General features: G+C 64.1%; 100 protein-coding genes and 3 tRNA genes (2 of these 103 only partly in view). 61 read left to right on the forward strand and 42 right to left on the reverse strand.

Features of this window, described 5'->3' with window-relative positions; genetic code table 11:
• Positions 1–890, reverse strand: the 5' portion of a protein-coding gene (locus Q5Z11_RS13305; RefSeq protein ID WP_303746850.1) for a 5-(carboxyamino)imidazole ribonucleotide synthase. The gene continues 268 nt to the left of window position 1, outside the view; only the first 890 of its 1,158 coding nucleotides appear in the window; the start codon lies at positions 888–890; the stop codon falls past the left edge of the window.
• Positions 887–1,390: a 5-(carboxyamino)imidazole ribonucleotide mutase gene (gene purE / locus Q5Z11_RS13310; RefSeq protein ID WP_303746851.1), complete on the reverse strand. Its 504-nt coding sequence runs from the start codon at positions 1,388–1,390 to the stop codon at positions 887–889. Before purE ends, Q5Z11_RS13305 begins: the two co-directional genes overlap by 4 nt.
• Positions 1,391–1,449: 59 nt before the next feature.
• Between purE and Q5Z11_RS13315 the strand changes: the two genes are divergently transcribed.
• The 4 genes from Q5Z11_RS13315 to Q5Z11_RS13330 all read left to right on the forward strand — a co-directional run bounded on the left by Q5Z11_RS13315 (position 1,450) and on the right by Q5Z11_RS13330 (position 4,039).
• Entirely contained in the window at positions 1,450–1,719 is a 270-nt protein-coding gene (locus Q5Z11_RS13315; protein ID WP_303746852.1) for a Trm112 family protein, read from the forward strand.
• Positions 1,719–2,576, forward strand: a complete 858-nt coding sequence (gene nadC, locus Q5Z11_RS13320; RefSeq protein WP_303746853.1) for a carboxylating nicotinate-nucleotide diphosphorylase — start codon at positions 1,719–1,721, stop codon at positions 2,574–2,576. The genes Q5Z11_RS13315 and nadC overlap by 1 nt, the downstream gene beginning before the upstream one ends.
• Before the next feature lie 119 nt (positions 2,577–2,695).
• The gene (locus Q5Z11_RS13325; protein WP_303750039.1) at positions 2,696–3,613 is read left to right on the forward strand and encodes a DUF2272 domain-containing protein; all 918 of its coding nucleotides are present in this window, start codon (positions 2,696–2,698) and stop codon (positions 3,611–3,613) included.
• Positions 3,614–3,688: 75 nt separating this feature from the next.
• Positions 3,689–4,039 carry a DUF3301 domain-containing protein gene (locus tag Q5Z11_RS13330; protein WP_062166374.1) on the forward strand — a complete coding sequence of 117 codons (351 nt, stop codon included), beginning with the start codon at positions 3,689–3,691 and terminating at the stop codon, positions 4,037–4,039.
• A 309-nt stretch (positions 4,040–4,348) separates the two neighbouring features.
• On the opposite strand, the gene Q5Z11_RS13335 is transcribed toward Q5Z11_RS13330, so the two are convergent.
• The 6 genes from Q5Z11_RS13335 to Q5Z11_RS13360 all read right to left on the reverse strand — a co-directional run bounded on the left by Q5Z11_RS13335 (position 4,349) and on the right by Q5Z11_RS13360 (position 9,385).
• A complete protein-coding gene (locus Q5Z11_RS13335) occupies positions 4,349–4,783 on the reverse strand; it encodes a ClpXP protease specificity-enhancing factor (RefSeq protein ID WP_303746854.1) in 435 nt (144 codons plus the stop codon).
• Between the two features lie 81 nt (positions 4,784–4,864).
• On the reverse strand, positions 4,865–5,500 hold the full coding sequence (locus tag Q5Z11_RS13340; RefSeq protein WP_303746855.1) for a glutathione S-transferase N-terminal domain-containing protein: 636 nt from the start codon (positions 5,498–5,500) through the stop codon (positions 4,865–4,867).
• Between the two features lie 143 nt (positions 5,501–5,643).
• The gene (locus Q5Z11_RS13345) at positions 5,644–6,387 is read right to left on the reverse strand and encodes a cytochrome c1 (protein ID WP_303746856.1); all 744 of its coding nucleotides are present in this window, start codon (positions 6,385–6,387) and stop codon (positions 5,644–5,646) included.
• Positions 6,380–7,642 (reverse strand): cytochrome b, encoded by a 1,263-nt coding sequence (locus tag Q5Z11_RS13350; protein ID WP_303746857.1) that lies wholly within the window; start codon positions 7,640–7,642, stop codon positions 6,380–6,382. The genes Q5Z11_RS13345 and Q5Z11_RS13350 overlap by 8 nt, the downstream gene beginning before the upstream one ends.
• 2 nt (positions 7,643–7,644) lie before the next feature.
• Positions 7,645–8,265 (reverse strand): ubiquinol-cytochrome c reductase iron-sulfur subunit, encoded by a 621-nt coding sequence (petA, locus tag Q5Z11_RS13355; RefSeq protein WP_303746858.1) that lies wholly within the window; start codon positions 8,263–8,265, stop codon positions 7,645–7,647.
• A 178-nt stretch (positions 8,266–8,443) separates the two neighbouring features.
• The gene (locus tag Q5Z11_RS13360; RefSeq protein ID WP_303746859.1) at positions 8,444–9,385 is read right to left on the reverse strand and encodes a lytic transglycosylase domain-containing protein; all 942 of its coding nucleotides are present in this window, start codon (positions 9,383–9,385) and stop codon (positions 8,444–8,446) included.
• A 145-nt stretch (positions 9,386–9,530) separates the two neighbouring features.
• On the opposite strand from Q5Z11_RS13360, the gene miaB reads away from it, so the two are divergent.
• The 8 genes from miaB (at position 9,531) to Q5Z11_RS13400 (ending at position 18,591) form a co-directional block, all read left to right on the forward strand.
• Positions 9,531–10,982, forward strand: a complete 1,452-nt coding sequence (miaB, locus tag Q5Z11_RS13365; RefSeq protein ID WP_405051600.1) for a tRNA (N6-isopentenyl adenosine(37)-C2)-methylthiotransferase MiaB — start codon at positions 9,531–9,533, stop codon at positions 10,980–10,982.
• A gap of 550 nt (positions 10,983–11,532) precedes the next feature.
• Positions 11,533–12,519, forward strand: a complete 987-nt coding sequence (locus Q5Z11_RS13370) for a PhoH family protein (RefSeq protein WP_303746860.1) — start codon at positions 11,533–11,535, stop codon at positions 12,517–12,519.
• Positions 12,516–13,001 (forward strand): rRNA maturation RNase YbeY, encoded by a 486-nt coding sequence (gene ybeY, locus Q5Z11_RS13375; RefSeq protein ID WP_303746861.1) that lies wholly within the window; start codon positions 12,516–12,518, stop codon positions 12,999–13,001. Before Q5Z11_RS13370 ends, ybeY begins: the two co-directional genes overlap by 4 nt.
• 453 nt (positions 13,002–13,454) lie before the next feature.
• A complete protein-coding gene (locus tag Q5Z11_RS13380; RefSeq protein WP_405051601.1) occupies positions 13,455–14,057 on the forward strand; it encodes a hypothetical protein in 603 nt (200 codons plus the stop codon).
• A 69-nt stretch (positions 14,058–14,126) separates the two neighbouring features.
• The gene (locus tag Q5Z11_RS13385) at positions 14,127–15,005 is read left to right on the forward strand and encodes an HlyC/CorC family transporter (RefSeq protein ID WP_303746862.1); all 879 of its coding nucleotides are present in this window, start codon (positions 14,127–14,129) and stop codon (positions 15,003–15,005) included.
• 5 nt (positions 15,006–15,010) lie between these two features.
• Positions 15,011–16,240 carry a lipoprotein N-acyltransferase Lnb domain-containing protein gene (locus Q5Z11_RS13390; protein ID WP_405051698.1) on the forward strand — a complete coding sequence of 410 codons (1,230 nt, stop codon included), beginning with the start codon at positions 15,011–15,013 and terminating at the stop codon, positions 16,238–16,240.
• A 14-nt stretch (positions 16,241–16,254) separates the two neighbouring features.
• Complete coding sequence (locus tag Q5Z11_RS13395) at positions 16,255–17,268, forward strand: magnesium and cobalt transport protein CorA (protein WP_303746863.1); 1,014 nt, start codon at positions 16,255–16,257, stop codon at positions 17,266–17,268.
• 30 nt (positions 17,269–17,298) lie between these two features.
• Positions 17,299–18,591, forward strand: a complete 1,293-nt coding sequence (locus Q5Z11_RS13400) for a M24 family metallopeptidase (protein ID WP_303746864.1) — start codon at positions 17,299–17,301, stop codon at positions 18,589–18,591.
• A gap of 311 nt (positions 18,592–18,902) precedes the next feature.
• Here Q5Z11_RS13400 and Q5Z11_RS13405 read toward each other — a convergent pair whose 3' ends face one another.
• From Q5Z11_RS13405 to Q5Z11_RS13435, 7 genes are all read right to left on the reverse strand, one after another.
• Entirely contained in the window at positions 18,903–20,270 is a 1,368-nt protein-coding gene (locus Q5Z11_RS13405) for an NAD-dependent succinate-semialdehyde dehydrogenase (RefSeq protein ID WP_303746865.1), read from the reverse strand.
• A gap of 337 nt (positions 20,271–20,607) precedes the next feature.
• Complete coding sequence (locus Q5Z11_RS13410) at positions 20,608–21,453, reverse strand: ABC transporter permease subunit (protein WP_282272471.1); 846 nt, start codon at positions 21,451–21,453, stop codon at positions 20,608–20,610.
• Positions 21,450–22,376: an ABC transporter permease subunit gene (locus Q5Z11_RS13415; protein ID WP_303746866.1), complete on the reverse strand. Its 927-nt coding sequence runs from the start codon at positions 22,374–22,376 to the stop codon at positions 21,450–21,452. Before Q5Z11_RS13415 ends, Q5Z11_RS13410 begins: the two co-directional genes overlap by 4 nt.
• Positions 22,373–23,503 (reverse strand): ABC transporter ATP-binding protein, encoded by a 1,131-nt coding sequence (locus tag Q5Z11_RS13420; protein ID WP_282272468.1) that lies wholly within the window; start codon positions 23,501–23,503, stop codon positions 22,373–22,375. Before Q5Z11_RS13420 ends, Q5Z11_RS13415 begins: the two co-directional genes overlap by 4 nt.
• Positions 23,504–23,851: 348 nt before the next feature.
• A complete protein-coding gene (locus Q5Z11_RS13425; RefSeq protein ID WP_303746867.1) occupies positions 23,852–24,976 on the reverse strand; it encodes a polyamine ABC transporter substrate-binding protein in 1,125 nt (374 codons plus the stop codon).
• 222 nt (positions 24,977–25,198) lie between these two features.
• Entirely contained in the window at positions 25,199–26,593 is a 1,395-nt protein-coding gene (locus Q5Z11_RS13430; protein ID WP_303746868.1) for a glutamine synthetase family protein, read from the reverse strand.
• Entirely contained in the window at positions 26,590–27,354 is a 765-nt protein-coding gene (locus Q5Z11_RS13435; protein WP_303746869.1) for a gamma-glutamyl-gamma-aminobutyrate hydrolase family protein, read from the reverse strand. Before Q5Z11_RS13435 ends, Q5Z11_RS13430 begins: the two co-directional genes overlap by 4 nt.
• A 168-nt stretch (positions 27,355–27,522) precedes the next feature.
• Here Q5Z11_RS13435 and Q5Z11_RS13440 point away from each other — a divergent pair, with 168 nt between their 5' ends.
• The 3 genes from Q5Z11_RS13440 to Q5Z11_RS13450 all read left to right on the forward strand — a co-directional run bounded on the left by Q5Z11_RS13440 (position 27,523) and on the right by Q5Z11_RS13450 (position 30,842).
• Complete coding sequence (locus Q5Z11_RS13440) at positions 27,523–28,815, forward strand: NAD(P)/FAD-dependent oxidoreductase (protein ID WP_303746870.1); 1,293 nt, start codon at positions 27,523–27,525, stop codon at positions 28,813–28,815.
• Between the two features lie 116 nt (positions 28,816–28,931).
• Entirely contained in the window at positions 28,932–30,260 is a 1,329-nt protein-coding gene (locus tag Q5Z11_RS13445) for a GGDEF domain-containing response regulator (RefSeq protein WP_303746871.1), read from the forward strand.
• A 120-nt stretch (positions 30,261–30,380) separates the two neighbouring features.
• Positions 30,381–30,842, forward strand: a complete 462-nt coding sequence (locus tag Q5Z11_RS13450) for a bacteriohemerythrin (RefSeq protein ID WP_303746872.1) — start codon at positions 30,381–30,383, stop codon at positions 30,840–30,842.
• Positions 30,843–30,979: 137 nt separating this feature from the next.
• On the opposite strand, the gene Q5Z11_RS13455 is transcribed toward Q5Z11_RS13450, so the two are convergent.
• A complete protein-coding gene (locus Q5Z11_RS13455) occupies positions 30,980–32,278 on the reverse strand; it encodes an MFS transporter (RefSeq protein WP_303750043.1) in 1,299 nt (432 codons plus the stop codon).
• Between the two features lie 171 nt (positions 32,279–32,449).
• On the opposite strand from Q5Z11_RS13455, the gene Q5Z11_RS13460 reads away from it, so the two are divergent.
• From Q5Z11_RS13460 to Q5Z11_RS13470, 3 genes are all read left to right on the forward strand, one after another.
• A complete protein-coding gene (locus Q5Z11_RS13460; protein ID WP_303746873.1) occupies positions 32,450–33,079 on the forward strand; it encodes a hypothetical protein in 630 nt (209 codons plus the stop codon).
• A 132-nt stretch (positions 33,080–33,211) separates the two neighbouring features.
• Positions 33,212–35,179, forward strand: a complete 1,968-nt coding sequence (locus Q5Z11_RS13465) for an oleate hydratase (protein WP_303746874.1) — start codon at positions 33,212–33,214, stop codon at positions 35,177–35,179.
• A gap of 425 nt (positions 35,180–35,604) precedes the next feature.
• The gene (locus tag Q5Z11_RS13470; protein WP_303746875.1) at positions 35,605–36,039 is read left to right on the forward strand and encodes a PepSY domain-containing protein; all 435 of its coding nucleotides are present in this window, start codon (positions 35,605–35,607) and stop codon (positions 36,037–36,039) included.
• Between the two features lie 307 nt (positions 36,040–36,346).
• On the opposite strand, the gene Q5Z11_RS13475 is transcribed toward Q5Z11_RS13470, so the two are convergent.
• Entirely contained in the window at positions 36,347–37,849 is a 1,503-nt protein-coding gene (locus Q5Z11_RS13475) for an aldehyde dehydrogenase (protein WP_303746876.1), read from the reverse strand.
• Positions 37,850–38,005: 156 nt separating this feature from the next.
• Between Q5Z11_RS13475 and Q5Z11_RS13480 the strand changes: the two genes are divergently transcribed.
• The 8 genes from Q5Z11_RS13480 to Q5Z11_RS13515 all read left to right on the forward strand — a co-directional run bounded on the left by Q5Z11_RS13480 (position 38,006) and on the right by Q5Z11_RS13515 (position 46,462).
• A complete protein-coding gene (locus Q5Z11_RS13480; RefSeq protein WP_303746877.1) occupies positions 38,006–38,887 on the forward strand; it encodes a plasmid replication/partition related protein in 882 nt (293 codons plus the stop codon).
• Between the two features lie 51 nt (positions 38,888–38,938).
• Entirely contained in the window at positions 38,939–39,583 is a 645-nt protein-coding gene (locus tag Q5Z11_RS13485; protein WP_303746878.1) for a DUF5671 domain-containing protein, read from the forward strand.
• The gene (locus Q5Z11_RS13490) at positions 39,580–40,008 is read left to right on the forward strand and encodes a hypothetical protein (RefSeq protein ID WP_303746879.1); all 429 of its coding nucleotides are present in this window, start codon (positions 39,580–39,582) and stop codon (positions 40,006–40,008) included. Before Q5Z11_RS13485 ends, Q5Z11_RS13490 begins: the two co-directional genes overlap by 4 nt.
• Positions 40,009–40,011: 3 nt before the next feature.
• On the forward strand, positions 40,012–41,298 hold the full coding sequence (locus Q5Z11_RS13495; protein ID WP_303746880.1) for a DUF445 domain-containing protein: 1,287 nt from the start codon (positions 40,012–40,014) through the stop codon (positions 41,296–41,298).
• Positions 41,299–41,844: 546 nt separating this feature from the next.
• Positions 41,845–44,079 (forward strand): TonB-dependent siderophore receptor, encoded by a 2,235-nt coding sequence (locus tag Q5Z11_RS13500; protein WP_303746881.1) that lies wholly within the window; start codon positions 41,845–41,847, stop codon positions 44,077–44,079.
• 108 nt (positions 44,080–44,187) lie between these two features.
• Positions 44,188–44,514 (forward strand): DUF3649 domain-containing protein, encoded by a 327-nt coding sequence (locus Q5Z11_RS13505; protein WP_303746882.1) that lies wholly within the window; start codon positions 44,188–44,190, stop codon positions 44,512–44,514.
• Positions 44,511–46,133 (forward strand): PepSY-associated TM helix domain-containing protein, encoded by a 1,623-nt coding sequence (locus Q5Z11_RS13510; RefSeq protein WP_303746883.1) that lies wholly within the window; start codon positions 44,511–44,513, stop codon positions 46,131–46,133. Before Q5Z11_RS13505 ends, Q5Z11_RS13510 begins: the two co-directional genes overlap by 4 nt.
• Positions 46,130–46,462, forward strand: a complete 333-nt coding sequence (locus Q5Z11_RS13515) for a DUF3325 domain-containing protein (RefSeq protein WP_303746884.1) — start codon at positions 46,130–46,132, stop codon at positions 46,460–46,462. The genes Q5Z11_RS13510 and Q5Z11_RS13515 overlap by 4 nt, the downstream gene beginning before the upstream one ends.
• A 333-nt stretch (positions 46,463–46,795) precedes the next feature.
• Here the strand turns inward: Q5Z11_RS13515 and rlmKL are convergent, their stop codons facing one another.
• Together rlmKL and Q5Z11_RS13525 are read right to left on the reverse strand one after the other, a co-directional pair.
• Positions 46,796–48,934 carry a bifunctional 23S rRNA (guanine(2069)-N(7))-methyltransferase RlmK/23S rRNA (guanine(2445)-N(2))-methyltransferase RlmL gene (rlmKL, locus tag Q5Z11_RS13520; RefSeq protein ID WP_303746885.1) on the reverse strand — a complete coding sequence of 713 codons (2,139 nt, stop codon included), beginning with the start codon at positions 48,932–48,934 and terminating at the stop codon, positions 46,796–46,798.
• 132 nt (positions 48,935–49,066) lie between these two features.
• Complete coding sequence (locus Q5Z11_RS13525; protein WP_303746886.1) at positions 49,067–49,594, reverse strand: YqiA/YcfP family alpha/beta fold hydrolase; 528 nt, start codon at positions 49,592–49,594, stop codon at positions 49,067–49,069.
• A 51-nt stretch (positions 49,595–49,645) separates the two neighbouring features.
• On the opposite strand from Q5Z11_RS13525, the gene Q5Z11_RS13530 reads away from it, so the two are divergent.
• A complete protein-coding gene (locus tag Q5Z11_RS13530; RefSeq protein ID WP_303746887.1) occupies positions 49,646–50,209 on the forward strand; it encodes an N-acetylmuramoyl-L-alanine amidase in 564 nt (187 codons plus the stop codon).
• A gap of 16 nt (positions 50,210–50,225) precedes the next feature.
• Here Q5Z11_RS13530 and Q5Z11_RS13535 read toward each other — a convergent pair whose 3' ends face one another.
• From Q5Z11_RS13535 to Q5Z11_RS13545, 3 genes are read right to left on the reverse strand one after another with little or no spacing between them, the layout of a single operon-like run.
• A complete protein-coding gene (locus Q5Z11_RS13535) occupies positions 50,226–51,179 on the reverse strand; it encodes a DUF1684 domain-containing protein (protein WP_405051699.1) in 954 nt (317 codons plus the stop codon).
• A 34-nt stretch (positions 51,180–51,213) separates the two neighbouring features.
• On the reverse strand, positions 51,214–52,116 hold the full coding sequence (locus tag Q5Z11_RS13540; protein WP_303746889.1) for a sulfurtransferase: 903 nt from the start codon (positions 52,114–52,116) through the stop codon (positions 51,214–51,216).
• Positions 52,113–52,916, reverse strand: a complete 804-nt coding sequence (locus Q5Z11_RS13545; RefSeq protein ID WP_405051700.1) for an NUDIX hydrolase — start codon at positions 52,914–52,916, stop codon at positions 52,113–52,115. The genes Q5Z11_RS13540 and Q5Z11_RS13545 overlap by 4 nt, the downstream gene beginning before the upstream one ends.
• A 347-nt stretch (positions 52,917–53,263) precedes the next feature.
• Here Q5Z11_RS13545 and Q5Z11_RS13550 point away from each other — a divergent pair, with 347 nt between their 5' ends.
• On the forward strand, positions 53,264–53,695 hold the full coding sequence (locus Q5Z11_RS13550) for a post-PEP-CTERM-1 domain-containing protein (protein ID WP_303746891.1): 432 nt from the start codon (positions 53,264–53,266) through the stop codon (positions 53,693–53,695).
• Complete coding sequence (locus Q5Z11_RS13555) at positions 53,692–55,380, forward strand: PA domain-containing protein (protein WP_303746892.1); 1,689 nt, start codon at positions 53,692–53,694, stop codon at positions 55,378–55,380. The genes Q5Z11_RS13550 and Q5Z11_RS13555 overlap by 4 nt, the downstream gene beginning before the upstream one ends.
• Before the next feature lie 368 nt (positions 55,381–55,748).
• On the opposite strand, the gene Q5Z11_RS13560 is transcribed toward Q5Z11_RS13555, so the two are convergent.
• Positions 55,749–56,450, reverse strand: coding sequence for an FKBP-type peptidyl-prolyl cis-trans isomerase N-terminal domain-containing protein (locus Q5Z11_RS13560; protein WP_303746893.1), 702 nt, complete (start codon positions 56,448–56,450; stop codon positions 55,749–55,751).
• Between the two features lie 169 nt (positions 56,451–56,619).
• On the opposite strand from Q5Z11_RS13560, the gene Q5Z11_RS13565 reads away from it, so the two are divergent.
• From Q5Z11_RS13565 to rnt, 16 genes are all read left to right on the forward strand, one after another.
• Positions 56,620–57,402, forward strand: a complete 783-nt coding sequence (locus Q5Z11_RS13565; RefSeq protein WP_303746894.1) for an enoyl-CoA hydratase/isomerase family protein — start codon at positions 56,620–56,622, stop codon at positions 57,400–57,402.
• A gap of 7 nt (positions 57,403–57,409) precedes the next feature.
• Complete coding sequence (locus Q5Z11_RS13570; RefSeq protein WP_303746895.1) at positions 57,410–57,769, forward strand: hypothetical protein; 360 nt, start codon at positions 57,410–57,412, stop codon at positions 57,767–57,769.
• A 137-nt stretch (positions 57,770–57,906) separates the two neighbouring features.
• Positions 57,907–58,548, forward strand: coding sequence for an endonuclease III (gene nth / locus Q5Z11_RS13575; protein ID WP_303750044.1), 642 nt, complete (start codon positions 57,907–57,909; stop codon positions 58,546–58,548).
• A 169-nt stretch (positions 58,549–58,717) separates the two neighbouring features.
• Entirely contained in the window at positions 58,718–59,926 is a 1,209-nt protein-coding gene (locus Q5Z11_RS13580; RefSeq protein WP_303746896.1) for an OprO/OprP family phosphate-selective porin, read from the forward strand.
• A 262-nt stretch (positions 59,927–60,188) separates the two neighbouring features.
• The gene (locus Q5Z11_RS13585) at positions 60,189–60,968 is read left to right on the forward strand and encodes a PA3715 family protein (protein ID WP_303746897.1); all 780 of its coding nucleotides are present in this window, start codon (positions 60,189–60,191) and stop codon (positions 60,966–60,968) included.
• A 115-nt stretch (positions 60,969–61,083) separates the two neighbouring features.
• Positions 61,084–62,103 carry a phosphate ABC transporter substrate-binding protein PstS gene (pstS, locus tag Q5Z11_RS13590; RefSeq protein ID WP_303746898.1) on the forward strand — a complete coding sequence of 340 codons (1,020 nt, stop codon included), beginning with the start codon at positions 61,084–61,086 and terminating at the stop codon, positions 62,101–62,103.
• 472 nt (positions 62,104–62,575) lie between these two features.
• Entirely contained in the window at positions 62,576–63,664 is a 1,089-nt protein-coding gene (gene pstS / locus Q5Z11_RS13595; protein ID WP_303746899.1) for a phosphate ABC transporter substrate-binding protein PstS, read from the forward strand.
• Positions 63,665–63,810: 146 nt separating this feature from the next.
• Complete coding sequence (gene pstC / locus Q5Z11_RS13600) at positions 63,811–64,782, forward strand: phosphate ABC transporter permease subunit PstC (RefSeq protein ID WP_282272922.1); 972 nt, start codon at positions 63,811–63,813, stop codon at positions 64,780–64,782.
• Positions 64,782–65,645 carry a phosphate ABC transporter permease PstA gene (gene pstA, locus Q5Z11_RS13605; RefSeq protein WP_303746900.1) on the forward strand — a complete coding sequence of 288 codons (864 nt, stop codon included), beginning with the start codon at positions 64,782–64,784 and terminating at the stop codon, positions 65,643–65,645. Before pstC ends, pstA begins: the two co-directional genes overlap by 1 nt.
• 31 nt (positions 65,646–65,676) lie before the next feature.
• Positions 65,677–66,507, forward strand: coding sequence for a phosphate ABC transporter ATP-binding protein PstB (gene pstB, locus Q5Z11_RS13610; RefSeq protein WP_303746901.1), 831 nt, complete (start codon positions 65,677–65,679; stop codon positions 66,505–66,507).
• Between the two features lie 155 nt (positions 66,508–66,662).
• Positions 66,663–67,370, forward strand: a complete 708-nt coding sequence (gene phoU / locus Q5Z11_RS13615; protein WP_057628448.1) for a phosphate signaling complex protein PhoU — start codon at positions 66,663–66,665, stop codon at positions 67,368–67,370.
• Positions 67,371–67,575: 205 nt separating this feature from the next.
• Positions 67,576–67,968, forward strand: coding sequence for an RcnB family protein (locus Q5Z11_RS13620; protein WP_303746902.1), 393 nt, complete (start codon positions 67,576–67,578; stop codon positions 67,966–67,968).
• Positions 67,969–68,107: 139 nt separating this feature from the next.
• Positions 68,108–68,458, forward strand: a complete 351-nt coding sequence (locus Q5Z11_RS13625; RefSeq protein WP_303746903.1) for an HvfA family oxazolone/thioamide-modified RiPP metallophore — start codon at positions 68,108–68,110, stop codon at positions 68,456–68,458.
• A 25-nt stretch (positions 68,459–68,483) separates the two neighbouring features.
• Positions 68,484–69,302: an HvfB family MNIO-type RiPP peptide maturase gene (locus Q5Z11_RS13630; protein WP_303746904.1), complete on the forward strand. Its 819-nt coding sequence runs from the start codon at positions 68,484–68,486 to the stop codon at positions 69,300–69,302.
• A complete protein-coding gene (locus Q5Z11_RS13635) occupies positions 69,295–70,062 on the forward strand; it encodes an HvfC family RiPP maturation protein (RefSeq protein ID WP_303746905.1) in 768 nt (255 codons plus the stop codon). The genes Q5Z11_RS13630 and Q5Z11_RS13635 overlap by 8 nt, the downstream gene beginning before the upstream one ends.
• Positions 70,063–70,246: 184 nt before the next feature.
• Positions 70,247–70,891, forward strand: a complete 645-nt coding sequence (rnt, locus tag Q5Z11_RS13640; protein WP_303746906.1) for a ribonuclease T — start codon at positions 70,247–70,249, stop codon at positions 70,889–70,891.
• 12 nt (positions 70,892–70,903) lie between these two features.
• Here the strand turns inward: rnt and Q5Z11_RS13645 are convergent, their stop codons facing one another.
• The 3 genes from Q5Z11_RS13645 to Q5Z11_RS13655 all read right to left on the reverse strand — a co-directional run bounded on the left by Q5Z11_RS13645 (position 70,904) and on the right by Q5Z11_RS13655 (position 74,390).
• Entirely contained in the window at positions 70,904–71,707 is an 804-nt protein-coding gene (locus tag Q5Z11_RS13645; RefSeq protein ID WP_303746907.1) for a GGDEF domain-containing protein, read from the reverse strand.
• Positions 71,708–72,273: 566 nt separating this feature from the next.
• Entirely contained in the window at positions 72,274–73,683 is a 1,410-nt protein-coding gene (locus Q5Z11_RS13650) for an ATP-binding protein (RefSeq protein WP_303746908.1), read from the reverse strand.
• Entirely contained in the window at positions 73,680–74,390 is a 711-nt protein-coding gene (locus tag Q5Z11_RS13655; protein WP_303750045.1) for a response regulator, read from the reverse strand. The genes Q5Z11_RS13650 and Q5Z11_RS13655 overlap by 4 nt, the downstream gene beginning before the upstream one ends.
• Before the next feature lie 219 nt (positions 74,391–74,609).
• Between Q5Z11_RS13655 and Q5Z11_RS13660 the strand changes: the two genes are divergently transcribed.
• Genes Q5Z11_RS13660 through Q5Z11_RS13670 form a run of 3 tightly spaced genes read left to right on the forward strand, consistent with a single transcriptional unit; the run spans position 74,610 to position 79,335 of the window.
• Entirely contained in the window at positions 74,610–75,950 is a 1,341-nt protein-coding gene (locus Q5Z11_RS13660) for an efflux RND transporter periplasmic adaptor subunit (RefSeq protein WP_303750046.1), read from the forward strand.
• Positions 75,947–77,899, forward strand: a complete 1,953-nt coding sequence (locus Q5Z11_RS13665; RefSeq protein ID WP_303746909.1) for a MacB family efflux pump subunit — start codon at positions 75,947–75,949, stop codon at positions 77,897–77,899. Before Q5Z11_RS13660 ends, Q5Z11_RS13665 begins: the two co-directional genes overlap by 4 nt.
• Before the next feature lie 8 nt (positions 77,900–77,907).
• On the forward strand, positions 77,908–79,335 hold the full coding sequence (locus Q5Z11_RS13670; RefSeq protein ID WP_303746910.1) for an efflux transporter outer membrane subunit: 1,428 nt from the start codon (positions 77,908–77,910) through the stop codon (positions 79,333–79,335).
• A 248-nt stretch (positions 79,336–79,583) separates the two neighbouring features.
• On the opposite strand, the gene Q5Z11_RS13675 is transcribed toward Q5Z11_RS13670, so the two are convergent.
• The 3 genes from Q5Z11_RS13675 to rnr all read right to left on the reverse strand — a co-directional run bounded on the left by Q5Z11_RS13675 (position 79,584) and on the right by rnr (position 84,166).
• On the reverse strand, positions 79,584–80,774 hold the full coding sequence (locus Q5Z11_RS13675) for a DmpA family aminopeptidase (RefSeq protein WP_303746911.1): 1,191 nt from the start codon (positions 80,772–80,774) through the stop codon (positions 79,584–79,586).
• 8 nt (positions 80,775–80,782) lie between these two features.
• Complete coding sequence (rlmB, locus tag Q5Z11_RS13680; protein WP_282273113.1) at positions 80,783–81,526, reverse strand: 23S rRNA (guanosine(2251)-2'-O)-methyltransferase RlmB; 744 nt, start codon at positions 81,524–81,526, stop codon at positions 80,783–80,785.
• Positions 81,527–81,649: 123 nt separating this feature from the next.
• Entirely contained in the window at positions 81,650–84,166 is a 2,517-nt protein-coding gene (gene rnr / locus Q5Z11_RS13685) for a ribonuclease R (protein WP_303746912.1), read from the reverse strand.
• Positions 84,167–84,281: 115 nt separating this feature from the next.
• Here rnr and Q5Z11_RS13690 point away from each other — a divergent pair.
• From Q5Z11_RS13690 to Q5Z11_RS13700, 3 genes are all read left to right on the forward strand, one after another.
• Positions 84,282–84,368, forward strand: a tRNA-Leu gene (locus Q5Z11_RS13690).
• Positions 84,369–84,597: 229 nt separating this feature from the next.
• Positions 84,598–84,684 (forward strand) — tRNA-Leu (locus Q5Z11_RS13695).
• Between the two features lie 253 nt (positions 84,685–84,937).
• Positions 84,938–85,024: transfer RNA gene (locus tag Q5Z11_RS13700), tRNA-Leu, on the forward strand.
• A gap of 268 nt (positions 85,025–85,292) precedes the next feature.
• Here the strand turns inward: Q5Z11_RS13700 and Q5Z11_RS13705 are convergent.
• From Q5Z11_RS13705 to Q5Z11_RS13720, 4 genes are read right to left on the reverse strand one after another with little or no spacing between them, the layout of a single operon-like run.
• Positions 85,293–86,852: a DHA2 family efflux MFS transporter permease subunit gene (locus Q5Z11_RS13705; protein WP_303746913.1), complete on the reverse strand. Its 1,560-nt coding sequence runs from the start codon at positions 86,850–86,852 to the stop codon at positions 85,293–85,295.
• A 7-nt stretch (positions 86,853–86,859) separates the two neighbouring features.
• Complete coding sequence (locus Q5Z11_RS13710) at positions 86,860–88,041, reverse strand: HlyD family secretion protein (RefSeq protein WP_303746914.1); 1,182 nt, start codon at positions 88,039–88,041, stop codon at positions 86,860–86,862.
• An 11-nt stretch (positions 88,042–88,052) separates the two neighbouring features.
• Positions 88,053–89,540 (reverse strand): efflux transporter outer membrane subunit, encoded by a 1,488-nt coding sequence (locus tag Q5Z11_RS13715; RefSeq protein WP_303746915.1) that lies wholly within the window; start codon positions 89,538–89,540, stop codon positions 88,053–88,055.
• A 5-nt stretch (positions 89,541–89,545) separates the two neighbouring features.
• Positions 89,546–89,992 carry a MarR family winged helix-turn-helix transcriptional regulator gene (locus tag Q5Z11_RS13720; RefSeq protein ID WP_303746916.1) on the reverse strand — a complete coding sequence of 149 codons (447 nt, stop codon included), beginning with the start codon at positions 89,990–89,992 and terminating at the stop codon, positions 89,546–89,548.
• Between the two features lie 219 nt (positions 89,993–90,211).
• Between Q5Z11_RS13720 and Q5Z11_RS13725 the strand changes: the two genes are divergently transcribed.
• The 3 genes from Q5Z11_RS13725 (at position 90,212) to Q5Z11_RS13735 (ending at position 94,219) form a co-directional block, all read left to right on the forward strand.
• Positions 90,212–91,075, forward strand: a complete 864-nt coding sequence (locus tag Q5Z11_RS13725) for a helix-turn-helix domain-containing protein (RefSeq protein ID WP_303746917.1) — start codon at positions 90,212–90,214, stop codon at positions 91,073–91,075.
• 64 nt (positions 91,076–91,139) lie between these two features.
• A complete protein-coding gene (gene parC / locus Q5Z11_RS13730; protein ID WP_303746918.1) occupies positions 91,140–93,383 on the forward strand; it encodes a DNA topoisomerase IV subunit A in 2,244 nt (747 codons plus the stop codon).
• Between the two features lie 179 nt (positions 93,384–93,562).
• Entirely contained in the window at positions 93,563–94,219 is a 657-nt protein-coding gene (locus tag Q5Z11_RS13735; protein ID WP_303746919.1) for a thiopurine S-methyltransferase, read from the forward strand.
• Between the two features lie 129 nt (positions 94,220–94,348).
• On the opposite strand, the gene Q5Z11_RS13740 is transcribed toward Q5Z11_RS13735, so the two are convergent.
• On the reverse strand, positions 94,349–94,837 hold the full coding sequence (locus Q5Z11_RS13740) for a bacterioferritin (protein WP_303746920.1): 489 nt from the start codon (positions 94,835–94,837) through the stop codon (positions 94,349–94,351).
• 150 nt (positions 94,838–94,987) lie between these two features.
• Between Q5Z11_RS13740 and Q5Z11_RS13745 the strand changes: the two genes are divergently transcribed.
• Entirely contained in the window at positions 94,988–97,312 is a 2,325-nt protein-coding gene (locus Q5Z11_RS13745; protein ID WP_303746921.1) for a penicillin acylase family protein, read from the forward strand.
• A gap of 142 nt (positions 97,313–97,454) precedes the next feature.
• On the opposite strand, the gene Q5Z11_RS13750 is transcribed toward Q5Z11_RS13745, so the two are convergent.
• Together Q5Z11_RS13750 and asnB are read right to left on the reverse strand one after the other, a co-directional pair.
• Positions 97,455–97,859 carry a RidA family protein gene (locus Q5Z11_RS13750; RefSeq protein ID WP_303746922.1) on the reverse strand — a complete coding sequence of 135 codons (405 nt, stop codon included), beginning with the start codon at positions 97,857–97,859 and terminating at the stop codon, positions 97,455–97,457.
• A 162-nt stretch (positions 97,860–98,021) separates the two neighbouring features.
• Positions 98,022–99,707 (reverse strand): asparagine synthase B, encoded by a 1,686-nt coding sequence (asnB, locus tag Q5Z11_RS13755; protein WP_303746923.1) that lies wholly within the window; start codon positions 99,705–99,707, stop codon positions 98,022–98,024.
• Between the two features lie 358 nt (positions 99,708–100,065).
• On the opposite strand from asnB, the gene Q5Z11_RS13760 reads away from it, so the two are divergent.
• The 3 genes from Q5Z11_RS13760 (at position 100,066) to Q5Z11_RS13770 (ending at position 102,872) form a co-directional block, all read left to right on the forward strand.
• Entirely contained in the window at positions 100,066–100,962 is an 897-nt protein-coding gene (locus Q5Z11_RS13760) for a tetratricopeptide repeat protein (protein ID WP_303746924.1), read from the forward strand.
• A 95-nt stretch (positions 100,963–101,057) separates the two neighbouring features.
• A complete protein-coding gene (locus tag Q5Z11_RS13765) occupies positions 101,058–101,744 on the forward strand; it encodes a pentapeptide repeat-containing protein (protein WP_303746925.1) in 687 nt (228 codons plus the stop codon).
• A 375-nt stretch (positions 101,745–102,119) separates the two neighbouring features.
• Positions 102,120–102,872, forward strand: coding sequence for an SDR family oxidoreductase (locus tag Q5Z11_RS13770; RefSeq protein WP_303746926.1), 753 nt, complete (start codon positions 102,120–102,122; stop codon positions 102,870–102,872).
• Between the two features lie 154 nt (positions 102,873–103,026).
• On the opposite strand, the gene Q5Z11_RS13775 is transcribed toward Q5Z11_RS13770, so the two are convergent.
• The 6 genes from Q5Z11_RS13775 to map form a co-directional block, all read right to left on the reverse strand.
• The gene (locus tag Q5Z11_RS13775) at positions 103,027–105,900 is read right to left on the reverse strand and encodes a ligand-binding sensor domain-containing diguanylate cyclase (protein WP_303746927.1); all 2,874 of its coding nucleotides are present in this window, start codon (positions 105,898–105,900) and stop codon (positions 103,027–103,029) included.
• A gap of 56 nt (positions 105,901–105,956) precedes the next feature.
• Positions 105,957–107,084 (reverse strand): succinyl-diaminopimelate desuccinylase, encoded by a 1,128-nt coding sequence (gene dapE / locus Q5Z11_RS13780; protein ID WP_303746928.1) that lies wholly within the window; start codon positions 107,082–107,084, stop codon positions 105,957–105,959.
• Between the two features lie 58 nt (positions 107,085–107,142).
• Positions 107,143–107,499, reverse strand: a complete 357-nt coding sequence (locus tag Q5Z11_RS13785) for a Spx/MgsR family RNA polymerase-binding regulatory protein (RefSeq protein WP_303746929.1) — start codon at positions 107,497–107,499, stop codon at positions 107,143–107,145.
• Positions 107,500–107,691: 192 nt separating this feature from the next.
• The gene (gene dapD, locus Q5Z11_RS13790) at positions 107,692–108,759 is read right to left on the reverse strand and encodes a 2,3,4,5-tetrahydropyridine-2,6-dicarboxylate N-succinyltransferase (RefSeq protein ID WP_303746930.1); all 1,068 of its coding nucleotides are present in this window, start codon (positions 108,757–108,759) and stop codon (positions 107,692–107,694) included.
• The gene (locus Q5Z11_RS13795; protein ID WP_303746931.1) at positions 108,759–111,398 is read right to left on the reverse strand and encodes a [protein-PII] uridylyltransferase; all 2,640 of its coding nucleotides are present in this window, start codon (positions 111,396–111,398) and stop codon (positions 108,759–108,761) included. The genes dapD and Q5Z11_RS13795 overlap by 1 nt, the downstream gene beginning before the upstream one ends.
• Positions 111,395–112,171 (reverse strand): type I methionyl aminopeptidase, encoded by a 777-nt coding sequence (map, locus tag Q5Z11_RS13800; RefSeq protein ID WP_303746932.1) that lies wholly within the window; start codon positions 112,169–112,171, stop codon positions 111,395–111,397. Before map ends, Q5Z11_RS13795 begins: the two co-directional genes overlap by 4 nt.
• 382 nt (positions 112,172–112,553) lie before the next feature.
• Here map and Q5Z11_RS13805 point away from each other — a divergent pair, with 382 nt between their 5' ends.
• The 3 genes in view from Q5Z11_RS13805 to Q5Z11_RS13815 are tightly spaced (at most 13 nt apart) and all read left to right on the forward strand, a layout consistent with a single transcriptional unit that may run on beyond the window.
• Positions 112,554–113,066 carry a Csu type fimbrial protein gene (locus Q5Z11_RS13805; protein ID WP_303746933.1) on the forward strand — a complete coding sequence of 171 codons (513 nt, stop codon included), beginning with the start codon at positions 112,554–112,556 and terminating at the stop codon, positions 113,064–113,066.
• A 13-nt stretch (positions 113,067–113,079) separates the two neighbouring features.
• Positions 113,080–113,877 carry a fimbrial biogenesis chaperone gene (locus Q5Z11_RS13810; protein ID WP_303746934.1) on the forward strand — a complete coding sequence of 266 codons (798 nt, stop codon included), beginning with the start codon at positions 113,080–113,082 and terminating at the stop codon, positions 113,875–113,877.
• A 1-nt stretch (position 113,878) separates the two neighbouring features.
• Positions 113,879–115,343, forward strand: the 5' portion of a protein-coding gene (locus Q5Z11_RS13815) for a fimbria/pilus outer membrane usher protein (protein WP_303746935.1). Its footprint extends 881 nt past the window's final position; only the first 1,465 of its 2,346 coding nucleotides appear in the window; its start codon is at positions 113,879–113,881; its stop codon lies beyond the right edge, outside the window.

Raw genomic sequence — 115,343 nt, forward strand, 5'->3', positions numbered from 1 at the left:
CCCAAGGGCAAGCCAAGCACGGCACGGATGTGGTTTTCGAACTGCGAGGTCTCGGCGCCGTCGCTGGTCCAATGGCCGGAGTTGTGTACGCGCGGGGCCATTTCGTTGGCCAGCAAGGCATCACCGCGGCAGAACAGCTCCAGCGCGAATACGCCAACGTAGTCCAGACGCTCAGCAACACGGCGCGCATAGGCAATCGCGGTTGCCTGCTGCTCGTCAGACAACGAAGCCGGCGCCAGACTGGCCGACAGCACCCCATCCACATGCCAGTTGGTGGTCAGCGGCCAGGCGCGGAACTCGCCATCGCGGCCGCGCACTGCAACCACGCTGACTTCGCGCTCGAACGCCACAAAACCTTCGAGTATCAGCCCGGTCTTGTCGACCTGCGCGCCCAGCGCCTGCCAGGCAGCATCGATATCGGATGTTTCGCGGATGCGGAACTGGCCCTTGCCGTCGTAGCCCAGCCGCCGCGTCTTGAGGATGCATGGCATGCCGAATTCGGCAGCCTTGGCGGCCAGTTCATCGCGGCTGCGGATATCGGCAAAGGCCGGCAGCGCGATGCCCAGTTCCTGGAAAAGGGTCTTCTCGCTGAGCCGATCCTGCGCTACCGCCAGGGCGGCCGGATTCGGGAATACCGGCTTGCGCTCGGCCAGCCAATGCGCGCTGGCAGCAGGCACATTTTCGAAATCGAAGGTAATGACGTCGACCTTGGCGGCAAACGCAGCCAGCGCCTCGGTGTCATCGAAGTTGCCCACCTGCAACGGCGCCACGTGCCCTGCACAGGCATCGGCAGCCGGATCGAACACCACGAAACGCAGGCCCAGCGGAGCTCCCGCCAGCGCCATCATGCGGGCCAGCTGCCCGCCACCGAGAATGCCAACCGTGATCATTGGCGCGGATCGTCCGCAGCCATCACATCTTCGGTCTGGCGGGCGCGGAAGGCTTCCAGCGCAACACCGATCTGCGGCTGCTCGGCCGCCAGCATGGCTGCGGCGAACAGGGCCGCATTGGATGCACCCGCATTGCCGATGGCAAAGGTTGCCACCGGGATACCGGCCGGCATCTGCACGATCGACAGCAGCGAGTCCATGCCGTTGAGCGCCTTGGACTGCACCGGTACGCCCAGCACCGGCACCGCGGTCTTGGCGGCCAGCATGCCCGGCAGATGGGCCGCGCCGCCTGCTCCACCGATGATTGCGCGCAGACCACGCGGGCCGGCCTGCTCGGCATAGCTGAACAACACATCCGGGGTCCGGTGCGCTGAAACTACCTTCACTTCATACGGAACGCCCAAAGCATCAAGCTTCTGGGCGGCGTGCTGCATGGTTTCCCAGTCTGAGCGGGAACCCATCACGATGCCGACTAGCGGCGCGGGGTGGTTGGGGGTCATTGGCCGTCACCTGCTGCAAAGACGTATTCTAGCCGTCTTCCCAGCAAGACCACGAACTGATGGACCGCAAACTGCTCGACCTGCTCGTCTCCCCCGATACCCGCCAACCGCTGTTCCTGCTGGAAAGCGCTGGCCTGGAAGCCCTCAACCGCGCCATCGGCAGCGGCAGCGTGACCCGCGCCGACGGTAGCCCACAGGCCCAGCCGCTGCGCGAAGCCTTGGTCACCGGCGACCGCAAGCAGATCTTCCGCGTCGATGACGGCATCCCGGTGCTGCTGGCCGATGAAGCCATCGCCACCGCCCAGATCACCGACTTCCCGGCCAAATAATGCTGCCGCACCCGCCGCTGGCCCCGCCGCAGGAACAGATTGACGCCGATGTCACCCGCGCCCTGGCCGAGGACATCGGCAGCGGCGATGTCACCGCCGCGCTGTTGCCCGATGCCGCCGACGTTGCCTACCTGCTGTGCAAGCAGGATGCGGTGATCGCCGGCCGCCCCTGGTTCGACGCCACCCATCGTGCACTGGACCCACAGGTCCGGATCGATTGGCGGGTACTGGAAGGCGACCACGTCAGCGCCGGCACGGTGCTGGCAACCCTGAGCGGGCGCAGCCGCAGCCTGGTCAGCGCCGAGCGCACCTCGCTCAACTTCCTGCAGACCCTGTCCGGCACCGCCACCATCACCGCGCGCTACGTCGCGGCGGTGGCAGGTACCAAGGCACGCATCCTCGACACCCGCAAGACCCTGCCCGGCCTGCGCCTGGCGCAGAAGTACGCGGTGCGCTGCGGCGGCGGCGACAACCATCGCATCGGCCTGTTCGATACGGTGATGCTGAAGGAAAACCACATCCGCGCCGCCGGCTCCTTGACCGCTGCCGTACACGCCGCCCGCGCCCAGCAACCGCAGTTGCCACTGGTAGTCGAGGTGGAAGACCTGCAGCAGCTGCAGGAAGCTCTGGCGGTCGGTTGCGAACGCATCCTGATCGACGACTTCAGCGCAGCGATGCGCCGCGATGCCGTGCGCACCACCGCCGGGCGGATTCCGCTGGAAGTCTCCGGCAGCGTCGACATGACCACCTTGCGCGCCATCGCCGAAGACGGCGTGGACTGCATTTCCATTGGCGGCCTGACCAAGCACGTGCTGGCCATCGATCTGTCATTGAAGCTGGGCCCACCGCCGGGTTGACTCACGGTACGCACACGTTGCCGGCTGCGACACTTCCCCCAACATCCTTAGCGGAGCCTGCTGTGGCATATCGATACCTGTTGTGCGGCCTGACATTGCTGCTCCCTGCGCTGCCCGCGATGGCAGCGGAAGCCTGCGATATCCCGCCGCGCTATGGGGTAAGCGAAGCCGCCAAGGCCGTGGTCGCAGCCGCCTGTGGCGAACACCGGCTTTGGTACCGCCCTTTCATCGATCGTGATGGCCGCATCGCCAGCCTTGGCGTCACCGAGGCCGAAAACGACCACCTCGCCGACAACGGCCTTATCGCCTGGCAGCGCGTGGTCGGCTACTGGCGCGACAGCGGCACGCTGGGGCCGATGGGCGCCATTGCCGGCGCCAGCAGCTGTGCACAGCCTGCCGGCAACCGCTACACCGACAGTGATTGCCGCGCATTTCTGATCGACAACCCCTGGTCGGCCGCCTTCATTTCCTGGGTAATGATGCGCGCCGCCGTACCTGGCTTTACCCGCTCGCCGCGCCATATCGACTACATCCGCGCCGCCTATCAGGGCGGCAGCAACGGTATGCCGTACCGGCTCGCCGATCCTGCGAGCGAAAAGCCCGCACCGGGCGACATGCTCTGCTTCCTGCGCGACCGCAGCAGCACCTTGAACTACGCCGGGCTTGTACAGGCCCTGGGCAGCGGTCGCGCTGGCAACTGGAAGTCGCATTGCGAGATCGTGGTCAGCGCCAACATGGGCGGCGACCGCACGCTGTATCTGATCGGCGGCAACGTTGCCAACTCGGTGGTGATGCGCAAGCTCATGCTCGACCGCACCGGTCTACTTGAACTGCCGAAGACCACCACGCAGGCCTCCAGCTCACCGGTAGAAGCCAGCTGCTCGCCGGGCCAGGAGGAAGAGTGCAACCTCAACCGACAGGACTGGGCGGCGCTGCTCAAACTGACCGCAACCGCGCCAACGCCGGCATTTAACTCCACTGCGCCCTTGCCACCGCCGCCAGACGAACCCATTCCCACCGCGCCAGTCAGCCGTTGAGGCCTGCGGACGCGCAAGCGCCCGTAACCGACAGAAAGGCTGCGCACAGGTGAGCGGATCGCCTAAAGTGGCTGCATGCCTACCCTTCTTATCCTGATGATTGTCGGCGCGATCGGCTTTGCGTTCTGGGACCGCTCCCGCGCCGCTGCCGACCGCGCCACCGAACTGGGCCGTAACGCCTGCCGCGCTGCCGACGTGCAATGGCTGGACCAGAGCGTGCACAGCACCGGCCTGCGCCTATGCCGCCTACCCAATGGCTGGCTGGGTTTCGAGCGCAGCTTCCGCTTCGACTACTCCTACGACGGCCAGGATCGCCACACCGGCCGCATGGTCCTGCGCGGCCGCGAGTTGATCTCCTTCAGCGGTCCCGCAGCCGCCCAGATCGGCCGCCTGCGCAAAAGCACCGAAGAAGCCGAAGACATCTGATCCAACCTGTAACCTGTAGTGCCGAGCCATGCTCGGCAGAGGCCTTGCCAGCACACCCAACCAGGTAGTGCCGAGCCACGCTCGGCAGAGGCCTTATCAACCTGCCTGGCAGGCAAGCATGCACCTTGCAGGAGCGGCGTCAGCCGCGGAGCCGACACCCTCGAAGTTACCGAATGCCTGCAATCTGGCGGCTCACCGGCTTCGCGGCTGACGCCGGTCCTACAAAACCTGCCTGCGGCCCCAGCCGAGCATGGCTTGGCCCTACATAAAGCCCGAAAACAAAACCGCCGCCTTGCGGCGGCGGTGGATTTATTTGACTACCCGCAGGAACGGGCGCTTTGCTGTCGGCTGCGGACGCTCTGGCGGATCGGTCGGCGGCGTATCGTCATCGTCCGGCGTGGTCTCGGTGCCCGGAATGTCATCCGGCAAGGCCATGCCCTGCCCGGTCTCGCGTGCGTACACCGCCAGCACGGCAGAGATCGGCACGTACACCGGGAAACTGGTTCCGGAAAACCGCGCGGTGAAGCTCACCGCGTCATTGTCGATATGCAGGCCAACAACCGCCCGCTCGGCGATGTTGAGCACGACCCGCTCTTCCTTGACCGCGCTGCTCGGCACCTGCACGCCGGGCACGCCGGCATCGACCATCACGTGCGGCGTCATGCCGTTGTCGTTGATCCACTCCACCAGCGCCCGCAGCAGATACGGGCGATGGCTGCTCATCCGGAAAGTTTCTTCAGTCATGTCACAAGTGTACGCGGCATTGAAGCACGATCACCGCCCGGGGGCGGTGATCGATAAGTTCAGATACAGCCAATCAGTGCCTCAGCCCGGCAGCTCGCGCAACTTCTTCTCCTGATCGGTCAGGCTACGGACGAAACCGGGATGACGGAAGATGCGATTGCAATAGTCCTCGATCGGCTTGCCGTCCTTCGGCAGCGCAACTCCCAGTGACTCCAGGCGCCACAGGATCGGTGCGATCGCACAGTCGGCCAGGCTCATTTCCGGGTTGAGGAAGAACTTCGAGGCCTTGAACAACGGCACCGACTGCGCCACAAGTTCCTTCAACCGCTTGCGTCCCGCCTCGGCCTGGGTCTTGTTGCCCATCTGAATAGCCTGCACCTGCGGCACCCAGTCATGCTCGATGCGCAGCATCGCCAGACGCAGACGCGCCCGCGACAGCGGGTCAACCGGCATCAACGGCGGGTGCGGATAGCGCTCGTCCAGATATTCACTCACCACCGAGGCCGCATACAGCACCAGCTCGCGCTCAACCAGGGTCGGCACGGAGTGGTACGGATTCAGGTCGATCAGGTCTTCCGGCGGGTTCTGCGCATCGACCGGCACCAGATCGTAAGTCACGCCCTTGGCCGCCAACACCAACCGCACCCGATGACACAGGGCATCGTCGTTTGCAGAGAACAAAGTCAGGGTATTACGCATACGCACACTCGCCGCCATCAAAGGCTCTCCATCGGTTGGATTCCGCCAACCTTACGGCCCCGTCAGCACATTGCCGACAGTGACCACGGTTACCCGAGTGTGCCAAGCCACAGGCGCAGTTGCCAAGGCCCCCTGCGCACAGTCCCGGGCCAGCACCCACCTCAATGCACGTCTTTCCAGTACTCGGTCTTGACCAGATAGGCCAGGAACGTAAGCAGGGCCAGGAACAACACCACCCAGACCCCCAGACTCTGCCGCTTCAGCGCGGCCGGCTCGCCGGCGTATTCCAGGAAATTGGTGATGTCGCGGACCGTCTGGTCATACGCCCGCGCATCCACTTTCCCCGGCGACGCGAGCTTGAAACCCACTACCGGCGGATCAATGCCCTCCTGCTCGGCCTTGCCATGGATTGCATGCTGCATGCCCTGCAGCTCCCACAGCGGGTTGGGCATGGACGCATTCGGGAACACGCTGTTGTTCCAACCCAACGGCCGCGATTCGTCCACGTAGAACGACTTGAGATAGCTGTAGACCCAATCGCTGCCACGCACCCGCGAGATCAGACTGAGGTCCGGCGGCATCTTGCCGAACCACTTGGTCGCCTCGTCATGCGGCATCGCCACCTGGATCTGCTCGCCGTAGGCAGCACCGGTGAAGTTCAGGTTATCCATCACCTGCTGCTCGGTCAGGCCAAGGTCCTCACCCATCCGCGAATAACGCAGATACTTGAGTGAATGGCAGCCCGAGCAATAGCTCATGTAAGCCTGCGCACCGCGTTGCAAGGAGGCCTGGTCGCCCAGGTCATTGCCCGCCTGCATCAGCTTGCCACCACCGGCGGCAAACGCCGGCACACAGAACAGCATCGCGGCAGCCATCGCCAACCGCACAATCCATTTGTCAGTCATGCGTGGTCACCCGGTCCGGTACCTGCTTGCTGCTGTCGATCTTGGTCCACAGCGGCATGGTGATGAAGAAGGCGAAGTACAGGAAGGTAAGTACTCGGCCCACCCAGGTCTCCCAGATCGCCGTACCCGGGCCGGAACCAATCACGCCCAGCCACACGAAGCACACCACCAGGATGCCGAGCATCAGCTTGGAGATAGGGCCGCGGTAGCGCACCGACTTGACCTTGGCCTTGTCCAGCCACGGCACCAGGAACAGGATGGCGATAGCCGAGAACATCACGATCACGCCGCCGAGCTTGTTCGGAATAACCCGCAACATCGCGTAATACGGCGTGTAGTACCAGACTGGCTTGATGTGCTCCGGCGTCACCAGCCGGTTGGCCTCGGTGAAGTTGTCGTGCTCAAGGAACAGACCACCGAATACCGGTGCGAAGAAGATGATGAATGCCGCCAGCGTGAGCAGGAAGCAGACGCCAAACAGATCCTTGACCGTGTAATACGGATGGAACGGAATGCCGTCGGTCGGCGCAGTCGCAGACCAGCGGTTGCCCTTCGGTCCCTTCTTGATCTCCACGCCGTCCGGGTTGTTGGAACCCACTTCGTGCAACGCGCCCAGATGCAGCACCACCAGCAACAACAGCACCAGCGGCATGGCGATGACGTGCAGGGCGAAGAAACGGTTGAGCGTGGCATCGCCGGGCAGGTAGTCGCCCATGATCCACTCGGTCAGGCCATTGCCGATCACCGGGATCGCGCCGAACAGGGAAATGATGACCTTGGCGCCCCAGAACGACATCTGGCCCCACGGCAGCACGTAGCCCATGAAGGCTTCGGCCATCAGCACCAGGTAGATCAGCATGCCCAGGATCCACACCAGCTCACGCGGCTTCTTGTAGCTGCCGTACATCAACCCGCGGAACATGTGCAGGTAGACCACGATGAAGAACAGCGAGGCACCGGTGCTGTGCATGTAGCGGATCAGCCAGCCCCACTCCACGTCGCGCATGATGTACTCGACCGACGCGAACGCTTCCGCCGCACTGGGCTTGAAGTGCATGGTCAGGAAGATGCCGGTGACGATCTGGTTGACCAGGATCACCATCGCCAGCGAGCCGAAGTAGTACCAGAAGTTGAAGTTCTTCGGTGCGTAGTACTCGCTGACATGCTTGCGGTACACCGGCATCAGGCCGGGGGCACGCTCATTGACCCAGTTGGCGACGCCACTGACGGTGCGGGTAAGGATGTTCTCGGCCATGATCAGGCTGCCCCCTGCGGATCGACGCCAATGACGATGGTGTTGTCATCCACGTAATGGTGCGGTGGCACCAGCAGGTTGATCGGCGCGGGCACGTCCTGGAACACGCGTCCGGACATGTCGAAACGCGACTTGTGGCAGGGGCAGAAATAGCCGCCCTTCCACTGCGCGTCGTAGGGCTCGGGGCGGATCTCGGCAACCATCTCCGGCGAACAGCCCAGGTGGGTACACAAGCCGACCAGCACGGACACGTCCGGCTTGATCGAGCGGAATTCGGGATTGGCCTTGAGCACGTAAGCCGGCTGCTGGTCCTTGTTGCCGGACTCCGGATCCTTGAGCCGCGCATCCAGGGTAGGCAAAGCCTGCAGGATGGCCTTGGATCGCTTGACGATCCAGATCGGCTGGCCGCGCCATTCCAGGATCAGCCGTTGGCCTTCCTGCAAAGCACTGATGTCGGCGGTCACCGGGGCACCGGCCAGCTTGGCACGGGCGCTGGGATTCCAGGACTTGATGAAAGGAACTGCGGTGAAACCAACACCGACTGCCCCGACCACAGCTGTGGTCGCTGTCAAAAACCGCCGACGTCCGGTGTTGACTGGATCATTTACCCCATCGTTTGCCATCCGGCACTCCGATATTGATTAGGTAGCTAGAGGCTGCCAGCGGTCTGGTGGGGGCCATCCCGCTCTGAATCGAATCGTTCCGGAGTGTAGCGGAACGCTTAACGCTGACACAACGCGATCAAACACCAGTCCGCGATATTTGTCACGGCCTGCTGCAACAGAAACGCTGGAGGACGGTTTACTGGCGCGTGGCCAGCTCACCACGATAGCGGTCGGCCAACTGTGCAACGCGCTGCACGTAGTACTGGGTTTCCTTGTACGGGGGCACACCACCATGGCGATCCACCGCACCTTCGCCGGCGTTGTAGCCAGCTGCGGCCAGCGTCAGATTGCCATTGAAGCGGCGCAGCAGCCACGACAGATATTGCACGCCGCCGCGGATATTCTGGCCTGCGTCATAGGAATCGGACACCCCGAAGCGACGCGCCGTGGGCGGCATCAGCTGCATCAGACCCTGCGCGCCGGCCCGGCTGAGCGCAGTCGGGTTGAAGGCGGACTCGGCGTGGATGATGGCGCGGACCACCGCTTCCTCGACACCGAACTCGCGCGCGGCCGAGGCGATCTCGGTGCTGTAGGCCTGAGTATTCAAACGCACCGAGCCGAAATTGACCCTGGAGTTCACGCCGCAGGCAAAGCAGCGCTCGATATAACTGTATTGAATGGTGCGCACCGCGCCGATGTTGGCCACCTGCGCCGGCCGGCTGCTGGTGTAGTGACGCACCCCATCCTTCATATAAGAGTAGACCTGCCCGCTGACCACCCGCTGCGCGCGTGAAACCGGCGCTGGCGCCGGGGTAGCCGGCACGGCGGTCGGCGCGGCCTGCGCCGCCACTGCCGTTGAACTTCCGCTATCCGCGGCAGGGCCTGCTGGAGTGGCAGCCGCGGCAACCGGCGCCACGACAGGTGCCGGGACAGCCGTCGGGGCAGGCGGCACATAGCGCGGCGCCTCGCGGGTCGGCCGGTAATTGCTGACCACACTGCAGCTCGCGCCACTGACGCGCTTGCTGACGTAATTGGGCACTCCGTCGCTACCAACACACTTGTACAGCGTGCCGGCACTGGCCGGCAAAGCGACCAATGCTGCTGCGAGAATGCCGGTGATCCCCAAAATCCCCTTCATGGGCGGGAGTCTCCCAGCTTCGCCGGGGCTTGCCAAGTATTTGACGCAGCAGCTTTCGTGCTTTGCCCGGCAGACCGATACAATAGTCGGCTACGAATGCAGCCCCAGCGGCTGCGTGCCCGCCCACCCGTCTGGAATAAGCGCCATGCCCGGGACGCCAGCAACTCCCCTGCCGATCACGGCCGGCTCCGCCGTGCCTACTGTTGAAATGACCACACCCGAACTGATTCCACTACCCGGCCAGCGACCGACGGTTGCCGGCGGCGCGCGCGGCAAGCTGTACATCAAGACCCACGGTTGCCAGATGAACGAGTACGACTCGACCAAGATGGCCGACGTGCTTGCCGCATCCGAAGGGCTGGAGCTGACCGACAACCCCGAAGAAGCCGACGTGGTGCTGGTCAACACCTGCTCCATCCGCGAGAAGGCGCAGGAGAAGGTGTTCAGCCAGCTCGGCCGCTGGAAGGCGCTCAAGGCCAATGGCCGCGACGTCATCATCGGCGTCGGCGGCTGCGTGGCCTCGCAGGAAGGCGAAGCCATCGTCAAGCGCGCGCCCTATGTGGACCTGGTGTTCGGCCCGCAGACACTGCATCGCCTGCCGGAGCTGATCCGCGCCCGTCGCGAACAGAACAAGCCGCAGGTGGACATCAGCTTCCCCGAGATCGAGAAGTTCGACCGCATGCCCGAGCCGCGTGCCGAAGGCCCGTCGGCCTTCGTCTCGATCATGGAAGGCTGCTCCAAGTACTGCTCGTTCTGCGTGGTGCCGTATACCCGTGGCACCGAGGTCAGCCGGCCGTTCGAGGACGTGGTGGTTGAATGTGCACAGTTGGCCGAACAGGGCGTGCGCGAGATCAACCTGCTTGGCCAGAACGTCAACGCCTACCGTGGCCCTTATGGCGACGGCGAGATTGCCGACCTCGGCCTGCTGATCCGCACCCTTGCCGAAATCGACGGCATTGGCCGCATCCGTTTCACCACCTCACACCCGCTGGAATTCAGCGATTCGCTGGTGGACGCCTACCGCGACGTGCCGAAACTGGCCAACTACCTGCACCTGCCGGTACAGGCCGGCAGCGACCGCGTACTCAGCGCGATGAAGCGCGGCTATACCGCGCTGGAGTTCAAGTCCAAGATCCGCAAGCTGCGCGCGGTACGCCCGGACATCTCGATCAGCTCGGACTTCATTGTTGGTTTCCCTGGTGAAACCGATGCCGATTTCGAGAAGACCATGAAGCTGATCGAGGACGTGGGCTTCGACCAGAGCTTCTCCTTCATCTATTCGCGCCGCCCGGGTACCCCGGCTGCCGACCTGGAAGACACCACCAGCGATGCCGACAAGCACGCCAGGTTGTCGCGCCTACAGGCGCAGATCAACGAGCATGCCGCTGGCATCTCCGCGAACATGGTCGGCACGGTGCAGAACGTGCTGGTCGAAGGCCCCTCGCGCAAAGACCCGAACGAGCTGACCGGCAAGACCGAGAACATGCGTTCGGTGAACTTCCCAGCCAGTTCGCGACTGATCGGGCAATTTGTGGATGTGCTGATCACCGAAGCCTTCAGTAACTCCTTGCGTGGGCGAGTGGTTACGCAGGATTGAGATAGGGGGGCCGGGCTGCGGAGCTGCTTCTTGCGGACAGTGAGCTGCGACGGCTGGGACCGAAGTCCACTAGTCCGAAGCAGGTGCGCCCTCACCCCCTACCCCTCTCCCGCATGCGGGAGAGGGGAAAAGCTGTCGCTGCTCATTTTGGCCTTTGAATACCCTCGCTGCTTGCCTATGCCATGGATAGCCCTCGCGGCTCATTTCTGCTGCTGCCCAGCCGCTGCGGTCATTTATTCGCCACACCGACTTGGAGCCCGTCGTTATTGGGCTGCGCGCGGTTATCCACATGTTCATCCCGAATCGATCCACACAAATTGTGGACAACTTGTTACCTGCAAACCGTCAAATGTGGCGGTTTTTTAACCAACCCGCCAAGAGGCTTATGCCGCAAGGGCTGGACAGGGATATCCACAGCTTGGCCCACGCCGCATCCACATCGGCTGTGGAGAACCCTGACGGCCGGCCCCGCGCTGGTGGTCGGCAAGCCACGGGGGTACCCTTCCTTGGTCCAAGGCACGGCTTCGCCGGCCAGTAACTGCCAGTAAACATGACCACCACCACGCATCGCGACTTCACTCTCGACCCGGTTGATAACGAACGGCTGGCCAATCTGGCCGGGCCATTCGACGAGCACCTGCGCCAGGTAGAACTCAAACTGGGCGTGGAGATTGCCAACCGCGGCAACGTCTTCCGCGTCAGCGGCCCGGGCAAGACCGCGCTCGAAGCTGAAAAACTGCTCAAGGCCCTCTACGCGGAAGCGGCGGAAGCCGTTTTCGACAGCCACGCCATCCATCTGCGTTTGAACCGCGCCAACGTGGATCACGTCACCGAGCAGGCTTACGAAGCGCAGGAAGTAGCCATCAAGGTAAAGCGCGGCACGGTGCGCGGCCGCGGCCTCAACCAGGCCAGCTACCTGCACCAGATCGCCACCCACGACATCAGCTTCGGCATTGGCCCTGCCGGCACCGGCAAGACCTTCCTGGCGGTAGCAATGGCCGTTGATGCCTTGAATGAGTCACGCGTGCAGCGCCTGATCCTGGTCCGCCCGGCGGTGGAAGCCGGCGAGAAGCTGGGCTTCCTGCCCGGCGACCTGACCCAGAAGGTTGACCCCTACCTGCGCCCGCTCTACGACGCCCTGTACGAAATGCTGGGCGTTGAAAAGGTGGCCAAGCTGCTGGAGAAGAATGTCATCGAGATCGCCCCGCTGGCCTATATGCGCGGACGCACGCTCAATGACGCCTTCGTGATCCTGGACGAGGCACAGAACACCACCATCGAACAGATGAAGATGTTCCTGACCCGCCTTGGCTTCGGCTCGACCGCTGTCGTCACCGGCGACCTGACCCAGACCGACCTGCCCAAGCACGTCAAATCCGGCCTGCGCGACGCCATCGAGGTGCTGCGCGGTGTGGACGGCGTCAGCTTCACCTTCTTTGAGTCGCGCGACGTGGTACGCCATCCATTGGTGGCCCGCATCGTCAGCGCCTATGACCGCCGCGATCTGCAGCAGGTCAAACCCGGAGCAAGCGAATGACCAAGGGCCCTGTCCGCCTTGATGTAGCCGTCAGCTACGCCCTGCCCCGCGCCGGCCTGCCGGCAGCGGTGAGCTTCCGTCGCTGGGTGGCTGCTGCCCTCAAGGGCCGTATCCGCGAGGCCGACCTGGCTATCCGCGTGGTCGACGCCAAGGAAGGTCAGTCACTGAACCGCCACTACCGCGGTAAGGACTACGCCACCAATGTGCTGAGCTTTCCGGCCGAATTGCCCGAAGGCCTGCCCAAGGGTGTGAAGTTCCCGCTGCTCGGCGATCTGGTGATCTGTGCCCCGGTGGTTGCCCGCGAAGCCGGGGAACAGGACAAGGCGCTCAACGCCCACTACGCCCATCTCACCGTGCACGGCGTGCTGCATCTGCTGGGCTGGGACCATGAGGACGACAAGGAAGCCGAGGCCATGGAACAGCTGGAACGCGAGATCCTGGCCGACCTGGGCATCGCGGATCCTTACGCCAACGAGCAATAAAAAAGCAGCCGTAGTGCCGAGCCATGCTCGGCAGGGGCTTTCCCGGCAAGATCAAAAGCCCCCTCATCCCAACCCTTCTCCCGCAAGCGGGAGAAGGGCTAACGCCAAGGCCGAAAATGCCCATGTAGTGCCGAGCCACGCTCGGCAGGGGCTTTCCCGGCAAGATCAAAAGCCCCCCTCATCCCAACCCTTCTCCCGCAAGCGGGAGAAGGGCTAACGCCAAAAGCGGCACCTGTAGTGCCGAGCCATGCTCGGCAGGCGCTTTCCCGATAGATTGATAGGCCGCAGGGTTGTAGGAACGGCGTAAGCCGCGAAGCAGACACACCTTCTGATTGTGTCCATTCCAGGCCCTCAAGGAATGCCAGCTTCGCGGCTTAGGCCGCTCCTGCAAGACAGCTCCGTGCCATCGCGATATCGCTATCATCGGCGCCAAGACTTCATCGAACGAATGCCGTGCGCTCAACCTGCCTGCTGCCACTCCTGCTTATTGCCGCCGGTTCGGCCCAAGCCCAGCCCGCCATCGACCTGCCCGCCCTGATCGAATGCCGGCAGAGCGTCAGTGAATTCTCCGCGCTGAAACCCATCGCCAATGACCCGCTGAAGGCGGTAACCCTGGGCTGGCGTCCCTTGCCGCAGGGCAACCTGTTCATGGCCGAGTACATGTTGAATACCCCGATCACGGTGTTCGGGCATAGCGCCGACCATATCGCCATGGCCGGCGGCACCATCATCGCCATCCTCGACATGCCGGACCCGCGCCCGCTGGCCAGACAGCTGGAGCTGGAAACCGGCTACGACGCCCCGGACAAGTTCATGGCCGGGCGGGAGCTGGTCAGCCGCGACGTCAACGACGCCAAAACCGGCGAGGCGCTGATCGAATCGGTGATCCTGGGCGTGTCCACGGTCAAATCCCACCCGGGCAAGACCCTGGTCGGCTGTACCTACAGCCTGGACCTGCCTGCCGAGGAGGAAACGCCACCCGCGCCGGCAGACAGTCCGACCGATGCCCCGCCGCCAGCTCCCAGCGTGCAGACCCCCAACCTGCCCGCCGCTTGAACAGACGGGCGCGGACATCCTGCTAGACTTGCTTACCGCCCGGTGTACCGGGTGCAGTCAAACCAAGAGATGTCTGAAGACGACAGTAGTACCTCGCCGGAAAACGGCGAGAAGAAACGCAGCTGGCTGGAGCGCCTGGGTTCGGCGTTCTCCAGCGAACCCCACACCCGCGACGAGCTGGTGGCACTCCTGCAGACGGCACAGCAGGACGGCCTGATCGCCGCAGACACCCTGCGGATGATGGAAGGCGCCATTTCGGTGGCCGAGCTGACCGTCGGCGACGTGATGATCCCGCGCTCGCACATGGTGTCCCTGCCCGTCGAATGCCCCTTCATCGAGCTGATGAAGCAGGTGGTCGATTCCGGCCATTCGCGCTTCCCGGTGCACGGTGAGAACAAGGACGACATCCTTGGCATCCTGCTGGCCAAGGACCTGCTGCGCGGCGTGGTCGCCGACAACAGCCACGCCAGCGTGCGCGAGCTGCTGCGTCCGGCGGTGCTGATCCCCGAATCGAAGAAGCTCAATGTGCTGCTCAAGGAGTTCCGGCTCTCGCGCAACCACATGGCCATCGTGGTCGATGAGTACGGCGGTGTCGCCGGCCTGGTCACCATCGAGGACGTGCTGGAACAGATCGTCGGCCAGATCGACGACGAGCACGACGAGACCGAGGACCACACCTCGCAGATCGCCATCCTCGCCGATGGCCGCTACGTGGTGGACGCATTGACCACCATCGGCGATTTCAACGAGCGCTTCGGCGCCAACTTCTCCGATGATGACTACGACACCATCGGCGGGCTGGTCACCGAAGCCACCGGCCACCTGCCGGAGATCGGCGACGAGCTGACCCTGGAGCGCTTCGTGTTCCGCGTGGCCAAGGCCGACGCGCGTCGCGTGCAGGCTTTCCACGTCACCGTGCTGCCGCCAGAAACCCAGGACGAAGATTGATCACCCTGCGCCTGCCGCGGCTGCTGTCCGCGTTCGCGTCGTTGTTCCTGCTGCTGGCCGCGATGGCCAGCAGCGCACAACCCGTCGCCAACCAAACCAGCGAAACCAGCCCTAACCCGGCACCGCGCATCGGCGTGGTGACCATGCTGCCGGGCGAAGTGTTCTTCGAGCGCTTCGGCCATGACGCACTGGTGGTGCTGGACCCGACCACGGGGCAGGCAACGTCGTACAACTTTGGCTTCTTCGATCCGTCCGAGCCGGATTTCATCGGCAACTTCGTGCGCGGCAAGATGATGTATTACCTGGTCGCCCTGCCGCTGGAACAGGACCTGGCGCAATACGAGAGCGTCGGCCGCGGCGCAAACATCCAATGGCTGGACCTGCCACACGCGCAGGCGCAGGCGCTGGCCGATGCCCTGGCCGAGCGGGCCAAGCCCGAGAACGCGCGCTACCGCTACGACTACTTCACCGCCAACTGCGCCACCATGGTGCGCGACAGCCTTGATCAGGCTATGGGTGGCGCCCTGCAATCACAGCTGGCCGGCCGCTCGCGTGGCAACAGCTACCGCAGTGAGTCGGTGCGGCTGGCTTCGCCTTCGCCGTGGATGTGGCTTGGCTTTGACATCGGACTTGGTCCAAATGCCGACCAGCCACTGTCGCGCTGGCAGGAAGCCTTCGTGCCGATGCGGCTGGCTGACAGCCTGCGCGAAGTACGCAACAGCGAAGGTCGGCCGCTGGTGCAGGCCGAACAAGAGCTGCTGCCGCAACGGCTGCCGCCCGAGCCAAAAGAAAAACAGCGCTCCTGGTGGCCGTGGATGCTGGTCGGGCTGGCCGTTGCCGCGGCGCTGTGCGCCGCTCGCCGTAAGCCGCGCCTGATCGGCGGGTTCGCACTGCCGTTCTGGCTGTTCTGTGCTGTTGCCGGTGGCCTGCTGACCTTCCTGTGGGGTTTCAGCGAACACCAGGCCGCCTGGGCCAACCGCAACCTGTTGCTGCTCAACCCGCTGGCCTTGCTGCTGCTTCCCGGCGCGTGGAGCCTGTTGCGTGGCCGCCAGCCGCGCGCCTGGTTCCGGGTCATCCTGTGGTCGCTGACCGGCATTGCGCTGCTTGCGTTGCCGCTGCATTGGTTGTCGCTGCAGGCGCAGTTCAACATGCAATGGATCGTCCTGCTGCTGCCAATCCATGTTGCATTGGCATTCCTGCTGGCGCGCCGCAGCTTGGCGTCACCGGCCAGCTGAGGCACGATGCCGGGATGACTACCGGCATCACTCCAACTCAAGTCCAGGCCAATCCGGCCTGTGTGATCAATTGCACCTGGTACGGCGCCGACGGCACGCAGCGTCCATTGGACCTGGACAGCATCAGCGACGTACTTGCCGATGACGCCAAGGGCTTCGTCTGGGTCGGCCTGTACGAGCCCAGCGACGCCATCCTGGACAAGGTGCAGGAAGAGTTCGACCTGCATCCACTGGCGATCGAGGACACCCGCAAGGCGCACCAGCGGCCCAAGATCGAAACCTACGGCAACTCGCTGTTCGTAGTGGTGCACACCGCCCAGGTCGTGGATGAGCGCATCCGCTACGGCGAAACCCATGCCTTCCTCGGCCCGCGCTTCCTGGTGACGGTGCGTCACGGCGCATCGCTGTCGTATGCGCCGGTGCGCGCGCGGCTGGAGCAGGAGCCGGAACTGCTGGCGATGGGCCCCTCGTTCTGCCTGTACTCGGTGCTGGATGCGGTGGTGGATCACTACCTGCCGATCACCGACAGCTTCCGCGACACCCTGGACCTGCTGGAAAAAAACATCTTCGCCGACACCTATGAGCGGCGCACGGTGATCCGCCTGTACGAACTCAAGCGCGAGCTCAACAAGATGCGGCTGGCGGTCGCGCCACTGCAGGACGCGTTGGCGCAGCTGCAACGCAACCAGGCCCAGCTGATCAACGAGGAAGTCCGGCTTTATCTGCGCGACGTGCAGGACCATGCCGCCCGCGTAAACGACGCCATCGACACCTTGCGCGAAATGCTGGGCACCGCACTGAGCGTCAACCTGTCGCTGGTGACGCTGGCCCAAGGCGAGACGGTCAAGCAGCTCGGTGCCTGGGCCGCGCTGTTAGCCGCACCAACCCTGGTCACCAGCTGGTACGGCATGAACTTCGCGCATATGCCGGAACTGGCCGGACGCTTTGCCTATCCGCTGCTGATGCTCGGCGTCGGCGTGATCTGCGTGGTGCTGTACCGCCTGTTCAAACGTTCCGGCTGGCTTTGACCAGCCCTTTGATCTTCCGAGAGAGCATCCATGCAACACGACAACACCAATCCCGCTCGCCGCAACTTCCTGCGCAGTTCGCTGATCGCCGGCGCCGCGGCGCTGCCTTTGTCGCAGATCGCGTCGGCGCAGGCCGCAGCCAATTCCGATAACGCTCTACCCGAATCGATGCGTGCGCTGAAATCGGTCGCCACGCAGGTGGTGCCGATCGGCAACGACGAGCGCATAGCGCGCGTGGCCAAGGCCCAGCGCTTGATGGCCGAGCACGGCATCGATGCGGTGTTCATTGGTGCCGGCAGCTCGCTGACCTATTTCACCGGCATGCGCTGGTGGGACAGCGAACGCCTCACTGGTGTGATCTTGCCGCGCAAGGGCGAGCCGGTCTACGTGACACCGGAATTCGAGCGCGTGCGCACGCTGGAGCAGATCAAGCTCGGCAACGATGTGCGCGGCTGGCAGGAAGACGAAGACCCCTACGCCCTGGTCGCCAAGGTGCTGCGTGACATGGGCCATGCCACCGGCACGCTGGGCATGGAAGAAGCCGTGCCCTACTTCCGCGCCAAAGGCATTGCGGATGCGCTGCCGCAAGCCAAGGTGGTACCGGCATGGCCGGTGGTATCCGGTTGCCGTCGGGTCAAGAGCGCGGCCGAGCTGGCCTTGATGAAACTTGCCAACGAAGCCACGCTGGCGGTGTATGAAGCCGTTTGGAAGGCCTTGAAGCCCGGCATGACCGAGCAGGACATCAGCGGCCTGCTGGCAATGGCCTACGCGCGCACCGGCTTGAACGGGGACGCCAGCGTCAACATCGGCAAGTACACCGCCTCCCCGCACGGCTCGGACAAACCGCAGCATCTGGTCGAGGGTACGCCGATCATCTTCGACGGCGGCTGCCGCGCCGGCGGCTATACCAGCGACATCACCCGCACCGTGGTACTGGGCCAGCCCGATGACGAGATCCGCAAGGTGTTCGACATCGTATTGAAGGCACAGACAGCTGCACTGAACGCGGCACGCCCAGGAGTTGCGATGGGTGATGTGGATGCGGCTGCACGCAAGGTGATCAGCGATTCCGGCTACGGCCCGGACTACCGTTATTTCAGCCATCGCCTTGGTCACGGCATTGGCCTGGACATGCACGAATGGGATTACCTGGTTCGCGGCAACAAGCACTTGCTGGAACCTGGCATGACCTTCAGCGACGAACCCGGCATCTATATCCCGGACCGCTTCGGCGTGCGCCTGGAGGACATCCTCTATGTCACCGAAGATGGCGCGGCACTGATGACCCCGCAGAGCAGGTCCATCGACCAGCCGTTCGGGTGATCGGAGCGGTGGCGCGTTTTGTGGGAGCGGCGTAAGCCGCGAAGCCACCTCAACATCAGAGGCGACAGAGCATAACCCTTTCCAAACCCTCCCCTTGGCCTCCGGCCAAAGGGAGGGAGCTGCATCCGTAGTGCCGAGCCATGCTCGGCAGGGGCTTTACCAGCAGCCCATGTCAGATCGGCGAACGCCGCAAAGTGACTACTGGTCCAAACCTTGCCCAGCCTGCAATCCAGCGCACTGCAGTTGCAGATTTTCTTCGGCGCGCATGGCCCGCCAGCTTCGCGGCTCACGCCGCTCCTACAAGCTCGGCGTCAGGCGACGTAGACCGTTTTGATGTTCGTGAACTCATGAATGCCCGGCCCCGCCAGCTCGCGCCCGAAGCCCGAGCGCTTGGTCCCGCCAAACGGCAGCCGCGCATCGCTCTTCACCACTGAATTGACGAAGGCCGCGCCGCATTGCAGCTGTACCGCGACGTTCTCGCCGCGCAGCACATCACGGGTCCAGACGCTGCCACCCAAGCCGAAGCTGGTGTCATTGGCCACGCGCACGGCCTCGACCTCGTCCTTGACCCGGATGATCGCCGCCACCGGCCCGAACAATTCCTCGTCATACGCCGGCATGCGAGGACCGACGTTGTCGAGGATCGTGGCCTGATAGCCCGCGTTGCTGCCGGCAACCGGTTCGCCACCCAGTAGCACCTTAGCGCCCTTGTCGACGCTGGCGCGCACCTGCTTGTGCAGCTCATCGCGCAGGTCAGCGCGCGCCATCGGCGCGAGTGTGCTCGCCTCTTCCTGCGGATCGCCGTAAACACGTGCCTGCGCAGCTTCGACGAAACGCTGCACGAAAGCATCAGCAATCGATTCGACCAGGATGAAGCGTTTGGCAGCAATGCAGGTCTGGCCAGCATTGTCGAACCTTGAGCGCACCGCAGCGGCCGCCGCCAGATCCAGGTCTGCGTCATCCAACACCACGAAGGCATCACTGCCGCCGAGTTCCATCACGCACTTCTTCAGCTGGTCGCCGGCATTGGCAGCAATCGACCGCCCTGCGCGCTCACTGCCGGTCAGCGTAACTGCCTTGATCCGACGATCACGCAGCACGTCTGCGGCCTGATCGTTGTCGATATGCAGTACATCGAATACGCCTTCCGGAATGCCCGCGGCGGAAACCACCTCACGCAACAGGTCGGCGCAGCCAGGAACATTACTGGCGTGCTTGAGCAGGGCGACATTGCCTGCCATCAAACCCGGCGCGAGGAAGCGGATCACCTGCCAGATCGGGAAGTTCCACGGCATCACCGCCATCACACAACCAATCGGTTGGTAGATGACGTAGCTGCGTTGAGCCTCTGTCGGGATCGGCTGCGGCTTCAGGTAGTCGGCAGCGTGGTCGGCGTAGTACTCGCAACCGGCGGCGCTCTTCTCGATCTCGGCCAAGGCCTCGCGGCGCAGCTTGCCCATCTCGGAAGTCATCACGCGCTGAATCTCATCGCGACGTTCGCGCAGGCCGGCTGCGACCTTGCGCAGATAGTCACCACGCTGCTCCAGCGACAATGCCGACCACTGAGGGAATGCCAATTCAGCTGCGGCCAGGTGCCGCTCAATGCCAGCAGCGGTCATCAGCTCGATCGTGCGCACGACCTCGCCATTGAAGGGATTGATAGTCTGATACGACGCCATGGATTCACCTGCACTCAACGAATGCAGGAATGGTAGCGCCGCGAATGTTGCGCGCAGGTAAATCCCAAGCGGGCCCTGTGGCGCCGAGCCATGCTCGGCAGGGGCTTCACCAAAGATCCATCAGCCGCCCCATTATTGTAGGAGCGGCGTCAGCCGCGAAGCTGGCAGCAATGAAATCACCGGCATAGCGGCGATTTGATGGATCAACAGCTTCGCGGCTGATGCCGCTCCCACATTGGTGATGGCTTGCCGGGAAAGCCCATGCCGAGCATGGCTCGGCACTACAAGGCATTGCTGGTGAAGGCTCTGCCGAGCATGGCTCGGCACTACCGGCCTCTCAGCCGTTTTCCTGCAGCGCCAGCTGCATGTCGCGCTGGCGTCGCTTGTCGGCGCGGGCCGAGATCCACCAACCCAGCACCGCTACCGTCGATACCGCCAGCACCATCAGCGTGGCCAGGGCATTGATCTTCGGGCTCACGCCCATGCGCACCGAGGCGAAGATCTTCATCGGCAAGGTGGTCGAGCTGGGGCCGGCAACGAAGCTGGCGATCACCACATCGTCCAGCGACAGCGTGAAGGCCAGCAGCCAGCCAGACAGCAGCGCCGGGGCGATGATCGGCAAGGTGATCAGGAAGAACACCTTGAGCCTGTTCGCACCCAGGTCCATCGCTGCTTCCTCCAGCGAACGGTCCAGTTCCTGCAGCCGCGAGGACACCACTACCGTCACGAAGGAAATGGTGAAGGTCACATGCGCGATCCAGATCGCCACAACGCCCTTGGACGGCAGGCCGAAAAGTCCCCCCATCGACACCAGCATCAGCAGGATCGACAGGCCGATGATCACCTCCGGCATCACCAGTGGCGCGGTCACCAATGCACCGAACACAGTCTTGCTGGGGAAGCGCTTGAAGCGGGTCATCGCCATCGCTGCCATGGTGCCGATCACCATCGAAGCCGAGGCGGTCCAGAACGCGATCTTGATGCTGATCCAGGCCGCCTGCAGCAACTGGCGGTCGCGGAACAGCTCGCCGTACCACTGCGTGGAGAAGCCCGCCCATACCGTCGCCAGACGCGAGGAGTTGAACGAGTACACCATCAGCAACAGGATCGGCAGGTACAGGAAGGCAAAGCCGAGCAGCAGGATGCTCCAACCCAACCAGGAACTACGCCGGGTCATGCTCATGCCAGTTTCCCTTCCAGCTCACGCTGCTGCGAACGGTTGAAGATGATGATGGGGATCAGCAGCAGGATCAGCATCACGATCGCCACGGCGGACGCCAGCGGCCAGTCGCGGTTGTTGAAGAACTCGCCCCACAGCACGCGGCCGATCATCAAGGTATCCGGGCCACCGAGCATTTCCGGGATCACGAACTCGCCCACCGCCGGGATCATCACCAGCATGCAGCCGGCGATGATGCCGCTGCGCGACAACGGCAAGGTGATGCGCAGGAACGCCTGCCAGGGCTTGGCGCCAAGATCGTAAGCCGCTTCCAGCAAGCGGTTGTCGAGCTTGACCAGGTTGGCGTACAGCGGCAGCACCATGAACGGCAGGTAGCAGTAGACGATGCCGACGTAGGCCGCCACCGGCGTATAGAGGATGCGCAGCGGCTCGTCGATCAAACCCATGCTCATCAGTGTGCGGTTGATCAGGCCATTGCTATCGAGGATGCCGATCCAGGCATAGACGCGGATCAGGAACGAGGTCCACGACGGCAGCACCACCAGCATCATCGCGATGTTGCGTGCCAACGGCGACATGCGCGAAATCACGTAGGCCATCGGGTAGCCGATCAACAAGGTCAGCAATGTGGAAATCACCGCGATCTTGATCGAGCTCAGGTAGGCAACTATGTACTGGCTGTCGGTGAACAGCGCGGTGTAGTTGCCCAGGTTGAGATTCACCGTGAACGCATTGTCCACGTACTCCACGATGGAGGTATACGGCGGCATCGCCACCGCCATCTTGGCGAAGGAGATTTTCAACACGATCAGGAACGGGATCGCGAAAAACAGCAGCAGCCACAGGTAAGGCACGCCGATCACACCCGCGCGCGCACCCGGCAGCCACCGCCGCCAACCGCTGGTGAGTGGAGTGGTCGCGCTCATGAGGTCAGCACCACGCCGTCGTTGTCATCCCAGGACACCCAGACTTCGTCGTTCCAGGTGATGCCGTCACTGTCCCAGCGCTTCATGTTGGCGAAGTTGGACAGGATCTTGGCACCGCTGGGCAGGCGCACGTGGTAAACCGAGTGGCTGCCGAAATAGGCGATGTCCTCGACCACGCCGAAGGCCTTGTTGGTGTCGCCTTCGGGTTCTTCCTTGGCGATATGCACCTTCTCCGGACGCAGCGCGAAGGCCACCGGCTGGCCTTCGTAACCGGTGATGCCGTGGCCGACGTAGATCGGCGCCGGGAAGTCGGCGGTGCGCACGGTGACGTATTCGGGCAAGTCTTCGTCGATCACACCTTCGAAGGAATTCACCGAGCCGATGAAGCCGGCGACGAAGCGGTTGGCCGGTTGCTCGTAGATGTCATCCGGCTTGCCGATCTGCTGGATCCAGCCCTGGTCCATCACCGCGATGCGGGTGGCCATGGTCATGGCTTCTTCCTGGTCATGGGTGACCATCACGCAGGTCACGCCAAGCTGCTCGATGATGTTGACCAGCTCCAGCTGCATCTTCGAGCGCAGCTTCTTGTCCAGCGCGCCCATCGGTTCGTCCAGCAACAGCAGCTTGGGGCTCTTGGCCAGCGAGCGGGCCAGCGCCACACGCTGCTGCTGGCCGCCGGACAGCTGGTGCGGCTTGCGCTTGCCCAGCTTCTGCAGCTGCACCAGCTCCAGCATCTCGCCAACGCGGCGGGCGATGGCATCCTTGGCCATGCCGTCCTGTTTGAGGCCGAAGGCGATGTTCTGCTCCACCGTCATATGCGGGAACAACGCATAGGACTGGAACATCATGTTGATCGGCCGCTCATACGGCGGCAGCGCGGTGATCGGCTGCCCGTCGAGCAGGATCGTGCCCTTGGTCGGGGTTTCAAAGCCGGCCAGGCAGCGCAGCAGGGTGGACTTGCCGCTGCCCGAACCGCCCAGCAGGGCGAAGATCTCGCCCTTGCGCACGTCCAGATTGACGTCGTCGACGGCGACGAAGCCATCGAACTCCTTGCGCAGATCACGGATGGACAGATAACCGGGCTCGCTGTTCAAAGCGATGGCCTCTGGCTTGGCGTCAACGGGCATGTAGGGCTCCGGAAGCGGGCAGATGAACAAACGCGCGTAGTGTAGCCCCCTGATTTTGCGGGCGACACCGCTGGCTGTGGCGGTTCGCGCGCCCCTCCCCTTTGGCGCAGCCAAGGGGGAGGTCGGGAGGGGGTGGCTTTTGCTCCGGCTCGTAGATCCGCAGCGGCAGGAGCCAGAGCTGCAAAGCACCCCTCCCCAACCCTCCCCTTGGCTGCGCCAAAGGGAGGGGGCCAAACGCCGGCTTCGCCATCTCCACTGGCAACCGACAGCGCGCGAACGCCACAAACAACAACGCCTCCCTGCAGGAGGGAGGCGTTGTAAAGATTCAGACCCTAAAGCTGCCTGAAATCAACGACCGGTCTTGATATCGGTCCACAGGCGGGTGTACAGCTTGTCCGTCTCCGGGGTATTGATCGCATAGGTGAACATCTTGGCGGCCACATCGTCAGCCGGGTAGATGGTCTTGTCGTCGCGGATGGCCGGGTCAACCAAGGAGGTCGCCGACTTCACCGGGTTGGCGTAGTGGGTGACGTTGGTGTTCTTGGCGGCCACTTCCGGCTGCAGCAGGTAGTTGATGAAGGCGTAGGCATTGCCCGGGTGCTTGGCATCCTTGGGGATGGCCAGCATGTCGAACCACTGCGGTGCACCTTCCTTCGGGATGGAATACGCAACTTCCACGCCGTTCTTGGCTTCTTCGGCGCGGTCACGGGCCTGGATTATGTCGCCCGACCAGCCCACCACCAAGCAGGTGCTGCCATTGGCCAGCGAACCCACGTACTGCGAGGAGTGGAAGTTCTGCACGTACGGGCGGATCGACTTGAGCAGGTCAGCCGCCTTCTGCAGTACCGCCGGGTCGCCGCTGTGCGGGTCTTCACCGAGGTAATGCAGGGCCACCGGGATCATGTCGGCCGGGGTATCCAGCAGGGTCACGCCGCAATCCTTCATCTTGGCGATGTTTTCCGGCTTGAACACCAGGTCCCAGCTGTTGGCGATCTCGGCGCTGCCGCCGAAACGCTCTTTCAGCTTGGCCACGTTGTAGCCGATGCCGGTGCTGCCCATCATGTACGGCACGCCGTACTGGTTGCCCGGGTCCTGGCCAGCGATGCGCTGCATCACCGCCGGGTCGAGGTTGGCCAGGTTCGGGATCTTGCTCTTGTCCAGCGGCAGGAACACGCCGGCCTGGATCTGGCGGCCGAAGAAGTTCAACGTCGGCACCACGATGTCGTAGCCGCTGTCGCCGGTCAGCAACTTGGTCTCGACCATTTCATCGCTGTCGAACACGTCGTAGGTGACCTTGATGCCGGTCGACTTCTCGAAGTTCGGAATGGTGTCTTCGGCGATGTAGTCCGAATAGTTATAGACATTGAGGACCTTGGCCTCGCCGCCTTCAGCGGGCTTGGCGCCGGTTTCCTTGCCACCGCAGGCGGCAAGCAGGGAAATGGCGACACCAACGGTCAGAATGCGCAGATTCATGGGTTCTCCAGTGTGATCCGGGAGCGGTATTGGGGGGGACCGGCCAGGCCGGGAGGTGGACATATTGTCCCATCTGCGGCGGCTTTGTGTGTAGAAGGCAGGTTGCTGGCTGTGGGAGGGGCGTGAGCCGCGAAGCTGGTAATGCTCGAAAACCACAGCAGAGCTTACCCCTCCCCAACCCTCCCCTTTGCTGCGCAAAAGGGAGGGGGACAAGCCTAGCTCTCAAACATTCAGCAGCAGGAACTCGCGCTCCCAGGAGCTGATCACGCGGAAGAAGGTCTCGTATTCCTTGCGCTTCACCGAGACATAGGCGCGGCAGAAACGACGCCCCAGCAGCTCCTGCAGGGCGTCGCAGCCCTCCAGTGCGTCCAGCGACTCGCCCAGCGAGCGCGGCAGTTCGTAGCCCAGTTCCTTGGCGTTGCCGGTGATGGGCGGCGTCGGACTCAGCTTCTCGCGGATGCCGAGCAGGCCACAGGCCAGCGTCGCCGCCATCGCCAGGTAAGGATTGGCGTCGGAGCCGGCAAAGCGGCTTTCAACGCGGTTGTTCTCCAGGCTGTCCATCGGCACGCGCAGGCCGCAGGTGCGGTTGTCGAAGCCCCACTCCACGTTGCTCGGCGATACCTCGCCAAACACCAACCGACGATAGGAATTCACGTTCGGCGCAAAGAAGGCCATCGCCGCCGGCACGTACTTCTGCAGACCAGCCAGATAGTTGTCAAAGGTTTCGCTGTACTCGCCTTCGGCATGACCGGCAAACACATTGCGACCATCGGCAATGCGCACCAGGCTCTGGTGGATATGCATGGCACTGCCCGGCTCAGTCTCCATTGGCTTGGCCAGGAAGGTGGCATAGATTCCATGGCGCAACGCTGCCTCACGCATCGTGCGCTTGAACAGGAACACCTGGTCGGCCAGTGACATCGCGCCGTCATGGGTGAAGTTCACCTCCAGCTGCGCGGCACCGGATTCGTGGATCAGGGTGTCCACGTCCAGCTTCATCGCATCGCAGTAGTCGTACATCAGATCGAGGATGGGATCGAACTCATTGACCGCATCGATCGAATACGACTGCCGCGCGGTCTCCGGGCGACCGGAGCGGCCGGCGGGCGGCAGCAGCGGAAAATCCGGGTCGGTGTTCTTCTGCACCAGGAAGAACTCCACTTCCGGCGCCACCACAGGCTTCAGCCCCAGCTCTTCATACGCGGCTAGCACCCGCCGCAGAACGTTGCGCGGCGCCAGCTCATGCGGCTGGCCGCTCTTGGTGTAGCAGTCGTGGATGATCTGCGCGGTTGGATCGGTGGCCCACGGCACCATGCGCACGGTGTCTGGGTCCGGGCGCAGGATCATGTCCGCGTCAGCTGGCGAGGTAAGCTCGTAATAGTCGTCCGGGTATTCACCGGTCACCGTGGTGGCGAATACGCCTTCCGGCAGGCGCGTGCCGTAGTCATGCGAGAACTTGTCGGCCGGGATGATCTTGCCGCGCGCGTTGCCGGTGATATCCGGCACCAGGCATTCGACTTCGGTGATGTGCCGTTCCTTGAGCCAGCGCAGCAGCAGGCTTTCTTCCTGTACGGCGATGGCGGTTTTACGGCTGCGGGTGCGGGGGCGCGACGTCATGGGGAACCAACTTGTTTGTTTGACCGATAGCGGCGACAGGCCTCGCCGAAGGCTTGGAAAATTCCCAGATAGAACGGGTTCTCGGCAACCCGCCACTCCGGGTGGAACTGCAGGCCGAGCAGGAACGAGGGGCCAGTGCCACGAAACGCTTCGATCAGCCCATCCGGCGCGCGGGCTTCGACCTGCAGCCCCTCGCCCAGCCGGGCAACACCTTGCCCATGCACCGAATTGACCATTACCTCGCTGCCACCGGCAATGCCTGCAAGCAAGCCGCCGGGACTCAGGATCAAGCCATGCGCAGGCCCATATTGCACCTCCAACGATGACGCTGGGTTTTCACGGTGATCAGCCAGCCCGGGCACTTCATGCACTTTCGGATGCAGGCTGCCACCAAAGGCGACATTGACCTCCTGGAAACCACGACAGATCGCCAGTATCCGCATGCCCAACGCCAGTGCCTGCGGGATCAGCCCGAACACATTGGCATCACGTGCCGGATCATGCGGATTGCCCGGCCAGCTGTCACCGCCATCGTAATGGTGTGGCTCGATATTGCTGGTCGCACCGGTCAGCAGCAAACCGTCCAGCGTCGCCAACCAGTCCTCGGCCGGCAACGGCGGCTGCAACAACGGCAGCAGCAGCGGCGTGGCCTGCGCACCGTCAACAACGGCGCGCACATACTTTTCACCAACGACAAGAAACGGATGGGACCCGATCGGTTTGCTGTCGGTAGGCAAGCCGACCAGCGGCAGGCTGGCCATGGGTGAAGCTCTTGAGACGTGCCTGCACGCTACCCCTGCCCCGCTGATTAGGCAACCAAGCGCCATCCGGCATTCAAGTAAAGCAAGGCACACTACACAGGTTCTTCACCGGCCTGCGCACGCTGCATACGCCGGGGTCGCTACACTTCCCGCCCCTGATTCGGCCTGATGTCCGTGGACGCCGCTGCATCCGTTTATCCCCCGAGCTGGTATGCCGCCAGCCAGCCCGAGCTTCCGCTACGAGCGCCCCTGCGTGGGCAGGCGCGCGCTGACGTGGCCGTGCTCGGTGCCGGCTATACCGGCCTGACCGCCGCGTTGGCCTTGGCCGAAAAGGGCTACAAGGTCACCGTACTGGAAGCCGAGCGTGTCGGCTGGGGTGCTTCTGGCCGCAATGGCGGCCAGACCATCGTTGGCTACGGCTGCGAGCAGGACACCCTGGAAGCGCTGGTCGGCGACGCCGATGCGCGCCTGCTGTTCGATTTCTCGCGTGATGGCATGCACATGCTCAAGCAGCGCATCGCCAGGCACGGCATCGACTGCGACTGGCGTGACGGCCATGCCAGTGTGCCGATCCATCCGCGTCAGGAACGCGCCCTGCGCGCCGACATCGAGCGCATGGCGCAGCGTTACGACTATCCGCTGGAATGGTGGGACCGCCCGCGCCTGCAGCAGGAACTGGCCAGCGAACGCTATCTCGGCGCCATGTACGACGCAGCCAGCGGCCATCTGCACCCGCTCGCCTATGCGCAGGGCCTGGCTCGCGCTGCCGAGGCGGCCGGCGTCGTCATCCACGAACAGTCACCGGTCACCCGGCTTGAGCGCGGCACGCAACCGGCGCTGATCACCGCCCACGGCCGGGTCGATGCCGATTTCGTCGTACTGGCCGGCAACGCCTGGCTGCAGGGCATCGCGCCGGAGCTGGAAACCCGGATGATGCCGGTCGGCACCTATATCGGCGCCACCCAGCCACTGGGCGCCGAGCGCGCCAAGGCCCTGATCCGCAACGACATGGCCGTGGCCGACGTGAACTGGGCGCTGGATTACTTCCGGCTCAGCCGCGACCACCGCCTGCTGTTCGGTGGCCAGGCCAATTACTCGGCGCTGCCGCCGCCAGGGCTGCGCGCCAGCATGACCCGGCGCATGCGTCGGGTGTTCCCGCAGCTGGCCGACGTCGAAATGGATTATGTCTGGGGCGGCTACATCGACATAACCCGCAACCGTGCCCCGCATTGGGGGCGGATTACCCCGAACGTGTATTTCGCGCAGGGATTCTCCGGCCACGGCGTGGCCAGCACCGGCCTGGCCGGTGAAGTGATAGCCGCCGCCATTGCTGGCCAGGCGCAGCGCCTGGACGTGTTCGAGCGCATTCCACATGGCGTATTCCCCGGCGGCAAGGTCTTGCGCATGCCGATGCTGGTGGCGGCGATGTCCTGGTACAAGCTGCGGGACCTGCTCTGGTGATTCGAAGCCGGGGGCGGTGAACCCGAAGGAAGAGCGGGAACGGGCGATTTCGGTCACCGCCATCCCCCTCCCAATTGCTGCTCAAGTTCCTGTGCCTGCAGCCGCTACATCCTCCGATGCTCCCTACTCTCGCCACCACCGTCAGCCCGCCACAGGCCGCCTTCGACAGTCCATCGATCGCGCCGTTGCCGCAGCGCATCCTGCTGGTGGAGAACTCGCGCACCTTTACCACGATGCTGCGCGAGGCCATCGAGCAGCGCCTGGAACTGTCGGTCAGTGTCGCCTCCACCCTGGCCGAGGCTGGTGAACTGCTGGACAGCGAAGACGGCTGGTTCCTGGTCCTGACCGGACTGGTGCTGGCCGATGGTGACCGCGACCAGGTGGTGCAGTATTTCGTCAACCGCGGCCTGCCCACCATCGTGGTCAGCGGCGTCTATGACGAGGACCTGCGCAAGCGGGTGCTGCAACAGCAGATCATCGACTACGTATTGAAGAACACCCCGGGCAGCATCGACTACCTGGTCTGGCTGGTGCAGCGCATGGAGCGCAACCGCCGCATCGCTGCGCTCGTCGTGGACGACTCACCGTCGGCGCGCGCCTATGCCGCCGCCTTGCTGACGATGTACGGCTACCACGTCATCGAAGCCGACGACGGCACATCGGCACTGCGCGCGATCGAGGCTGATCCGGCGATTCGCCTGGTCATCGTCGATGAGGAAATGCCCGGCATGCAGGGCGTTGAACTGACCCGCCGACTGCGTGCACTGCGCGCACGCGACAAGGTGGCGGTGATCGGCATCTCAGGCAATTCGGATCCCTCGCTGATCCCGCGCTTCCTGAAGAACGGCGCCAATGACTTCCTGCGCAAACCGTTCTCGCGCGAAGAATTCTTCTGCCGGGTCTCGCAGAACGTGGACCAGCTGGAGCTGATCGGCACCCTGCAGGATCTGGCCACGCGCGACTTCCTCACCGGCCTGCCCAACCGTCGCAGCTTCCTCGAGCAAAGCCAGCGCCAACTCAGTGCGGTCAACAACGGCGGCATGGTCGCCGTGGCAATGGTCGACATTGATCACTTCAAACACATCAACGACAGCCTCGGCCACGAGGCCGGCGACCAGGCCATCCGCGCCGTCGCCTCGGTGTTGCAGGCCAATACCCGCAGCCAGGACATCAGCTCGCGCTTTGGGGGCGAGGAGTTCTGCCTGATGGTCAGCGGCTTGGATGCAGTTGCCAGCGCTGCGCATTTCGAGAAAGTGCGCCAAGCCGTCGCCGATCTGCAGCTCCCGTTCGGCGACAACATCCTGAGCATGACGGTCAGCATCGGCGTCTGTCGCATGCCCTTGCACAGTGGCAACCTGCACCAGCTCATCACCGAAGCAGATCGCCAGCTCTATCTGGCCAAGGCTGGCGGCCGCAACCGTGTCTGCAGCGCTGACACCCACTGACCCAAGTCCGCCTGGGATCTGAATGAGATCAATGCCCGAGTCCCGGCATTGATCCAGATCAACGCGCCTGCCCGATGCCCTGCCTACAGTGCAGCTCAAAGCACACGGGGAGAAGCAGCGGTGGCACTACTGGTTTGGCAAGACGATCTCAACACGGGTGTCGACGTCATCGACCATCAGCACATGCGCATCGTGGAGATGCTCAACCACCTGCACGTTGCCCAGAAAAGCCTGGAACAGGTAGCCGTGGCGGAAGTCATCGACGAACTGGTGGACTACACCATGTCGCACTTCGCCTTCGAGGAAGAACTCATGGAAGAGGCCGGCTACCCGTTCTGCGCTGCACACAAACGCGTGCACGAAGTATTCGGCAAGCGCGTCTCCGAGTACCGCATGCGCTTCCAATCCGGCGAGGACGTCACCGACGAACTGCGCAACATGTTGTCACGCTGGCTGTTCAACCACATCCGTGGTGACGACAAGGCCTATGCCGAGCACGTCAAGCGCCACCTCAACCAGTTCGCCAAGGAGCACCAGGAAGGCAGCTGGCTCGGTCGCACCTTGAAGCGCATTTTCCGCTGAATGGTTTTGCAGGAACGGCGCGGTTGCGGACATCCCTCCAGATATCACCACCACGCCGCTCCTGCGTTTTATCGCTGCAGGAACGCCGCAAGGCGCACACGTCGCTGGTCTTGTGTGGGACCGGCAATAGTCGCGACTTACGGCGTCCCTGCGGCACCCCGCTGCTGCCAACGGCCGATTGCAAGCAAGGCCAGTCCGGTCAACAGCGCGGTGACGCACAGGTAGCCGCCAACGGCAGCAATGCCGAACTTCCCAGCCAGCCATGTCGCTGCATAGGGCGCAGGCGCGGCACCAAGAATACCGGCGAGATTGAACGACAAGGACGCGCCGGTATAGCGCACCTGCACCGGATACAGGCTGGCCAGCATCGTGCCGCAGGGGCCGTAGGTCAGGCCCATCAGGAACAGGCCCAGCGACAGGAACAGCACCACCTGCAACGAATGGCCCGCCTGGAACAAGGGCTGGAACAACAGGCCGAACACGAAGATGCCCAGCGTCGCCCACAACATCGCCTTGACCGTACCGCTGCGGTCACCGTACAGCGCTGCCAACGGAATACCCGCGGCAAAGAACAGGATGCCGACCATCTGCATCAGCAGGAAGTCTTCGCGCGCATAGCCCAGTGCCGAGGTGCCATAGCCCAGCGTGAACACCGTCATCAGGTAGAACAGCACGAAGGTGGCAAACGCCGCCAAGGTGCCCGCGACCACCGCAAAGCCATGGGTGAGCAGCACCTCGCGCATCGGCAGGCGCACACGCTGGCCCTTATCCAGCGCCTTCTGGAAATCCGGCGTCTCATGGATGTTCAAGCGCACCCACAGGCCGACGATCACCAGCAGCGCACTGGCGATGAATGGAATACGCCAGCCCCAGGCCAGGAAACTGGCGTCATCCAGCACCCGCCCCAGCAGCAGGAAGGTACCGGCCGACAACAGGAAGCCAAGCGGCGCGCCCAGCTGCGGAAACATGCCGTACCAGGCACGTTTGCCCGGCGGTGCATTCTCGGTCGCCAGCAACACCGCCCCACCCCATTCACCGCCCAGCCCCAGCCCCTGCCCGAAGCGGCACAAGGCCAGCAGCAGCGGTGCGATCACACCGATGTCGTCGTAGGTCGGCAACAGGCCGATCGCCACGGTAGACAGCCCCATGGTCAGCAGCGCCGCCACCAGCGTTGCCTTGCGCCCGATGCGGTCGCCGTAGTGCCCGAATACCGCCGAGCCCACCGGCCGCGCAATGAAAGCCACCGCGAAGGTCGCCAGCGACTGCAGCAGCGCGGCATCGTTGCTGCTTTCAGGGAAAAACAGCTTGGGGAACACCAGCACCGCCGCGGTGGCGTAGATGTAGAAATCGAAGAATTCGATGGTGGTGCCGATCAGGCTGGCCGCCAATACGCGACGCGGGGAGTTCAAAGGGGCGGAGCTGGCGGCGGTCGACATGGTCATGACAGATGGGTAATGCCTGCAGTCTGCCACGCAGCGCCGCGCCGGCCATTATTTGGTTGCAGCCGACACGGTCGCTTGACGACCAGGCCGGATCCGCGCCGGTTGCCCGGAACCATTGCCATCACTGGCGGTCACAGCATCGGCCCCCGCATGGACGCATCGCCGATGTCGACAACTTCCAGACGTATCCGGCACCCCCTGCCCCACCTGAGCGCGGTGATCGTGGTGATTGCCGTCCACGGCAGCATCGCTTTCTGGCTGCTGCAAGCAGAGCCGCTGGCCCGGCCAGATGATGAAGTGCGCATCAGCCTGCGCTGGTTGGCACGCCCTCCGCTCCCGCCCGCCGCAGCCCAGCCTGCCGCGTCCGTGGCGTCGAACAGCACGCCTGCGACCAGCTCGCGCTCCCGGCGTTCGCCCAGCCAGCAACAGCAGGCAGTAGCGCCGCAATCCGCTGCGCCGGCCCAACAGCCCTTGAACCTGGCTATCTCCGACACTGCCGTTGGCGGCACCGCGGTGACCGCCGATACCTTCGCCCCGCAGGCATTCCGGCGCCTCAACGAAGACCCGGCCTTCCAGCACAGGCCGCGCTACTTCCGCCTGAAGCCGCAGATGAGCCCACGGCAGATGATCCAGGGCGTGGCCAGCTATCTCGGTTTCTGGCCGCCAGGCTACGAAATAGACCCCTGCAGCCTCAGCCGAAGCGACGTGAACTACTTCCAGAACGCGGTGAACGAGCGCGACCGCGACGCCCTGCGCAGCGCACTGCTGCTGGAAAGCGCTCACTGCCGCCGCTGAGATCACCACCTTTGCTCACGCACGATCACAGCCGGCAATGCCCAGGATTTACGGATATGTAACCCATCCGCGCCAAACGCTGTTTAGGCTCGGATGGTTCGTTGTGCACTCCCCCACCGCTTGGAGAACCTCATGACTGAATCCAGCCCGCGTTTCGAGCACGAAGCCGACGCCACCGCCCGCTATTGGCACAACACCCCGCTCAATACGCTGCCGCCACCTGACATGGTCGGCAACTACCAGCGCTTCAAGCCTTTGCCTACCGAGGGGATACAGACGCGCAAGGCATGGATCGTCGGTGGTGGCATCGCCGGCATGGCGGCGGCGTTCTACCTGATCCGCGACGGCCATATGCCGGGTGAGAACATCACCATCATCGAAGGCGCCGGCATCGAGGGCGGCTCGCTGGACGGTGCCGGCAACCCCGAGGACGGTTACATCGTGCGCGGCGGCCGCGAGATGAACTGGAACTACGACAATCTCTGGGACATGTTCCAGGACGTGCCGGCACTGGAGCTGCCGGAAGGCTTCAGCGTGCTCGACGAATACCGGCTCGCCAACGACGCCGACCCCAACTGGTCCAAGTCGCGGTTGATGCACAAGCAGGGCCAGGTGCTGCCCGACTTCACCCGCTTCGGTCTGAACCGCAAGCAGCAATGGGAAGTGGTCAGCCTGCTGCTCAAGCGCAAGGATCAGCTCGATGACCTGACCATCGAGGATCATTTCAGCGAAGGCTTCCTGGCCAGCAATTTCTGGTTCCTGTTCCGCTCGATGTTCGCCTTCGAGAACTGGCACAGCCTGCTGGAGATGAAGCTCTACATGCATCGTTTCCTTGATGCCATCGACGGCTTCGGCGATATGTCCACGCTGGTGTTCCCCAAGTTCAACCAGTACGACACCTTCGTCACGCCGCTGATCAAGCTGCTGCGAGAAAAAGGTGTGCAGGTGAAGCTCGGCACGCAGGTGCTGGACATGGACTTCGATGTACAGGGCGAACAGCGCACCGTCACCGCCCTGCATACGCGTGACAGCAATGGCGAAGGTCGACTCGCCGTCGCACCGCGTGACCTAGTAATCGCGCTGACCGGCTCGATGACCGAGGACACCGCCTACGGCGATCTGGACACCGTGCCAGTACTGAAGAAGCGCCACGGCGGCCCGGCCGAAGGCAGCAGCTGGGGCCTGTGGCGAAACCTTGCCAAGCACTCGCCGGTATTCGGCAAGCCTGACAAGTTCTGCGGTGACATCGATCGCTCGATGTGGGAGTCGGCCACCCTCACCTGCAAGCCGTCGCCGCTGGTGGACAAGCTGCGCGAGCTCTCGGTCAACGACCCGACATCAGGCCGCACCGCCACCGGCGGCATCATCACCTTCACCGATTCCAACTGGGTATTGAGCGTCACCATCAACCGCCAGCCGCATTTCCCCGGCCAGCCAAAGGACACGGTGGTGATGTGGGTATACGCGCTGCTGATGGACCAGCCTGGCAACTTCATCAAGAAGGCCATGCCCGAATGCACGGGACGCGAGATCGTGGCCGAGCTCTGCCATCACTTGGGCATTGCCGATCAGATCGACGCCATCATTCCGCATACCAAGGTGCGTCTGGCGTTGATGCCGTACATCACCGCCCAGTTCATGCCACGCGCGGCGGGCGACCGCCCGCACGTGGTGCCGGCCGGCAATACGAACCTGGCGCTGGTTGGCCAATTCGTTGAAACCGCCAACGACGTGGTGTTCACCATGGAAAGCTCGGTGCGCACCGCCCGCATCGCGGTCTACAGCCTGCTTGACCTGCCGAAACAGGTTCCCGATCTCAGCCCAACCCAGTACGACATCCGCAACCTGCTCAAGGGTGCTCGCGCGTTGAACAACGGCGAGCCGTTCATCGGCGAACGCTTGTTGCACAAATTCCTGGGCGATACCTATTTCGCACACATCCTGCCGCCGCTGCCCAGCAACGAAGGCGAGTCCACCCGCCGCGAGCGGCTTGAAGCGGAACTGGCTGGGCTAAAGGACAAGGGCGGCGCGGTATTGCAGGGCTTCGCGCAATGGCTGGATCGTTTTGCGGGCCAGTTGCGCAAGCGTGGCGACGATTGAACACTGACAGAACGTTGCCGGACACATGGGTGTCCGGCAGCGGCCGCAAACCCCGACGAAGCCTTGTAGGAGCGGCGTAAGCCGCGAAGCATGCACCGCATCAGAAGCAAGCATCGCCGCGATCAGATGGTGTATCGGCTTCGCGACTGACGTCGCTCCCACAAACCTGCACGTGGCCAGTCCAGGAGAAGGCCATTGCCGAGCATGGCTCGGCACTACGGCTGCCTGTTGTTGCGCGCTGGTCCAAGCTTTGTCCGTTTACGTACTGAACACTCTGAAAACACTTTCTTGCCATCGTTTGCACATCAATTAACCGCATCCGATTGCCGTGCGTTGAATCCGCGACGATTCACTGATCGATACAGGTTGGCGACGTTAGGGTTGATCCCGCGCCAGAAGCGCGATGAACCCGAAGGAGCAGACCAATGAACAACCGACCGCTACGTACCGCTTTGATTGCAGCCGCACTGACATTGGCCGGCAGCGGCATCGCCCAGGCCCAGGATGCATTGACCGCGCCGCAGGTGCGCGCGCACCTGGAGTCGCAAGGTTATACCGACATCAAGGACGTCAAGTTCGAGGACGGCATGTGGGAAGCGGATGCAACCAGTGCCGATGGCAAGAAGGTTGACGTGAAGCTGGACCCGCGCAATGGCACTGTTTACCCGGACAAGGCCGTGTCGCAGTTGGGTGAGGCGGATATCCGTGCGCAGCTTTCCAGCGCAGGCTATACCGGCGTGAGCGACGTGAAGCTGGATGACGGCATGTGGAAGGCCAAGGGCAGGACCGCCGGCGGCGAGAAGGTAGAGGTGCGCCTGGATCCGGCAACCGGCGCCGTGGTTGCACAGGAGAAGGAGTAACAAACACCCCTCCCCTTTGGCGTAGCCAAGGGGGAGGCCGGGAGGGGGTAGCTTCTGCTGTTGCTTGCAAGGCTTTAAACGCAAGAACCAAAGCTCAACAGCCAACCCCTCCCCAGCCCTTCCCTTGGCTTCGCCAAAGGAAGGGCAAGGCTGCATGCACCGCCCCTCCCCTTTGGCGCAGCCAAGGGGGAGGCTGGGAGGGGGTAGCTTTTGCTGTTGCTTGCAAGGCTTTAAACGCAAGAACCGATGCTCAACAAGCAACCCCTCCCCAGCCCTCCCCTTGGCTTCGCCAAAGGGAGGGAGCGGATCAGCCCTCCAGATTGATCCAGGTGGCCTTCATCTCGGTGTACTTGTCGAAGGCATGCAAGGACTTGTCGCGTCCATTGCCCGACTGCTTGTAACCACCGAACGGCGCTGTCATATCGCCGCCATCCCAGTAATTCACCCACACGCTGCCCGCACGCAGTCCACGCGCAACCCGATGCGCGCGCGAGACATCGCGCGTCCACACACCTGCAGCCAAGCCGTACTCGGTGTCATTGGCCAGCTGCAGCGCCTGCTGTTCACCGTCGAACGCAATCACCGACAACACCGGCCCGAATATCTCTTCGCGTGCGATGCTCTGCTGCGGGCTCACTTCATCAAACACAGTAGGCTCGATATAACAACCGCCAGCAACGACTTCCGCACGCTTGCCGCCCAGCAACAGACGCGCACCTTCCTCGGTTCCCTTTCCTACGTAACCAAGCACACGCTGGGTCTGCGCCTCATCCACCATCGCACCCATCGCCGCCTTCGGCTCGAACGGATGTGCGGGCTGCATGTGTCGGCCATGCTCGATGACCTTGGCGACGAATGCGTCCTTGATCGAGCGCTCCACCAGCAGGCGCGATCCTGCCGTGCATACCTCGCCCTGGTTGTAGAAGATCGCGCTCGCCGCCGCTTCGGACGCCTTGTCCAGATCGTGCGCATCGGCAAACACAATGTTCGGGCTCTTGCCGCCACACTCCATGTAAGCGCGTTTCATGTTCGACAGGCCCGCACATTGCAGCAAGCGCTTGCCGACCGCGGTGGAGCCGGTGAACACCAAACCGTCCACATCCATGTGCAGCGCCAAGGGCTCCCCCGCACCCTTGCCATTGCCGGGCACAACGTTGAACACGCCATCCGGCACACCTGCTTCACTGACCAGCTCAGCAAAGCGCAGGGCGCTCAGTGGCGACTTCTCGGAAGGCTTGAGCACCACCGAGTTACCGGCCGCCAATGCCGGTGCGACTTTCCATGCCGCCATCAGCAGCGGGAAATTCCACGGGACGATCGCGCCGATCACGCCCAGTGGCTCGCGGGTGATCAAGCCCAGTTCGTTGGCACCGGTCGGTGCCACTTCGCCGTAGAGCTTGTCCACCGCCTCCGCCGTCCACTGGATGCAGCGGACCACACCACCGATATCGACCCGCCGCGCCTGCGCCACCGGCTTGCCCATATCCAGGGTTTCCAGCAAGGCCAGTTCATCGGCGTGCGCCTCCACCAGGACTGCCAGCTTCAGCAATACCTGCTTGCGCTTGGCCGGCTTCAACCCGGCCCAATGCCCGGCAGTGAAACTGCGTCGCGCCGCCGCTACGGCATGATCGATGTCGATCTGGCCGCCATCGGCAATCTGCCCCAGCACACGCCCGTCAATCGGGCTGACGCAGTCAAACGTGGCTCCTGATGCGGCATCCACGTACTGGCCATTTATGAACGCGCGGGTGCGCAGTGACAGACTGTCGGCAAGCGTCTGCCACTGTTCACGGATCTGGGGACTGTTCATGTGGTTCTTCCCGTTGACGAAGGCTTTGCTACTGGGCGTCATGGTACGCCGGCCACCGTAGGGCACCGACACGGACCTGTTATTTTCGACAAATACAAGGGTTGGCCGCGGCCCCTGCGGGCTTCACAATGCCGCTCCACGTTTCTGGCAGCGCTCATGGACATCATCGTCAACGAAGAACTCAAGGCCTATATCGATCCGCTCACGCAGGACGAGCACGACGCGCTGGAGCGCAGTCTGCTGGCCGAGGGCTGCCGCGACGCGCTGGTGCTGTGGGGCGATGTGCTGATCGACGGCCACAACCGTTACGGCATCTGCTCCAAGCACGGGATCCCGTTCAACACCGTGCAGAACACCCGTTTCAAGTCGATGGACGACGTTCATCTGTGGATGATCGAGCAGCACCTTGGCCGTCGCAGCGTGTCCGACTACCAGCGTGGCGTGCTCGCCCTGCGCAAGCGCGACATCCTCGAAACCCGTCGCCGCGCCGAGCAGGAACAACTGCGCCGCGAGAGCGAAGGTGAGGCAGGGCCGAGCGCTACCGCCGACAACGACAGCCCGCCGTGGGACCCGGCGCCCAAGCTGTCCAAGGCCGACCTGGCCCGCGAAGCCAAGCTCAGCCCCAGCCAGGTGACGATGATCGAGAAGATCCACGACCATGCCACCGCCGAGGTGATCGAGGCGATGCGCGTGGGCGCAATCTCTCTCAGCGCCGCCGCCACCGTGGCCAGCCTGCCTGAAGACGAGCAGCGCGCAGCGGCGCGTGGTGGCAAGGACGAACTGAAGCAGGCCGCCAAGCGCGTGCGCGATGCCAAGCGCAAGCCCAAGGCTGCTCGCGAGGATGCAGATGACGAGGCACAGCCGCTTAGCATGGCCGAAGCCGACGGCTTGGACGGCAACGTCGACAGCGCCGAGGTGCAGGCCCTGCGCCAGCGTGTGGCCTCACTCACCGCCGAGAACCAGGCCCTGCGCATGGAACTGGATGCCCTGCGCGCACGCATGCTGGCCGCCCAGGCAGAAGAACCCATCGACGCTTGATTGCACTGAGCCCGCACCCTAGGCTGCGGTCATCCACGCAAGGAGCATGTGATGGCCTCGGCCTCTCCCGAACTTGAAACCTTTGTCCGCGACGCCTTGATGCGCGGACACAGCCGTCAGCAGGTCAGCAGCGCGCTGCTGGCCGCAGGCTGGAGCGAACAGCAGATCAGCGGCGTCCTCGACGGCTGGGCCGAGGTGGACTTCCCGCTGCCGGTGCCGCGCCCCCGCGCTTCCTTGTCTGCACGCGAAGCCTTCGCCTATCTGGTGTTGTTCAGCACGCTGTATTTCTTCGCATGGAACCTGGGCAGCCTCCTGTTCCAGTTGATCCAGTACGCCCTGCCTGACCCCGCCGATCCCGATTGGCAACTGGTGCGACTCAGCGGCGACATCCGCTGGGCGATCTCGGCACTGGTGATCGCCTTCCCGGTGTTCGTCTTCGCCGCTCACCGCGTCAGCCGCGACGTGGACAGGCATCCGATCAAACGGCTGTCGCCGGTGCGCCGCTGGTTGACCTATCTGACCCTGTTCGTCGCTGCCACCGTGTTGATCGGCGACCTTACTGCATTGGTCTTCAATCTGCTCGGTGGCGACCTCAGCCTGCGCTTCGTGCTGAAGGTGCTGGTGGTTGGCGTCATCGCCGGCACCGTGTTCGGTTACTACCTGTGGGACCTGCGCCAAGAGGAGGTCGAGTCATGAGCCGCACTGCTTGGGGCACCCGCGTACTTTGGGCGACCGGCATCGTCACTGCAGCAGCCATCGCAGCCGGTGTCTGGGTCATCGATTCGCCATCACAGCAGCGGCTCAAGCGACTCGACGATGCGCGCGTATCGCATCTGCGCACGCTGGAGATCGCAGCCGGCAATTACTGGCGCGAGAACGACGCCTTGCCCCCCAACATCCTCGCCCTCGCCGCACAGCCCGGCATGATCCTGACCTACAAGGACCCTGCAGGTGGACCCGACTACAGCTACCGCAGCCTGGACGCCACCCACTACGAGCTGTGCGCACAGTTCGACACCAGTACCGCCGAGCCGCCACAGCGTGGCTTGAACAGCGAATGGGCACACCCTGCGGGCAACCATTGCTTCCGCCGGGCGGTGAGCGCAAAGGACAGCGAGTAAGCCGTGGCCCCGCAGGACGATCCGCGCCGCGCGCAGTTGCGCCGCCTCAAGCTGTACGCGGTGGCAATGCTGCTGGCGATGCTGGCAGGCTTCGTCGTCAGCCACATCAACGGCGAACGCGGTATCTGGGCGTGGGTTGGTGCCTTCTGTGAGGCGGCTACCGTTGGCGCGCTCGCCGACTGGTTTGCCGTGGTGGCACTGTTCCGGCGGCCACTGAACCTGCCGATTCCGCATACCGCCATCATCCCGCGCAACAAGGAACGCATCGCCGACAGCCTTGCAGTCTTCGTTCGCGATCACTTCCTGGAACCGGAAGCGCTGCTGGCCAAGCTGAAGGTATTCGACCCGGCCACCCGCCTGGGCGAATGGCTGGCACAACCGGCGCAGGCCAGGATGCTGGCAGGCATGGCGCGTGGCTGGGCGGTGCAGGCACTGGACCTGCTCGACGAAGCTGCCGTGCGCCGTTCCATCCAGGGCTTCGTCGTTGCCCAGTTGCGGCAGTGGAACGCAGCAGGAACCGCGGGTGAGCTGCTGGGCCTCCTTACCGCTGACAACCGCCATCAGCGCGTGCTCGATGAAGGCCTCACCCGCGTCGCCCACTGGCTGGACAATGACAAGGTGCGGCAACAGGCTTCGGCCTTGATCGTGCGCTATATCCGCAAGGAATGGCCGAAGCTGGCCAGCACCGTGGACTGGGTCAAGCCCATCGATGAGATCGGCGATTCACTGGCCGACCGGCTTGCACGTGCGGGACTGGAAGAGCTGCAGGCCATCCTCTCGCAGCCGGAGCATCCGCTGCGCCAGGACTACGCTGCATGGATCGCCGATTACATCCGCCGCCTGCGCGAAGATCCCGCCTTGGCCGCGAAAGTCGACGCGCTGAAGCAGCAGGTGATCGATCACCCGGCGGTGCAGGAATACGTGCAGGGTTTGTGGCAGCGCGTGCATGACTATCTGCGCACGGATCTGTCCCGCGAAGATTCGGTGCTGGCCGGTCATCTTGAACGCAGCCTGGGCAAGCTGGGCACCAGCATCGGCAACGATCCGGCCCTGCGCGACGCCTTGAACCAGCACATGCTGGCGGGCGCCGAAAAGCTGACCAATCGCCTGCGCAGCGGCGTCACCAGCCATATCGCGCAGACCGTGAAGGCATGGGACGAGAAGAAGCTGGTCGAACAGCTGGAGCTCAGCGTCGGCCGCGACCTGCAGTACATCCGCTACAACGGCACCTTGGTAGGCGGCCTGATCGGCCTGTTGTTGCATGCACTGACCGGCTGGCTGAAGTTCTGACGGAACGGCTTGTAGGAGCGGCGTAAGCCGCGAAGCTGGCACCCCATGTGGCCGATGTAAGTCCTGCAATCCGCACAAGCCAAGCGCATTTCCGGATCGCAAGCGAAGCAGTGATTTGACTGCACACGAGCTTCGCGGCTTACGCCGCTCCTACAAATACTCTAGGACCGGCTTTCAAAGCACTTTCCACGATACCCAGCACCATCCATGGATGGCATCAAGAGAGCAGTTTCTTTGCGGAAACATCGCACCGCAGAAAGTTCAACAGTTTCAAAAGACAATTTAGCTTGCCCTCACAAATAAGAATGGTTATCGTTACGAACTAGGCCGTACGCCCAGCCCCTCGCGGCAGCGATGCACAGCATCCACCCGCCAAGCCCCGTGTACCCCGATAGATACCAAGCCGCGCGACGCCAATGAGCGGACGCGCTGCGCATGCGGGCAGCACGCGGGAAACCTCTTCCGGCACCTCACACGCCAGTCGTGTGGCGGCGCCGTGGGCACTCCTCTGTTGGTCGCACCACTTTCGCCACTCAGGAAACGCCGATGCATCGCCCCCGTGCAACCACTCCGCTTTCGCTTTCACTGCTATCGACCGCCCTGGCCGTCGCTCTTGCTGGCAATCCCGCTGCTGCGCGCGCAGAAGCACCGGCCGACAACGCAACCACGCTGGATGCAGTGAAGGTCGTCGCCGAAGGCGAGCTGCCCAACTCCTATACCGTCAAGCACGCCAGCACGGCGACCAAGCTGGACCTGTCGCTGCGCCAGACGCCGCAGTCGGTGACGGTCATCACCCGCCAGCGCCTGGACGACATGGGCCTGTTCTCGCTGTCCGACGTGATGGGCCAGGTCACCGGCGTGCATGTCTCGGTCACCGACAGCGAGCGCATCAACTATGTCTCGCGCGGCTACAACATCACCAATTTCCAGGTCGATGGCATGCTCAACACGTTCGGCGGGTCGATCAAGACCAATACCGACAACGTGATCTATGAGCGCATCGAAGTGGTCCGCGGCGCCACTGGCCTGACCACCGGCGCAGGCGATCCGTCCGGCACCATCAGCTTCGTGCGCAAGCGCCCCACCGACACCGTGCAGATGGGCGCCAACCTCACGCTCGGCCGTTGGAGCAACCAGCGCATGGAGTTCGACATCGGCGGCCCGGTGGCCTGGGACGGCCGCATCCGCGCCCGCGCGGTCGCCGCCAAGCAACAGAGCGATTCTTTCCGCGATGTCTACAAGCTCGACAAGAACGTGTTCTACGGCATCATCCAGGCTGACGTCACCGACAGCACCCTGCTTGAGCTCGGCTACGAGTACCAGTCGCCAGAGACTTCCGGCGTGACCTGGGGCGTAGTGCCTTACTGGGGTGTGGATGGCAAGCCGGCCAACCTGCCGCGCTCGACCAACATGTCAGCCTCGTGGAGCCAGTGGCCCATCGTCGAGAAGACCAGCTTTGCCCGCATCGAGCAGCAGCTCGGCGCCGGTTGGGCATTGAAGGGCAGCTTCACCCACGCCGATCGTGAGACCGATGGCAGCGTCTGGTACGGCGCCAATGGCTTCCCGCGCCCGGATGGCACCGGCGTCACCGCCTACCTGTCGCATTTCGCTGAACAGAGCACCATGGATGTGTTCGACGTGAACGTCGGCGGCAACTTCAAGCTGTTCGGCCGCGAGCACGAGCTGGTGTTCGGCGTAGGCGAGTCCTTGCGCAAGGGCGAGTACCCGTCCATCACCATCCCCGACTATCCCGACGACTACGCGCGGGTGCCGGACTGGCGCAACTGGACCGGCAACATCCCGGAACTGCCGATCGTGCGCAACGGCTACCTGGGTTCGGAAGACGAGTTGAAGCAGCGCGCTGCCTATGTCGCCGCCCGCCTGCAGTTGGCCGACCCACTGCTCGCCGTCGCCGGTGCCCGCTACAGCACCTGGGAAACCAAGACCTGGCGTTATACCTACGACACCGCCGGCAACCGCACCGGTACCACCCGCACGGGTTACAAGCCGGAGAACACGCTTACCCCGTACCTCGGCCTGATCTACGACATCAACAAGTACTTCAGCGCCTACGCCAGCTATACCGACATCTTCCAGCCGCAGAACTACCGCGACAAGAACAACAGCTACCTGGAGCCGGTGGTCGGCGACATGTGGGAAGCCGGCTTCAAGGCTGAATTCTTCGATGGCCTGCTCAACACCTCGGCCGCTGTGTTCAAGGGCGTCAAGGACAACGTCGCCGAACTGGACGACAGCGTGCCGGTGAACTCGCTGCCCGATGGTTCCAGCGCCTACCGTTCCACCGGCAAGGGCAACAAGGTCAAGGGTTGGGAAGTGGAAGCACAGGGCAGCCTGGGCGAGCACTGGAATCTGTCGGCCGGCTTTGCCCATACCACCACCTACAGCCAGGCAGGCGTTCGCCAGAACACCACCACCCCGGTGGACACGTTCCGCCTCAACACCAGCTGGCGTCCGGGCGGTGCCGAAGGTCGCTTCTGGCTTGGCGGCGGTGCCACATGGCAGAGCGAGATCTGGCGCAACAGCAGCAAGCCCGCGGCCGACTACCTGACCAGTGGCCGCACCGTAAGTGCGCGCATCACCCAGGACTCGTTCTACCTGCTGAACCTGTCGGCGGGCTACCGCTTCAACGAGAACTTCAGCGCCCAGCTCAACGTCAACAACCTGCTGGACAAGGAGTACTTCAGCAACGTGGGCTTCTACAACGGCGTGTACTGGGGTGAGCCGCGCAATGTGCTGCTGACCCTGCGCTGGAAGCTCTAATCCCTCCAGGGAACCACTGCCAGGCAGTGGCGGCCAGGGACGGCCGACTTATTCCACGCCACCGGCCTTGCCGGTGGCGTCCGTATTGATCCGACTTTGCAGGTTCCTGTGGACAGCACGCCTCTCGCCAGCCCCTGGTACACCCGTCTTGGCAGTTTCTTCGCACGCCCCAGGCTGGGCGTGTTGTCGCGCTCGCTTGCCGCCATCGTCGGCGGCTATGCGCTGGCCGCCACTTGCTCGATGTTCTTCGCCGTGGCCTTGCCCATCGCCCGCAGCCAGGCCGTACTGACCGGCATGCTGGTCGCCATCGTGCTGTGCGCCTGCGCCGCATTGTGGGCATTCGCTACCCGCAGCGCGCTGCGTGCCTGGGTCGGCATCCTGATCCCAACCGCGCTGTTCTGGCTGGGTACGCAGTGGCTCGGAGGTGCAGCATGAAGAACGGATTCCGCCAATCGATGGCGTGGCTGCACACCTGGACCGGCTTGCTGGTCGGTTGGTTGCTGTTGCTGATCTTCATGGCTGGCACCGCCAGCTATTACCGCGAGGAGATCAGCCGCTGGATGCGGCCCGAGCTGCCACGCAGCACGGTCAGTGCCGACGATGCCGCTGGCCGCGCGCTCAGCTTCCTGCAGCACAAGGCGCCGCAGGCCGAGAGCTGGAGTGTCACCCTTCCCGATGCCCGCAACCCGGCGATGCGCATGTTCTGGCGCAATCCGGAATCGATGGTCAAACCGCCAGTCGAGGGCGAGAAGCGTCGCCGTCGTGGCGGGGGGCGCTTTGGTGACGCCACCGTCGATCCCAATACCGGCAACGAAGTCACCGCACGCGAAACCCGCGGTGGTGATTTCTTCTACCGCCTGCACTTCGACCTGCATTACATCCCGGTGATATGGGCCCGCTACATCGTTGGCTTCTGCGCGATGTTCATGCTGGTGGCGATCATCACCGGTGTGATCACCCACAAGAAGATCTTCAAGGACTTCTTCACCTTCCGCCCGCAGAAAGGCCTGCGTTCGTGGTTGGATTTCCATAACGTCAGCGCAGTGATGGCCTTGCCGTACCACGCCATGATCACCTACACCGGCATCGTTACCTTGATGTTCCTGTACTTGCCATGGGGCGTGAAATCGGCCTATCCGAACGACGAGGACGCCTTCTTCAGTGAAGCCTTCGCACGCATGGCCGAAGTTGAATCACCGGGCCAAGGCACGGCGGTTCCCGTGCCGATCCAGCAACTGATGGACAGCGCGCGCAAACAGTGGAACGGCGCCGATATCGCAGGCTTCACCGTGTACCGCCCCGGCGCTGCCAATGCGGTGGTCGACATCCAGCAACGCGATGGAAAGCGCCTGTCGATAGATACGCCGTCGCTGCGCTATGACGCAGTCAGCGGCCAGTTGTTGGAAGCCAGTCCTGGTGCCGGTGGTGCAACGCAGACGCGCGGCGTGATGTATGGCCTGCACCTGGCGCGCTTCGCCGATTGGGGACTGCGTGCCCTGTTCTTCCTGTCCGGATTGATCGGCTGCCTGATGGTGGCCAGCGGCGTTGTGCTGTGGGCGGTGAAGGAGCGGCCCAAGCACGCCAAGTCCGGCAAGACCGGCTTCGGCCTGCGCCTGGTCGATGCCTTGAACATTGGTGCGGTCGCCGGCCTGCCGATCGCCTTCGCCGCGTATTTCTGGGGGAATCGATTGTTGCCGGTGCAGCTGGCCGAGCGCAGCGACGCCGAGATCAAGGTGTTCTTCTATGCATGGGCCGCATCACTGCTGGCCGCCTTCATCTGGCCCAAGCGGATGATGTGGGCATGGCAGCTGTATGTCGGCGCGGCGTTGTTCGCGCTGCTTCCGGTGGTCAATGCCTTCACCACACAGGCGCATCTTGGCGCGACCATTGCATCAGGTGACTGGGTATTGGCGAGCTTCGACCTGACCATGGTCGCCTTCGGCGCAATGTTGGCGTACTGCGGTTGGCGCATGCAGCACTGGCAGCCACCGTTGAGCGCTGCCGAGAAAAAACGCAGGCAACAGGCCGCAGTCGCGGCGGAGGCAAGCGCATGATGCTGCTTGCCCTGGGTTTGTCGTTCGCTGCGTTCGCCGCCTTGTCGTTGGCGATGGAGAAGCACCAGCTGGAGCTGCACGGCAAGGCCGCCGCCAGCACCGCGCGCATGCGGTTGTGGCGTTGGCTGGGTTGGAGCCTGCTGACGGTTGCGTTCGCGCTGTGCGTCTGGCGACACGGCTGGGCGTTGGGGCCGGTGTGGTGGCTGGGTGCAATGACGGTCGCCGGCCTGCTGCTGGCGTTTGGCCTGTATCCCTATCGCCCCCGCTGGATCGCGCCATTGGCGTGGGCGTTGCCGGTAGTGGGGCTTGCAGCAGCAACCCTGCTGTAGAGCCGAGCCATGCTCGGCTGGGGCGTTACCGGGATCGCTTTTTGTAGTGCCGAGCCATGCTCGGCTGGGGACTTACCGGGCAGCGCAAAAAGCACCCCTCCCCAGCCCTCCCCTTGGCCTGCGGCCAAAGGGAGGGGAGCACGGTAGTGCCGAGCCGTGCTCGGCTGGGGTGTTACCTGTAGTGCCGAGCCATGCTTGGCATGGGGTGTTACCTGTAGTGCCGAGCCATGCTCGGCATGGGCTTCACCGGTAAGGCCTCTGCCGAGCATGGCTCAGCACTACGGGTGAAGCCTCTGCCGAGTATGGCTCGGCACTACGGTGAGGCCGCCGGTGTTAGACCCGGCGCAGTTCCCAGGCGCGGTGGATACGGGCGTTGCGCTCGAAATCCGGGCCGATGGTCTGTGCGGAAATCTCGCGGCAGATCGCAAACTCGGCAACCGCGTTCTCGTCCAGCTTGAAGCGACGGAAGTTGTTGGAGAAATACAGCACGCCGTCGGACGTCAGGCGATCCATCGCTGCACGCAGCAGGCGCACGTGCTCGCGCTGGATATCAAAGTCCTCGGCGCGTGCCGAGTTGGAGAACGTCGGCGGATCGCAGAAGATCACGTCGTAACGGTTCTTCTCCGCCTCCAGCCAGGTCATCGCGTCGCCCTGCACCAAGGTGTGCTGGCTGCCGCCCTTGCCGTTCAACGCGAGGTTGTCGGCACACCACTGCAGGTAGGTACCGGACAGATCCACGCTGGTGGTCGAGGATGCACCAGCAACGGCGGCTTCGACGCTGGCCACGCCGGTGTAGCAGAACAGGTTGAGGAAACGCTTGCCGCGTGCTTCCTGCGCCATGTGCGTACGCAGCGGGCGGTGGTCGAGGAACAGACCAGTATCCAGGTAATCGAACAGATTCACGCGCAGCAGCGCGTTGTTCTCGCGCACCAGGATGAACTCGCCGCGCTGCTCGAAGCGACCGTACTTGCTGCCGCCCTTGCCACGCTCGCGCGACTTCAGCGCTACCTGCTCGGCCGGCACCTGGAACACTTCGCGGGCAGCATTCAGCAGCTCGTTGCGACGGCGGCGCACATCCACATCCGGAATGGTGGCCGGCGCCGCGTATTCCTGCACGTGCAGGAAGGTGCGGTTCTTGCCACCATCTTCGCGGTATACGTCGATGGCCGCAGCATATTCCGGCAGATCGGCGTCGTAGGCGCGGAAGCAGGTGATGCCTTCGCGGTTCAGCCAGTTCTTGAACTTCTTCAGGTTCTTGCGCAGGCGGTTGGCCACCATCTGCGCGCCTTCGCTGAGCTCGCGCGGCTGGCCGGCGTTCTCACGCTCAGGCACCGCAATCGGATCACAGACGATCAGCGCACATTCGATGGCGCCATTGAACATCTGGTACTTCTTGGCCGCGCGCAGCCCGGTGGCGAATGCCAGATCGGCGCTGCCGCACAGCAGGCTTGCGCGCCAGGTCGGCACCGCCCGCTTGAGTGCATCACCAATACGGCGGTACAGCACGGTATCGGCAGCCAGACGCTCGTCGTAGGGCGGGTTGCAGACCACGCAACCGGTCTCCTGCGGCGGCACCTGCACGTCGGCGACGTCACGTACGCCGAACCAGATGGCTTCGCTGACACCAGCCACTTCGGCATTTTCCTTGGCCGCACGGATTGCCTGCGGATCGATATCGCTGCCGTGGATGACCTGCTTGAGCGCAGCGCGACCGGCCTGCTCACGCTCGCGCGCTTCGGCCATCAGCTCCTTCCACTGCGCCTGGTCGAAACCGCGCCAGCGGCTCGGCGGGATGCTGCCATGACGCTGCAGGCCCGGCGCCACGTCGGCGGCCATCAAGGCGCCTTCGATCAGCAAGGTGCCGCTGCCGCACATCGGGTCGAGCAGACCACCGCCTTCGGCGTGGATCTTCGGCCAGTTGGCGCGCAGCAGCACGGCGGCAGCCAGGTTTTCCTTCAGCGGCGCGTCGTTCTGCGCCATGCGCCAGCCGCGACGGTGCATCGGGCCACCGCCGAGGTCGATCGAGATCGTCGCCCTGCCCTTGCGCAGCGACAGATTGATGCGCACGTCCGGGAATTCAACATTGACCGACGGCCGCTCCATGCCCTGGTCACGCAGGCTGTCGACCACGCCGTCCTTGACCCGCTGCGCGGCGAACCGTGCATGGGTGATGGCGGTGCCGGACACATGTGCGTCCACCGACAAGGTCAGCTCCGGGGTGATGTGCTGGTCCCACGGCATCGCCGCAACACCTTGGTACAGCGAATTCTCGTCCGGGCACTCGAATTCCTGCAGCGGCCACAGCACGCGGCTGGCCAGGCGCGACCACAGCACCACGCGCTGCGCATCGCGCAGTTCGCCCTCGGCATTGACGCCGGAAATGGTGGCGGTCGCCCGCGGCAGGCCCATCGCCAGCAGTTCGTCGGCGAGCAGATATTCAAGGCCTTTGGCGCAGGAAACAAAGAAATTCACGGGAGATATCAACTTTCAGAAAGGGAATCAGGCCAGCCAGACGGGCGGGCACGGTGACCGGCCCCGGGGCATCCAGGGGCCCTATTGTAGGCAGTTGCCCGCCGCGCCGTCGGTTTCAGCCGGCAGCCGCGTTCACAAACCGCGCAGCAAGGCCTCAAAGGCCTGGCAGGAAGCGTCCACATGCCGCATCAGGCGGTGGCCGTCGTTGACCAGCAGCAGCCGCGCTTTGCGCTCGGCGGCCCAGGCGATGACATCGGCAGCCGGGATCAGCTCGTCGTTCCAGGCGTGGACCACGCTGATCGGCACCGCGGCGGCATCCAGCGCCGGCATCGGCCCCATCGTGGTCGGCGGCACCATCAGGAACAGCCCGGCTACCGGCACCTGCAGCGAGGTGATCGCCGAGATATAGGCGCCCAGGCTGGACCCGGCCAGCACCAGCGGGCCCTGCCCGGCCTTTTCGGCTGCCCGCTCGATCAGCCGCTGCAGCCGTGCCGCCACATCGCCAACCCGGCTGATCTCGCTTCTGGCATCCAGATCGGTGTAGTCGGGACGTTCGTGGCTCCAGCCCAGGCGTTCGGCCACATCGGCCAGCGCGGTGACCTTGGTGGCGTCCGGGCCGCTCTCGAAGCCGTGCGACAGAATGCAATGGCCGCGGCTCATGGCTGGCGGCAAGTCATGGGGGAATTCATGCGTGAATGCTAGCATCCACGCATGCACCTGCCGCCCCCCATCATTGCCAAGCCACTGCCATACGAACACCAGTTGGCGCAGCGCAAGCTCGCCGATATCGACCTGGTGGTGATCCACTGCACCGAGTTGCCGGACCTGGCCACGGCGCGCGAATACGGTGAACGTGCGCTCTACGACAACGGCAGCGGCAACAGCGGCCATTACTACATCGACCGCGACGGCAGCATCCAGCAATACATCGCACTGGACCGCGTCGCCCACCACGTGCGCGGCATCAACCCGCGCTCGATCGGCATCGAGCTGGTCAACCGTGGGCGCTGGCCGAACTGGTTCGACTCCAACAACCAGATCATGAGCGAGTCCTACCCCGAGGCGCAGATCGCCGCGCTGGTACGCCTGCTGGAATGGCTGCCGCAAGCGGTGCCCTCACTGCGCCATATCGCCGGTCATGAACAGTTGGATACCGCACTTGAGCCGGCCAGCGATGACCCCAGCCTCAGCGTGCAACGCAAGCTCGATCCGGGCCCGATGTTCCCTTGGGAATTGGTGCTGCGCGCCATCGACCTGCAACGCATGCCGGACTGAGCGTTCCTGCACCCGCCTATTGCGGCAGGTACTGGAACTTCTCGCCCGCCGTTACCGCAAGGTCGAGTCGATTGATGGCCGGCGCAATCGGGCACACCACATGCGGCGTGAAGGCGCAGGGCGGGTTTTCGGCGCGATTGAAATCCAGCTGCACCACGCCGTCCTTGGGCAGCCCGGCATACAGGTAACGCGCGCCACCATAGGTTTCTCGGCCGCTGGTGCGGTCGGAGAACAGGAAGAACAGCCGCTGTGATTCCGGTGCCCCCTCATCCAGCACTGGCTGCAGCCGGTAACTGCGCCCATCAATCTCGAACACCGCCTCGCCTGGCACCATGGCTGGCAATGGTGTGCCAATCGAGGTCAGCAGCACTGCCTGCTTGGGTGCCGGGAATGGATTCCATTTGGCACGGATGTTCCATTCCGGGCCCACCGGGAAGTGCTCGATCGCGGTGAATGCCAAGCGCCGTGGCGATTGCGGGTCACGGTAGCGCCAGCCAAGGATGCTGCCCGTGCGCACCAGATAGAACTCGGACTGACCAACCTGCACGCGGCTGGCCTCATTGACATGGGCAACACCGGCAATCAATTCCGCCCGCTGCAGGGGCTGACCATTCAGCATCGCGCCTGCTCGGGTGCTCGCATCGATGCTGGCCTGGCCATCCTTGCCCACCTGCAGGAAACCCAGCTCGGCGGGACCGGCAGGCAAGACAATGTCGTTTGCGGCCGCGCTGCCCACCCGGTACGCACCGGCCTTGAGTCGGCCCGAACCGGTGTAGCTGAGCCAACCATCGGGCGAGCGCAGACTGGCCAAACGCTGTGCGCGCCACTGCTCGACGTCGCGCAGGTATTGGCGATCAGCAGCCGCGGACACACCACTGCCTGGCGCATCGCATGCACCAACAGCTACCGCCAACAGCGCTACGCCCAGCCATTTCAATAAATGCACGCTTCCCCCGAAGCCGCCTTCCATCAGCACCGTGCCCAATGCACGATGCCTTCATCACTCAGCCTGTCGCGACCGGTCGCCGCTCATCACTGGACCAGCCACTCCAGGAATCACTGAACACACGCAACCCTGGCAGCCCTGCGTGTGCAAATGCCAATGCCAGATGACAGGCCGTCACGCCCGACCCGCACATCACCGCCACCTGCCCGGGCGACTGCCCACCAAGAAGCGGCAGCAGCTCGGCGTGCAGCTCCTGCGCAGGCCGGAACCGGCCTTCATGCAAGTTCATGCCGAACGGCCGGTTCAGCGCACCTGGCACATGCCCGGCAACCCGATCCAGCGGTTCAACCTCGCCGCGGTAGCGCTCAGCGGCGCGCGCATCCAGCAGCCACGCGGGGTTCTGCAACAGACGCGACTGCACTTCGTCGGCACTGACCACCTGGGCCATATCAAACTGGCCCGGGTACGCTGGCAACGGTGTCGTATCCACCGAGCCCGCCTCCAGTGCATGGCCGGCCGCCTGCCAGGCAGCCAAGCCGCCATCCAGCACGGCAACCTTCTGGTGCCCAATCAGGCGCAGCAGCCACCACAAGCGCGCAGCCGCCATGCTGCCGTCGGCCGCGTCGTACACCACCACCTGCGTATCCGCGTCAATTCCCCAGCGGCCCAGTGTCGCGGCAAACGCCGCGCTGTCCGGCAATGGATGGCGACCATGCCCCTGCTTGCGCATGTCCGACAGGTCCCGCTCCAGGTCGGCATGCACCGCACCTGGAATATGCCCTGCGGCATGCTGCGCCGCACCAGCACTTTTATCGGCCAGCGAGAAACGCGCATCCATCACCCGCAGCGCGGTGCTCGCGGTTGCGCGCGCATCAACCACGCGCATCTGCGGCAGCGCCAAAGCTGCTGCGAGTGCGTCGACATCGACCAAGGTGGTCCACGAAACCCCGTTCTGGCTCATGCCACCTGCTCCAATCGTCGACGAAGGTTGTAAAGGATGGCTGCGGTCGCGCCCCAGATGCGCTGCCCCGGCCAGCTGTATTCCATGACATGGCGGACACGCCCGCCGTGTTCGATCTCGACCTGGCGCAGGTTGGCCGGGTCCATCAGGTAGTCCAGCGGCACTTCGAACACCTCGGCCACCTCACCTGGCTCGGGCCGCGCGATGAAGGCCGGGTCCACCACCGCGACCACCGGCGTCACCCGGAAGCCGGTGATGGTGATGAACGGGTCCAGATAGCCCAACGCCAGCACCTGGCTGCGCGCCAGTGCGATTTCCTCGTCGCTCTCGCGCAAGGCCGCCGCCAGCGGGTTGCGATCAATGGTCTCGATACGCCCACCCGGGAAACCAACCTGGCCACCATGGTTGCGCAGCGCTTCCGTACGCCGGGTAAGGATCACCTGCGTACCCTGCGCACGCGGCACCAGTCCAGCCAGCACCGCAGCCTCCACCGGTGGCCCGGGCGGCAACAGATCTTCCAGCTCGGAACGGTTCCAGCCCACGCCGGTCGGGGTCTGGGTCAAAGGCATCAAGGCCTGCTGCAGTCGCTCACGGCCCAACAGTTGATCAGCAAACGCCACCGCCTGCCGTGCGCGCCGTGGCAGTTCCTGTTCCATCACCCGCCGCCGCTCGTCCTCGCTCATGCGCATCCACCCGCCAATCTCGGTGCCGCTCCGCCAGCAACCACGGCAATAGCCCTGCTCATCAAGCGCGCAGATGCCAATGCAGGGGCTGGAGATGACACGAGCAGGTGCATCCATCAATTCAGACATCAGGCTAGCGTAGCGCGACCCGAACCCCGTGGACCAGCGCCCAGGCGTTGATAACGCTGGTTTTGCCTTGCCACGCTGGCAATGTTGCCGCTGTCAGCGCCCCCAATTCAGCCGCGCCATCAAACCGTCGCTCAAATTTATTTTGTGATGACAATCAAATTGTGGTTGAGCGTAGGTTCAGACAAGGGCACACTCCAGATGCCGACAGGGGGCATACGAACCATCAGATGCGCGGGACGCGCGATCGATCAGCATGGCTGTTCGACACCTGCCTCGCCTGCATGCGGATGGAGCCTTATCGCTTTTCACTCTGTAAGCGGAGCCCGGAAATGAGAATGGCAAAACCCTGCTTGTTGTTATCGGCGCTGGCACTTTCCGCCAGCCTTTCAGTACAGGCCCATGAGCCGCCAACGGACGGCAACCCAAGTACCCCTACCGAAAGCGGCATGGTTGCCGGCATCGATGCCAAGACCGGCAAGCTGCGCAAACTCACGGATACGGAGATCCGCGAACTCTCCGACAAAGCCAACGCCATGCCGTCGGCAAGCCGCAGCGCCACAGGGACCAACGCCGCCTGGGCCCGCATTCCGCAGACCGGCACCGATGCCGCCAAGACCATCCGCGTACAGAGCAACGGCATGAGCACCGCCGACCTGCCGCTGTCCGCGTTGAGTTCATTGAGCGTCGAGCGCGATGCCAACGGTGAAGTACAGATTCTGGAGAACGGCGCACCGCTTTCGCATGGTCGACAGGAGGTGTCCGAATGAAGACGCTGCTGCTTTCCGCCGTCATCGGCAGCGCCCTGCTCGGCGCATCGGCCAACGCCGCCATCATCACCCCGATCAACCAGGATCCCGCAGGCAAGGGCCTCAACGACACCACCGTGCGTGCGCCTGAAGGCGGCAACCCGGGCAAGACAGTCGGTGAACAACGCCGCATCGTCTATCAATTCGCCGCCGATCTATGGGGCGCGGTGCTGCAGAGCGATGTGGAGACCTTCGTCGGCGCCAGCTTCCAGGACCTGACCTGTACCGCGACCGGCGGCACCCTCGGCTCGGCCGGTGCCTCCTGGATCGCAACCACGCCACCCACCGCCACCGAGCTCGGCATGATGTACCACGCCCCGCTCGCCAACGCCCTCAACGGCAGCCGCATCACCATCAGCAGCTCGGGCACCGATATCACCAGCCGCTTCAACGCCAACCTGGGTGGCAGCAACCCGGACGGCACGCCATGCATGACCGGCTCGGGCTGGTACTACGGCCTGGATGGCAAGGCCCCCGCCAACCTGATCAGCTTCCTCGACGTGGTGATGCATGAGATCGGCCACGGCCTGGGCTTCTCCGGCTTCGTCGGCTACACCACCGGTCGGCTGGGCGAGCGCGCCGGCATTCCGCAGTATTACGGGTACTCGGACGTCTATACCGAGAACGCGTTCGACAACCTGTCCGGTAAGCGCTTCACCGAGCCCACGATGACCAACGCGCTACGCGCAACGTCGGTCAAGACCCGCGGCGCTCCGGCATGGAACGGCGCAACCACCAAGGCGCAGACACCGCTTTGGCTTGATCCTGCGGTGGTGCTTTCGGTGAACGGCAGCGGCCTGGTCACCCAGTTCTACGGCACGGCATCGTTTGGCCCGCCGGCCACCCCGGCCAACTTCGCTGGCGCTGTTGTCATCGCCAACGATGGCGCCGGTGCCGACACCGCCGACGGCTGCGAAGCGATTCCCGCCGGCAGCCTCAGCGGCAAGGTTGCCTACGTCAATCGCGGCGGCTGCGCGTTCGAGATCAAGGCAGCCAATGCACAGGCGGCAGGCGCGGTCGCAGCGATCATCGGCAACGTCGCCAGTTCCGGCGATCCGGGCACCGCGCCGGGCATGGCCGAAGACGCCAGCGTCAATGCAACCATCCCAACGCTTAGCGTCAACCTCACCGATGCCAATCAGATCAAGGCAGCGGCACAGGCGGGCACGGCGTTGACCGCAAGCCTGGGCCAGGTAGCCGGCCGCTATGCCGGTGCCGATGCCAGCGGGCGTCCGCTGCTGTATGCACCGGCCATCGTTGCCAGCGGCTCTACCTTCTCGCACTTCGAGAGCGTGCTGGTACCCGACGCGTTGATGGAACCGGCCAACAGCCCCAACACCGACGCGGGCCGCATGGTCGACCTGACCTTGGCGGTATTCGTCGACCAGGGCTGGGACTTGAACGCTGGCACGGCGCGCATCGGCACCTGCGATACCGGCGTGAAACTGTTCAAGAACCCGGGCTTGATCGCCGGTGCCAATGTGCAGGCCCAGGATCGCCTGTGCCGCACCACCGCCAACGGCAACCGTGCGCTCTACCTGCGTTGCATGAACGACACCGCTGCCTCGCTGAAGGCCGTCAACCTGATCAGTACCGTGGAGCAGGCTGGCATTCGCACGTGTGCGGCCAAGGTGACGTCGCCGTAAATTCCTTCGAGCGGAGATCGCCGGTGGTGCCGAGCCATGCTCGGCGGAGGCCTCACCAGCCACACCAGCAGCTCGTCCGGAATCAGCACTGCGTTGTGAACAAAGAGCCGGTGCCGTGATGGCGCCGGCTCTTCATTTGTCTCGCACAGCGCTGGTAGCCACTGCCGCCCTGCAACCCGCTTGCGATGATCGGCCGCTGCGGCCTTATCCAGTAACACACCTGCACTGGGCTGATCGTTGATCAAGCACAACTGCCGGTGTCGCAGGTAACGCCTCTGCCGAGCATGGCTCGGCTCTGCATGCGCTTGCAGACAAAAAGAAAGCGCCGGTGTTGCCACCGGCGCTTTTACTGCATCACTGAAGCGCTATTACTTGACGCTGACCAGCTTGATTTCGAACTGCACAGCCACGTTCGGCGGGAACGGGGTACGCGGATCGGCACCGTAGGCCTTTTCCGGCGGCAGGGTCACTTCCCACTTGGCGCCCGACGGCATCTGCAGCAGGGTTTCGCGCATGGCGGCCATCTCGACTTCGCTCAGCTTGATCGACGGAATCGACTGTGCCGGGCGAGCTTCGGTCGGACGCTGGCCGTACGGGAACGGACCGGCAACTTCCAGGGCAACGGTGCTGGCCTGGGTCGGCTTGGCACCGGCACCGGCTTCGATCACGCGGTACTGCACGCCGCTGGCCAGGGTCTGCACGCCGGCCTTGGCCTTGTTGGCGGCAATGAACTGGTCACTGCGGGTCTTGTTTTCAGCAGCAGCCTTGTCGTACTCGGCCTTGGCGGCCTGGGCGCGGCCCTGCTCACGGCGCTGGAATGCTTCAACGGCCGGCTTCAGCTGATCGGCGGTGATGGCCGGCTGCTTCTTGGCGTAGGCATCCTGCAGACCCTTCACCACCGAAGCGATGTCCAGCTGCTCGCCACGACCGGTGAGCTCAGCCAGGTTATTGCCGTAGTCATAGCCGAAGTAATAGCTCAGCTTGCCCTTTTCGGACGCGATGTCCTGGGCGAAAGCAGTGCCGGTGACGGCCAGGGCGGCCACGGCGACCGCGATAGAACGCAACTTCATCAAACAGTTCTCCAGGAATGGTGTCTCAGGGCAAGCATGCCGCCTGAGGCGACGGGTTAGGATAGCCGTCACAAAGGCTGTCCGCCACTGACGACGCTCAGCTATGACCATCGCCGATTGAAAGAGTTCCTTTCATTACTTTTTCTTAACGTTTTGAGGCTTTCACCCCATGTCCGATTCACCGGTTTCGATCAGCACCCACGCAGGCGTCCGCACCATCACCGTGCAGCGCCCGGAAAAGCTCAACGCCCTCAACCGGCTGACCCTGGAAACCCTGGATGCCGCCTTCGCCGAGGCAGCACTGGCCGAGGATGTAAGGGTTGTGGTCCTGACGGGCGCGGGTAGCAAAGCCTTCGTTGCCGGAGCGGACATCGCCGAAATGAATACCTTGACCCCGGTTCAGGGCCGCGATTTTTCGCTGGTCGGACAGCGCCTGATGCGCCGGATCGAGCGCCTGAACAAGCCGGTCATCGCAATGGTGAACGGTTTCGCACTGGGCGGCGGCATGGAACTGGCCATGGCCTGCCACCTGCGCATTGCCGCCGACAGCGCCAAGGTCGGCCAGCCGGAAATCAACCTGGGCCTGCTGCCCGGCTTCGGCGGCACCCAGCGCCTGCTGCGCCTGGGCGGCCGCGCGGCCGCGCTGGAGCTGTGCCTGCTCGGCACCCCGATCAGCGCTGAGCGCGCCCAGCAGCTGGGCCTGGTCACCCGCGTGGTGCCGGCCGCGGAGCTGGAAGCAGAGACCAACAAGCTGGCCGAACAGTTGGCCAATGCCGCGCCGCTGGCCCTGCGCGGCATCCTCGATGCGATCAACGTGGGCGGTGAGTGCGGTATCGAAGAAGGACTGGAGTACGAGAGCGCCCAGTTCGGTCTGGTGTTCTCCACCGACGACATGCGCGAAGGTACCAGCGCCTTCCTGGAACGCCGCAAGCCGGAATTCAAGAATCGCTGAGTTGTCCATGTCCACGGCAAACGCCACACCCCGAGAATTACTGCAATTCGTACTGGATGATGATCTGGATGCGGCACTGCGCGCCGGGCTGATGGAGTACCAACCACAGCCCGGTGACACGTTGTTGGATCCCGCGCACCCTGACCTGCCGCAACTACTGAAGCAGGCGCAGCAGCAGCTGGATGCCGCCTGGGCCGCACGTGAGCGCCATCGAGCCCGTGCCGCACGGCTTGAACGTCGTGATGCCGAGCGCCAGGCGCGTCGTGCGCCGCCGCCGGTAGCGGACAGCAAGCCCGCCCTGCCCTCCGCAGCGGCGGCAATCCTGGCCCGGGCCAAGGCGCGGGCAGCAGGAAATTCCGCAACATGAAGTCAGTAGCTGTGAAGAGAACGACGGTAAGCACGGCAGCCGCGAAAAAAATCGGCGCTAAGAAAATCGCGGTGAAAACCGCCGTGGCAAAGAAAGCTGCAACGCCAAAGACCAGTTCGGCGCGCGGCAGCAAGCGCATGAATGCCGCCGAAGTGAGGGAGATGTTCACGCGTCTGCGCGAACTCAATCCGCATCCGACCACCGAGCTTGAGTACAGCACGCCGTTCGAGCTGCTGGTGGCAGTTACCTTGTCGGCACAGGCCACCGATGTGGGCGTCAACAAGGCGACACGCAAGCTGTTCCCGGTAGCAAACACCGCGCAGGCCATTCTTGCCCTCGGCGAGGATGGACTGAAGCCTTACATCGCCACCATCGGCCTGTTCAACGCCAAGGCCAAGAACGTGATTGCCGCCTGCGCGATCCTGGTCGAAAAGTACGGCGGCGAAGTACCGGCCGAGCGTGCTGCGCTGGAAGCCCTGCCTGGCGTCGGCCGCAAGACCGCCAATGTGGTGCTCAACACTGCGTTCGGCCAGCCTACGATGGCAGTGGACACGCATATCTTCCGCGTCTCCAACCGCACCGGGCTGGCCCCGGGCAAGGACGTGCGCGTGGTCGAGGATGGCCTGGTAAAGGTGATTCCGCAGGAGTTCCTGCAGGACGCGCACCACTGGCTGATCCTGCACGGGCGCTATGTCTGCAAGGCGCGTAAACCCGATTGCCCGCAGTGCGTGATCCGCGACCTCTGCCACTTCAAGGACAAGACCGCCGACGCTGCATGAGCGTCGGCGGCTGCCATCTGCACGACACTTTCCCGTAACAGCGACTGGGCCAAATACGCAGGCCCTTGTGCCGCAGGGCCAAAGCTGGTCGCCGAACTGTCACATTTACGCAATCTTTACGCCCTAGCCTTCGCAGCAACCTCCAACCGCCTGCAAGGCTACCCACCCAATGAAACTGCATCGCCAACTCCTCACTGCGGCCGTGGCTGCTGCACTGTTCGCGCCGGCTGCACACGCTGAAGTCGCCATCGACGTTATTGGCGGTTCCGAAATCACGTTTGAAGGCCTGGTCCAGGCTGACGGCAATTGGTTCAGCAACGACAAGGCCGACTTGAACGGCGTCGCCAAGAACGGCAAGGACAGCGAGTTCGAACTGCGCCGCGCCGAGCTGGTGCTGAAGGGCAAGGGCCCGGGCAACATCGAGTGGGTGGTCGGTTACGACGCCAAGGCCGACAAGTTCCTGGACACCAACGTCAAGTACAAGCTGGGCGGCAACAGCAACCACTTCCTGCAGGCCGGCCAGTACAAGCAGCCGAACAGCCTGGAAGAACTGTCCAGCACCAAGAACAACGACTTCATCTCCAAGGCCACTGTCACCAACACCTACGCAGTTGCCCGCCGCCTCGGCGTTGGCTACGGCGTTGGCGATGCCAACTGGTCGGTCACCGCTTCGGCCTTCGGCCGCGAGCTGACCCGTGACCTGGCCCATGGCAGCGGCTACGGCGTACGCGGCACCTTCGCCCCGATCAACGAGAAGGGCAACATCCTGCACCTGGGCCTGAGCTACGTCGATTACGACACCGACGCCGATCTGCTGCGCCTGCGCGCCCGTCCGAACGCCGACCTTGCCACCGTGCGCCTGGTCGACAGTGGCGACCTGAAGGACACCGACCGCCTGAGCACCATCGGTGCCGAAGCCATGTACGTGCGCGGCCCGTTCAAGGCCCAGGGCGAGTACTACAGCTCCAAGGCCAAGCGTTACGACCACGACAACTACAGCACCGACGGTTACTACATCAGCGGCGTGTGGAACGTCACCGGTGAGACCTGGGGCTACAAGGGCGGCACCCCGAGCCTGGGCCTGCCGGATGAACCGGGTCGTGGCATGTGGCAGCTGGGCGCACGCTTCGATCACATCGATCTCAACGACGGCGGCCTGAAGGCCCCGGCCGTGGTCGGCGGCACCCCGCTGGTGGACGGCGTACTGGGCGGCAAGATGGACATCTGGACCGTTGGCGCCAACTGGTACTGGCGTTCCAACTTCAAGGCATCGCTGAACTACGTGATGGTCGACAGCAACAAGTACTCCTCGTCGAGCAAGAAGTTCGTCAGCGACAAGCCGGACATCCTGGAAGCGCGCCTGCAGTTCTTCTGGTAAGCATCGGCTGCATGCAACACCACGAACGCCCCGCAAGGGGCGTTCGTCGTTGCAGCGGTTGTGATTTTGTAGGAGCGGCGTCAGCCGCGAGGCAAGCAAGGTCGGGGCCCAAGCAATCGCCGCAATCTGAAGGTCTGTCAGCTTCGCGGCTTACGCCGCTCCTACAACGGCGGGCGCCGCTGCGCTGGCTGAAGCTGTGTAAGCTTCGCAGCTTACGCAGCTCCCACAGCCAACTCCGGGGGCGCTCCAACCGGACGGACCCATGCGCCCCCCTCTGCTTCTCCTGCTGCTCTGCCTACCTTTCGCCAGCCTTGCCCAGGACTGTGGTGATGACGCCGCTGCGCGCATCACCCAGGCCTACCAACAGCGCGACACTGCCGCCCTGCCCGGCCGTTCCGGCTGGGGCATCGACAGCGAGCGCGGCGCTTGCCGGGTATGGCCGGCGGATACTTCGTTGACCTTGATCGCGGTGCCGTTCCTGGGCCCGGAGGGACCCAATGGGGACTCCCAGGAAGGCGACCTGGATGTACTGGTGGTCGACAGCGCCAGCCTGCGTCCACGCGCAGCACTCCGCCTGCCCGACGTGATGAGCAGCGATGCCATCCACGTCGACAGCGTTGGCCTGGATACCGCGCGCTACAACCTCTCGCCCAGCGTGCGCGCATTCGGCGTGCGCAGCTCACGCAGCAACTCCTCGCAACCCAACCCTTTCAGCGAAACCCGCCTGCAGCTGCTGGTGTTCAGCGGCAACCTACTGGAAGCAATTACCGGGCAGATCGTGGTGTCCAGCAGCGGCGGTGAGTGGGACACCCGCTGTGCCGGTGAATTCCATGAAACAAAGCGCACGTTGGAAGTTGGCCCCGCCCCGGCGCAAGGCTGGGCAACGCTGACAATCCGCCAACGCGGCAGTTCAACCGTGAACCACGAAGATGCCAAAGGTGACTGCGTGGAAGCCCGCGAAGAGCAGCCCGTACGCAGCTTCAAGCTGCTACCAAAGGGCCGCAGCTACCCGCTGCCCAGCGAGGTTGAAGCGGCATTCTGATCACATGCGTCACTGTCACATGTGCGTCATATGACAGACGCTGCACTGTCATCAAATGGTTATGGAATAGGCGCCGGGGCGGAAACCACCGCACATCAACTCCCAGGAGCCATTCGTGATCCACGCCATCAAATCGCGCGCCGCTGTAGCCATCCTTGCAGCGTCGTCCGTGTTCGCCGCCAATGCTGCCGATGTCACCGGCGCTGGCGCTTCCTTCATCTACCCGGTGATGTCCAAGTGGTCGGCTGATTACAGCGCCGCCACCAGCAACCGCGTCAACTACCAGTCGATCGGCTCGGGCGGCGGCATTGCCCAGATCAAGGCCAATACCGTCGACTTCGGCTCGTCCGATGCGCCGCTGAAGCCGGAAGAACTGGCCTCGGCTGGCCTGGTGCAGTTCCCGTCGGTGATCGGCGGCGTGGTGCCGGTGCTCAACGTGCCGGGCGTGGACGCCGGTGCGATGAAGCTGGACGGCCCGACCCTGGCCAACATCTTCCTCGGCAAGATCACCAAGTGGAATGACCCGGCCATCGCCGCGCTCAATGCCGGCCTGACCCTGCCGGACACCAAGATCACCGTCGTCCACCGTTCCGACGGTTCAGGCACCACCTTCAACTTCGTCAACTTCCTGTCCAAGGTCAACGCTGACTGGAAGACCACCGTCGGTGAAGGCACCAGCGTACAGTGGCCGGTCGGCATCGGCGGCAAGGGCAACGAAGGCGTGGCCGCTTACGTCAAGCAGATCCGCGGCTCGATCGGTTACGTCGAGTTCTCCTACGCCCTGCAGAACCGCCTGACCTTCTCGCGCATGAAGAATGCCGCCGGCAACTTCGTGCAGCCGCGTGACGAGACCTTCTCGGCCGCTGCCGCCAGCGCCGACTGGGCCAATGCACGTGATTTCTACCTGGTGATGACCAACGCCCCGGGCGAGCAGGCATGGCCGATCACCGCCACCAACTTCATCCTGATGCGCAAGCAGCCGAAGAGTGCTGAAGGCGCCAAGGCTGCGGTTGAGTACTTCCGCTGGATCTACGCCAACGGCGACGCCCAGGCCCGTCAGCTCGACTACGTGCCGCTGCCGGACCCGCTGGTCCGCCAGATCGAGACCTACTGGCAGCAGAACCTGCGTTACTGAGTAAAGAGCCGGCGAGTCCCTCTCCCTCGCCGTCTCAAGCGCGGATCAAGTGATCCGCGTTTTTTTTGTAGGAGCGGCGTCAGCCGCGAAGCCGGGTATTCCGAAGGCCCTGTAGAGCCGAGCCATGCTCGGCTGAAGCTCCACAAGGAAGGCTCCCTGCCGAGCATGGCTCGGCACTACGCTGGGGCTCTATCGGTAAAGCCCCCTGCCGAGCATGGCTCGGCACTACGCTGAGGCTCTATCGGTAAAGCCCCCTGCCGAGCATGGCCCGGCACTACAGGGGATTACCGGAAAGCCCTTCATCTGCGGGCGACATTCCCGCCTTCAGGCCCGGCATCCACCTAGCCGGCAGCCATTGATTCTGTGAGCTTTTTCAGATTTTTTTCACGATGTAATCAGGCTGTAACAAAAACATCATTTCATAGCCGCATCCGCCGACGCCGTCGGCAATTACCCCGCTATGGAGTGACGCATGAAGCTGCACACGACCGGTCTTGCCGCCCTCTCGCTGGCCATCGCCCTGAGCCTGTCGGCCTGTGGTGACAAGGGCAACCAGGCCGCTTCCGGCCCCGACGCTGTTGGTGCCTCCGCGGCTGCCGCCGGTGACAAGGTCGCCGTCGAGATCTCTGGCGCCGGCGCATCGTTCATCTTCCCGCTGGTGTCCAAGTGGTCGGCCGACTACAACGCCGCCACCGGCGCCAAGATCAATTACCAGTCGATCGGCTCGGGTGGCGGTATCGCCCAGATCAAGGCCGGCACCGTCGACTTCGGCTCCTCCGACAAGCCGCTCTCCACCGAAGAACTGGCGCAGGCTGGCCTGGGCCAGTTCCCGTCGGCGATTGGCGGCGTGGTGCCGGTGGTCAACCTGGAAGGCCTGCAGCCGGGCCAGCTGCGCCTGAGCGGCACCCTGCTGGCTGACATCTTCCTGGGCAAGATCAAGACCTGGAACGACAAGGCCATCGCCGATGCCAACCCGGGCGTGACCCTGCCGGATACCAAGATCACCCTGGTGCACCGCTCCGATGGTTCGGGCACCACCTTCAACTTCTCCAACTACCTGTCCAAGGTCAGCGGTGAGTGGAAGGAAAAAGTAGGCGAAGGCACCTCGGTGCAGTGGCCGGACGGCGTCGGCGGCAAGGGCAATGAAGGCGTTGCCTCCTACGTTCAGCAGATCAAGGGTTCGGTCGGTTACGTCGAGCTGGCCTACGCGCTTCAGAACAACATGCCGTACGCATCGATGCAGAACGCTGCAGGCAGCTGGGTTCAGCCTACCGCCGAGACCTTCGCCGCCGCTGCTGCCAGCGCCGACTGGGCTAACGCCAAGGACTTCAACCTGGTGATCACCAACGCACCGGGCGCCAATGCCTGGCCGATCACCGCTACCAACTTCATGCTGATGCACAAGCAGCCGAAGGATGCCAAGCGCAGCGCCGACACCCGTGCGTTCTTCAAGTGGGCCTTCGAGAATGGCCAGGCCCAGGCCAACGAGCTGCACTACGTGCCGCTGCCGGCCGAGCTGGTGACCCAGATCGAAGCGTACTGGGCAGCCGAGTTCAAGTGACGCAATGAAGCGGGCGCACCGCAGGTGCGCCCGCCTCTGTCATACCGTCATCCCCGCGCAGGCGGGGGTCGCGACCTCGAAGAATTGAATTCCCCGATCCCGGGGACAGAAACACCACCGCATCCACCTGGGCCCCTGCCGCTGCCATGAATGCCATTGCACCGTCCCTAGCTTCCTCGCCCACTTCGCGCGACCTGCGCGATGCCCGTAACGAGCGTCTGTTCCGCTGGTTCCTGGTCGCCACCGTCATCTTCGTACTGGTCGCCCTGGCCAGTGCAGCTCTGTCCATGCTCTGGGGCGGCCGCCACGCGCTGCAGGAACAAGGCCTGAGCTTCTTCTACTCCTCCGAGTGGAATCCGGTCGAGAACAAGTTCGGTGCATTGGCACCGATCTACGGCACCATCGTCACCGCGCTGATCGCGATGTTGATCGCAGTGCCGGTGAGCTTCGGCATCGCCTTCTTCCTTACCGAAGTCGCGCCGCGCTGGCTACGTGGCCCGGTCGGCACCGCCATCGAGCTGCTGGCAGGCATCCCGTCCATCATCTACGGCATGTGGGGCCTGTTCGTGCTGGTGCCGGTGATGACCGAGTACGTCACCCCGTTCCTCAATGATCACATCGGCCCACTGCCGGTGATCGGCGCGCTGTTCCGCGGCCCGCCGCTGGGCATCGGCATGCTCACCGCCGGCTTCGTGCTGGCGATCATGGTGATTCCCTTCATCTCCTCGGTGATGCGCGAGGTCTTCCTCACCGTTCCCACCCGCCTGAAGGAATCGGCCTACGCGCTGGGCTCGACCAAGTGGGAAGTGAGCTGGGACATCGTGCTGCCTTACACCCGCTCTGCTGTCATCGGCGGCGTCTTCCTTGGCCTGGGCCGTGCGCTTGGCGAAACCATGGCGGTCGCCTTCGTGATCGGCAACAGCGTGCGCCTTACCCCCTCGCTGCTGGAGCCTGGCACCACCATCGCCGCATTGATCGCCAACGACTTCGGTGAAGCCACCGAAACCTACCGTTCGGCGCTGCTGCTGCTCGGCTTCGTCTTGTTCATCGTCACCTTCGTGGTGCTGGCACTGGCCCGCCTGATGCTGATGCGCCTGTCCCGCAAGGAGGGCAACTGATGTCCGCTTCCGCTGATTCGCTGTACCTGCGCCGTCGCGTCGTCAATGTCGTCGCCCTGTTCATGGGCTGCGCGACCGCCTTGTTCGGCCTGTTCTTCCTCGGCTGGATCCTGTGGACGCTGCTGTCAAAGGGCCTGCCGGGCATCAACCTGGATCTCTTCACCAAGATGACGCCGCCGCCGATGCAGGAAGGCGGTCTGCTCAACGCCTTCTTCGGCAGCGCAGTGATGTGCGCGATGGCGATCGGCATCGGCACGCCGCTGGGCGTGGCCGCCGGCACCTGGCTGGCCGAGTACGGCAATGCCCGCAAGGCCGGCACCGTGGTCCGCTTCGTCAACGACATCCTGCTGTCGGCGCCATCGATCGTGCTGGGCCTGTTCGTCTACACGCTGTATGTGATGCAGACCGGCGGCCAGTTCTCGGCATTTGCAGGCGCCTTGTCGCTGGCCTTCATCGTGCTGCCGGTGGTGATCCGCACCACCGACGAAATGCTGCGACTGGTACCGGTGCAGATGCGCGAAGCCGCCCTGGCACTCGGTGTGCCGCAGTGGAAGGTGATCATGCAGGTGCTGTACCGCAGCGCAATGGCCGGCATCGTCACCGGCATCCTGCTGGCGCTGGCCCGCATCTCCGGCGAAACCGCGCCGCTGCTGTTCACTGCCTTCGGCAACCAGTACTGGAACAGCAATGTGATGCAGCCGATGGCATCGGTACCGGTGGTGATGAACCAGTTCGCCGGCAGCCCCTACGAATCCTGGCAGGTGCTGGCTTGGGCAGGTGCCCTGGTACTGACCGTATTCGTCCTGCTGGTCAGCCTCTCCGCGCGTGGCCTGCTGCTGCGCAACCGCATCTCGAACGACTGAACTTAAACGATTGACTGCCATGGACCTTCCCATGAACGACCTCAGCAACGCCGTACCGATGCAGCGCATCAACGTGCCCGCCGCCAACCAGTCGCTGCACGCGCCTGCGCCGGTCAAGCTGGCTGCACGCGGCCTGGACTTCTACTACGACAAGTTCCACGCGCTGAAGAGCATCAACCTGGAGATTCCGGAAAAGCGCGTCACCGCGCTGATCGGCCCCTCCGGCTGCGGCAAGTCGACCCTGCTGCGCATCTTCAACCGCATCTACGCGCTGTACCCCAAGCTGGAAGCGCGCGGTGAAGTGCTGCTGGACGGCGAGAACATCCTCTCGCCCAAGTACCCGATGAACCGCCTGCGTTCCAAGGTGGGCATGGTGTTCCAGAAGCCGGTGCCGTTCCCGATGACCATCTTCGAGAACGTCGCCTATGGCATCCGCCACCACGAGAAGCTGTCCAAGGCCGACATGGCCGTGCGCGTCGAGCAGGCGCTGCGCCAGGGCGCGCTGTGGGACGAAGTGAAGGACAAGCTCAACCAGAGCGCGCTGGGCCTGTCCGGTGGCCAGCAGCAGCGTCTGTGCATCGCCCGCGCCGTGGCCCTGCGCCCGGACGTGCTGCTGCTCGATGAGCCGACCTCGGCGCTGGACCCGATCTCCACCAGCCGCATCGAGCAACTGGTCGAAGAGCTGAAGAACGATTACACCATCGCCATCGTCACCCACAACATGCAGCAGGCCGCTCGTGTGTCCGACTACACCGCCTTCATGTACCTGGGCGACCTGATCGAACACGACCGCACCGAAACCATCTTCTCCAACCCCTCCAAGCAGCAGACCGAGGACTACATCACCGGTCGCTTCGGCTGAGGCTGGCGCAGGCGGACCGTGCAAGGGTCCGCCGCCCGCTGGACGCCTGGCCAAGGATGGCCGGGCCGCACTCCGAAGCCAGATGTACGCCATGGATGGCAACGCAGCTACCGAACGAATGCAGTCCCACCCGAACCGTCTCCAGCGAGCATTCCATGAATCTTCCCAACGACCACATCGTCAAGAGCTATGACGAAGAACAGCAGCGACTGGTAACCGAGATCGTGCGCATGGGCGAAATGTCCGTTGCGCAGCTCGAGGCCGCGCTGGACGTGATCGAGCGCCGCGACGAGAAGGCCGCGCAGCGCATCGTCGCCAACGACGAGGCCATCGACCAGCTTGAGCAGCAGATCAGCCACGACGTGATGCGCCTGGCCCTGCGTGGGCCGATGGCCCGTGACCTGCGCGAGATCCTCGCTGGCCTGCGCATCCCCGCCGACATCGAACGCATCGGCGACTATGCCGCCAACGTCGCCAAGCGCTCGATCGCCTTGGCAGCGGTGCCGCCGCTGCCGCAGATCCAGGGTGTCCGCGCACTGGGCCGGCTCGCCGCGCAGCAGGTACGCCGCGCCATGGAGGCCTACCGTGACAACGACGCCGAAGCCGCATTGAAGCTGCGTGCCGACGATGCGCGTCTGGATGCGCAGTACACCGCGCTGTTCCGCGAGCTGCTGACCTACATGATGGAAGACCCGCGCAACATCACCCCGTGCACGCACCTGCTGTTCATGGCCAAGAACTTGGAACGCATCGGCGACCACGCCACCAACATCGCCGAGAACGTGTGGTTCCTGGTGCACGGTGATGCGCCGCTGCCGCCGCGCGAGAAGCGTGACGAAACCAGCACCGTCGACCACGCCTGATCGGCGGCTGCAAGGTCGCTGCGTCCGCGTGCGGCGGGCGCAGCACCTTCCGGTTCGCGTTGGCCCGCCGCACCGCATAATGGCGGGCCGATACATAACGGTACAAAGCGATACGCCACGGCAGGCTTTTTTAATCACGCATTCACGCAATTTTTCCGAGCATGGACTCGTCCGCAGCGCTCCCGCCGCGCACTGAGGAATTGCCATGAAGCGTATCGCTGCCACCCTCCTGAGCCTGTCCCTGCTGGCCTCCGGTGCCGCCTTTGCCGGCCCCACGCAGGATCGTGACCGTGACGACAGCCGTCACGACAAGTCAGCCCATGCTTCTGCACCCCACGCACAAAGCCACGGCAACAATGCTCCTGCGCCTGCCGCGCACAACGGAGCACGCCATGCGTCCAACAACAGCGCACACCATGCTCCACGCAAGGGCGAGCGCCTGCCGCAGAACCAGCGCGGCAACCGTATTGCCGATTACAGCAAGCATGGCCTGCGTCGGCCTGGGCGCGGCAACGAATGGCGCAAGGTCGATGACCGCTATGTACTGATGGCGGTAGCCACCGGCCTGATCATCGATATCGTCAGCGCTCATCGCTGATCGCCAGCGCCAGCTGAATCAACACGGGCCCCAAGTGGGCCCGTTGTCATTCCAACGATGGCAAGGTGACGCCGTTGGCGCCGGGCGCTTGCTAAGCTCCAGCCTCCCCCCGGCCCTACCACTACCGGAGACACATCTGATGGCCATCGACATACGCAAGCCCGCGTCCCTTGCCCTCGGCGCCGCCCTGATCGGCGGCATGGCGGCACCTGCCTTTGCCATGACCGACCTGGCCCAGGGCTACGCGCTCGGTGCCAGCGTCCAGACCCCGCCAACCGCTGAAGCGCAGGCCACTACAGCTACCGAACAGAACGCCGACGCTGCCGCCAAGCAGAAGGCCGAAGGCAAGTGCGGCGAAGGCAAGTGCGGCGTCGACAAGGACAAGCCAAAGACCGACGCTACCAAGACCGAAGGCGAAGCCGCTGCCACAGCGGACAAAGCCAAGGCCGAAGGCAAGTGCGGTGAGGGCAAGTGTGGCGGCAAGCACTAAGCCCGGCACACCACCCCAGCAGCGCATGCCTGCCCAGGCCAGTGCTGGCCTGGGTCTGCGGCGCTCGCTGCTCGACGCCTTGCAGGCTGCACCGACTGGCGCATTCGATTTCCTCGAATGCGCCCCGGATAACTGGATCGGGGTTGGCGGCAGTCTGGGCGAAGCCCTCTCCGCACTTTCGCAGCGTTACCCACTCAGCTGCCATGGCCTGTCGCTGTCTCTGGGCGGCCCCGCCCCGCTGGATGTGGAGTTCCTTGCGCGTACGCGGCGCTTCCTCGACCAGCACCAGGTCGCGCTCTATAGCGAGCACCTGAGCTGGTGCACGGATGACGGCCATCTCTACGAGCTGCTGCCGCTGCCGTTCACCGATGAAGCCGTGCGTCATGTGGCCGCGCGAATCCGCCAGACCCAGGACATCCTCGGCCGTCGCATCGCCGTGGAGAACGCCTCCTACTACACCGTACCCGCGGCGGACATGGACGAGGCGGACTTCATCAACGCCTTGCTTGAAGAGGCCGATTGCGACCTGCTGCTGGACGTCAACAACGTCTACGTCAACGCCATCAACCACGGTTATGACGCGCGTGCCTTTCTTGCACGGCTACCCTCGCAACGCATTGCCAGTTACCACGTTGCCGGCCATCACGACGAAGCCGAGGACCTGAAGATCGACACCCACGGCATGCCGGTCAAAGACGATGTCTGGGCACTGCTGGCCGATGCCTACGCCATGCATGGCGTGCGCCCCACCCTGCTGGAACGCGACTTCAACTTCCCGCCATTGCCTGAGCTGCTGGAAGAACTGACGCGTATCCGCCAGCTGCAGCACGCCGCCCATGGCTGAGTCACTGCGCGAAATGCAGATGCGCTTTGCCGCACACCTGCGTGATCCGTTGCAACAGCCTGCTCCGGCGGGTATCGATGACGCGCGCATGCAGGTGTATCGCGAGCTGTACTTCAACAATATCCAGAGTCTGCTGGCCGCCAATTTCCCGGTTATCACGCGTACGGTGGGTGAGTCACGCTGGGAACAACTGGTGCGCGATTTCTGTCGCGAGCACCTTGCGCATACACCGCTGTTCCCGGAGATCGGCCAGGAGTTCATTGCCTTTCTGGATAATCGATCCGCCGATCCGCAAGCACCTTGGTTGCTGGAACTGGCCCATTACGAATGGATCGAACTGGCACTGAAGATCAGTGATGAGCCGGCGCCTGCGCATGATCCGGATGGTGACCTGCTGACCGGCAGCCCGGTCTGTTCGCCCCGGTGTCGGGCGCTCGCGTACCAATGGCCTGTGCATCAGATTGGTCTGGAATATCAGCCGAGTGAGCCACCGCTGCAGCCTACGTTGCTGCTGGCGCGGCGCGAGGCTGGCGGAAGTATAGTGTTCTCCGCGCTGTCGCCATTGCTGTATCGGCTGCTGGAAAGGCTGGAACAGCTCCCGGAGCTCAGTGGGCTGGAGCAGCTACGGGAGTTGGCGATTGAGGCGGGTGCAGCGGCTGACGAGGATTTCCTCCGCAATGGAACGGTGATGCTGCAGCACTTGCGGGACAAGGGCTGTCTGCTGGGCAGCTTGGCCCCCTCCCTTGCGCCGAAGGCGTAGGGGAGGGTTGGGGAGGGGTTGGCTTTCGGCATTACCGGGAATGCCCCTGTAGAGCCGAGCCATGCTCGGCTGAGGCTCTACCGGTAAAGCCCCTGCCGAGCATGGCTCGGCACTACCGGTGCCCCACAGCGCTTACCGGCCCTTGCTGACACGGCCGTTTGACCCGCTCTGCTACCCTATTGCGATGAACGAATTTGCTGAACCCTCGGTCCCCCGCCCTGCTTTCACGCCGATGGCGCAACGCTTCCGTGGCTTCCTGCCGGTGGTTGTTGACGTGGAAACGGGTGGCTTTGACTGTAATCGCCACGCCCTGCTCGAGATCGCCGCCGTACCGGTGGAGATGGACGAGAACGGCCTGCTCTACCCGGGCCAGACCGCCAGCGCGCATGTGATCCCGGCCGAAGGCACCGAAATCGACCCCAAATCGCTGGAAGTCACCGGCATCGTGCTCGACCACCCGTTCCGCCTGGCCAAGCCCGAGCGCGATGCCTTGGAGCACGTGTTCGCACCTGTGCGCGCGGCGATGAAGAAGTACAACTGCCAGCGCGCGATCCTGGTCGGACACAACGCGCATTTCGACCTGAATTTCGTCAACGCCACCGTCGCCCGCAGTGGCCACAAGCGCAATCCGTTCCATCCCTTCAGCGTGTTCGACACGGTGACCTTGGCCGGCGTGGCTTATGGCCAGACCGTGCTCGCCCGCTCGGTGCAGGCAGCGGGTTTTGAATGGGACGCCAGCGAGGCGCACAGCGCGGTGTATGACACCGAGCAGACCGCACGCCTGTTCTGCAAGATCGTCAACGCCTGGCCAACCGCGCCCGGCCGCTGAGCTGCAACGTGCTCAGGCCGCGCAGGTTCTTGCGCGGCCTTCCTTCTTCGCCTGTGCCAAGGCGTTCTTGGCACGCTGGTAGAACAGCACCGGGGCCTGATCGTCTTCGCCCAGCTGCACAACGCCAGCGCTGAAGCTGACCTTGATGTCACCAGCTTCATGGCCACCCCACTCGGCATACTGGCCAAACAGACGTTGCAGGCGCTGGCAGGCGATCTCGGCCTCGGGCAGCGCGGTATCAGCCAATAGCACGGCGAATTCCTTGTTGCCCAGCCGTGCCGGCATGTCGGAGGCACGCAGGCTTCGGCGCATCAGATCACCCACTTCGCACAGCACCAGATCGCCGACTGCACGCGACCACTCGGCATTGATCTGTTTGAGGTGATCGATGCTCAGCACCACCAGGCTCAACGAGCGTCCGGTGCGACGTGCGGCCGCCATGTCACGCGCCAGCACGTCGTCGAATGCGCGGCGGTTGGGCAGGCCGCTGAGATCATCTTCATTGGCCAGTCGCTCGAATGCGTCGGCCTGCTCGCGCAGTTTGTGCTCGAGCTCTGCTTTCTCCAGCAACGCCGCTTCCAACCGGCCGTTCTGCTGGTGCAGCTGATCCGATCGCGCCTGTTCCTGGCCAGCCAGTTGTTGTGCTTGCCCGCGCTGCTGTTTGAGCTGCATCGCCAGCCACAGCACGGCCAGCAGCAACAGTATGCACAGGCCAGCTAGCACGCCCGGGAGCGGCACTACCGCGAACTGCGAGGCTGGCAAAGACGCCGTCGCAGCGCTTTGCGCGCAAGCCGGCGCGGTGGCAGCTGCCACCATCAACAACAGCGCTGACTGGCGTAAACCTGCAAAGACATTCGCCCTGCCCCACCGCGCGCGCAGCCCCTCGCTCGACCGGGTGATCGGATTATTCCCTGCTGCCATCGTTCGTGCCCCAAGCTGATCTGGGGATACTAGCAAACCGTCGGGTTCCTGCAGGAACCAGGACTGGTTCCTGCCAAGGATTTTCGTGGGAGTGTGATTGGCAGCGTGAAAGCATGCCGAGCCAATGAAGCCAAAGCCACAGAGGCGGCGTTTGCAGGAGCGGCGTAAGCCGCGAAGCTGGCCATCTGACAGATTGCGGCTACAGCTTTCTGCGCTCGACAGGCCGATGGTGGTTTGGCTGAGGTGGCGCCGCGGAAATCTGTGGCTTCGCGGCTTACGCCGCTCCTACAAAGTCCAGGAATCCTGGCTCACTCGCTTTTGTGGGAGCGGCGTCAGCTGCGAAGCTGGGGTTCTGCAAGATTGCAGCTGCAGCTTCCTGCGCTCGAAATGCCGACAGTGGTTTGCCAGTGGTGCCGCCGGGGGAATCTATGGCTTCGCGGCTGACGCCGCTCCTACAAACATCACCGGTCTTGGCTGTTGGCTGGCCACTGCGGTGCTTCCCAGCGGACGATGGCTTCCAGGCCACCTTGCGGGTGGTTGCGCAGGATCAGGCTTGCACCGTCTTTTTCGGCAAGGGCGCGGGCAATGGTCAGGCCCAGACCGGCGCCGCCGGTCTCGCGTGAGCGCGAGGTCTCCAGCCGCAGGAATGGGGTGAACACCGCTTCCAGCTCATCCTCGGCCAAGCCCGGCCCGCTGTCGCGCACCCGCACCTCCACGGCAGCGCCGTCGCGGCGTGCGCTTACATGCGCGGCACGGCCGTACTTCACCGCGTTGTCGACCAGATTGGAGAACAAGCGCCGCATTGCCAACGGGCGCAGCATCAGCACGGCCCCGCTGCCTTGTTCCAGCACCGCTTCGTGACCGGATTCGGCGGCGTCTTCAACCACGCTTTCCAGCAGTGAATCCAGATCCAGCGCCGCGCGTTGTTCGGCACTCTCGGCGCTGCGTGCGAGCTCCAGCCCTTCGCGGATCAAGGCCTGCATCGCGGCGAGGTCACCAATCAGGCGCTCGCGCAGCTGTTCGTCCTGCACGTTTTCCAGACGCAACCGCAACCGCGTTGATGGCGTCTGCAGATCATGGGTGATCGCCGCCAGCATCTGCGTGCGCTCGCCCAGGTGCCGCTGCAGGCGCAGCTGCATGGCATTGAACGCCTCGGCGGCGCGCTGCACTTCGAGCGGCCCGGACACCGGCAGCGGTGCGCGCTGCAGGTCATGGCCGAGTTCGGTGGCGTGGGTTGCCAAGCGCTGCAGTGGCGAACTGGCGATACGTGCGACCAGGTAAGCCAACAAACCAATCGCCAGCGCCAGCAGCGACAGGAACCATGGATCGAATGCCGCCGCCGAGCGCCGTGCCATCGCCGGGTACTCCAACGCCAACCGCAGCGGCGTGCCGTCGCTGAGCTTCAACTCCACCAACCGGCAGCGCGGTGGAGTGAACGCCGGGTCGCGCTCGTGCCGGTGCGAAGGACGCTGCCCGCGATCGGGCGGCGGCAGGAATTCCGGCAATGGTGGCATGCAGGCACGGAAGCTGCTGGCCCGTACCTGGGCACCGGCAAGGGCGCCACCGCGGGCGGCCAACACGTCCATCAGCGCCCTGTCCATGTCCCCGGTACGGACCTCGCCTTTGACCTCACGCACATTGGGCCCGCCCACCGCCAGCAAGCGGCTGCGCAGCTCCGGATTGCCATCCAGCAGATTGACGAAGCCCTGCAGGCGGTCCGCAATGCGGGCCAGGTTCTGCCGCTCGAACTCCTGCTGGCGACGGCTCTCGGCCAGCAATGTGGCGCCAATCGCCGCCACCATCATGCCGACCAGCAGGATGACGAACAGCCGCCCGGCCATCGATGACAGGAACAGGCGCAGGCGCTTCATTCCAGGGTCACCGCACTGGCGAACACATAGCCCTCGTTGCGCACGGTCTTGATCAACCCGTCAGCGCCGCCAGCATCGGTCAGTTTCTGCCGCAGGCGGCTGATCTGCAGGTCGATGGCGCGGTCCTGTGATTCGTAGTTGCGGCCGCTGCTCAGCGACACCAGCTGCTCGCGCGACAACACCTTGTTGGCATGCGCCACCAGCACCCGCAGCAGGCGGAACTCGGCACCGGACAGCATCACCACCCGTTTGGCCGGATCAATCAGGTGCCGGTGTTCCAGATCGAACACCCAACCGGAAAACAGCGCCCGGCGCATTGCCAACGGTTCCATGTTGGCCGGCAAGGCCTCGGTCCGGCGCAACACATTACGGATGCGCGCCAGCAGTTCGCGTGGCTCGAATGGCTTGGCCAGGTAATCATCGGCGCCCATTTCCAGCCCCAGCACGCGATCGATAGGCTCGCTGCGTGCGGTCAACATGATCACCGGCGTGGTCGAGCGCACGCGCAGTTCACGGCACAGCGCCAAGCCATCCTCGCGCGGAAGGTTCAGATCGAGCACGATCAGGTCGATGTGCTCGCGCGCCAATACCTGACGCATCTCGTTGCCATCGGCGGCCGTGCTCACGGCATAGCCTGCCCGGCCCAGTTGCTCGGCCAGCAGGCTGCGGATGTCACTGTCGTCGTCTACCACCAACAAGCGGTGCATGGTCTGTATGTCCGTCATGGCGCCATGATCCACGCTAGCGGATCGTCATGTGTACACGCCGATGTGTCTGCGTGTATCCAGCGCCGGGCTTGATACACAACGATACATGGGAGCCTGAACAGGATACATGCCGACACATAACGAGCGTTGAGCCACACGCTCGCGCTGGCGACACTGGATCCCGACGCCGCCACTGCGGCCAATGAGTGTCCAACCACCGTGAAGCTGCTGCCCTCCTCCCGCCGCAACCGCATCCTGCTTGCCGTCGCCATCGTCGCCTTGATCGCCGGCGGCATCTACTGGACCACGCGCAAGCCCGCCGCACCGTCACTGGCGACCTCGCCGGTCAGCCGCGGCAACCTGGAACAGACCGTCGACGCCACCGGCGTTATCGACGCCTACAAGCTGGTCAGTGTCGGTGCGCAGGCCTCCGGCCAGATCAAGGTGCTGAAGGTGCAGCTCGGTGATGTGGTCAAGCAAGGCGACCTGATCGCCGAGATCGACTCGGTCACCCAGGAGAACAGCCTGAAGAACGCCGAGGCGGCGTTGGAAAACATCCGCGCCCAGCGTGCGGTGCAGACCGCCTCGCTGAAGGAATCCGAGCTGGCCTTCGCCCGCCAGAAGGAAATGCTGGCGGCCGAAGCCACCTCACGCGCCGACTACGAGTCGGCCGAGGCCAACCTGGCCAGCACCCGTGCGCAGATCCGTGCGCTCGATGCGCAGATCCGCCAGCGTGAAACCGAGCTGGGCACCGCCCAGGCCAACCTCGGCTATACCCGCATCACCGCGCCCATCGATGGCACCGTGGTCGCGGTGGTTGCCGAAGAAGGCCGTACGGTCAACGCCAACCAGTCCGCGCCGACCATCGTCAAGCTGGCACGACTGGATCTGGTCACCGTGAATGCCGAGATCTCTGAAGCCGACGTGGTCAAGGTCAAGCCCGGCATGCCGGTGTACTTCACCATCCTCGGCAACCCGGACCACAAGTACGAAGCCAAGCTGCGTACGGTGAACCCGGCGCCGGCCTCGATCAGCACCGACAGCACCACCTCCAGCAGTTCGTCCTCGTCCAGCTCCAGCACGGCCGTGTACTACAACGCACTGTTCGACGTCGAGAATCCGGACGGCACGCTGCGCATCGATATGACCGCCCAGGTCTCGGTGATGCTGGCGCAGGCCAAGGATGCGCTGTTGATCCCCACCGTCGCACTCGGCCCCAAGGTGCCGGAAGGCGGCCGTGGCCCCGGCGCGAATGCCGCCAATGGCGAGCAGCGCGCCGCCCGCAGCAAGCAGGAAGGCCAGCGCCAGCAGCGTCGCCAGCCGGATGCCGCCGCACTGGCAAAGAGCAACAGCTACGTGGTCCGCGTGGTCAACAAGGACGGCCAGCCGGAGCCGCGCACGATCAAGGTCGGCCTCAACAACGGCTCCAACGTCGAAGTGCTGGAAGGCCTGAAGGAAGACGAGCTGGTGGTGGTCGGCGAAGTCACCGCCGGCGAAAAATCCAGCAGCAGCAACCAGCGCGGCCCGATGGGCCCGATGATGGGTGGTCCGCGCCGATGAGCCAGCCGCTGCTGCAACTGCGCGACCTGCGTCGCGAGTTCCCGGCCGGCGAGGAAACCATCGCCGTGCTCAAGGACGTCAATCTCGACATCCATGCCGGCGAGATGGTCGCCATCGTTGGCCAGTCCGGCTCGGGCAAGTCGACGTTGATGAACATCCTCGGCTGCCTGGACCGCCCCACCGTGGGCTCGTACAAAGTGGCCGGGCGTGAAACCGGCCGCATGCAGCCGGACGAACTGGCCGAGCTGCGCCGCGAGCATTTCGGTTTCATCTTCCAGCGCTATCACCTGCTGGGTGATCTGGACGCACGCGGCAACGTCGAAGTGCCGGCAATCTACGCCGGCACCCCGCACGAGGCACGGCGCGAACGGGCTGAAGCCCTGCTTACCCGCCTTGGCCTGAGCGACCGCATGGGCCACAAGCCGGGCCAGCTGTCCGGCGGCCAACAGCAGCGCGTTTCCATCGCGCGTGCGCTGATGAACGGTGGCGAGGTGATCCTGGCCGACGAACCCACCGGCGCGCTGGACAGCGCATCGGGCGAAGAAGTGATGAGCATCCTCGGCGAGCTGCATGCCGAAGGCCAGACCATCATCATCGTCACCCACGACATGCATGTGGCCGAGCACGCCCAGCGCATCATCGAGATCCGCGATGGCGAGATCATCGCCGACCGTCGCAACGACAAGGTGCCGGCACTGCAGACCCAGCAACGGGCCGAGCCAGTGCGCACCGGTGGCAGTGCCTTCCAGGCCGCCCGCGATCGCTTCGTCGAAGCCTTCCGCATGGCCTTGCTGGCAATGAACGCGCACCGCCTGCGCACATTCCTGACCATGCTCGGCATCATCATCGGCATCGCCTCGGTGGTGTCGGTGGTGGCGATGGGCAATGGTTCGCAGCAGCAGATCCTGCAGAACATCTCCTCGCTGGGCACCAATACCATCGACGTCTACCCGGGCCGAGGCTTCGGCGACATGCGCTCGGCCCGCGTGCAGACACTGAAGAGCAGCGATGCCGAGGCACTGGCCACGCAGAGCTACATCGACAGCGTTACCCCCAGCGTGTCCAGCTCGGTGACCGCGCGGGTCGGCAACAAGGCCGCGTCGGCGCAGGTCGCCGGCATCGGCGACCAGTACTTCCGGGTCAAGGGCATGACCCTGGTCAGCGGCCGCTACTTCGACGAAAGCGAGGTCAAGGGCCTGGCGCAGGTGGTGGTGATCGACGAGAACACGCGCACCCAGTTGTTCGGCACTGACGACCCGCTTGGCAAGGTCGTGCTGCTGGGCAATGTGCCGGCGCGGGTGATCGGCATTGCCAAGCGCCAGTCGATGGGCTTTGGCGGCAGCACCAACCTCAACGTCTGGGTGCCCTACACCACGGTGATGGCACGCATGCTGGGGCAGAGCTACCTGAGCAGCATCACCCTGCGGATCAAGGACGACACGCCGATGGATGCGGCGCAGTCGGCGATCACCAAGCTGTTGACGCTGCGCCACGGCACGGAGGATTTCTTCCTCAGCAACACCGCCGAGATCCGCGAAACCATCGAGTCCACCACCAAGACCATGACCTTGCTGATCGGTGCGATCGCCGCGATTGCACTGGTGGTCGGCGGCATCGGCGTGATGAACATCATGCTGGTATCGGTGACCGAGCGTACCCGCGAAATCGGCGTGCGCATGGCGGTAGGTGCGCGGCAAAGCGACATCCGCCAGCAGTTCCTGATCGAAGCGGTGCTGGTCTGCCTGCTCGGCGGCGTGCTTGGCATCGCGCTGGCGCTGTCCATCGGCTGGGCCTTCCAGACCTTTGGCGCCAGCTTCACCCTACTGTTCTCCACCGGCTCGATCGTTGCCGCCTTTGCCTGCTCGACCCTGATCGGCGTGGCATTCGGCTTCCTGCCGGCCCGCAATGCCGCCCAGCTCGACCCGGTCGAGGCCTTGGCCCGCGAATGAAGATGACCATGAAATCACTGCGCCCCCTGCTGCTTTCCACCGCCTTGACCGCTGCCTTGGTCGGCTGCGCCACCACGTCCAGCGCTGATCCAGCTGCCGACCTGCGCGTGCCCTCTGTCTACGGCCGTGGCGATGCCGCTGCCAATGCGCCGGTGCAGGCCATCGAGCACGAAGTGACCGCACCGGTTGCCGATATACATGCCGATGCCTGGTGGCAGGGCTTCGCCGATCCGAACCTGGACCTGCTGATCGAACGCGTGCTGGCCAGCAACACCGACATGGCCTCGGCCGGTTTGAAGCTGGAACGTGCCCGCGCCCAGGCTGGCTTGGCCAGCGCCGACCTGTGGCCGCAAGCCAGCGGCTCGGTCAGCGCAAACAGCAGCCGCAGCATCGACAGCAGCGACGACTGGTCGCGCAACAACAGCGCCAGCGTGTCGCTGGGCTGGGAGCTGGACCTGTGGGGCAAGCTGCGCGGCCAGCGCGACATCGCCCGCTGGGAAGCGCAGGCCACCGCGCAGGACCTGCAGAGCACCGCGCTCACTCTTGTTGGCCAGAGCACCGAGCTGTACTGGCAGCTGGGTTATCTCAACCAGGCGATCGCCACCGGCCAGGCCAATCTTGAGCGCCTGCAGCGCACTGCTTCCCTGGTGCAGACCCAGTTCGATGCCGGCGGCGTTTCGCGTTTGGAAGTGCGCCAGGCGCAGCAGAACATCGAGAGCCAGAAGGCCGCGCAATCGCAGCTGGAGCAACAACGGGTGGAAACCCGCAATGCTTTGACCGTGCTGCTCGATGGCCAGCCTTGGCCACTGGCAAATGAGCCACAGAATCTGGATGTCGCGCAGAGCCCGGCCTTGGTCGAAGGCATGCCGGCCGAGTTGCTGGCACGCCGGCCGGACCTGCGGGCTGCCGAGCTGCGCCTGCGGCAGTCGCTGAAGAGCATCAAGGTGACCGCGACCAGCTATTACCCGAGTCTGAGCCTCAGTGGTTCGGTAGGCAGTTCCAGCAGCTCGTTGGGGGATGTGCTGACCAACCCGGTGGCGACACTGGGTGCTGGCCTGAGCCTGCCGTTTTTGAAGTTCCGGCAGATGCAACTGGATATCAAGTCGGCGGATCTGTCGTACCAGATCGCCGCCAATGATTTCCGTCGCACGCTGTACACCGCGCTATCGGAAGTGGACAACGCCTTGTCGGCACGCACGCGCCTGGCTGAGCAGGTCGCTGCTGCGCAGGCTTCATACGACGAGGCGGTGGAGATCGCGCGTTTGTATGAGGTGCGCTATCGCGCTGGTGCTACCGATCTGCGTACCTGGCTGGAAGCCGAGCAGACCCGCCGTAACGCCGAGTTGTCGCTGGCGCAGACCAAGCGCAGCCAGCTGGTCAATGATGTGACGCTGTACAAGGCGCTGGGTGGTGGGGCGGTGGTGACGAACCAGTAAACCGACTTAAGCCCCTCTCCCGCCTGCGGGGCGAAAAGAGGCGTTTGCGAACCATTGGTTCGCGACTCTTGGAGCGCCCTCGCGGCGACGCGAGGGCCGGGGCGCGGAGCGGGGGTTGGGGTGAGGGGAAGCTTCTAGCAAAGCAACATCAAAAGCTCCCCTCATCCGGCGCTTCGCGCCACCTTCTCCCGCAGGCGGGAGAAGGGCTTGCGTCCGACATTGCTGCGATCTGCAACACCCCGCGCGAACTACCGCTCCTGTTGCCCCACCCCATGCCGCTGCAACACCTCCCGCACCTTGTCCAGCGGAATCGCCTCCACCGTCTGTCCATTGCCACTCACCGTGGTCGCCATGAACAAGGCGTTGTAGACCGACTCTTCCACCGCATCCACGCTGGCCTGGAACACCGCGCTCATCTGCTCGTTGGCCAACTCGGTGGTCTGCAACTGCGCCGCATCAAACCCGCGCCGTACCGATTCGGCCGTTGAAAATGCCAGTACATAGTCGCCGCTGCCGTTGGAGGCGGAGCTGCCAGTTCTTCCCAAACCCATCATTCCGCGCGAGGCCAGACGCCGCAGATTGCGATCTGACAACGGTGCGTCGGTCGCCACCACGATGATCACCGAGCCATCGCCGCGATCATCGGCAAGCCCGCGCACATTGCCCTGCGCAGCGACTGCATTCTGGAACGCATAGCGGTCCAGCTCGCGCCCGACCGGTGCACCTTCCACCTGCAAGACACCGCCGAAATTGGCCTGCACCAGCACGCCCACGGTCCAGCCGCCCAGACTTTCGGGCAGCTTGCGCGATGAGGTACCAATGCCGCCCTTCCAGCCGAATGCCACCGTGCCGGTGCCTGCACCGACACTGCCTTCCTGCACAGGCCCGCTCTTCGCACTCTCCAATGCCTGCCGCACCGCAGCGGCGGTGACCGGCCGTGCGCGGATGTCATTGAGGCCGCCATCATTGGTTTCACCAACAACCACGTTCAACGAGCGCACCTGCTGCATGTCCGGCTGCGCCAGCATCCACTCGGCCATCGCATCGGCCGCCTTCCACACGCACAGCGTGCAGGTCAGCAGGATCGGGGTTTCCAGTTCGCCCAGTTCGTTGACCTGGGTGCTGCCGACAAATTTGCCGAAGCCGTTGCCAACATGCAGCGCCGCCGGCACCCGCGAGCGATAGGCATTGCCCGGGTGCGGCAGGATCGCGGTAACGCCGGTGCGTACCGTGTTGCCGGTACTCAGCGTTACCTGGCCAACACGTACGCCAGCCACATCGGTGATCGCATTGTTGCTGCCGGGGCTGAAGATGCCGGGCGCGACGCCCAGCTCACGCGCGCGTTGGCGCGGTGCGTCCTGGGCGGCGGCGCCCAGGACGCAGAGCCCCGCCAGCGCCACGGTCAATCGGAGTAAAAGACGGTGCGGTGTACGGGGCATGGTGTTCCTTAAAGGCGTTGGCGGACTGCCTCGAACAATGCCACACCCGTCGCCACCGATACATTGAGGCTCTCGACGTCGCCCGGCATCGGGATGCGCACCAGCTGGTCGCAGGTTTCGCGGGTCAGGCGGCGCATGCCGTCGGCTTCGCCGCCCATCACCAGCGCCACGTTGCCGCGCAGGTCGAGCTTGTGGATGGTGGTTTCCGATTCACCGGCCAGCCCATACACCCACACGCCCAGCTTCTGCATGTCCTTGATGCAGCGGACCAGATTGGTCACCGACACCACCGGGATGCTGTCAGCCGCGCCAGCACTGACCTTGCGCACGGTCGCATTGACCGGGGCGCTCTTGTCCTTGGGGATCACCACCGCGGTGACGCCAGCGGCGGCGGCACTGCGCAGGCAGGCGCCGAGGTTGTGCGGGTCCTGCACCTCGTCCAGCACCAGCACCAGCGCCTTGCCTTCGGCCGCTTCGATCAGGCCCTTCAGTTCGTTCTCGTCCCACAGCTTGGGCGCGGCATAGCGCGCGACCACGCCCTGGTGGCGGACCTGGCCGGCCACGCCGCCCAGCGCCTGGGCGTTGACCTTGCGTACGTCGATGCCCTTGCGCAGGGCTTCTTCCTCGATTTCAACCAGGCGCGGGTTCTTGGCGCCGGCCTCGATCAGGACCTCGCGGACGTTTTCGGGGTCTTTCTCGATCGACGAAGCAACGGCATTGACGCCGACGATCCACTGGTTCTGCTTGCTCATGGGCGTCACATGGGGACTTCTGGGGGTGGCAATGGTAGGCCGATTCGGCCCGGCCCGCAGCTGCCACCGGCCTGCGGGGTGCGGGAAAGGCGGCCTTCGCTGCTGCGAGGGCCGCTTCCGGCATCAATACTTCTGCTTGCTGCGCTTGGCTGGCTTGCCCCGTTCGGGCAGCGGCGGTAGGCCTTCCTCCAGCGGCTCGCCATCCAGCTTCTCGACCAGCCGGAAGTCGATCTTGCGCTCTTCCATGCTGGCCTTGAGCACCAGGATGCGGACCCGGTCACCGAGCCGGAACTCGTTGCCGCGACGGTCGCCGCTCAGCGTCTTGCGGATCGGGTCGAACTGGTAATAGTCGTGCGGCAGCTGGGTCACGTGGACCAAGCCATTGACCTTGGACTCGTCCAGCTCGACGAACAGGCCGAAGCTGGTCACGCCACTGATCACGCCATCGAACTGGCTGCCGACGTGCTTTTCCATCCATGCGGCACGGAAACGCTCGTCGACCTCACGCTCGGCTTCATCGGCACGGCGTTCACGCTCGGAACACTGCAGCGACAAGGCCGCCATTTCGCGCGGGGTATAGGTGTACTTGTCGAGTGGACCACCGGTCAGCGCGTACTTGATGGCGCGGTGGACCAGCAGATCGGGGTAACGACGGATCGGCGAGGTGAAGTGCGCGTAGGCCTCCAGCGCCAGGCCGAAGTGACCGTTGTTGTCCGGCGAATACACCGCCAGCGACTGGCTGCGCAGCAGCACCGACTCCAGCAACGCCGCATCCGGGCGCTCGCGCACCTTCTTCAGCAGCTTGGTGTAATCGCCCGGCTGCACCTTGCTCCACGGCGGCAGACTCAGCTTGAATTCCTTGAGGAACTCCAGCAGGTCGGCGAACTTGGATTCCGGCGGCCGCTCATGCACGCGGAACGGCGCCGGCACATGCTTGGACAGCAGGTAGCGCGCGGCCTCCACGTTGGCGGCGATCATGCACTCCTCGATCAGCTTGTGGGCGTCGTTGCGCACCATCATGCCGGCCTGGGTGACCTCGCCACGGTTGTCCAGCACGAAGCGCACTTCCGAGGATTCAAACTCGATGGCGCCGCGGCGCTCGCGCGCCTTGGACAGGATGCGGTAGAGCTGGTGCAGGTTCTGGATCTGCGGCAGCAGCGGGCCGATGAAGGCCTTGGCATCTGCATCGTCCTCGCCCACCGCTGCCCACACCTGGGTATAGGTCAGGCGTGCGTGTGAATTCATCACCGCTTCGTAGAACTTCGACTCGCTGACCTGGCCATCGCGCCCGATCTGCATGTCGCAGACGAAGCACATGCGGTCTTCCTTCGGCCGCAGCGAGCAGATGCCGTTGGACAGCGTCTCCGGCAGCATCGGCACCACGAATCCGGGGAAGTACACCGAGGTCGCGCGGCGCTGGGCTTCGTCATCCAGCGGCGTGCCGGGACGCACATAGTTGGAGACGTCGGCAATGGCGACCACCAGACGGAAACCGTCGCGGTTCGGCTCGCAATAGACCGCGTCATCGAAGTCCTTGGCGTCCTCACCATCGATGGTGACCAGCGGCATGGAACGCAGGTCCACGCGCTTGCCGATCATCGAGGCTTCCACCGTCAACGGCACGGCCGTGGCTTCGTCCAGCACTTCCGGCGGGAACTCGTAGGGCAGCTCATGGCCGTGGATGGCGGTTTCCACCACCAGCGACGGGGTCAGCTTGTCGCCGAGCACGGCAATGATCTTGCCGATTGGCGGACGCCGCGAATCCGGCGCATGGGTCAGCTCGCAGACGACCAACTGCCCGTCCTTGGCGCCACCAGTGAGGTCGCCAGGGATCTGGATGTTGCGCTGGATGCGCTTGTCGTCCGGCACCACGTAGCTGATGCCGGCCTCGATGCTGAAATGCCCGATCAGGCGGTTGACGCCACGTTCCAGCACGCGGGCGATGGCGCCTTCACGGCGGCCACGGCGGTCGATGCCGGTGACGTTGGCCAAGGCACGGTCACCGTGCATGACCTTGCGCATCTCGTAAGGCGACAGGAACAGATCGTCGCCGCCTTCGTCAGGGCGCAGGAAACCGAAGCCTTCCGGGTTGGCGATGACCACACCCGGGATCAGGCTCAACTGGCTGACAGGTGCGAAGCCGCCGCGGCGGTTCTGCACCAGCTGACCGTCGCGCACCATCGCGCCGAGGCGCTTGGACAGCGCGTCGGCGCGATCCGGCTCGGTCAGGCCCAAGGCCGCTGCGATTTCCTCGGCGTTCTGCGGGCCTTCACAGCGGTCCAGCAACTGCAGGATGGCCTCGCGGCTGGCAATCGGCTGCGCGTAGCGCTCGGCTTCGCGCGATGCATACGGATCATCGTAAGCCGCCAGCGGTGGACCGGACTTGCGACGGCCGCGCACGAAACTCTGCGGGGCGGCATCGTCGGTGAATTTGCGTTTGCCGGGCTTGGTGGCGGCGCGAGGGCCGGCCTTGCCTGGCTTTGTTGCGCCCGCTTTCGCCGGTGCGGACAGACTCTCCGGCATCCATGGCGGCAGCTTGGCGGTTTTTGCTTTGGGGGCTTTGCCCGGCGCCTTGCCCGGCTTGCTGCCGGTGGCGGACTTGCGGGCCTTGTCGGCCCCAGTGGTCTTTTTGTTTTTCATCAGCCTCCATGGTACATGGACCTAGGTGTACAGGGTGCGCACACGATCACTGCAGATGTTTGTGAAAAAACGTTGACAAAGATCCGCATCCTCTGCAAACTGCGCGGCCTGAAGTGCCCAGGTGGCGGAATTGGTAGACGCACTAGCTTCAGGTGCTAGCGGGGGCAACTCCGTGGAGGTTCGAGTCCTCTCCTGGGCACCACGTTTCAAGATCAAACCCGCGAAAGCGGGTTTTTTCGTTTCTGCGGTTCGAACAAACAGGCCGCGGTTGCCCGGGTAAGCGAAGCGCACCCGGGTCTCCCCCAACGCTGGAAGGCAGCCGTGGCTACCCCCGGGTGCGCTGCGCTTACCCGGGCTACGCTCACCGCGCTTTTTCTTCACAAACCTGTTGACGGCACCAGAAACGTCCTACATAATGTCGCTCCTGAGTCGCCCAGGTGGCGGAATTGGTAGACGCACTAGCTTCAGGTGCTAGCGGGGGCAACTCCGTGGAGGTTCGAGTCCTCTCCTGGGCACCATGACTCAAACGAAACAACCCGCGAAAGCGGGTTTTTTTGTGCCCGCAGTTTTACCTGTAGTGCCGAGCCATGCTCGGCAGAAGCCTTACCGATAATCCCAACGGTAGTGCCGAGCCATGCTCGGCAGAAGCTTTACCGGTAGAGCCCCTGCCGAGCATGGCTCGGCACTACGGCGGTCTCCCTCGACGTGAAATTTCTTCGCGCAAATCGTTGACAGTTTTCTTCACACTCGGCACAATTCGTCTCCTGAGTCGCCCAGGTGGCGGAATTGGTAGACGCACTAGCTTCAGGTGCTAGCGGGGGCAACTCCGTGGAGGTTCGAGTCCTCTCCTGGGCACCACGACTCAAACGAAACAACCCGCGAAAGCGGGTTTTTTTGTGCCCGATGTTTTTGTAGTGCCGAGCCATGCTCGGCAGAGGCTTTACCGACAATCCCAACCTGTAGTGCCGAGCCATGCTCGGCATGAGGCTTTACCGGTGAAGCCCGATTGCCGAGCATGGCTCGGCACTACAGATAAAAGCGAAGCCCGCAATCTATCCGATTGCGGGCTTCGCTGTAGTTTCATTGCAGTCGGCTTCGCGGCTTACGCCGCTCCCACAAACAAGGATCAGTGACCACCTGCCGACGCTGCACCAGCACCCGCACCAAACGGGGGCTTGGCCAGCCACACCAGGCCGATGATCAGCAGGAACACCCAGCCCAGCAGCAGGAAGATGTCGTTGAAGCCCATCTGCGAGGCCTGGTGATTGATCATCTCGTTGAGCACCGCCGCACCATGCTGCAGATCGCCCTGCCCCATCGCGGTCACCTGCTGATGCATGCCCGGATCGTATAGCGACACATGTTCGGTCAGATCAGCATGATGTTGTTGAGTCCGACGCGCCCACAACCACGTGGTAAGCGACGCCGCGAAGCTGCCCGCCAAGGTGCGCAGGAAGGTCGCCAGGCCAGAGCCGGCGGCGATCTCGCGGCCGTCAAGGTCGGACAACAGGATCTGCAACACCGGCATGAAGAACAGCGCCAACCCAACACCCATCAGCAACTGCACGCCGGCAACGTGCTCGAAGTTGACCTGCAGGTTGAAGCCAGAGCGCATGAAACTGGTCATCGACAACACGAAGAACGCAATCGTCGCCAGGTAGCGCATGTCGACCTTGTGGCCGAACTTGCCCAGCACCGGCGCCACCATGATCGGCAGGATGCCCAATGGCGCAGTGGCCAGGCCGGCCCAGATCGCGGTATAGCCCATGTCACGCTGCAACCACTGCGGGATCATCAACGCCACCGAGAAGAACGCCGCGTAACCAACAATCATCGCCAAGGTGCCGGCGCGGAAGTTGCGATGCCGCAGCAACTTCAGGTCAACAATGGGGTCCTTGTCGGTCAGCTCCCAGATCACGAACACCGCCAGCATCACCGCAGCAATACAGGTCAGCACCACGATCTTGGTCGAGTTGAACCAGTCTTCCTCGTTGCCCAGATCCAGCATCAGCTGCAGGCAGCCGACGCCGATCACCAGGGTGACCAGGCCGACGTAATCCATCTTCGGCCGCTCGGTGGTTTCCACGCGATGGCGCAGCTGGCTGCCGACAATCGCCGCGGCGATGATGCCCAACGGCACGTTGATCAGGAAGATCCATTCCCAGCTGTAGTTGTCGGTGATCCAGCCACCGAGGATGGGACCGGCAATCGGCGCGACCACGGTGATCATCGCCAGCAAGGCCAAAGCCTGCCCGCGCTTCTCCCGTGGATAGATCGACACCAGCAGCGACTGGGTGATCGGGTACATCGGCCCGGCCACGAAGCCCTGCAGCGCGCGCGACACCACCAGCATGCCCATGCTCTGGGCGATGCCGCACAACAGCGAGGCGATCGAGAACGCGATGGTCGCCCAGATGAAGAGCTTCACTTCACCGAAGCGGCGGCTCAACCACCCCGTCAGCGGCAAGGCAATCGCCGTGCTGACCGCGAACGAGGTGATGACCCAGGTCGCCTGCTGCGAACTGGCGCCGAGGTTGCCGGCGATCGTCGGCAACGAGACATTGGCGATGGTGGTATCCAGCACCTGCATAAACGAGGCCAGCGCCAGGCCGGCCGTGCACAATGCAACATTGGCTGGCCCTGCGCCGAACGTCGTGGCCGGCGCCGTGGGAGCTTGAGCGGACATGGTGACCTCAGCTGGCGCGCGCGGACTGCGGCAGGTTGTCCTGGATGATGCTGTGGATCAGCGCGTCGGCATCGTGCAGCTGCTTGGCATAGACCTGCGTGCCGTACACCGTGCCCTTGGCTGCATCGGCCGGCAGCACCGTGCCCTTCTGGTCGTGCAGGTTGACCTCGGCCTTCATCGACAGACCCAGGCGCAGCGGATGCTCGGCAAGCTGCTTGGCGTCGACGGCGATGCGCACCGGCACGCGCTGCACGATCTTGATCCAGTTGCCGCTGGCGTTCTGCGCCGGCAGCAACGAGAACGCCGAACCGGTACCCAGGCCGAGGTTGGTGATATGACCCTTGTAGGTCACGTCGCCACCGTACAGGTCCGAGCGCAGCTCCACTTCCTGGCCCAGGCGCATGTGCCGCAGCTGGGTTTCCTTGAAGTTCGCATCCACCCACATCTGTTCGGCCGGCACCACCGCCATCAAGGCCGCACCCGGCTGCACGCGCTGGCCGACCTGCACCGAGCGACGTGCAACATAACCGGTGACCGGCGCAACGATGCCGGCACGTGCGTTGTTGAGATAGGCCTGGCGCAGCTGTGCCGCAGCCGCCTGCACGTCCGGCTGGGTGGCGATGACGGTGTCGTCGATCAGCGCGCGGCTGCGCTCGACGGTCTCGCGCGAACCGGCAACGGCGGCCTCGGCAGCGGCCAGCTCGTCACGGGCGTGGGCCAGTTCCTCATTGGAAATGGCACCGCTGGCAGCAAGGTCACGGCGACGGGCGAAGTCTTCGCGAGCACGCTTCACCGACACCATCCGCGCGTTCAATTCCGCCTGCGCACCTTCCGCACTGCGGTACAGGCCGCGCACCTGGCGCACGGTGCTGGCGAGGTTGGCCTGCGCCTGCTGCATCGCCACTTCGGTATCGGCCGGGTCCAGCTGCACCAGCAGTTGGCCCTGCTCCACCTTCATGCCGTCATCGGCGGCGATGGACACCACGGTGCCGGTGATCTGCGGGGTGATCTGCACCTGGTTGCCGCCGACATAGGCGTCGTCGGTTTCCTCGGCCCAGCGGCCCAGGAAGTAGTACCACGCGGCAAACGCTGCCAGCAGGATCATGATGACGAACAACAGGCCGCGCAGCAGCTTGCCGCGACGGCTCGGAGCGGCGGCTGCCGCATCGGGGGAGGTTGTCTGGCTCATTCGGGGGACTCTCAGGAATGCGTGGTGTCGTTGCCGGCGGCAGCGGCCGGCGCCGTGTCGGCGGTGGGCTGGAAGCCGCCGCCGAGGGCGGTGCTCAGGCGTACCGAAGACAGCAGTTGCTGTGATTGCAGGTTGCTCAGCCCCTGGTCGGCCTGCAGCAGGCGGTCCTGGGTGCTGAGTACATCGAGGTAATTGCCGATACCAGCGCGGTAGCGCTGCTGCGCAAGCTCGTAGGCGGTCTGCGCGATGCCACGCAGCTGCTGCTGCGCCTGCACCTGCTCGGCCAGCGAACGGCTGGCGTTGACCTGGTCGGCAACGTCGCGCAGGGCCTCCACCAGGGTGTGGTTGTAGTTGGCCACGGCAAGGTCATAGTCGGCATCGCTGCTGGCCAGGCCGGCGCGCAGGCGACCGCCATCGAAGATCGGCAGGCTCAGCGCAGGCGCCAGCAGGCCGAAGGTGGAGCCGCTTTCCAGCAGGCTGCCCAGGTCCTTGGACACGACCCCGCCCAAGGCGGTCAGGTTGAGGTTGGGATAGAAACGGGTCTTGGCCACCTTGACCTGCTTGTCCGCCGCTTCCACGCGCCAGCGCGCGGCAACGATATCCGGACGCCGGCCCAGCAGTTCGCTGGGAACTACACCTGGCAGCTGCAGGGCCAGCGGATTCAATTCATTCGGAACCTTGATGTCCAGGCCGCGATCCGGTCCTTTGCCAAGCAGCGCGGCCAGCGCATTGCGCGACACATCGATCTGCTGCTGCGCGGCCACTTGCTGCTGTTGTGCGGCTGGCAGCCGTGCCTGTGCCTGCTGCACCTGCAGTTCGCTGTCGATACCGGCGGCGCGACGCTGGCGGGTCAGCTGCAAGGTCTTCTCGGCGCGCGCCAGTTCGTCATTGGCAACACGCTGAAGTTGCCCGGCATGGGCCAGTTGCACGTAGCCCTGGACGATGGCGGCAGCCAGGTCCAGGCGCGCAGCCTGCGCATCCACGGCAGCGGCGTGGCCGCTGTCGACGGCAGCTTCCCAGGCGGCACGCTTGCCGCCCCATAGGTCGACGCCATAGCTGAAGTTGGCCACGGCCTGCACGCTGCCCATGTAATGCCCGCCGATTTCATCGCCGGCCATGGATTCGGGCAGACGCATGCCGGTGTAGCCCGGTGACAACGACAGGCTGGGCTTGCGCTCGGCATTGCTGCTGGCGGCGTGTGCCTGGGCCTGGCGCAGGCGCGCGTCGGCGGCTTCCAGCGAAGGAGAACCGCGCAGGGCTTCGTCGATCAGCGCATCCAACTGCGGGTCGGCGAGTGCACGCCACCAGTCGGCGGCGGGAAAGCCCGCTGAGCTGAGCGACGTACCGGCCAGGCTGCGGCTGCTGTGCAGGCTGTCGGCATCCAGCAGTCGTCCCTGCGGTTGCAGGCCACGGCTGCTGGCGCAGGCGGCCAGCGTAAGAACCAGCGCCGCGGCCAGGAGGCCGCGGGCGGGTGAAACCAGGGATGTGGGGGAGGACATGGTTTTCATGGGGTCATCAAGGAGTCACGTATACGGAGCAGCAGGGACATCAACATCTCCCGCTCCTCCACCTGCAGGTCACGCATGGCGTCTTCCATCACCTTGTCGCCACGCTGTTTCAAGCGCAGCCACAGGGCACGGCCTTCATCGGTGAGCACGATCTGCAATGCACGACGGTCCTGCGCATGCGTCTCGCGGCGCACGCAACCAAGCGCTTCGAACTTGTCCAGCAGACGGGTCACCGCGCTGGGGACCTGGTCCAGGCCGCGTGCAAGCTGGTTGGCGGTACAGGGCGCCATGTGCATCAAGGTCTTCAGACCGATGTAGTGGCTGAATCCAAGGCCGAGGTCTTCCTCGGCCATGGAGGCATCAAGCTGCCGGGCGAGGCCATCGCGGACTTGCCGCAGCAACAGGCCAAAGCTGGGGGGCTGGGTGGTGTCGGCACAGATCATGGGCGGGCATTTTCCTTCCAGATGGAATATTTCTCAATGGAAATATTCTACTTGGTATCAAATGCTGTGTTGCACCAATGGTGTTTGCGGCCGACCTGGACACAGTAATGGCTGTGAACGTGGCCCGGTAATACAATCCAGCCAATGAATGACGAAATCCAGCCAAGCGCAGGCGCAACCCTCTCTTCGGTCCGGCGCCGTGCACCGCAGGGCTTTGACATGCAGCTGCCCGCCCCGCTGCTGCGTGACCAGGAACTGGACTGGTTCGAGCGCGACGACGGGCCGCCGGTCTTCGGCTTCCGCTTCGACAGCCCGCGGGGCCTGGCCCGCGAGGTGGACTGGCACCAGCACGCGCGGGCACAGCTGATCTGCGTCGAGCGCGGCCTTCTGACCACCCGCACTCGCCACGGCACCTGGTCCTTGCCGGCAGGTTCGGGTGGCTGGATGCCCGCGGCCGAGCCGCATACGGTGGTGATCGACGGCCCGCTGCGTGGCTGGGGCATGGCCCTGGCCAGCCCGATCTGTGTTGATTTACCCGACGATCCCTGCGTGATCGGCATTTCCCGCCTGCTCAATGCCTTGGCCGAGCGGATCAGCGACTGGTCGCCGGAACAACCACTGTCAGCGCCCCAGCAGCACATGATGGATGTACTGCTGGACGAAATCCGGCAGGCACCGCGCCAGCGCATGCACCTGCCGATGCCGGCCGATCGGCGCCTGCTGCGGATCGCCTCGCAACTGCTGGCCGAGCCGGCCGATGACCGCAGCCTTGCGCAATGGGCACAGTGGGCGGGCTTGTCGCCGCGCAGCCTGAGCCGCCACTTCCGCGACGAGACCACCTTGAGCTTCGCCCAGTGGCGGCAGCAGGCACGACTGGCCGAGGCGCTGCGCCGCCTCAACGACGGCCATGCCGTGGCCGACATCGCCCATTCACTGGGGTTCAGCAGCCCCAGCGCCTTCGTGATCGTGTTCCGCCGCCACTTCGGCCTGCCGCCCGGCCGCTACCAGAGCCGAGCCGATCAGGGGCTGGAAGGCGGGCTCGATCCCATCCGCGGCTTGGCATCTCCGCCGCCATCCGGATAATCGTCGGATCAGGCAGCCGGCGGTCCCCGCCTTGGCTCCGCACAACAGGTAGCACCCACCCGCAATGACTGAGTCTGCACGCCCCGCTTACCATGGCTTCGAACAGCAGCCACTGCGCGAATACGCTGAACGCGCCTATCTTGATTACTCCATGTACGTGGTGCTGGACCGCGCCCTGCCGTTCATCGGCGACGGGCTCAAGCCGGTGCAGCGCCGCATCATCTATTCGATGAGCGAACTGGGCCTGGGTGCCGCATCCAAGCCCAAGAAGTCCGCCCGCACCGTCGGTGACGTCATCGGTAAGTACCACCCGCACGGCGACAGCGCCTGCTACGAGGCCCTGGTGCTGATGGCCCAGCCGTTCTCGTTCCGCTACCCGCTGATCGACGGTCAGGGCAACTTCGGCTCCAGCGATGATCCCAAATCGTTTGCGGCCATGCGTTACACCGAATCCAAGCTGACCCCGATCGCCGAGGTGTTGCTGGGCGAACTGGGCCAGGGCACCACCGACTGGTCGCCGAACTTCGACGGCACCCTGGAAGAGCCGAGCTGGTTGCCGGCACGCCTGCCGCACCTGCTGCTCAACGGCACCACCGGCATCGCCGTGGGCATGGCCACCGACGTACCGCCGCACAATCTCAATGAGATCGTCAGCGCGCTGGTGCGCCTGATCGACGAGCCGGATACCACCGTCGCCGAGCTCTGCGAGCACGTGAAGGGCCCGGACTACCCGACCACCGCCGAGATCATCACCTCGCCGTCGGACCTGCGGAACATCTACGAGACCGGCAACGGCAGCGTACGTGCACGCGCCACCTTCAAGAAGGAAGGCAGCAACATCGTCATCGATGCGCTGCCGCACCAGGTCTCGCCGTCCAAGGTGATCGAGCAGATCGCCGCGCAGATGCGCGCCAAGAAGCTGCCGTGGCTGGAAGACATCCGCGACGAATCCGACCATGCCAACCCGGTGCGCGTGGTGTTGATGCCGCGCTCCAACCGCGTCGACGCCGAACAGCTGATGGGCCACCTGTTCGCCATCACCGATCTTGAGCGCAGCTACCGCGTCAACCTCAACGTCATCGGTCTGGACGGTCGTCCGCAGGTCAAGAACCTGAAGATGCTGCTCAGCGAGTGGCTGCGCTTCCGCCAGGACACGGTCACCCGCCGCCTCAACCATCGCCTGCAGAAGGTCGAGCGTCGCCTGCACCTGTTGGAAGGCCTGCTGGTTGCCTTCCTCAACCTGGACGAAGTGATCCGCATCATCCGCACCGAGGACGATGCCAAGGCCGCGTTGATCGCGCGCTTCGCACTGAGCGAAGACCAGGCCGAGTACATCCTGGAAACCAAGCTCAAGCAGCTTGCACGCCTGGAAGAAATGAAGATCCGCGGCGAGCAGGATGAGCTGGCCAAGGAGCGCGACAAGATCCTCTCGATCCTGCAGAGCAGCGCCAAGCTGAAGAAACTGGTCAAGGACGAACTGCTGGCCGACGCCAAGAAGTTCGGCGATGAACGCCGTTCGCCGCTGGTGCAGCGCGGTGCCGCCCAGGCCATCGACGAGACCGAGCTGGTGCCCAGCGAACCGATGACCGTGGTGCTGTCGGAAAAGGGTTGGGTACGCGCAGCCAAGGGCCACGATGTCGATGGCTCGACCCTGAACTACCGCGACGGCGACAGCCTGCTGGCAGTGGCACGCACGCGAAGCACGCAGCAGGTCGCCTTCCTCGATACCGAAGGCCGCGCCTACTCCACGCCGGTGCATACCCTGCCCTCGGCACGTGGCAATGGCGAGCCGCTGACCGGCCGTTTCTCGCCGGCTCCGGGCAGCAGCTTCGTCACCGTGGCCAGCGGCGACAACAACACCCGCTTCGTGTTGGCATCCACCCACGGCTATGGCTTCGTCACCCGCTTCGAGAACCTGACCGGCCGCAACAAGGCCGGCAAGGCGATGCTCAACCTGTCCGCTGGGTCGGCCGTACTGACCCCGTCCCTGGTCGCCAACCCGGAGACCGACCGCATCGTCGCGGTCACCAGCGCCGGCAACATGCTCGCCATCCCGGCCAGCGAGCTGCCTGAGCTGGACAAGGGCAAGGGCAACAAGATCATCGAGATCCCCAAGGCCAAGCTCTCCACCGAGCGCGTGGTCGCGGTGGTCGCGGTAGGCCCCGGCAACACCCTGCTGGTGCGCAGTGGTCAGCGCACCATGAACCTGTCGTTCAAGGACCTGGAGACGTATCTGGGAACGCGGGCGACGCGCGGGCATCTGCTGCCGAGAGGCTGGCAGAAGGTCGAAGGGCTGGAAGTCCAGTAAACAGAGAAGGCCGGGCAATGCCCGGCCTTCTGCTTTTTGTTTCGTGTAGGAGCGGCGTAAGCCGCGAAGCCACAAATCCAAACCGCGTCAGCAACCACGAAGCACCATTGATCCACTGCCCTCAGCTTCGCGGCTTACGCCACTCCTACAAACCACCGGCAACGCAAGCGGAGAACCCCATGCAACCCGACTTCTGGCTGCAACGTTGGCAGAACGGTCAAATCGGCTTCCATCGCAACGAGGTGATGCCGCTGCTGCAGAAGCACTGGCCCGAACTGCAACTGCCGGCAGGCAGCCGCGTGCTGGTGCCACTGTGCGGCAAGACCCTGGACATGCACTGGCTGGCCGCCCAAGGCCATCGCGTGCTCGGCGTTGAACTGTCACCGATGGCCATCGAGCAGTTCTTCGCAGAAGCCGACATCACCCCGCAACGCCACAGCAGCCAGTACGGCGAGCATTACAGCGCCGGGCCGATTGAAATCATCTGTGGTGATGCCTTCGCGCTGGATGCGGACTTGCTGGGCGATATCGCCGGCGTCTACGACCGCGCAGCACTGATCGCCTTGCCGCCGCACCTACGCCAGCACTACCGCGACACCTTGTATGGGCAGTTGCCGGTAGGCTGCCAAGGCGTGCTGATCACCCTGGAATACCCGCAGGACGAAAAGCAGGGCCCACCATTTTCGGTGGAAGAAGCGGAAGTCCAACGCCTGTTCGCCACACCGTGGCAGGCCGGCCTGCTGGAGCGGCGGGACATCCTCGACCAGCAGCCGGATTTCCGCGCCGACGGCGCAACCGCGCTATCCACTGCCGTCTACAGGCTGCAGCGCCTGTAATGCCTGTACTGCCGACCCATGGTCGGCAGGGGCATTACCGGCAAACCCAACGACCCGCAGTGCCGACCCATGGTCGGCAGCGGCGTTACCGATAGATTCAAATGCCGACCATGGGTCGGCACTACAGGATCAATGCGCCGGGGTGCCCTTGGCGTCCATCTTGCTCAGCTGGTACAGCTCCAGGCCAATACGCTTGATCAGGCCCAACTGCTTCTCCAGCCACCAGGCATGGTCTTCCTCGGTGTCACGCAACTGCAGCAGCAGGATGTCGCGGCTGACATAGTCACCCTGCGCTTCGCACAGCTTCACACCGGCGGCGAGGTTGGCGCGCACCTGGTATTCGACCTGCAGGTCCTTCTCCAGCATTTCCATCACGGTCACGCCGGGCTCGAACGCGTGCGGACGCATGTCCGGGTTGCCGCCGAGGAACAGGATGCGACGCAGCAGCGCATCTGCGTGCTCGGTCTCTTCTTCCATCTCGTGGCCGATACGCTCGTACAGCGCCAGCAGGCCCTGATCTTCGTAACGACGGGAATGGATGAAGTACTGGTCGCGCGCAGCCAGTTCGCCGCGCAGCAGCTCCTTCAGGCACTCAACGACTTCGGATTTGCCCTGCATGGGGGGATGCTCCTGATGATTCGATGTGCATAGGGTGCCCCATCTGAAAATCCAATGATCTAATCGGAATCACTTTCAGTTGCGATTCCCTCTCTTTCGGCTTCACAAGCTGTCTACAATCGCGACAGAACCGTTACCGGGGGTAGGCCTGTGCTGCGTTGGCTGCTGCGTTCGCTTTGGGTTGTATTGGGGCTTTTGCTGGTAGTGCTGCTGGCCACCTGGGGCTTGCTGCGCGGCAGTCTGCCGCAATTGGACGGGGAGCTGGCCCTGCCGGGGCTGTCTGCGCCGGTCAGCATCCAGCGCGACGCGCTGGGGGTGCTCACCGTCGAAGCCGCCAATGAGACCGATATGGCCCGCGCCCTGGGCTATGTCCACGCGCAGGAGCGCTTCTTCGAGATGGACCTGATGCGGCGCTCAGCCGCCGGCGAGCTGTCCGAGCTGTTCGGCGCCAAGGCCCTGCCGCTGGACAAACGCATGCGCGTGCAACGCCTGCGCGCTCATACCCAGCAGAACCTGGGCGCGGCCCTCGGCGACAAACGCGGCGTCATCGAGGCCTACCGCGACGGCGTCAATGCCGGCCTGGCCGCGCTGCCGGTACGGCCCTGGCCTTACCTGCTGTTGCGCCAGCAACCGCGCGCCTGGGAGTTGGAGGACTCGGTGCTGACCGGGCTGGCGATGTACGCCGACCTGCAGGACCCGACCAATACCCGCGAACTGGCGATGGCACGCATCCGCAGCGTGGTGCCGCCCGCCCTGTACGCAATGCTTTCCCACGACGGCAGCAGCTGGGATGCGCCCTTGTTTGGCGCACCCCGAGGCGACGCGGTGTTACCGGATGCGACAACGCTGGACCTGCGCAAGCAGATTGGCACGGCGCCACCTGCGCCGGTAGCAGCGGACTCTGATGTCCTGGGCAGCAACAACTTCGCAGTAGCCGGCGCCCTGACCGAAGACGGTCGCGCCATCATCGCCGACGACATGCACCTGGGCCTGCGTGCGCCCAACATCTGGTTCCGCGCACGCCTGCGCTATGCCGACCCGACCGCGCCGGAAGGCAAGGTCGATGTTGCTGGATTCACCCTGCCCGGCCTGCCTGCGGTCATCGTCGGCAGCAATACGCGGGTGGCCTGGGCCTTCACCAACAGCTATATCGACACCGCCGACTACACCACCCTGCCCGCGGACACCCCGCTGCGCACCGTCAACGAGTCCATCGCCGTTGCCGGCGCGCGCCCGGAGCAGCTGCTGGTACGCGAAAGCGACTGGGGCCCAGTGCTGCATGACGAACCCAACGGGCAACTGCTGGCCCTGCGCTGGGTTGGCCAGCAGGCTGGCGCGGTGCGTCTGGATTTCGCCGACATGGCCAAGGCCGCCGATCTCGACGCTGCCTTTGCAGTAGCCGATCGCTCCGGCATCCCTGCACAGAATCTATTGCTCGCTGACCGCAGCGGACGCATCGCCTGGCGCCTGATCGGCGCGCGTCCCGCGCGTGACCCGGCCTGCCATGCCGATGCGGCGGCCCAGACCAACTGCGCACCGTGGCCGATCCGCACCGATCAGGCACCAGCGCTGATCGACCCACCCGATCACCGTTTATGGACAGCCAATGGCCGCGTGCTCGATGGCGCCGCGCTGGCCGAGGCCGGTGACGGCGGTTATGACTTCGGTGCACGCGCCAAGCAGATCCGCGACGGCCTGTTCGCCCGCGAAAGCTTCAAGGAAAGTGACCTGCTGGCAATCCAGCTCGATGACCGCGCCCTGCTGATGGAGCGCTGGTGGAAGCTGCTGCGGCAGACCGTCGAGCACAGCGACGATCCGGCGCTGAAGCGACTGGAAGCCGCCAGCCGGCAGTGGCAGGGCCGCGCTTCCACCGATTCCGTCAGCTACCGGATGGCGCGCGGCTTCCGCGGCATCCTGATGGACAACATGGAAGGCGCGCTGCTGGCACCGGCCAAGGAACAGTTGGGCGAACGTTACATCCCACCCAAACTGGCCCAGTTCGAAGGCCTGCTATGGCCCTTGCTCAGCGAACGTCCGCCGCACCTGTTGCCACCGCCTTATGAGAGCTGGGATGCATTGCTGGCCGACAGCGCCCGTCAACTGGAAAAAGATCTGGCCGAACAAGGCCCGGATCTGGCGCAACGCAGCTGGGGCGAGCGCAACACCGCCGCGATCTGCCATCCGGTCTCGATGGCATTGCCGGGTCTATTCAAGCGCTGGCTGTGCATGCCGGCCCAGCCATTGGCTGGCGACGACAACATGCCGCGGGTGGTCGGACCCAAGTTTGGTGCGTCCGAGCGCATGGTGGTGTCGCCCGGTCACGAAGCCGACGGCATCGTTCACATGCCCGGCGGCCAGAGTGGCCATCCGCTGTCGCCGTTCTGGGGCGCAGGCCACGACGACTGGGTGGAAGGCCGACCGACTCCGTTCCTGCCGGGTAAGGCAGCGCATAGCTTGAGCTTGAGCCCGCGCTGAGTAACCAGCACATGGCTGCAATCTGATTGTGGGAGCGGTGTAAGCCGCGAGGCAGGATTTACCGGAACCATCGACGCGTCTGCGACCTGATGGTCTCCCTGCTTCGCGGCTTACGCCGCTCCTACAAATGGCGGATACGCGCTTACTTCAGGCGCACCGTCCACTCCACTTCGAGCTTGGCTTCGGCGTCGAACAGACGGCTGATCTGCACCCAGCTCGCGGCCGGATACTTGCCGTCGGCGAAGAAGGTCTTGCGGTCGGGAATGGCCTTGATCAAGCCATCCATGTCGGTGGTGAACACGGTTTCCTTCACCACCTGGCTGCTGTCGGCATCGAACTGCTGCAGGATCTTGGTCAGCTTGCCGTAGCAGTCGCGCACCGCGACGTGCATGTCCGCACCTCGGCACGGGACGCCGGAGATGTGCAGCGTATCGCCATCACGTACCACGCCGGTGTAGCCGATATCGGTTTCCCAGCTGCCCAGTTGATGCCGCTCCAGCGGCACCTCGTTGGCGTGGGCGAACGAACTGCAGAACAGGCCAAGCATCACTAACGCACAAGCGCGCATCGAAAGTCCTTTTGATTGGTTAGCCAGACAGAGCTGTTGCTTCGTGGTCGTACGCGCCAGATTGTGCCGCATGTTGACCTCTCCCCAACCCCTCTGCCGCGAGGGGAGAGGGGCTTTCGAGCACATTCAGGCCGCGGGCTTTCAGCCCGCCAGGGCCTGCTCGTGCACACCGGCCACGGCGCGGCCGGACGGATCGGCCATGCTGGCGAAGCTGGCGTCCCAGGCAATCGCCGCTGGTGACGAGCAGGCAATCGACTTGCCGCCCGGCACGGTTTCCGATGCAGCATGGCTGGGGAAGAACTGCTCGAACACATGGCGGTAGTAATAGGCCTCCTTGGTCTGCGGCGGGTTGTGCGGGAAGCGCTTGTCGGCCGCCGCCAGCACGCGGTCGCTGACCTGGGCTTCGGCATGCGCCTTAAGACCGTCGATCCAGCCATAGCCGACGCCGTCGCTGAACTGTTCCTTCTGCCGCCACAGGATTTCCTTGGGCAGATAGCCTTCGAAGGCCTCGCGCAGCACTGCCTTCTCGATGCGACCGCTGGCCTTGTCGACCATCTTGTGGCGCGCGTCCATCTTCATCGCCACATCCAGGAACTCGCGGTCCAGGAACGGCACTCGCGGCTCCACGCCCCAGGCCATCATCGACTTGTTCGCGCGCAGGCAGTCGTAGTTGTTCAGCGCATCGAGCTTGCGCACCAGCTCTTCGTGGAACTCCCGCGCGTTCGGCGCCTTGTGGAAGTACAGGTAGCCGCCAAAGATCTCGTCGCTGCCTTCGCCGGACAGCACCATCTTCACGCCCATTGCCTTGATTCGTCGTGCCAGCAGGAACATCGGCGTGGATGCGCGGATGGTGGTGACGTCATAGGTTTCGACGTGACGGATCACCTCCGGCACTGCATCCAGACCTTCTTCGAAGGTGTACTCGAAGCCGTGATGCACCGTGCCCAGCATTTCCGCCGCCACCTTGGCCGCCGCCAGGTCGGGCGAACCCTTCAAGCCGATGGCGAAGCTGTGCAGACGCGGCCACCAGGCTTCACTCTGACCACCGTCCTCGATGCGGTTGCGTGCATAGCGCGCCGCGACCGCGGCGACCAGCGACGAATCCAGGCCACCGGACAGCAGCACACCGTACGGCACGTCGGTCATCAGCTGGCGGTGCACAGCGCGTTCGAAGGCCTCGCGCAGTTCGGCCAACGATACATCCACGCCCTCGACTGCGGCGTAGTCGCGCCACGGACGCTCGTAGTACTTGCTCAGCGTATCGGTGCTGCTGTCATACCAGTGGCCGGGCGGGAACTGCGCGACATCGGCGCAGGTATCGGACAGCGACTTCATTTCCGAGGCCACGCACAGCCGGCCCTGCTTGTCGTGGCCCCAGTACAGGGGCACCACGCCGATCGGGTCGCGGGCGATGATCACGCGCTGCTTGGCACGGTCCCACAGCGCGAAGGCGAAGATGCCGTTGAGCCTGTTCAAGTAGGACGCCGGTTCGTCTTCACGGTACAGCGCGTTGATCACTTCGCAGTCCGAGCCAGTCTGGAAGGCGTAGGGCTGGGTCAGTTCCTTCTTCAGCTCCTGGTGGTTGTAGATCTCACCGTTCACTGCCAGCGCCAGCTGGCCGTCGTCCGACAGCAGCGGCTGCGAGCCACCGGCCGGGTCAACGATGGCCAGGCGCTCGTGCACCAGGATGGCGCCGTCGTCTACATAAACACCGCTCCAGTCCGGGCCGCGATGCCGCTGGCGCTGGGATTGTTCAAGCGCCTGCCGACGCAGCGCCTGCAGGTCGTCACCGGGTTGCAGGCCAAAAATGCCGAAGATGGAACACATGGGAAAGCTCCTGGGTTGTGTGGGGACAAACATTGGAAGCAACGGCCTCAAGACCTGCAGCCGCTCGGTGTTCCCGCCCCGGCCACAAAAAAACCCGCATCGACCGATGCGGGTTTTCTGGTGTCCTGAGCGTGTTGCCTGTTCTAGCTCTGGTCGCAGTCCCGCAGTGGCCGCGCACGATTATTCGCGCGCAGATTATTGCGGTTGTTATTGTTGACGGCGGTGGCCAGGAACGAGGACATGGCGCTGACCGTATCCCGCTTTCGGCGCCCGCGCAACTGTTGCTTTGGCAACCGATTCAGCGGCCGGGCCGGCGCACTCCGCGATAATCGCCCGCCCCGCTCCCCGGACCCGCTGGATGCCCCGTCCCACGCCCCGCCTGCTGCTGTACGCCCTGCCCCTGTTCACCTTGCTCGGTTGCGCAACAACGCCGGCCACCCGTCCGCCGAGTGACACCGAGCGCGATGCCCTGTCCGCAGCCGCCGATGGTCAGTTCGACTCCGCCCTGCGGGTGGCGAAGATGTATCAGGCCTGGAACGACCCGCGCGCATTGGACTGGTACGCGCGCGCAGCGGCGACAACGCCGCGCACCCACCGCAGCACAGGTGCCGAAGAGCAACTGGGCAGGATCCTTGAGCGCGGTCGCCTGGACAGCAGCGATGACCCGCAGAAGCCGGGAGATGTCCGCTTCAAGCCTTCGCCACGCAAGGCATTCCGCTGGTACCAGAGCGCCGCTTACCATGGCTCGCCGTATGCCATGTCCGATCTGGCACGCTGGTACGAACGCCAAAGCGACATGGCGGGCGCACTGCGCTGGCGGCTGCGTTCGGCGGTGTATATGCGTGAACTGTACAAGCTGGACGCATTGCGCAACGCAACTCTCGCCTCAACTGAAGCTGCGCGCCTTGCCCCCGACCAGCTCTCCACCAATGCGACCATCGCCCGCATCCAGCGGCGCGCCGCGCGCGGCGACGCCGAGGCCCAGGTCGACCTGGGCACCTTGCACGAAGCAGGCATTGGCGTGCCCGAGGACAAGAGCGAAGCACTGCGCTGGTACCAGCGCGCAGGCGAACAAGGCAATGTCTACGGCCAGTACTTCGCAGGTTTGGCATTGGGCCGCGGCGGCAAGGGCCTGCAGAAGGATGAAGCTGCAGCGGCGGCATGGTTTGCGCAGGCCCATGCGCAGGAGTTCTACATGGCCGAGGAATCCTATTGGCGCAAAGCCATCGCACCGCCATTCTTCATCTTCGAATAGACCCGGGGTCTGTACACACATAAGCCAGCGCGACAAGACTGCATCAGCAGGCCGATGTCGCGCAGAATAAAGCGCTGGCATCTGCAGGGTTGGACATGACGAACACCGCCGTTTTCCGCGAAGAAACCATCGACCGCGCGCGCATGCAGCAGATCATCCGCGAGCATCCTCAGACGGCGGTGTTTGAATCCTGCATGCTGGACGAAGGCGATTTCTCGCGCCTGGACATGGACGGCTACCAGTTCAAGCAGTGCTCGCTGACAAGGGCCAACTGGCTGGCCGCATCATTGGAGGAAAGCCAGTGGCAGAAATGCCGTGGCAGCCACTGCGATTTCAGTTCAGCGCAGCTCAGTGATTCGCGCTTCGATCACTGCGACCTCAACAACAGCTTCTGGCGACGCGCCACGCTGTCGTCGGTGCAGTTCAAGGACTGCAAACTGACCGGCGCCCACCTGCAGGAAGTAAGCGGCTGGGCACTGGAGTTCCGTGATTGCCTGCTGGTCAGCGCCGACCTGCGCGGCATGTCGTTCCGCAAGGCGCAGCTGGAAGGCATGGACTTCTCCGATGCCGACCTCTCAGGCTGCGACTTCCGCGATGCCGTATTCACTGGCGGCAGCCTGCGCAACACACAGACCCGCCTGACCCGCTTCGAAGGTGCCGACCTGCGCGAGACCGATATCAGCGGACTCAACGTGATGGACAGCAAGCACTTCAAGAAGGCGGTGATCTCGCAGCGGCAGGCTGCGGCGGCGTTGGCTGCTTTCGGACTGATCGTCGCATAAGGCAGTAGGCTGGCATGGATTACTGGCCATGCGTCTGGCAAGCGCCCCAGCACACCTCTGCCTGCCCACTGCTACCGTCTTTGCCGCCTATCGTACCCAGCCTCCTCGCGCATGTCTGAGTCGACACCTTGGGGAGTTGGAAGCAATGAAATCGGAGCTTGGAAAGCCAGGCGACCAGCTGCATTCGAGTGTCGGCTCGAGCCTGTACGGCTGAACATGCGACCGTCTGTACCCGGACTTCAGGGCTGTCGCGCACTATTGCGCTTCGATCATTTGATGTCTGTTTTTGCACTTGACTCCAACCTGACCTGATGAAATTTTCGGTGAACGGCCAATCAATCCGTCTCGATGAAACCGACAAGGTGGAGGAGTCAAATGGGAGCTGTAGATGGAAAAGTTGCGCTTGTAAGTGGCGCCGCACGAGGTATCGGGGCCGCGGTTGTGCATCGCCTGATCGAGGAAGGTGCATCCGTCGTCTTCGGCGATATTCTCGATGACGACGGCAGCAAGTTGGCACTGGCACTGGGCGAACGTGCCCACTACGTTCACCTCGATGTCACCAGCCCCAATGACTGGGCTGCGGCGATAGCGCTGGCGCAGCAAACGTTCGGCAGGCTGGACATCCTCGTGAACAACGCTGGCATCGTCAAATCCGGTTCGATCCTGGATCTCAGTGTCGAAGACTGGAACCTGGTGATCGATATCAACCTCAATGGCGTCTTCCTGGGAATGCGAGCCGCTGCGAAGGCGCTTATCGCATCCGGTGCTGGATCGATCATCAACGTATCCTCTACTGCCGGATTCCTTGGTTTTGAAGACCTCGCCCCCTATAGCGCGTCCAAATTCGGCGTACGCGGCCTTACCCGGTCGGTCGCACTGGAACTTGGGCGTTACGGCGTGCGGGTCAATTCAGTACATCCGGGCTTGATAGAAACGCCATTGTCAGCCTCCAGATTGGCGCAGGATCAGGGCCATGTCGCTCTCAACCGCGCAGGAAAACCCAACGAAATCGCCAACATGGTGCTCTTCCTGGCCAGCGACGCGTCGAGCTTTTCAACAGGGGCAGAGTTTGTCGCCGACGGCGGCGCGCTGGCCGGCGTCATCGACAGGCAGGTCTCGCCCAGTTGATGTCCCGCGCGTCGAAGGCGTTCTGATTGAACAAGGCCAGCACTCAACTCAAGACGCTTGCTCTTGCCCTGGATGATAGTCACTCCAGCGAAGAACATCCGCCTGAGCGCGGGCGATTCTGCGCACTGACGTTATTGCGCACTTCAGTTCCTGCTCACTGGAGACAGCCGACCTCCACCCGGTTGCGCCCCTCGCGTTTGCCGCGGTACAGCGCCAGATCGGCGCAGCTTACCAACGCCATCGGATCTTCCTGAGCCACTGGAATGCAGACCGCCACCCCGACACTGATCGTCACCCGCTGACCAGCAGCACCGGTGACCTGCTCCACTGCACTGCGAAGCCGCTCGCCTCGCGCCATCGCCATCTGCTCATCGCAAGCCGGCAGGATCAGCACGAATTCCTCGCCGCCGTAGCGCGCGACCAGCTCTTCGGCACCCGTTACCTGCGCGGCCAACGTCTGCGCTACACGGCGCAGCTGCAGGTCGCCGATGTGGTGGCCGTGGGTGTCGTTGAACTGTTTGAAGTGATCCACGTCGATCATCATCACCGCCAGCGGCTCCTGTCGTACCGCGCAACGCTGCCAGGCACGCGGCAAGGCTTTCTCCATCGCGTGGCGGTTGGCGATGCCGGTGAGTCCGTCGGTGACGGCCAGCGCCGAAAGCCGTGAGTTGGCGCTCTGCAGCTCGGCAGTGCGCTCGTTGATCTTCTGCTCAAGCAGGCGGTTTTGTGCATTGATGGCGCGGGTGCGTAGCCGCACCACCGCGACCACGAACAATAGACCCGCCACGCCAAAGCCCACCCGAACCCAGGGCCGCTGGTACCAGAACGGTGCAACCTGCAGCGGGTAGCTCATCACCTCGGTAGGCGCGGCGCCCAGCACGCGCGCCTGCAGCTGGAAGTCGTAAGTGCCCGCAGGCAAGCGCTGGTAGGTCAGCTCGCGCCCAGCCGTCCATGGCGACCATTCGTCGTGATAGCCCGGCATCCGATAACGGAACTCGACTTCCGGCTCCATGCTCTGCACGCCGAAGCGCAGGGCCAAGCCCGCCCCGGCTGGCAAGTGCGGCGTTGTTTTTGGCAACAGAGGCAAAAGTACGGGCGGATGATTCGGACCTTGCAGCTCGATGCGATCCAACCGCGCCTGCGGCGGTGTCGCGATGGATTCGACCGCAGCGGGATCCAACTGCAACACGCTGTCACGGGTAACCACGCGCAGTTGCCCATCACCGTGCAGCCCCACCGTCATGAAGCCTGGCACGCGGCTATCGCTGACCTGCTGCAGTTGGAACGTGGTCGCACCGGGCTTGCGCCACCACAGCTGTCGCGCCGTCCAGGCAAAACTGCCCTTGGCGTTATCCTCGCCTTCCAGCTCCATGGGTGTTTGCAATCCGGTGAGCACAGGCAACTCGGCCGCAACAAACCGGTCGCCCTGCAAACGGTGCACCTGCTGTCCTGTGATGCCGTAAAGAACGCCGCCAATGCGGAGCAGTCGCACTCCGTGTCTTGCCACGTCGGGCAGCCCTTGCGCCGCGCCATAGCGCTGATCGCTGAGCAACTGCCCACTGTCCGGATCAAAGCGCCAGCGATGCGCGCCGCCAACGGCGTCGCCGGCCCATACCTCGCCCGCTGCGGTCTCGTACACGCCATGGACGGGCTTGCCGTCGGTTTGCCATTGCGCGACCACCTGCCAGCGTCCGCTGCGTTGGCCAAGCACAATGATCCGGTTGCTGGCCATGGCAAACATCAGCCCTGGGTCGAACGCCGAAGCCAACAACCTGCTGACGCTGTCACCCAAGGTCGCTGCCAGCAGCCGACGCGGCTGAGACTGCCCCGGGTCCAGCACCGACAGACCGTAACGATCACCGATCAGCAGACCCGCAGACGTACCCTCCAGCGCAAACGTCTCAAGATCCCGATGCGGCCATTGCTGTTGCGAGAACTCCGGCGTCGCCGCTGCCGAGGCCTGCGCACTCCACACTCCCATGCTTGCCACCCACAGGCGGCCGTCATACCAGGTGCTGTCGAAGATGCGTCCGTTCAGGCCATGCAGACGCCCATAGCGCGTCCAGGGCAGCGACCAGCGCAGACGCGCGATGCCGTTCTCGCCCGAGATCCACACCGCACCCTCGCGGTCCTCCACCAGGTCGTGCATCTCACCCGCACACGCCGCAAAGCTGTCGAGCAGGCGCAGGCCGGGCGAGAAACGCATGATCGTGCCGTCGAAACTACCAATCGCGAAGCCGCCATCGGCAAGTGCGATGCCGGTGTAAGGCTCGTGCAGACGGAAGGCCGCATCAGCCTCCGTGTCGAGCTTGCGTACGTGCATGCCATCACTGAAATGGAAGCCATCGGCCGCGGCAAACAACAAGCCGCCACGGTACGGCCAGGCCGCGGGAATACGCAGCTTGGCGAGCGACTCCATGCCTTCGACCAGCACCATCGCCGCCTTGTCGACACGGTAGAGCCCTTGCCCCGGAACCCGGAAGAAGACCTCATCGCCGGCTACCAGCGGGCGCGTACGTGCGCCAGCGGGCAGCTGCATACGCGTGGTGCTGCCGTCCTTCTCGAGTACAAACAAGGAGCCAGCGCTAACCGCGTGCACACCACGCGAGGTTTCCCCCAGCGAGAAGACCTCGACCGGCCCTTGCACCAGGCCCGCATTGGCCAAGCGCGGCAGCAGGTCAACGAATTTGTGGGTGCCATCCGCCTGCCGCAGCAAGCGCCCGAACACACCCGCGCCAGCAACATGGATGCTGCCATCGCGCGCCAACATGATCGAGTACACCGGCGCTTCGCCAGACGCCTCCAGCAGCTCCCATACGCCACTGCGGAAGATCATCACGCCTTCGCCGCTGGCTGCGTACAGGTTGCCAGTGCGATCAACGACCACGCCAGGATAGGTTGGCGCGGCGGGCAACTGGCTGGCCCCGAACTGACGCAGCAGCGGCAAGCCATGCATTGTGGTGGTGGCGTGCGCCAATGGCAGCAGGCACGCCAGCAAGAAGACCATCAGCCCTTTACGGAACCACATTTGAACACTGTCCATCTCGCCCCCCCGGCAAGATTGTGCACGTGCACCGTAACAGCTCAGTCCAGCAGTTTTTCGATCAGTTTCCGGTACAGGTCAGGCAGCGCTTCCAGGTCGGCCACGCGCACGTTCTCATCGACCTGGTGGATGCTGGCATTGACCGGCCCCACCTCGATGCATTGTGCGCCCAACGGGGCGATGAAGCGGGCATCGGAGGTACCACCGCCGGTGCTTTCTTCGGGCGCGGCACCGGCGAATTCAGCCAGCACTGCGCGGGCGACGCTGCGCAGGCGGCCTTCCGGCGTATAGAACGGCTCGCCGCTGCGATGCCAATGCAGGTCGTAGTCCAGGCCGTGACGATCCAACAGCGCACCGATCTCGGCCTCCAGCTTGTCGGCATTCCAATGCGGGTTGTAACGCAGGTTGAACATCACCAGCAGCTCGCCCGGGATCACATTGTTGGCGCCGGTGCCGGCGTTGATGTTGGATATCTGCAGGCTGGTGGACGGGAAGCTTTCGTAGCCATCGTCCCAATGACGGGCAGTCAGCTCAGCCAATGCAGGTGCGGCCAGATGGATCGGGTTCTTCGCCTTGTCCGGATAGGCCACATGGCCCTGCACGCCCTTGATGCGCAGCTTGGCCGAGAGGCTGCCACGGCGGCCGACACGCAGCAGGTCGCCAAGCTTGGCCGTGGACGAAGGCTCACCGGTAATACACCAGTCGATGCCCTGCCCGCGCTCCACAAACAGCTTGGCAACGTGGCGCACGCCATCGATGGCGTCGCCTTCTTCATCACTGGTCAGCAGCACCGCCAGCGTACCGGGGTGGTTCGGATGGGCAGCGACGAATTGTTCGGCGGCCACCACGAAGGCGGCAACACTGCCCTTCATGTCGGCAGTGCCGCGCCCGTACAGCACGCCATCACGCACCTCCGGCTTGAACGGATCGCTGCTCCAGGTCTCGACCGGACCAGTCGGCACCACGTCGGTGTGGCCGAGCAGTACCAACACCGGCGCGCCGCTGCCGTGGGTGGCCCAGAGGTTGTCGACTTCGCCCAGGCGCAGGTGTTCGCAGTTGAAGCCTGCGGCGTTGAGGCGGCCTGCGATCAGCTGCTGGCAACCGGCGTCTTCCGGGGTTACCGAAGGGCGGGCGATCAGATCGCAGGTCAGGGCTAGTACGTCGTTCATGGCGGCCTTATGGATCGGTGGCTTCGCGGCTTGCGCCGCTCCTGCATGTGGTGGTGGATCAGGCGATGTTGAAGCGGGCCTTGAAGCCGTTGTCGCTGAAACCCTGGCTCAGGTTGCCGTCGTCGGTGATCACCAGCGGGCGCTTGATCAACTGCGGGTATTCGCGCAGCAGCAACTTCCACTCGGCATCGGACTCGGGCGACTTGCGGTTGTCCGGCAGCTGCCGCCAGGTGGTCGAGGATTTGTTGATCATCGCCGCGAAGCCGCCGGCCTTGCCCGCCCATTCGAGCAGGGTTTCCGGGCTGGGCTTGTTGTCGCGGTAGTCGACGAAGGTGTAAGCGACGTTGAAGCGGTCCAGCCACTTGGTGGCTTTCTTGCAGGTGTCGCAGTTTTTAAGTCCGTAGATCGTGGTCATGGTTTAAAGCTCGCGTTGATCTGCTCCCCTCTCCCGCTTGCGGGAGAGGGGCTGGGGGTGAGGGGAAGCTTCCAGCTAGCAATCAAAGCTTCCAACCCGCAGAGCCAGAGCGAAGCAAAAACTCCCCTCATCCGCCCTTCGGGCACCTTCTCCCGCAAGCGGGAGAAGGGAACAGCCTCGCTACCGGCTGGCTTAGTCCGCCAACCCACGCAGCAGATCATTGACGCTGGTCTTGCTGCGGGTCTTGGCGTCCACCTGCTTGACGATCACCGCGCAGTACAGCGAATGGGTGCCGTCCTTGGACGGCAACGAGCCGCTGACCACCACGCTGTACGGCGGCACATAGCCATACGTCACTTCGCCAGTGGCGCGGTTGTAGATACGGGTGCTCTGGCTCAGGAACACGCCCATGCCGATCACGCTGTGGTGGCCGACGACCACGCCTTCCACCACTTCCGAACGGGCACCGATGAAGCAATGGTCCTCGATGATGGTCGGGCTGGCCTGCAGCGGCTCCAACACACCACCGATGCCGGCACCGCCGGACAGGTGGCAGTGCTTGCCGATCTGCGCGCAGGAACCCACCGTGGCCCAGGTATCAACCATGGTGCCTTCGCCCACGTGTGCACCGATATTGGTGAAGCTCGGCATCAGCACCACGTCCTTGCCGAAGTGCGTACCGCGGCGGGCGATCGCACCTGGCACCACGCGCACACCTGCTGCGCGGAAGGCAGGTTCGTCGTAGCCCTCAAAGCGCGACTCGACCTTGTCCCAGAACGGTGCAGGGGCGCCATCCATCACCGCCATGTCGTTGACACGGAAGTACAGCAGTACGGCCTTTTTCAGCCACTCGTTGACCTTCCAGCCGCCATTGCCATCGGGCTCTGCAACGCGGAACTCGCCGGACTCCAGGCCGTCGATGACGCGGTTTACCAGCGCACGGGTCGAGCCTTCGATCTCGTCCATGGTCAGCATGGTGCGGCGCTCGAATGCGCTTTCAATGCTGAACTTCAACTCGGCCACGCCCGGTGCCGGCGGCTTGCGCAGGCTGCGCGGGCCTACCGACTGCGTCACCGGCTTGGTCGACTTCGGCTTGGCAGCAGCAACCTTCTTGACCGCGGCCTTGACCGTCTTCGCAACAGGCTTGGCGGCCGGCTTGGTCGCTACCGCAGCTTTTTTCTTCGGCGCAGCCTTTGCAGGCGCTGCCTTCTTGGCGGTCTTCCTGGTCACGGTCTTCTTGGTTGCGGGCTTGCTTGCCATCAGTGGGGGTCTCCTGGCTTGTTGTCGGGATCCAGGCAGGCAAGCAATGCGTCACGCAAGGCCTGCATGGAGGTTTCGGTAAGGGGGTGATCGTGGCGATCGGTAAGTTGGAATTGATCCTCGGCGCGTTCGCCAAAGGTAGCGATGCGTGCATCCTGCACACGCAGGCGCTGGTCGCGCAGCACATGCGCTACATCGGCGAGCAGACCGGGGCGGTCCGGCGCTACCAGGTTCAAGACAGTCCTGTTTTCATGACTGGAATCGAGAAACTCGATGCGCGGCGCGAAACGGAAGTGTTTGAGCTGACGCGGCATCACCCGCCGCGATGGGCGCAGGATCAGGATATTGCCGGCCAAGGCCTTGCGCAGCACGGTTTCCAGGCGCGCGGCATCGCCATCGGCAAAGCTGCCAGCAGGCGTCACTTCGAAGGTATCGAAGATGGTGTCGTCCGGGCCATCCAGCACGCGCGCACGGTGGATGCCGTAGCCGGCGCGATCCAGGGTCATCACGATGGCGGCGAACATGCCGTCGCGGTCCGGTGAATGCACGAAGACTTCCAGCGCATCACTCTCGGGCGTGATTCGTCGAACCTTGACCAAGGTTCCGCCCTTGTGGACTTCCACCAACGACGCTGCCTGCCATACCAGCTGCTCGGGACGAAAACGCACGAAGCTCTCGTCGGGCATTGCCGCGAACTGGCGGTCGATCACCGCATCGTCATGGCCGAGCAGGCGCATCTGCTCGCGCACGTTGTCGCGCGCTTCCTGCACCCGTTCGGCTTCCGGCAGCGGATGCTCCAAGCCCTCGCGCAAGGCGCGGCGGGTAGCGAAATACAGGTCAGCCAGCAGCCGGTCCTTCCATGCATTCCACATCTTGGGGCTGGTGCCGGCGATGTCGGCACAGGTCAGCAGGTAGAGGTAATCGAGACGATCACGGTCGCCGACCAGGCCGGCAAAACGATGGGTCACATCGGGATCGGTGATGTCCTGCTTCTGCGCGGTCACCGACATGCGCAGGTGTTGCTCGACCAGCCACGCCACCAGCTCGGTGTCGGAGCTGCTCAGCCCGTGCAGACTGCAGAACTCGCGCGCATCCACCGCACCCAGTTCGGAGTGATCACCACCACGGCCCTTGGCAATGTCATGGAACAGGCCAGCCAACAACAGCAGCTCCGGCTTGCGCAGGCGCGGCCACACTTCATGGGCAATGGAGAAGCGCTCATCGGCGCGGCCGGAGGCAAACAAGGCCATGTTCCGCAACACCATCAAGGTGTGCTGGTCTACCGTGTAGACATGGAACAGGTCGAACTGCATGCGCCCGGATACTGCGGCAAATGCGGGAATCCACTGGCCCAACACACCAAGACGCGCCATCCGTGCCAGCGTATCGACCGCTCGCGGGCCACGCAGCAAGGCCATGAACTGCTCGCGGACGTCTTCATCCACGGCGGTGTAGTCAGGGATCTCGTCCAGCATCTCGGCCAGACCGCGCGCAGTCATCGAGTGCAGGCCGCGCACATCGGAGGTACGTGCCCAGCAGGCGAACAGCGCGAAGATGCTGCGGATATCACCATGCGGCCAGAACGGATCATCGGCGGACAGATAGCCGCGGCGCAGCGAAAAGCCCTCGCCTACCGGCTGCGGTGTCGCCTCACCATCAAACTGTTCTTCAAAGCGTTGCAGCAGGCGGTCGCTGATGCGGCGGATCACCGTCGCACTGCGATAGAAGCCCTGCATCATTTTTTCCACGCCCAGGCTTTCGGCGTCGTCGCCAAAACCCATGCGCGCAGCCAAGGTCTTCTGGTAGTCGAAACGCAGCCGCTCTTCCGGACGCTGTGCAACCAGGTGCAGGCCAAAGCGCAACCGCGCCAATACCAGGCGCTCACGCTTCAGCGCGGCGGCCTCATCCAGGCCCAGATGGCCCAGCCCGACCAGCGCATCGATATTGCTGACACCGAAGGCGCGCAGCGCCATCCAGCCCAGCGTATTGAGATCGCGCAGGCCACCGGGGCCGTCCTTGATATCCGGCTCCAGGTTGTCGGCGGTGTCGCCAAAGCGCTGGTGGCGCGCCAGCAGTTCCTCGCGCTTGGCCAGGAAGTATTCGCGCGGCGGCCATACCAGGCTCGGCGCGATCGCACGCGCCAGACCATGCTGGGCGGTCGCGTCGGCAACCAGCGGGCGTGCCTCGATCAAGGCAGTCAGTACGGTCTGGTCGGCAGCGGCTTGCACGCACTGGGTTGCCGAGCGCACCGCATGGCTTGCCGGCAGACCGGCATCCCATAGCAGGGCGAACAGGCGCGCCAAAGCGGCTTCGTGGCGCTGCTGCACTTCGGTCTCGGCCAGTACCAGCAGGTCGATGTCCGAGCGCGGGAACAACTCGCCACGGCCATAGCCGCCGACCGCGAACAAGGCCAGCCCCGCACCTGCGGGTATGCAGCGCTGCCAGGCTTCGATGATCAGCTGATCGACCGCACGCGCGCGCAGGCCGGGCAGACGTTCGACATTCTCGGTCTGCTCGAAGCGCTTGCCCAAGCGGGCATCGGTGTGGGCAAGTGACTGCCGTGCATCGGCAGCCCATTGCGCGTCACCGGCAGAATCTGCCGGCGTGTCCAGACTCGGGCCCGCCGGCAGTGAGGTCATGCCTGCGCGGTTTCGGCCGGTGACAGCGTCAGCACTTCAACGCCGTCCTCGGTCACCACAATGGTGTGTTCCCACTGTGCCGAGAGCTTGCGGTCCTTGGTCACCACGGTCCAGCCATCCGGCAGCACCTTGGTGTAACGGGTGCCTTCATTGATCATCGGCTCGATGGTGAAGGTCATGCCCTGCTTGAGCACCAGGCCCTGGCCCGGACGACCGTAATGCAGCACCTGCGGCTCGTCGTGGTAGACCTTGCCGATGCCGTGGCCGCAGTACTCACGCACCACGCTGAAACGCTCGCCTTCGGCGAACTCCTGGATCGCATGGCCCACATCGCCCAGCGTCGCGCCCGGCTTGACCGCACGGATACCGCGCCACATGGCTTCCTTGGTGGTTTCCACCAGGCGCTTGGCCATCACCGACGGCGTGCCGACGTAGTACATGCGGCTGGTATCACCGTGCCAGCCATCCTTGATGACGGTCACGTCGATGTTGACGATGTCGCCATCCTTGAGCACCTTGGCTTCGCTGGGAATGCCGTGGCAGATGACGTTGTTGACCGAGGTGCACACGGTCTTGGGGAATCCGCGGTAGCCCACATTGGCCGGAATGGTGCCCTGCACATTGACGATGTGGTCGTTGCAGATGCGATCCAGCTCCTCGGTGGTGACACCGGGCTTGACGTGCGGGGTGATGATGTCGAGCACCTCAGCCGCCAGACGGCCGGCGATGCGCATCTTCTCGATTTCTTCGGGGGTTTTCAGTTGGATTGCCATGTGTCGATTATCCCCCATTTGGGCTATTTCGCTAAGTATTTCACATTAATGAACGCGGAATCGGCCGCTGAGCGACTCCCTGAGCCGCATGCTCTGGCCTGCCGCGACCGGCCCAGCAGCGACCGACCCGGCCCGCACCCAAGTCGCCCCTCCATACCCATGCGAATCGTCCTATCGAACCCCGGAAGCGGCGCTGAAACCCTGTCAAATCAGCGCTGAAATCGCGCACGCGCATCACAGAAATTCGGCGCTTGGGACATATCTCATACCCTCGCCATCCCCCCTGGGAACAGACTCGATCCGCACCTGCCACAGCGTGCCAGACCAATGAAAGGGGCTGGACGACGCAGGACAGGCGCGCTGTCTCTTTCCAAGGATCGCCATGAAGCTCCGCAACGTCCCCCTGTTCGCCTGTATCGCCATCGCTGCCACAACCGGCGCCGCCCACGCAGCGACAGACACCACGCAGTTCCAGGTCAAGATCACCATTTCCGAGTCCTGTGACGTGCATACCGTCAATGCCACGGACATCGATTTTGGTACCCATGTCCGCTCCACCACCGCCACACCAATCGACAACCAGGGCGCGCTGCAGCTCAACTGCAGCCGCGGTACGCCTTACCAGATCGCGCTCGACCCTGGCCTCAACTCCAGCAGCCCCACGGCAGCGGCCGACAACCGTCGCATGACCAGTGTTGACGGCGGCGTGGTGCCTTATGGCCTTTACCGTGATGCGGCGCGCACCCAGTTCTGGGGCCGGGTGATCGGCACCAACACCGTGGGCGGCACCGGATCCGCCGCCCAACAGTCGATCCCGGTCTATGGCCGCGTGCCGGCCACCGACGTGGCCGCAGGCGTGTACCTGGACACCATCACCGCCACCGTCACCTACTGAACAGGCCAGTCGCGTGAACCATCGCCACCCGCCCCGGCTGCGGGTGGCGAGCCTGGCCCGGCTCGCCACCACCACTCTCGCCTTGATCCTGCTGCCATTGCACTCCGGCCACGCTGGCAGCCTGCAGGTCGCGCCCATCCTGTTGGAGTTCGGCCATGCGCAGGCCTCGCAGACGCTCTGGCTGACCAACTCGGGAACCGAGCCGCTGCGGGCACAGATCCGCGTGCAGCATTGGACGCAGGACGAGGGGCGGGAATCCCTGCAACCCTCCAACACGCTGCTCGCCAGCCCACCGCTGGTCGACATCGAGGCCGGGCGAAGCCAGCTGGTGCGCTTGCTGCAGGCCAGCCCCGCCACCCAGGCCAACGAAGACGCGTTCCGGCTCATTGTTGATGAGCTGCCCGGCGCATCCAGCAGCGCGAGTTCAAGCCTGCATTTCCTGTTGCGCTACTCCATTCCAGTGTTCGTGCTGCCAGAGGGGGCTACCCCGCTACTTGAACGCAGCGGCAGGCGTGAACCCACCGATGCCAGTCAGTTGCAAGGCAACTGGTCAGTGCAGGGAGGCTGCGCCACGCTGTCGCTGCGCAACCATGGCTCGCAACGCATCCGCATCAGCCAGCTGAGCTGGGCGCCGACGGCCGGACCACCCATCGACATCACCCCGGGCCTGCTTGGCTACGTCCTGGCAGGCAGACAGATGCGCTGGACGCTCCCCGTGCCCACCGCCTTGCCGGCCACCGGCACCCTCCACGCCAGACTCAATGATGATCCCGCCCCCCAAGCTCTGTCGCAGGTCGTTACTGGCCGTTAGCGTGGGGCTCGCGATAGCCACCGCCAGCTCGCCAGCAGCGCGCGCCGAAGTAACCGGCATTGCGCTACCCGCAAACATGGACGTCAGCGACGAATACGAGCTGCACCTTCAGGTCCGCGTGAACCAGCTCGAAACCGGCGGTTTGACGCGTTTCGTTGTTCGAAACGATGCGTTGTCCGCCAGCCCGGCGACGTTGCAACTCATGGGGCTCAAACTCCCCGCCGCAAGCAGCGGGCAAGCCTTGGTTCCACTGCAATCGCTGCCCGGCACCAGCTTCCATTACGACATCCCACACCAGCGCATCGATCTGCAGGTACCGGTGGACATGCTCGATCGATCGCCAACTCATCTGGATCTTCGCCGCAATGACCACCCTCGACCTGATCCAACCCAGCGCGCCGCCGGCGCGGTATTCAACTACGACATCCATGCGCAGCACGGTGGCGATGCAGGCAGCCTCAGCAGCTTCAGCGAGCTGCGCCTGTTTGGCATCGGCGCAGGCATATGGGGCAACACCCTTGCCCATGTCTTCAGCAGCAAAGACGGGCAGCGCCAGGGCCGCACCAACAGCACCCGACTGGACAGCAGCTGGCAACTGGACTTCCCCGATACCATGCTCAGCCTGCGTATCGGCGACAGCATCTCCGCGGCCCACGAATGGTCGCGCGCCCTGCGCATCGGCGGCATCCGCCTGTCGCGCAACTTCTCGCTGCAGCCCTATCGCATCACCACGCCACCGGCCTCGTTCGTCGGCGAAGCCGTCCTGCCTTCGACGGTGGACCTGTACATCGACGGCATCCGCCAATCCAGCCAACAACTGCCACCGGGCCGCTTCCAACTCGACAGCAGCCCCTCGCTGAACGGCACCGGCCACGCCAGTCTGGTCATAACCGACATCAACGGACAAAGCCGCACACTGGATTTCGCGCTGTATGGCGCACCCGAGCTGCTGCAAGCCGGACTGTCGGATTGGTCACTGGAGCTGGGGAAAATCCGTCAGGACTACGGTATCCGCTCATTCGCATACGCCAATCAAACCGTCGCCAGCACCAGTCTTCGTCACGGACTCAGTGACAGCTTGACCATGCAATGGCATGCGGAAGGCAGCCGCAGCATCCAACAAGCCGGGCTGGGTGCGGTGACGCTGCTTGGCCGGCGCGGAGGCGTACTGAGTGCATCGCTGGCGGGCAGCCGCACAACTGATGGCAATGGGCGCCAGCATGGTCTTGGCTATCAGTGGAACTCGCGTCAGTTCAGTTTTTCTGCAAGCACGCTGCGACGCAACGCGGCGTACCGCGACCTTGCTGCAGTACATGAGAACGCAAGCCTGCCGGGGCGCAGCGAGCAGGCGTTTGCTGGCATAAGCACACCGCTTGGACAACTTGGCATCAGCTATGTGGCGCAGCAGCACCCGGAACTTCCGCGCAGCCGCTACGCAAGTTTGAGCTGGTCGCATACGCTGCCCA

Origin of the sequence: Stenotrophomonas sp. 610A2, assembly GCF_030549615.1 — a bacterium.
In the GTDB taxonomy this organism is placed as follows: Bacteria; Pseudomonadota; Gammaproteobacteria; order Xanthomonadales; family Xanthomonadaceae; genus Stenotrophomonas; species Stenotrophomonas pigmentata.

Bases quoted from the DNA above. Each gene is read 5' to 3' on its own strand.
- Q5Z11_RS13720 (WP_303746916.1), bottom strand. From the start codon at position 89,992: ATGATCTGTGCCGACACCACCCAGCCCCCCAGCTTTGGCCTGTTGCTG.
- Q5Z11_RS13515 (WP_303746884.1), top strand. From the start codon at position 46,130: ATGATGCTGCTTGCCCTGGGTTTGTCGTTCGCTGCGTTCGCCGCCTTG.
- Q5Z11_RS13500 (WP_303746881.1), top strand. From the start codon at position 41,845: ATGCATCGCCCCCGTGCAACCACTCCGCTTTCGCTTTCACTGCTATCG.
- purE (WP_303746851.1), bottom strand. From the start codon at position 1,390: ATGACCCCCAACCACCCCGCGCCGCTAGTCGGCATCGTGATGGGTTCC.
- ybeY (WP_303746861.1), top strand. From the start codon at position 12,516: ATGACCAAGGGCCCTGTCCGCCTTGATGTAGCCGTCAGCTACGCCCTG.
- Q5Z11_RS13480 (WP_303746877.1), top strand. From the start codon at position 38,006: ATGGACATCATCGTCAACGAAGAACTCAAGGCCTATATCGATCCGCTC.
- Q5Z11_RS13385 (WP_303746862.1), top strand. From the start codon at position 14,127: ATGTCTGAAGACGACAGTAGTACCTCGCCGGAAAACGGCGAGAAGAAA.
- Q5Z11_RS13335 (WP_303746854.1), bottom strand. From the start codon at position 4,783: ATGACTGAAGAAACTTTCCGGATGAGCAGCCATCGCCCGTATCTGCTG.
- Q5Z11_RS13460 (WP_303746873.1), top strand. From the start codon at position 32,450: ATGTCGACAACTTCCAGACGTATCCGGCACCCCCTGCCCCACCTGAGC.
- Q5Z11_RS13420 (WP_282272468.1), bottom strand. From the start codon at position 23,503: ATGCCCGTTGACGCCAAGCCAGAGGCCATCGCTTTGAACAGCGAGCCC.
- Q5Z11_RS13490 (WP_303746879.1), top strand. From the start codon at position 39,580: ATGAGCCGCACTGCTTGGGGCACCCGCGTACTTTGGGCGACCGGCATC.
- Q5Z11_RS13400 (WP_303746864.1), top strand. From the start codon at position 17,299: ATGCAACACGACAACACCAATCCCGCTCGCCGCAACTTCCTGCGCAGT.
- Q5Z11_RS13360 (WP_303746859.1), bottom strand. From the start codon at position 9,385: ATGAAGGGGATTTTGGGGATCACCGGCATTCTCGCAGCAGCATTGGTC.
- Q5Z11_RS13315 (WP_303746852.1), top strand. From the start codon at position 1,450: ATGGACCGCAAACTGCTCGACCTGCTCGTCTCCCCCGATACCCGCCAA.
- Q5Z11_RS13715 (WP_303746915.1), bottom strand. From the start codon at position 89,540: ATGTCCTCCCCCACATCCCTGGTTTCACCCGCCCGCGGCCTCCTGGCC.
- Q5Z11_RS13765 (WP_303746925.1), top strand. From the start codon at position 101,058: ATGACGAACACCGCCGTTTTCCGCGAAGAAACCATCGACCGCGCGCGC.
- dapD (WP_303746930.1), bottom strand. From the start codon at position 108,759: ATGGCAAGCAAGCCCGCAACCAAGAAGACCGTGACCAGGAAGACCGCC.
- dapE (WP_303746928.1), bottom strand. From the start codon at position 107,084: ATGAACGACGTACTAGCCCTGACCTGCGATCTGATCGCCCGCCCTTCG.
- Q5Z11_RS13510 (WP_303746883.1), top strand. From the start codon at position 44,511: ATGAAGAACGGATTCCGCCAATCGATGGCGTGGCTGCACACCTGGACC.
- Q5Z11_RS13570 (WP_303746895.1), top strand. From the start codon at position 57,410: ATGTCCACGGCAAACGCCACACCCCGAGAATTACTGCAATTCGTACTG.
- parC (WP_303746918.1), top strand. From the start codon at position 91,140: ATGACTGAGTCTGCACGCCCCGCTTACCATGGCTTCGAACAGCAGCCA.
- Q5Z11_RS13555 (WP_303746892.1), top strand. From the start codon at position 53,692: ATGAAGACGCTGCTGCTTTCCGCCGTCATCGGCAGCGCCCTGCTCGGC.
- Q5Z11_RS13345 (WP_303746856.1), bottom strand. From the start codon at position 6,387: ATGACTGACAAATGGATTGTGCGGTTGGCGATGGCTGCCGCGATGCTG.
- Q5Z11_RS13465 (WP_303746874.1), top strand. From the start codon at position 33,212: ATGACTGAATCCAGCCCGCGTTTCGAGCACGAAGCCGACGCCACCGCC.
- Q5Z11_RS13425 (WP_303746867.1), bottom strand. From the start codon at position 24,976: ATGAATCTGCGCATTCTGACCGTTGGTGTCGCCATTTCCCTGCTTGCC.
- Q5Z11_RS13725 (WP_303746917.1), top strand. From the start codon at position 90,212: ATGCAGCTGCCCGCCCCGCTGCTGCGTGACCAGGAACTGGACTGGTTC.
- Q5Z11_RS13530 (WP_303746887.1), top strand. From the start codon at position 49,646: ATGCACCTGCCGCCCCCCATCATTGCCAAGCCACTGCCATACGAACAC.
- Q5Z11_RS13430 (WP_303746868.1), bottom strand. From the start codon at position 26,593: ATGACGTCGCGCCCCCGCACCCGCAGCCGTAAAACCGCCATCGCCGTA.
- Q5Z11_RS13665 (WP_303746909.1), top strand. From the start codon at position 75,947: ATGAGCCAGCCGCTGCTGCAACTGCGCGACCTGCGTCGCGAGTTCCCG.
- Q5Z11_RS13635 (WP_303746905.1), top strand. From the start codon at position 69,295: ATGGCTGAGTCACTGCGCGAAATGCAGATGCGCTTTGCCGCACACCTG.
- Q5Z11_RS13760 (WP_303746924.1), top strand. From the start codon at position 100,066: ATGCCCCGTCCCACGCCCCGCCTGCTGCTGTACGCCCTGCCCCTGTTC.
- Q5Z11_RS13625 (WP_303746903.1), top strand. From the start codon at position 68,108: ATGGCCATCGACATACGCAAGCCCGCGTCCCTTGCCCTCGGCGCCGCC.
- Q5Z11_RS13740 (WP_303746920.1), bottom strand. From the start codon at position 94,837: ATGCAGGGCAAATCCGAAGTCGTTGAGTGCCTGAAGGAGCTGCTGCGC.
- Q5Z11_RS13710 (WP_303746914.1), bottom strand. From the start codon at position 88,041: ATGAGCCAGACAACCTCCCCCGATGCGGCAGCCGCCGCTCCGAGCCGT.
- miaB (WP_405051600.1), top strand. From the start codon at position 9,531: ATGCCCGGGACGCCAGCAACTCCCCTGCCGATCACGGCCGGCTCCGCC.
- Q5Z11_RS13675 (WP_303746911.1), bottom strand. From the start codon at position 80,774: ATGCCCCGTACACCGCACCGTCTTTTACTCCGATTGACCGTGGCGCTG.
- Q5Z11_RS13435 (WP_303746869.1), bottom strand. From the start codon at position 27,354: ATGGCCAGCCTGCCGCTGGTCGGCTTGCCTACCGACAGCAAACCGATC.
- Q5Z11_RS13630 (WP_303746904.1), top strand. From the start codon at position 68,484: ATGCCTGCCCAGGCCAGTGCTGGCCTGGGTCTGCGGCGCTCGCTGCTC.
- Q5Z11_RS13550 (WP_303746891.1), top strand. From the start codon at position 53,264: ATGGCAAAACCCTGCTTGTTGTTATCGGCGCTGGCACTTTCCGCCAGC.
- Q5Z11_RS13415 (WP_303746866.1), bottom strand. From the start codon at position 22,376: ATGAGCGCGACCACTCCACTCACCAGCGGTTGGCGGCGGTGGCTGCCG.
- Q5Z11_RS13340 (WP_303746855.1), bottom strand. From the start codon at position 5,500: ATGGCGGCGAGTGTGCGTATGCGTAATACCCTGACTTTGTTCTCTGCA.
- Q5Z11_RS13405 (WP_303746865.1), bottom strand. From the start codon at position 20,270: ATGGCGTCGTATCAGACTATCAATCCCTTCAATGGCGAGGTCGTGCGC.
- rnt (WP_303746906.1), top strand. From the start codon at position 70,247: ATGAACGAATTTGCTGAACCCTCGGTCCCCCGCCCTGCTTTCACGCCG.
- Q5Z11_RS13330 (WP_062166374.1), top strand. From the start codon at position 3,689: ATGCCTACCCTTCTTATCCTGATGATTGTCGGCGCGATCGGCTTTGCG.
- Q5Z11_RS13525 (WP_303746886.1), bottom strand. From the start codon at position 49,594: ATGAGCCGCGGCCATTGCATTCTGTCGCACGGCTTCGAGAGCGGCCCG.
- Q5Z11_RS13785 (WP_303746929.1), bottom strand. From the start codon at position 107,499: ATGACCACGATCTACGGACTTAAAAACTGCGACACCTGCAAGAAAGCC.
- Q5Z11_RS13795 (WP_303746931.1), bottom strand. From the start codon at position 111,398: ATGACCTCACTGCCGGCGGGCCCGAGTCTGGACACGCCGGCAGATTCT.
- rnr (WP_303746912.1), bottom strand. From the start codon at position 84,166: ATGAAAAACAAAAAGACCACTGGGGCCGACAAGGCCCGCAAGTCCGCC.
- Q5Z11_RS13735 (WP_303746919.1), top strand. From the start codon at position 93,563: ATGCAACCCGACTTCTGGCTGCAACGTTGGCAGAACGGTCAAATCGGC.
- petA (WP_303746858.1), bottom strand. From the start codon at position 8,265: ATGGCAAACGATGGGGTAAATGATCCAGTCAACACCGGACGTCGGCGG.
- pstC (WP_282272922.1), top strand. From the start codon at position 63,811: ATGAATGCCATTGCACCGTCCCTAGCTTCCTCGCCCACTTCGCGCGAC.
- Q5Z11_RS13805 (WP_303746933.1), top strand. From the start codon at position 112,554: ATGAAGCTCCGCAACGTCCCCCTGTTCGCCTGTATCGCCATCGCTGCC.
- Q5Z11_RS13540 (WP_303746889.1), bottom strand. From the start codon at position 52,116: ATGAGCCAGAACGGGGTTTCGTGGACCACCTTGGTCGATGTCGACGCA.
- Q5Z11_RS13650 (WP_303746908.1), bottom strand. From the start codon at position 73,683: ATGAAGCGCCTGCGCCTGTTCCTGTCATCGATGGCCGGGCGGCTGTTC.
- Q5Z11_RS13535 (WP_405051699.1), bottom strand. From the start codon at position 51,179: ATGGAAGGCGGCTTCGGGGGAAGCGTGCATTTATTGAAATGGCTGGGC.
- Q5Z11_RS13770 (WP_303746926.1), top strand. From the start codon at position 102,120: ATGGGAGCTGTAGATGGAAAAGTTGCGCTTGTAAGTGGCGCCGCACGA.
- Q5Z11_RS13655 (WP_303750045.1), bottom strand. From the start codon at position 74,390: ATGCACCGCTTGTTGGTGGTAGACGACGACAGTGACATCCGCAGCCTG.
- Q5Z11_RS13440 (WP_303746870.1), top strand. From the start codon at position 27,523: ATGTCCGTGGACGCCGCTGCATCCGTTTATCCCCCGAGCTGGTATGCC.
- pstA (WP_303746900.1), top strand. From the start codon at position 64,782: ATGTCCGCTTCCGCTGATTCGCTGTACCTGCGCCGTCGCGTCGTCAAT.
- nadC (WP_303746853.1), top strand. From the start codon at position 1,719: ATGCTGCCGCACCCGCCGCTGGCCCCGCCGCAGGAACAGATTGACGCC.
- Q5Z11_RS13485 (WP_303746878.1), top strand. From the start codon at position 38,939: ATGGCCTCGGCCTCTCCCGAACTTGAAACCTTTGTCCGCGACGCCTTG.
- Q5Z11_RS13670 (WP_303746910.1), top strand. From the start codon at position 77,908: ATGAAATCACTGCGCCCCCTGCTGCTTTCCACCGCCTTGACCGCTGCC.
- Q5Z11_RS13565 (WP_303746894.1), top strand. From the start codon at position 56,620: ATGTCCGATTCACCGGTTTCGATCAGCACCCACGCAGGCGTCCGCACC.
- Q5Z11_RS13620 (WP_303746902.1), top strand. From the start codon at position 67,576: ATGAAGCGTATCGCTGCCACCCTCCTGAGCCTGTCCCTGCTGGCCTCC.
- Q5Z11_RS13410 (WP_282272471.1), bottom strand. From the start codon at position 21,453: ATGAGCATGACCCGGCGTAGTTCCTGGTTGGGTTGGAGCATCCTGCTG.
- Q5Z11_RS13775 (WP_303746927.1), bottom strand. From the start codon at position 105,900: ATGTGGTTCCGTAAAGGGCTGATGGTCTTCTTGCTGGCGTGCCTGCTG.
- pstB (WP_303746901.1), top strand. From the start codon at position 65,677: ATGAACGACCTCAGCAACGCCGTACCGATGCAGCGCATCAACGTGCCC.
- rlmB (WP_282273113.1), bottom strand. From the start codon at position 81,526: ATGAGCAAGCAGAACCAGTGGATCGTCGGCGTCAATGCCGTTGCTTCG.
- Q5Z11_RS13370 (WP_303746860.1), top strand. From the start codon at position 11,533: ATGACCACCACCACGCATCGCGACTTCACTCTCGACCCGGTTGATAAC.
- Q5Z11_RS13475 (WP_303746876.1), bottom strand. From the start codon at position 37,849: ATGAACAGTCCCCAGATCCGTGAACAGTGGCAGACGCTTGCCGACAGT.
- Q5Z11_RS13560 (WP_303746893.1), bottom strand. From the start codon at position 56,450: ATGAAGTTGCGTTCTATCGCGGTCGCCGTGGCCGCCCTGGCCGTCACC.
- Q5Z11_RS13545 (WP_405051700.1), bottom strand. From the start codon at position 52,916: ATGGATGCACCTGCTCGTGTCATCTCCAGCCCCTGCATTGGCATCTGC.
- Q5Z11_RS13705 (WP_303746913.1), bottom strand. From the start codon at position 86,852: ATGTCCGCTCAAGCTCCCACGGCGCCGGCCACGACGTTCGGCGCAGGG.
- Q5Z11_RS13470 (WP_303746875.1), top strand. From the start codon at position 35,605: ATGAACAACCGACCGCTACGTACCGCTTTGATTGCAGCCGCACTGACA.
- Q5Z11_RS13645 (WP_303746907.1), bottom strand. From the start codon at position 71,707: ATGGTGGCAGCTGCCACCGCGCCGGCTTGCGCGCAAAGCGCTGCGACG.
- Q5Z11_RS13455 (WP_303750043.1), bottom strand. From the start codon at position 32,278: ATGTCGACCGCCGCCAGCTCCGCCCCTTTGAACTCCCCGCGTCGCGTA.
- Q5Z11_RS13395 (WP_303746863.1), top strand. From the start codon at position 16,255: ATGACTACCGGCATCACTCCAACTCAAGTCCAGGCCAATCCGGCCTGT.
- Q5Z11_RS13325 (WP_303750039.1), top strand. From the start codon at position 2,696: ATGGCAGCGGAAGCCTGCGATATCCCGCCGCGCTATGGGGTAAGCGAA.
- Q5Z11_RS13445 (WP_303746871.1), top strand. From the start codon at position 28,932: ATGCTCCCTACTCTCGCCACCACCGTCAGCCCGCCACAGGCCGCCTTC.
- pstS (WP_303746899.1), top strand. From the start codon at position 62,576: ATGAAGCTGCACACGACCGGTCTTGCCGCCCTCTCGCTGGCCATCGCC.
- Q5Z11_RS13350 (WP_303746857.1), bottom strand. From the start codon at position 7,642: ATGGCCGAGAACATCCTTACCCGCACCGTCAGTGGCGTCGCCAACTGG.
- phoU (WP_057628448.1), top strand. From the start codon at position 66,663: ATGAATCTTCCCAACGACCACATCGTCAAGAGCTATGACGAAGAACAG.
- Q5Z11_RS13750 (WP_303746922.1), bottom strand. From the start codon at position 97,859: ATGCTTGGCCTGTTCTGCAGTTCGTTCGCCCACGCCAACGAGGTGCCG.
- Q5Z11_RS13580 (WP_303746896.1), top strand. From the start codon at position 58,718: ATGAAACTGCATCGCCAACTCCTCACTGCGGCCGTGGCTGCTGCACTG.
- Q5Z11_RS13585 (WP_303746897.1), top strand. From the start codon at position 60,189: ATGCGCCCCCCTCTGCTTCTCCTGCTGCTCTGCCTACCTTTCGCCAGC.
- map (WP_303746932.1), bottom strand. From the start codon at position 112,171: ATGGCAATCCAACTGAAAACCCCCGAAGAAATCGAGAAGATGCGCATC.
- nth (WP_303750044.1), top strand. From the start codon at position 57,907: ATGAATGCCGCCGAAGTGAGGGAGATGTTCACGCGTCTGCGCGAACTC.
- asnB (WP_303746923.1), bottom strand. From the start codon at position 99,707: ATGTGTTCCATCTTCGGCATTTTTGGCCTGCAACCCGGTGACGACCTG.